78 protein-coding genes and 1 tRNA gene are annotated in these 87133 nt (G+C 68.8%); 30 read left to right on the top strand and 49 right to left on the bottom strand.

The genetic code is table 11. The features are described from left to right. Positions 1–240 precede the first annotated feature (240 nt). Together KBY81_RS02415 and KBY81_RS02410 are read left to right on the top strand one after the other, a co-directional pair. Positions 241–1248: a ribose-phosphate pyrophosphokinase gene (locus KBY81_RS02415; protein ID WP_254975480.1), complete on the top strand. Its 1008-nt coding sequence runs from the start codon at positions 241–243 to the stop codon at positions 1246–1248. 11 nt (positions 1249–1259) lie between these two features. Further along, on the top strand, positions 1260–2513 hold the full coding sequence (locus KBY81_RS02410; RefSeq protein WP_254970985.1) for a glycoside hydrolase family 10 protein: 1254 nt from the start codon (positions 1260–1262) through the stop codon (positions 2511–2513). Here the strand turns inward: KBY81_RS02410 and pepN are convergent. From pepN to KBY81_RS02395, 3 genes are all read right to left on the bottom strand, one after another. Continuing rightward, a complete protein-coding gene (gene pepN / locus KBY81_RS02405) occupies positions 2510–5239 on the bottom strand; it encodes an aminopeptidase N (protein ID WP_254975479.1) in 2730 nt (909 codons plus the stop codon). The genes KBY81_RS02410 and pepN overlap by 4 nt on opposite strands. 7 nt (positions 5240–5246) lie before the next feature. Then, a complete protein-coding gene (locus tag KBY81_RS02400) occupies positions 5247–5687 on the bottom strand; it encodes a cAMP phosphodiesterase (RefSeq protein ID WP_254975478.1) in 441 nt (146 codons plus the stop codon). Positions 5688–5800: 113 nt separating this feature from the next. After that, positions 5801–6358, bottom strand: a complete 558-nt coding sequence (locus KBY81_RS02395; RefSeq protein ID WP_254970992.1) for a hypothetical protein — start codon at positions 6356–6358, stop codon at positions 5801–5803. A 171-nt stretch (positions 6359–6529) separates the two neighbouring features. On the opposite strand from KBY81_RS02395, the gene KBY81_RS02390 reads away from it, so the two are divergent. Then, on the top strand, positions 6530–7699 hold the full coding sequence (locus tag KBY81_RS02390) for a histidine kinase (RefSeq protein WP_106219789.1): 1170 nt from the start codon (positions 6530–6532) through the stop codon (positions 7697–7699). Between the two features lie 64 nt (positions 7700–7763). Further along, positions 7764–7836: transfer RNA gene (locus KBY81_RS02385), tRNA-Glu, on the top strand. Between the two features lie 115 nt (positions 7837–7951). On the opposite strand, the gene KBY81_RS02380 is transcribed toward KBY81_RS02385, so the two are convergent. After that, a complete protein-coding gene (locus tag KBY81_RS02380) occupies positions 7952–8470 on the bottom strand; it encodes an SRPBCC family protein (RefSeq protein ID WP_106219790.1) in 519 nt (172 codons plus the stop codon). A gap of 230 nt (positions 8471–8700) precedes the next feature. Here KBY81_RS02380 and petH point away from each other — a divergent pair, with 230 nt between their 5' ends. The 6 genes from petH to KBY81_RS02350 all read left to right on the top strand — a co-directional run bounded on the left by petH (position 8701) and on the right by KBY81_RS02350 (position 15481). After that, positions 8701–9873 (top strand): ferredoxin--NADP reductase, encoded by a 1173-nt coding sequence (petH, locus tag KBY81_RS02375; protein WP_254975477.1) that lies wholly within the window; start codon positions 8701–8703, stop codon positions 9871–9873. Between the two features lie 158 nt (positions 9874–10031). Then, the gene (gene zwf, locus KBY81_RS02370) at positions 10032–11555 is read left to right on the top strand and encodes a glucose-6-phosphate dehydrogenase (RefSeq protein WP_106219791.1); all 1524 of its coding nucleotides are present in this window, start codon (positions 10032–10034) and stop codon (positions 11553–11555) included. Positions 11556–11625: 70 nt separating this feature from the next. After that, complete coding sequence (locus KBY81_RS02365) at positions 11626–12924, top strand: glucose-6-phosphate dehydrogenase assembly protein OpcA (RefSeq protein ID WP_106219792.1); 1299 nt, start codon at positions 11626–11628, stop codon at positions 12922–12924. A gap of 37 nt (positions 12925–12961) precedes the next feature. Further along, positions 12962–14449 carry a cobyrinate a,c-diamide synthase gene (locus KBY81_RS02360; protein WP_254975485.1) on the top strand — a complete coding sequence of 496 codons (1488 nt, stop codon included), beginning with the start codon at positions 12962–12964 and terminating at the stop codon, positions 14447–14449. Next, positions 14446–14730 (top strand): acylphosphatase, encoded by a 285-nt coding sequence (locus KBY81_RS02355; protein WP_106219794.1) that lies wholly within the window; start codon positions 14446–14448, stop codon positions 14728–14730. Before KBY81_RS02360 ends, KBY81_RS02355 begins: the two co-directional genes overlap by 4 nt. A 64-nt stretch (positions 14731–14794) precedes the next feature. After that, positions 14795–15481: a GAP family protein gene (locus KBY81_RS02350; RefSeq protein WP_106219795.1), complete on the top strand. Its 687-nt coding sequence runs from the start codon at positions 14795–14797 to the stop codon at positions 15479–15481. Between the two features lie 4 nt (positions 15482–15485). Here KBY81_RS02350 and KBY81_RS02345 read toward each other — a convergent pair whose 3' ends face one another. From KBY81_RS02345 to crtE, 4 genes are read right to left on the bottom strand one after another with little or no spacing between them, the layout of a single operon-like run. After that, positions 15486–15851: a hypothetical protein gene (locus tag KBY81_RS02345; protein WP_254975476.1), complete on the bottom strand. Its 366-nt coding sequence runs from the start codon at positions 15849–15851 to the stop codon at positions 15486–15488. A 12-nt stretch (positions 15852–15863) separates the two neighbouring features. Beyond that, positions 15864–17366: an AAA family ATPase gene (locus tag KBY81_RS02340; RefSeq protein ID WP_254975475.1), complete on the bottom strand. Its 1503-nt coding sequence runs from the start codon at positions 17364–17366 to the stop codon at positions 15864–15866. Beyond that, positions 17363–17908, bottom strand: a complete 546-nt coding sequence (locus KBY81_RS02335; protein WP_254971007.1) for a divergent PAP2 family protein — start codon at positions 17906–17908, stop codon at positions 17363–17365. The genes KBY81_RS02340 and KBY81_RS02335 overlap by 4 nt, the downstream gene beginning before the upstream one ends. Beyond that, positions 17905–18807 (bottom strand): geranylgeranyl diphosphate synthase CrtE, encoded by a 903-nt coding sequence (gene crtE / locus KBY81_RS02330; protein ID WP_181279988.1) that lies wholly within the window; start codon positions 18805–18807, stop codon positions 17905–17907. Before crtE ends, KBY81_RS02335 begins: the two co-directional genes overlap by 4 nt. A 268-nt stretch (positions 18808–19075) precedes the next feature. On the opposite strand from crtE, the gene KBY81_RS02325 reads away from it, so the two are divergent. Then, the gene (locus KBY81_RS02325; RefSeq protein WP_254975474.1) at positions 19076–21838 is read left to right on the top strand and encodes an EAL domain-containing protein; all 2763 of its coding nucleotides are present in this window, start codon (positions 19076–19078) and stop codon (positions 21836–21838) included. Here KBY81_RS02325 and folD read toward each other — a convergent pair. Continuing rightward, complete coding sequence (gene folD, locus KBY81_RS02320) at positions 21818–22696, bottom strand: bifunctional methylenetetrahydrofolate dehydrogenase/methenyltetrahydrofolate cyclohydrolase FolD (RefSeq protein WP_106219800.1); 879 nt, start codon at positions 22694–22696, stop codon at positions 21818–21820. The genes KBY81_RS02325 and folD overlap by 21 nt on opposite strands. An 80-nt stretch (positions 22697–22776) precedes the next feature. Here folD and KBY81_RS02315 point away from each other — a divergent pair, with 80 nt between their 5' ends. Further along, on the top strand, positions 22777–24867 hold the full coding sequence (locus KBY81_RS02315; RefSeq protein WP_106219801.1) for an HDIG domain-containing metalloprotein: 2091 nt from the start codon (positions 22777–22779) through the stop codon (positions 24865–24867). On the opposite strand, the gene KBY81_RS02310 is transcribed toward KBY81_RS02315, so the two are convergent. The 3 genes from KBY81_RS02310 to KBY81_RS02300 are packed head-to-tail and all read right to left on the bottom strand — an operon-like array spanning position 24857 to position 25961. Next, on the bottom strand, positions 24857–25291 hold the full coding sequence (locus tag KBY81_RS02310) for a CrcB family protein (RefSeq protein ID WP_254975473.1): 435 nt from the start codon (positions 25289–25291) through the stop codon (positions 24857–24859). The two genes, KBY81_RS02315 and KBY81_RS02310, sit on opposite strands and share 11 nt — an antisense overlap. Positions 25292–25300: 9 nt before the next feature. Next, positions 25301–25672: a CrcB family protein gene (locus KBY81_RS02305; RefSeq protein ID WP_181279990.1), complete on the bottom strand. Its 372-nt coding sequence runs from the start codon at positions 25670–25672 to the stop codon at positions 25301–25303. Positions 25673–25685: 13 nt separating this feature from the next. After that, a complete protein-coding gene (locus KBY81_RS02300; RefSeq protein WP_106219804.1) occupies positions 25686–25961 on the bottom strand; it encodes a SemiSWEET family sugar transporter in 276 nt (91 codons plus the stop codon). Positions 25962–26012: 51 nt separating this feature from the next. Here KBY81_RS02300 and KBY81_RS02295 point away from each other — a divergent pair, with 51 nt between their 5' ends. Together KBY81_RS02295 and KBY81_RS02290 are read left to right on the top strand one after the other, a co-directional pair. Further along, a complete protein-coding gene (locus KBY81_RS02295) occupies positions 26013–27542 on the top strand; it encodes a peptide ligase PGM1-related protein (protein WP_254975472.1) in 1530 nt (509 codons plus the stop codon). 44 nt (positions 27543–27586) lie between these two features. Then, positions 27587–28108 carry a hypothetical protein gene (locus KBY81_RS02290; protein ID WP_106219806.1) on the top strand — a complete coding sequence of 174 codons (522 nt, stop codon included), beginning with the start codon at positions 27587–27589 and terminating at the stop codon, positions 28106–28108. A 16-nt stretch (positions 28109–28124) separates the two neighbouring features. Here the strand turns inward: KBY81_RS02290 and KBY81_RS02285 are convergent, their stop codons facing one another. Both KBY81_RS02285 and KBY81_RS02280 read right to left on the bottom strand, forming a co-directional pair. Beyond that, positions 28125–28961, bottom strand: a complete 837-nt coding sequence (locus KBY81_RS02285) for a carbohydrate ABC transporter permease (protein WP_106219807.1) — start codon at positions 28959–28961, stop codon at positions 28125–28127. Further along, positions 28958–30583 carry a 2-isopropylmalate synthase gene (locus tag KBY81_RS02280; protein WP_106219808.1) on the bottom strand — a complete coding sequence of 542 codons (1626 nt, stop codon included), beginning with the start codon at positions 30581–30583 and terminating at the stop codon, positions 28958–28960. The genes KBY81_RS02285 and KBY81_RS02280 overlap by 4 nt, the downstream gene beginning before the upstream one ends. 114 nt (positions 30584–30697) lie before the next feature. Between KBY81_RS02280 and KBY81_RS02275 the strand changes: the two genes are divergently transcribed. After that, complete coding sequence (locus KBY81_RS02275) at positions 30698–32263, top strand: glycoside hydrolase family 57 protein (protein ID WP_254975471.1); 1566 nt, start codon at positions 30698–30700, stop codon at positions 32261–32263. A gap of 6 nt (positions 32264–32269) precedes the next feature. Here the strand turns inward: KBY81_RS02275 and KBY81_RS02270 are convergent, their stop codons facing one another. The 11 genes from KBY81_RS02270 to KBY81_RS02220 all read right to left on the bottom strand — a co-directional run bounded on the left by KBY81_RS02270 (position 32270) and on the right by KBY81_RS02220 (position 46849). Continuing rightward, complete coding sequence (locus tag KBY81_RS02270; protein ID WP_315858463.1) at positions 32270–33019, bottom strand: amino acid ABC transporter ATP-binding protein; 750 nt, start codon at positions 33017–33019, stop codon at positions 32270–32272. Positions 33020–33069: 50 nt separating this feature from the next. Further along, entirely contained in the window at positions 33070–34281 is a 1212-nt protein-coding gene (locus KBY81_RS02265) for an amino acid ABC transporter permease (protein WP_254975470.1), read from the bottom strand. A 1-nt stretch (position 34282) separates the two neighbouring features. Then, a complete protein-coding gene (locus KBY81_RS02260) occupies positions 34283–35305 on the bottom strand; it encodes an ABC transporter permease subunit (RefSeq protein ID WP_106219812.1) in 1023 nt (340 codons plus the stop codon). Then, positions 35305–36366, bottom strand: a complete 1062-nt coding sequence (locus KBY81_RS02255; RefSeq protein WP_254975469.1) for an amino acid ABC transporter substrate-binding protein — start codon at positions 36364–36366, stop codon at positions 35305–35307. The genes KBY81_RS02260 and KBY81_RS02255 overlap by 1 nt, the downstream gene beginning before the upstream one ends. Before the next feature lie 69 nt (positions 36367–36435). Beyond that, positions 36436–37530, bottom strand: coding sequence for an amino acid ABC transporter substrate-binding protein (locus tag KBY81_RS02250; RefSeq protein ID WP_254975468.1), 1095 nt, complete (start codon positions 37528–37530; stop codon positions 36436–36438). Next, a complete protein-coding gene (locus KBY81_RS02245; RefSeq protein ID WP_254975467.1) occupies positions 37527–37928 on the bottom strand; it encodes a fasciclin domain-containing protein in 402 nt (133 codons plus the stop codon). Before KBY81_RS02245 ends, KBY81_RS02250 begins: the two co-directional genes overlap by 4 nt. Before the next feature lie 7 nt (positions 37929–37935). Beyond that, positions 37936–39246: a CO2 hydration protein gene (locus KBY81_RS02240; RefSeq protein ID WP_254975466.1), complete on the bottom strand. Its 1311-nt coding sequence runs from the start codon at positions 39244–39246 to the stop codon at positions 37936–37938. After that, a complete protein-coding gene (locus tag KBY81_RS02235) occupies positions 39243–40799 on the bottom strand; it encodes an NADH-quinone oxidoreductase subunit M (RefSeq protein ID WP_254975465.1) in 1557 nt (518 codons plus the stop codon). The genes KBY81_RS02240 and KBY81_RS02235 overlap by 4 nt, the downstream gene beginning before the upstream one ends. Further along, the gene (locus tag KBY81_RS02230) at positions 40799–42715 is read right to left on the bottom strand and encodes an NAD(P)H-quinone oxidoreductase subunit F (protein ID WP_254975483.1); all 1917 of its coding nucleotides are present in this window, start codon (positions 42713–42715) and stop codon (positions 40799–40801) included. Before KBY81_RS02230 ends, KBY81_RS02235 begins: the two co-directional genes overlap by 1 nt. Positions 42716–42859: 144 nt before the next feature. Continuing rightward, entirely contained in the window at positions 42860–45625 is a 2766-nt protein-coding gene (locus tag KBY81_RS02225) for a cation-transporting P-type ATPase (RefSeq protein ID WP_254975464.1), read from the bottom strand. A 54-nt stretch (positions 45626–45679) separates the two neighbouring features. After that, positions 45680–46849, bottom strand: coding sequence for a cation:proton antiporter (locus KBY81_RS02220; RefSeq protein WP_254975463.1), 1170 nt, complete (start codon positions 46847–46849; stop codon positions 45680–45682). A gap of 105 nt (positions 46850–46954) precedes the next feature. Between KBY81_RS02220 and KBY81_RS02215 the strand changes: the two genes are divergently transcribed. Both KBY81_RS02215 and KBY81_RS02210 read left to right on the top strand, forming a co-directional pair. Beyond that, positions 46955–48835, top strand: coding sequence for an APC family permease (locus tag KBY81_RS02215; protein WP_254975462.1), 1881 nt, complete (start codon positions 46955–46957; stop codon positions 48833–48835). An 8-nt stretch (positions 48836–48843) separates the two neighbouring features. Further along, positions 48844–50664: an SLC13 family permease gene (locus tag KBY81_RS02210; RefSeq protein WP_106219820.1), complete on the top strand. Its 1821-nt coding sequence runs from the start codon at positions 48844–48846 to the stop codon at positions 50662–50664. Positions 50665–50686: 22 nt separating this feature from the next. Here the strand turns inward: KBY81_RS02210 and KBY81_RS02205 are convergent, their stop codons facing one another. The 3 genes from KBY81_RS02205 to KBY81_RS02195 are packed head-to-tail and all read right to left on the bottom strand — an operon-like array spanning position 50687 to position 53253. Beyond that, positions 50687–51352 carry a DedA family protein gene (locus KBY81_RS02205; protein ID WP_254975461.1) on the bottom strand — a complete coding sequence of 222 codons (666 nt, stop codon included), beginning with the start codon at positions 51350–51352 and terminating at the stop codon, positions 50687–50689. A 24-nt stretch (positions 51353–51376) separates the two neighbouring features. After that, complete coding sequence (locus KBY81_RS02200) at positions 51377–52384, bottom strand: polysaccharide deacetylase family protein (RefSeq protein WP_254975460.1); 1008 nt, start codon at positions 52382–52384, stop codon at positions 51377–51379. Continuing rightward, positions 52381–53253, bottom strand: a complete 873-nt coding sequence (locus KBY81_RS02195) for a formyl transferase (protein ID WP_254975459.1) — start codon at positions 53251–53253, stop codon at positions 52381–52383. The genes KBY81_RS02200 and KBY81_RS02195 overlap by 4 nt, the downstream gene beginning before the upstream one ends. 85 nt (positions 53254–53338) lie before the next feature. On the opposite strand from KBY81_RS02195, the gene def reads away from it, so the two are divergent. The 4 genes from def to pyrC are packed head-to-tail and all read left to right on the top strand — an operon-like array spanning position 53339 to position 57078. After that, on the top strand, positions 53339–53833 hold the full coding sequence (gene def, locus KBY81_RS02190; protein WP_106219824.1) for a peptide deformylase: 495 nt from the start codon (positions 53339–53341) through the stop codon (positions 53831–53833). Beyond that, positions 53784–55400, top strand: a complete 1617-nt coding sequence (locus tag KBY81_RS02185; RefSeq protein WP_254975458.1) for an NCS2 family permease — start codon at positions 53784–53786, stop codon at positions 55398–55400. Before def ends, KBY81_RS02185 begins: the two co-directional genes overlap by 50 nt. A 41-nt stretch (positions 55401–55441) precedes the next feature. Next, positions 55442–55990 carry a YqhA family protein gene (locus KBY81_RS02180; RefSeq protein WP_254975457.1) on the top strand — a complete coding sequence of 183 codons (549 nt, stop codon included), beginning with the start codon at positions 55442–55444 and terminating at the stop codon, positions 55988–55990. Further along, a complete protein-coding gene (gene pyrC / locus KBY81_RS02175; protein ID WP_254975456.1) occupies positions 55987–57078 on the top strand; it encodes a dihydroorotase in 1092 nt (363 codons plus the stop codon). The genes KBY81_RS02180 and pyrC overlap by 4 nt, the downstream gene beginning before the upstream one ends. A 27-nt stretch (positions 57079–57105) precedes the next feature. Here pyrC and KBY81_RS02170 read toward each other — a convergent pair whose 3' ends face one another. Beyond that, on the bottom strand, positions 57106–58089 hold the full coding sequence (locus KBY81_RS02170; protein ID WP_254975455.1) for an META domain-containing protein: 984 nt from the start codon (positions 58087–58089) through the stop codon (positions 57106–57108). A gap of 92 nt (positions 58090–58181) precedes the next feature. Between KBY81_RS02170 and KBY81_RS02165 the strand changes: the two genes are divergently transcribed. Next, a complete protein-coding gene (locus KBY81_RS02165; protein ID WP_254975454.1) occupies positions 58182–58592 on the top strand; it encodes a hypothetical protein in 411 nt (136 codons plus the stop codon). Here KBY81_RS02165 and KBY81_RS02160 read toward each other — a convergent pair. From KBY81_RS02160 to KBY81_RS02140, 5 genes are all read right to left on the bottom strand, one after another. Next, positions 58535–58900: a YbjQ family protein gene (locus tag KBY81_RS02160; protein ID WP_254975453.1), complete on the bottom strand. Its 366-nt coding sequence runs from the start codon at positions 58898–58900 to the stop codon at positions 58535–58537. The genes KBY81_RS02165 and KBY81_RS02160 overlap by 58 nt on opposite strands. 77 nt (positions 58901–58977) lie before the next feature. Further along, positions 58978–60399: a UDP-N-acetylmuramoyl-tripeptide--D-alanyl-D-alanine ligase gene (gene murF, locus KBY81_RS02155; RefSeq protein WP_254975452.1), complete on the bottom strand. Its 1422-nt coding sequence runs from the start codon at positions 60397–60399 to the stop codon at positions 58978–58980. Continuing rightward, complete coding sequence (locus tag KBY81_RS02150) at positions 60399–61175, bottom strand: hypothetical protein (protein ID WP_254975486.1); 777 nt, start codon at positions 61173–61175, stop codon at positions 60399–60401. The genes murF and KBY81_RS02150 overlap by 1 nt, the downstream gene beginning before the upstream one ends. Before the next feature lie 24 nt (positions 61176–61199). After that, positions 61200–62744 carry a glycogen synthase GlgA gene (gene glgA, locus KBY81_RS02145; RefSeq protein WP_106219831.1) on the bottom strand — a complete coding sequence of 515 codons (1545 nt, stop codon included), beginning with the start codon at positions 62742–62744 and terminating at the stop codon, positions 61200–61202. Between the two features lie 74 nt (positions 62745–62818). Next, on the bottom strand, positions 62819–63403 hold the full coding sequence (locus KBY81_RS02140) for a L,D-transpeptidase (RefSeq protein ID WP_219903878.1): 585 nt from the start codon (positions 63401–63403) through the stop codon (positions 62819–62821). A gap of 130 nt (positions 63404–63533) precedes the next feature. On the opposite strand from KBY81_RS02140, the gene KBY81_RS02135 reads away from it, so the two are divergent. Further along, complete coding sequence (locus KBY81_RS02135) at positions 63534–64058, top strand: hypothetical protein (protein WP_254975451.1); 525 nt, start codon at positions 63534–63536, stop codon at positions 64056–64058. Here the strand turns inward: KBY81_RS02135 and KBY81_RS02130 are convergent. From KBY81_RS02130 to KBY81_RS02080, 11 genes are all read right to left on the bottom strand, one after another. Further along, positions 64024–64524: an ATP-binding protein gene (locus KBY81_RS02130; RefSeq protein WP_254975450.1), complete on the bottom strand. Its 501-nt coding sequence runs from the start codon at positions 64522–64524 to the stop codon at positions 64024–64026. The two genes, KBY81_RS02135 and KBY81_RS02130, sit on opposite strands and share 35 nt — an antisense overlap. Beyond that, positions 64521–65519 (bottom strand): sugar transferase, encoded by a 999-nt coding sequence (locus KBY81_RS02125; RefSeq protein WP_254975449.1) that lies wholly within the window; start codon positions 65517–65519, stop codon positions 64521–64523. The genes KBY81_RS02130 and KBY81_RS02125 overlap by 4 nt, the downstream gene beginning before the upstream one ends. Next, entirely contained in the window at positions 65519–65998 is a 480-nt protein-coding gene (locus tag KBY81_RS02120; protein WP_254975448.1) for a glycosyltransferase, read from the bottom strand. The genes KBY81_RS02125 and KBY81_RS02120 overlap by 1 nt, the downstream gene beginning before the upstream one ends. Further along, entirely contained in the window at positions 65995–66450 is a 456-nt protein-coding gene (gene pssD / locus KBY81_RS02115; protein WP_254975447.1) for a PssD/Cps14F family polysaccharide biosynthesis glycosyltransferase, read from the bottom strand. The genes KBY81_RS02120 and pssD overlap by 4 nt, the downstream gene beginning before the upstream one ends. Continuing rightward, positions 66447–67478 (bottom strand): glycosyltransferase family 2 protein, encoded by a 1032-nt coding sequence (locus KBY81_RS02110; RefSeq protein WP_254975446.1) that lies wholly within the window; start codon positions 67476–67478, stop codon positions 66447–66449. The genes pssD and KBY81_RS02110 overlap by 4 nt, the downstream gene beginning before the upstream one ends. Before the next feature lie 40 nt (positions 67479–67518). Further along, positions 67519–68529: a glycosyltransferase gene (locus tag KBY81_RS02105; RefSeq protein ID WP_254975445.1), complete on the bottom strand. Its 1011-nt coding sequence runs from the start codon at positions 68527–68529 to the stop codon at positions 67519–67521. An 8-nt stretch (positions 68530–68537) separates the two neighbouring features. Then, the gene (locus KBY81_RS02100) at positions 68538–69383 is read right to left on the bottom strand and encodes a glycosyltransferase family 2 protein (RefSeq protein WP_181279994.1); all 846 of its coding nucleotides are present in this window, start codon (positions 69381–69383) and stop codon (positions 68538–68540) included. Positions 69384–69515: 132 nt separating this feature from the next. Continuing rightward, positions 69516–70796: a lipopolysaccharide biosynthesis protein gene (locus KBY81_RS02095; RefSeq protein ID WP_254975444.1), complete on the bottom strand. Its 1281-nt coding sequence runs from the start codon at positions 70794–70796 to the stop codon at positions 69516–69518. 79 nt (positions 70797–70875) lie between these two features. Beyond that, entirely contained in the window at positions 70876–72144 is a 1269-nt protein-coding gene (locus tag KBY81_RS02090) for an O-antigen ligase domain-containing protein (RefSeq protein WP_254975443.1), read from the bottom strand. A 76-nt stretch (positions 72145–72220) separates the two neighbouring features. Then, positions 72221–73732 carry a hypothetical protein gene (locus KBY81_RS02085; protein WP_254975442.1) on the bottom strand — a complete coding sequence of 504 codons (1512 nt, stop codon included), beginning with the start codon at positions 73730–73732 and terminating at the stop codon, positions 72221–72223. Positions 73733–73738: 6 nt separating this feature from the next. Then, positions 73739–74782, bottom strand: coding sequence for a polysaccharide biosynthesis/export family protein (locus tag KBY81_RS02080; RefSeq protein WP_254975441.1), 1044 nt, complete (start codon positions 74780–74782; stop codon positions 73739–73741). Positions 74783–75444: 662 nt separating this feature from the next. Here KBY81_RS02080 and KBY81_RS02075 point away from each other — a divergent pair. The 5 genes from KBY81_RS02075 to KBY81_RS02060 all read left to right on the top strand — a co-directional run bounded on the left by KBY81_RS02075 (position 75445) and on the right by KBY81_RS02060 (position 81865). Continuing rightward, the gene (locus KBY81_RS02075; RefSeq protein ID WP_254975440.1) at positions 75445–76335 is read left to right on the top strand and encodes a glycosyltransferase family 8 protein; all 891 of its coding nucleotides are present in this window, start codon (positions 75445–75447) and stop codon (positions 76333–76335) included. Positions 76336–76641: 306 nt separating this feature from the next. Then, a complete protein-coding gene (locus tag KBY81_RS02070) occupies positions 76642–77703 on the top strand; it encodes a polysaccharide pyruvyl transferase family protein (protein ID WP_219903880.1) in 1062 nt (353 codons plus the stop codon). Positions 77704–77755: 52 nt separating this feature from the next. Next, positions 77756–78136 carry a heme NO-binding domain-containing protein gene (locus KBY81_RS16680; RefSeq protein WP_396103648.1) on the top strand — a complete coding sequence of 127 codons (381 nt, stop codon included), beginning with the start codon at positions 77756–77758 and terminating at the stop codon, positions 78134–78136. Beyond that, positions 78069–80681, top strand: coding sequence for an ATP-binding protein (locus KBY81_RS02065; RefSeq protein ID WP_396103647.1), 2613 nt, complete (start codon positions 78069–78071; stop codon positions 80679–80681). The genes KBY81_RS16680 and KBY81_RS02065 overlap by 68 nt, the downstream gene beginning before the upstream one ends. Next, positions 80678–81865, top strand: coding sequence for a PP2C family protein-serine/threonine phosphatase (locus KBY81_RS02060; protein ID WP_219903881.1), 1188 nt, complete (start codon positions 80678–80680; stop codon positions 81863–81865). The genes KBY81_RS02065 and KBY81_RS02060 overlap by 4 nt, the downstream gene beginning before the upstream one ends. A 28-nt stretch (positions 81866–81893) precedes the next feature. On the opposite strand, the gene KBY81_RS02055 is transcribed toward KBY81_RS02060, so the two are convergent. Continuing rightward, the gene (locus KBY81_RS02055; RefSeq protein ID WP_254975439.1) at positions 81894–82454 is read right to left on the bottom strand and encodes an STAS domain-containing protein; all 561 of its coding nucleotides are present in this window, start codon (positions 82452–82454) and stop codon (positions 81894–81896) included. Here KBY81_RS02055 and KBY81_RS02050 point away from each other — a divergent pair. Then, complete coding sequence (locus tag KBY81_RS02050) at positions 82453–82800, top strand: PAS domain S-box protein (protein ID WP_106219846.1); 348 nt, start codon at positions 82453–82455, stop codon at positions 82798–82800. The genes KBY81_RS02055 and KBY81_RS02050 overlap by 2 nt on opposite strands. Before the next feature lie 7 nt (positions 82801–82807). Continuing rightward, a complete protein-coding gene (locus KBY81_RS02045) occupies positions 82808–84433 on the top strand; it encodes a response regulator (protein ID WP_254975438.1) in 1626 nt (541 codons plus the stop codon). Positions 84434–84471: 38 nt separating this feature from the next. Here the strand turns inward: KBY81_RS02045 and KBY81_RS02040 are convergent, their stop codons facing one another. The 3 genes from KBY81_RS02040 to KBY81_RS02030 form a co-directional block, all read right to left on the bottom strand. After that, entirely contained in the window at positions 84472–85440 is a 969-nt protein-coding gene (locus KBY81_RS02040; RefSeq protein ID WP_254975437.1) for a sensor domain-containing diguanylate cyclase, read from the bottom strand. Positions 85441–85481: 41 nt separating this feature from the next. Beyond that, positions 85482–86336, bottom strand: coding sequence for a 1,4-dihydroxy-2-naphthoyl-CoA synthase (gene menB / locus KBY81_RS02035; RefSeq protein ID WP_254975436.1), 855 nt, complete (start codon positions 86334–86336; stop codon positions 85482–85484). Further along, a partial coding sequence (locus KBY81_RS02030; protein WP_254975435.1) for a thiamine pyrophosphate-binding protein occupies positions 86333–87133 on the bottom strand: 801 nt, incomplete at its 5' end. The genes menB and KBY81_RS02030, both read right to left, overlap by 4 nt.

The following is an 87133-nucleotide window of genomic DNA, read 5'->3' as shown; positions in this document are numbered from 1 at the left end:
CCCGCCAGGCCGGCATCGGGATCGCCGGCGCCGGCCAGCTGCCGCAGGGCCACGCCTTCGGCGGCGGCCAGCCGCGCCGCCACCGCCGCCAGGCCCTCCAGCTCCCGCTGCCGCCCCAGGCCCACCAGCAGCAGGCCACCCTTCGGCTCGGCGCCGAACCCTGAAACCGACATGGTTGTTTGCACTGTCTGGGCCGGCTCGCTTCTACCATCGTGCTGCGAAGCCACGCCGCCTGCGCCCTTGGCCACTTTCTCGACCGCTGAACAGGTGGAGCAGAGCGGGCAGCCGCCCCTCACCAGCCATGACCCCCGGCGGCTGCGGCTGTTCTGCGGCAACGCCAACCCCGACCTGGCCCGGGAGATCGGCGCCTATCTCGGCGTTCCCGACGGCCCGCGGGTGATCAAGCGCTTTGCCGATGGCGAGGTCTACATCCAGATCCAGGAGTCGATCCGCGGCTGCGACGTCTTCCTTATCCAGCCCACCTGTGCTCCGGTGAACGATCACCTGATGGAGCTGATGATCATGGTGGACGCCTGCCGTCGGGCTTCGGCGCGCCAGATCACCGCCGTCATCCCCTACTACGGCTATGCCCGCGCCGACCGCAAGACCGCCGGCCGCGAATCGATCACCGCCAAGCTGGTGGCCAACCTGCTGGTCAAATCCGGCGTCGAGCGGGTGCTGGCCATGGACCTGCACTCCTCCCAGATCCAGGGCTACTTCGACATCCCCTGTGACCACATCTACGGCTCTCCCGTGCTGGTCGACTACCTCGCGACCCGCGATCTCGGTGAGGTGGTGGTGGTCTCCCCCGACGTGGGCGGCGTGGCCCGGGCCCGGGCCTTCGCCAAGCAGATGAAGGATGCGCCCCTGGCCATCATCGACAAGCGCCGCTCCGGCCACAACGTGGCCGAGAGCCTCACCGTGATCGGCGATGTGGCCGGCAAGACGGCGATCCTGATCGACGACATGATCGACACCGGCGGCACCATCTGCCAGGGGGCCCGGCTGCTGCGGGCCCGCGGCGCCGCCCGGGTGCTGGCCTGCGCCACCCACGCCGTGTTCTCCCCCCCGGCCATCGAGCGCCTTTCCGAGCCGGGCCTGTTCGAGGAGGTGGTGGTCACCAACAGCATCCCCCTGGGCCCGTATCTCCACTTCCCCCAGCTGCGGGTGCTGTCGGTGGCCAACATGCTCGGTGAAGCCATCTGGCGCATCCACCAGGAGAGCTCGGTCAGCTCGATGTTCCGCTGAGCGGCCCCGCCATGGTCGCTCCCGAACCACCCGTCCGTCGGGTGCCCCTGAAGCGCTTCGCCCACCTCAAGCGCCACCTGCCGGTGCCCCTCACCGTGCTGGTCACAACCGTGCTGGCCCTCACCGTGGGAGCGCCCGCTCTTGCCGTCCCCCAGGGCCGCCTGCCGAAGAGCTTCGAGCGCCGCGTCGGGGTGTGGCTCACCAACAGCCCCAGCCCCCTCTACTACGACGCGACCCGCATCGAGACCGCCGTGGCGCAGCTCGATGCCGCCGGCTTCAACACCCTCTACCCCAACGTCTGGAGCCGGGGTGCCACCTTCCACCGCAGCCGCTGGGCGCCGCTGGAGCCGGCCCTGGCCCGCTCCAATCCCGGCCTCGACCCCATCTGCCGCTTCACCAAGGCCGCCCATCGCCGCGGCATGCAGGTGATCCCCTGGTTCGAGTACGGCCTGATGGAGCCGGCCGATGCGGAGGTCGTTGAGCGGAACCCGGAATGGGTGCTGCGCCGCTCCGACGGCAGTGCCCTCTACGCCATGCATGGCGCCAACCTCAAGACCTCCCCGCTCAGGGACCTGCGGGTGTGGCTGAATCCGGCCCACCCCGGGGTGCGGGCCCGCTTCATTGGACTGATCAAGGAGATCGTCCAGCGCTGCGGCGTGGACGGCATCCAGCTCGACGACCACTTCGCCTGGCCGGTGGAGCTGGGCTACGACCCCTACACCCGCGCCCTCTACCTGGCGGACACCGGCCGGGAGCCGCCCACCAACTTCAACGACCGTTACTGGATGAAGTGGCGCCGCCAGCAGCTCACCGCCCTGCTGCGGGAACTGCGGGCCACCCTGCAGGAGGTGGGCGGTCCGCGGCGCACGGTGATCAGCCTCTCGCCCGGCCCCTTCCGCTTCGCCTACAACCACTGGCTGCAGGACTGGGAGCTCTGGGCCCTGGGCGAACTGGTCGACGACCTGATCGTCCAGAACTACGCCTACTCAGTGAAGGGGTTCGCCCGCGACCTCGATCAGCCGGCGCTGGTCAAGGCCCGCCGCTGGGGCATGCCCGTGGAGATCGGCATCCTCTCCGGCTTCGGCGGCCGCACCCCCGACATGGCCACCCTGGAGCAGAAGGTGCGTCTCTCCGCCGCCCGGGGCCACGGGGTGATCTTCTTCTACTGGGAGGGGCTCTGGGGCCAGCACGCCGGTCCGGAGGGGGCCGCCTTCCGCCAGGCCGCCTTCCGGCGCCTCAACCGCGAGGTGTTCGGCGGCCGCTAGCCGTCCCCGCCGGCCGCTCCAAGGCATTGGCCCACCACCTCACGGGTGTTGGTGGAGAGCTCGGCGGCCGCCAGCCCCTCCAGGGCCTGCCGCATCCGCTGCCGCCGGCCGGGGCCGTAGCTCTGCCAGCGGCTGAACACCTTGGCCATGCGCGAGGCCGTGATCGGGTTGCGCTGGTCGAGGGCGACGATCTGGCCGGCCATGAAGCGGTAGCCGCTGCCGTCGGCGGCATGGAACACCGGCGGATTGCCCGCCAGCCCCCCCAGCACCGCCCGCACCGCGTTGGGCGCCGCCGGATCGAAGCGGGGATGGTCGAGCAGTCGCTGCACCCGCTCCAGCCCATCGGCGAACGGGGCGGACGCCTCCAGGGCGAACCAGGAATCGAGGATGACCGGCTTTTCCTCCCAGCGGGCGTAGAAGGCGTCCACCGCCTCCTGGCGGGAAGGAATCGGATGGTCCTGAAGCGCCCGCAGGCCCGCCCGGGCCAGGGTCATCGAGGGGCCATCCACCGCCGCGCGGGCCGCCGCGATCGCCGCCGCATCACCCGCGGCCACCCGCCAGCTCCAGATCGAGCCCGTCAGCATCCGGTCGCCCACCCCCTCGGGCCAGGCCAGCGACCACTGGGCGCTGACCCGCTCCAAGGCCCGCTCCAGGGGGTCGGCCAGGGCCTCGCCGAAGCGGCGGCGCAGGGCCTGCAGGGCGGCGAACAGGGCCGGTGGATCGGGCTCCGGCGCCCCATCCTCCAGTTCGGCCAGCCCCGGCAGGGCGAGCAGCACGCTGCGGCTGGCCTCCGAGAGGGAGGGGTCGGCCAGGATCCGCCCGAAGGCGTCGATCAGGGCATCCTCCAGCCCCCCATCCACCCGGCCGGCGGCGCGGCGCAGCAGGGCGCGGCGCAGCAGCACCTGGCCCGCGTCCCAGCGGGCGAAGGGGTCGCTGTCGGCGGCCAGAAGATGCACCAGCTCGCTGGAGGGGCGCCCCAGCACCACCTTCACCGGTGCCGAGAACTGGCGCAGCAGGGAGAGGGCCGGCGGCGGCGCCTGGGCCGGCAGCCCCTCGAAGCGGAACACCTGCTCCTCCTGATCGATCAGCAGCAGCCGCGTGCCCGCCCCCCAGCGGCGACCCAGCAGGGGCGCCGCGCCATGGTCCGGGTCCTCGGCCACCAGCCGCATCGGCAGGGGCTGGCCCGCCTGGCCCACCAGGCCCACGGCCAGGGGGATCACCAGGGGCTGCTTGTGGGGCTGGCCCGGGGTGGCGGGGGTGGACTGGCGCACGAACAGCTCCAGTGTCCCGGCCGCCTTGTTCCAGCGGCGCCGGATCCGCAGCACCGGCGTGCCCGCCTGGTGGTACCAGCGGCGGAACTGCCCGAAATCGAAGGGCGGCAGGCGGCAGCTATCGTCGAGTTCACCGGCGGCATCCTGCATCGCCTGCACGAAGTCCTCGCAGGTGGCGGCGGTGCCGTCGTGGCGCTCCACGTACAGCGCCATACCTCGCTGGAAGGTCTCCTCCCCCAGCAGGGTGTGCAGCACCCGGATCACCTCCGATCCCTTTTCGTAGATCGTGGTGGTATAGAAATTATCGATCGCCTGGTACTGGTCCGGCTGCACCGGATGGGCCGTCGGCCCCGCATCCTCCCGGAACTGGGTGTTGCGCAGCATCGCCACGTTCTCGATCCGGTTGAGCGCATGGCCATGCAGATCGGCCGAGAAGCTCTGATCCCGGAAGACGGTGAGGCCCTCCTTCAGCGAGAGCTGGAACCAGTCGCGGCAGGTGATGCGGTTGCCCGTCCAGTTGTGGAAGTACTCATGGGCGATCACACTTTCGATCCGCTCCAGCTCGCCATCGGTGGCCGTGGCGGCATCAGCCAGCACCAGCTTGGAGTTGAAGATGTTGAGGCTCTTGTTCTCCATCGCGCCCATGTTGAAGTGGCGCACCGCAACGATGTTGTATTCGTCGAGGTCGTAGGCCAGGCCATAGACGCGCTCGTCCCACTCCATCGCCCGCTTCAGGGACGCCATGGCGTGGGCGGTGAAGGGGGCATCGCCCGGCTCCACGTGCAGGCGCAGCTGCACGGTGCGGCCGTCAGCGGTGAGGAACGTGTCGCGCACCTCCTCCAGCCGGCCCGCCACCAGGGCGAACAGATAGGAGGGCTTGGGGAAGGGGTCGTCCCAGACGGCGTAGTGACGGGCTTCTCCGCCTGTCCCGGGCGGCAGGTCGCCGGCCTCGATGCCGTTGCCGTTGGAGAGCAGCACCGGGCAGCTCTCCCGGTCGGCCTCGATCCGCACCCGGAAGCGGCTCAGCAGGTCGGGGCGATCCGGGTGGTAAGTGATGCGGCGGAAGCCCTCCGCCTCGCACTGGGTGGTGACCATCCCCCCGCTCACATACAGCCCCTCGAGGCTGGTGTTAGCCCGCGGATCGAGCCACACCGTGCTGGTGAGCACGAACGGCCGTTGGGGCGGCTGCAGCACCAGCAGCCGGTCGTCCTCCAGCCGATAGGCCTCGGGGGGCAGGGGCACGCCATCGAGCGCCAAGGCCCGCAGCTCCAGATCCACCCCCCGCAGCTCCAGCGGCTCAGCCGCCACCTCCGGCCCCTCCGGCGCGCCTGGCCTGGGCAGGAACGCCAGCCGCGCCTCCACCAGGGCATGGTCGGCGAACAGGCGCACCGTCAGGTCGGTGCGCTCCAGCAGGTAGGGCGCCGGACGGTAGTCGGCGAGGCGGACGAGGGTCATCCCAGGCTTACCTGGGGGCCGCCGGAGTGGCAGGAGCCGGGGCCCCAGGCCGGGCCGCGCCCTGCTGCTTGATGGCGTCCTGAACCTTCTTCATGACGTCGGCCGGCACCTCCTTGGGGCAGATCTCGGCGGCACCGAGCACGGCCGAGTTGATGGCGCCGCGGCGCAGCTCCTCGATGGTGAGGGCCTTGGTGCCCACCTGCTGGATCTCGCCCTTGTGCTGGCCGAGGATCAGCTGGGCGATGGTTTCGCCGGCGATGCCCACCGATTTCTCGAAGTCGACGCCGGCGGCGCGGGAGATGCAGACGTTCACGGCGCCGATGCGGGTGTAGAGCCCCATCTCGGCGGGGGTGGCCGGTGCCGCCTGGGCGGCCAGAGGTGCCAGCAGCAGCGGCATGGCGACCAGGGGCACCAGCAGCGGCCGGGAGCGGCGGAGCAGGAGAGACAAGGGGTAGGGGATCCGTGAACCACCATCGTGCTGCATCGCAGCAGCCGCCACACCCGCCGCTGAGACCGCTCCGCGAGGCGGCCCAGTCGCCGGGGCCCCGGCCCTGACAGCGATTAACCGATCGGCTCTCCCGCCGCCTCCAGCCGGATCTCGTGGTGGTGCTCCACCAGCTCGAGGCTGCCGTGGCGCCAGGTGTGGATCGAGCGGGAGCGGTAGCGGTCCTGGTCCACCAGGCGGATCTGTTCGAGAACTTCCCAGTCGTCGTAGTGGGACTGGAACGCCATGGTGTGCTCATCGATCTGGCGGATCTGGCTGACCGTGGGGGCCCCCGCCAGGTAGCCGCAGCTGCGGCGCAGCTGGTGACCGCACAGCCAGGCCTCCATCGTGCCCTCGGGCCGGTAGTCGGGCTTGGTGTCGAAGAACGGCTGGTGGCCCTCCGCCCACCAGGTGAACCGGTAGCCCTCATCCCCGTCCACCAGTTCGCGGTGGACCTCGATGCGCAGGTTCATGTCCACCCGCAGCACCGCGTCGTCCTCGGTGAAGAAATAGGTGCGGCGCGAGCGCCAGAGCCCCAGGTTGCGGGCGAACCAGCGCCGCAGGCTGGTGTCGAGGCGGATGCGGCTCTGCACGGCAGGAACCCTGGAGAGACCGGGCTGGGTCGGTGTGGTCATGGCGGGCCCACCCAGGCGCACGGACGCGATCCCTGAAGTGCTAGCGACGTTTCCGGGTTCTGCCCAAAACCCCATAAGGTTGGGGGCGTTGCCGCATCCCTGCCTTTGCCGGTCCTGGGGGAGCCCGATTTCCCGCCCTTGCCGTCGTCGCCGTCGCCGCCGCCCTCGGCGGTGGCCGAGGCCGGCCCCGTCACCGGTGAGGCCCAGAAACCGCTCAAGCTGCTGCTGGTGGCGGCCCGCCATCACATGGCCTCCGCCGACCTGCGGGCCCTACTGGCCTTCCTGCAATCGGAGGACTGCACCTGCAAGGTCTCCCTCCAGGTGGCCGATCCGGCCGACCATCCCGAGCTGCTGGAACTGCACCGGCTGGTGGCCACCCCGGCCCTGATCAAGCTCGATCCCCTGCCCAAGCAGGTCTTCGCCGGCAACACCCTGGCCCAGCAGCTGCGCATCTGGCTGCCCCGCTGGCAGCAGATGGAGGTGGTCACCACCCTGGGACTCAGCCTGCGGCCGGCGGAGATGGATGGCAGCCGCAGCCAGCGGGAGGTGCAGCTCGAGGACCAGCTGCTGGTGCTGCGTCAGGAGAACGAAACCCTGATCGAGCGGCTGGGCGTCCAGGAACGGCTGCTGCGCATGGTGGCCCACGAGCTGCGCACCCCCCTCACCGCCGCCAAGCTGGCCCTGCAGAGCCATGCCCTGGGCCAGATCGACGAGAGCCGCTTCCGCGACGTGCTCAACCGCCGGCTCGATGACATCGAGGCCCTCTCCCGGGACCTGCTGGAGGTGGGCACCACCCGCTGGGAGGCCCTGTTCAACCCCCAGCGCCTGGACCTGAGCCAGGTGGCCGCCGAGGCCATCCTGGAGCTGGAGAAGCTCTGGGTGGGCCGGGGGCTGCAGCTGGTCACCGACATCCCCGCCGACCTGCCCGACGTCCACGCCGACCAGCGGCGCATGCGCCAGGTGTTCCTCAACCTGCTGGAGAACGCCCTCAAGTTCACCCCCGACGGCGGCAAGGTGAGCCTCAGCCTCATGCACCGCACCAGCCAGTGGGTGCAGGTGAGCATCTGCGACAGCGGGCCGGGGATTCCCCGTGAGGAGCAGCACCGCATCTTCCAGGACCGGGTGCGGCTGCCCCAGACCTCCGGCACCACCTCCGGCTTCGGCGTGGGCCTGTCGGTGTGCCGCCGCATCGCGGAGGTGCATGGGGGCCGCATCTGGGTGGTGTCCGAGCCGGGTGAGGGCGCCTGCTTCAACTTCACCGTGCCGGTCTGGACCGGCCAGAGCTCCCCGGAACCGGACCGTTCCGCCCCCGGTCGGCCCGCCGCCGAGGACCTTCCTTGACGAAGGGTCCCTCCGGCCCGTAGCGTCCAGCACATCAGATCGGCGCTAAGCCGGCTGTGGCCTCGCCCCCATCGTCTAGAGGCCTAGGACACCTCCCTTTCACGGAGGCGACAGGGGTTCGAATCCCCTTGGGGGTATGCATCGGTTCCGGGCTCGGGGCAGTTTCGTCCTGACCCGCGCCACTTTTTCAGAGCTGCTGTTCAGCAGCTTGCACGCCATGCCGTTGGCAGCATGGCCGTATGGTGAAGAGCCTCAGAGCAGCTGGGCGCGGCGCTGGGCTTCCCGCTGCACACCCCGCAGGTTGCTGGCCAGATCCTCCTTGAGCCGCTGCTCGATCAGGCCGATCGGCATGCCCGGCTTGCCCTGGACGGTGAGGTCGTAGAGGAGCCAGGTGCTGGTGGCGTCGACGCCCACCTGCCAGACGCCCTGGAAGCAGCGGAAATCGCCCTCCAGCATCCGGAAGGCCAGGCGCCCCTGCTCGGGTTCCTCGCTGAGCTCCAGCTGGACACGGGCACTGAAGCGCAGACCGCAGAACTGCTGGGTGCCCACCTGCTCCAGGGCCACCAGGTTGCCGCGGCGCCAGAGCTGGCGGGAGCTGGCGAGATTGGGAATGAAACGGTCGAGGTGGTCGTAGTCGGTGAGCACCGCCCAGATCCACTCCGGGGCGAGATCGAGGCGCAGCTGCACCGCCAGGCGCCGGGTGCCCTGGGGGAGACGCTCCATCTCCTGCTGAATCGTGTCGAGGGCGCAACTGGCCTCTCTGGCGACCATGGCCTCGGTTGACGGGAGGTGCACGGGGCTGGGAAACGACGCCAGAAGCTGTGCCAAGACGGATCGGAGCTCGCTCGGGGCTTGCGTGAGGGTGGCAGCGATCGGCACCGAGAATGGTGCGACGGAACACAAACTAACCGGTGTGTCCGGATTCCGGTCAACGAATCCGCACCGAGGGGGTGTGGGGCGAGTTCTCTATGATCGGCCCGATTTTCGGCTCCGACGCCCGCATGCGTGTTTCCACCGGCAAGGCCACCCAGTCCGACGGCCGCATGTTCACGGTTGTGGTCGAAGGCTTCGGCGTCGGCGTGCAGCGGCGGGCCGAGCGCCGGATCACCGTGCCCTTCCCCCAGCTGCAGCGCCTGATGCAGACCATCGCCCAGCAGGGCGGTCGCATCAAGGCCGTGACCGCCGAGGAGGTGCCCGAGGGCTCCCCCACCCCAGTCGCCGGTGACGCTGCGGTCTCCGACGCCCCGGCCGCCCCCCCCACCCCCGCCAAGAAAGCCCCCGTGAGCCACGCCGACGTCCCGGTCAACCTCTACAAGCCGAAGGATCCGTTCATCGGCACCGTCCTCGACAACTACAGCCTCCTGGCCGAAGGGGCCATCGGCCGGGTGAACCACATCACCTTCGACCTCTCGGAAGGCAACCTCCACTACGTCGAGGGCCAGAGCATCGGCATCATTCCCGATGGCGAGGACGCCAACGGCAAGCCCCACAAGCTCCGTCTGTACTCGATCGCCAGCACCCGCCACGGCGACAACTGCGAGGGCGGCACCGTCTCCCTCTGCGTCCGCCAGCTCCAGTACGAGAAGGACGGCACCACCATCAACGGGGTCTGCTCCACCTTCCTTTGCGACATCGAGCCCGGCGCCAAGGTGAAGATCACCGGCCCGGTGGGCAAGGAGATGCTCCTTCCCCCCGATGAGGACGCCAACATCATCATGCTGGCCACCGGCACCGGCATCGCTCCGATGCGCGCTTACCTGCGCCGCATGTTCGAGCCGGGCGAGCGCGCCAAGAACCCCGAATACCAGTTCCGCGGCAAGGCCTGGCTGATCATGGGTGTTCCCAAGACCCCCAACCTCCTCTATGAGGACGATTTCCAGCGCTATCTGGCCGAGTACCCGGAGAACTTCCGCTACACCAAGGCCATCAGCCGCGAGCAGCAGAACCCCAGCGGCGGCCGGATGTACATCCAGGACCGCGTCACCGAGCACGCCGATGAGATCTTCTCCCTGATCGAGGATCCCAGGACCCACGTCTACATGTGCGGTCTGCGCGGCATGGAGCCCGGCATCGACGAGGCCATGACCGCCGCCGCCGCCGCCAAGGGCCTCGACTGGAGCGAACTCCGTCCCCAGCTCAAGAAGGCCGACCGCTGGCACGTGGAGACCTACTGAACCCGCCCCCCAGGGGCCGTCGACCCAGGGCCCGCCACCGGCGGGCCTTTTTCATGGGGGACGATCCGAGAATGCACACACCGGCAGGGTCCCTGTGGCGGCGATGCAGCGGGAGGCCTGCGCCGCCGTTAAACCAGGGGTGACCGGACGCCCTCCCCATGACCGCCATCCTCACCAACCCGCTGCGGGTGGGCCTGCGCCAGGAGCGGGTGATCTCGCCCCAGTGCATCGTCATCTTCGGGGCCAGCGGTGATCTCACCCACCGCAAGCTGATCCCGGCGCTGTTCGAGCTGTTCCGCCAGCGACGCCTTCCCAGCGAGTTCGCCGTGCTCGGCTGCGCCCGAAGGCCCTGGAGCGATGAGGAGTTCCGCGAAAAGATGGGGGCCGCCCTGGCCGATGAGATCGCCTCCCATCGCACCGCCTGGGAGCAGTTCGCCCAGGGTCTCTTCTACGAGCCGGTCGACCTGCAGCAGCCCGAGCACCTGGTGCGCCTCGGCCAGCGGCTGGAGAGCATCGACCGGCTGCGGGCCACCCGGGGCAACCGCACCTTCTACCTCTCGGTCTCGCCGGAGTTCTACGGCAGCGGCTGCCGCGCCCTGGCCGGTGCCGGCCTGCTGGCCGATGCCGAGCGCAGCCGGGTGGTGATCGAAAAGCCCTTCGGCCGCGATTACGCCAGCGCCCAGGCCCTCAACAAGGTGGTGCAGGCCTGTGCCAAGGAAAGCCAGGTGTTCCGCATCGACCATTACCTGGGCAAGGAAACGGTCCAGAACATCCTGGTGCTGCGCTTTGCCAACACGATCTTCGAGCCGATCTGGAACCGCAACTACATCTCCAGCGTCCAGATCACCGCGGCCGAAACCGTGGGCGTGGAGGAGCGGGCCGGCTACTACGAGTCGTCCGGCGCCCTGCGGGACATGGTGCAGAACCACCTCACCCAGATCCTGGCCCTCACCGCCATGGAGGCCCCGGGGCGCTTCGATCCGGAGGCCATCCGCAACGAGAAGGCCAAGGTGCTGCAGTCGGCCAGCCTGGCCAACGAGGAGGAGCCCTGGAAGTGCTGCGTGCGGGGCCAGTACGCCGCCGGCGGCAGCATGGCCCGGCCCCTGCCGGGCTACCGCCAGGAGCCGGGGGTGAACGCCAACAGCACCACGGAAACCTATGTGGCCATGAAGGTGGCCATCAACAACTGGCGCTGGCAGGGGGTGCCCTTCTACCTGCGCACCGGCAAGCGGTTGCCGAAGCGCCTCAGCGAGGTGGTGCTCACCTTCCGGGAGGCCCCGGTGCACCTGTTCGACGCCGCCGGTGGCGCCCCCACCCCCAACCAGCTGATCCTGCGCATCCAGCCCGACGAGGGGGCCGAGTTCAAGTTCGAGGTCAAGGCCCCCGGCTCCGGCATGCGCAGCCGCCCGGTCGACATGGCCTTCAGCTACGACGAATCCTTCGGCGAGCCCTCCGACGAGGGCTACGTGCGGCTGCTCGCCGACGCCATGCTCGGCGATCCCACCCTGTTCACCCGCAGTGATGAGGTGGAAGCGGCCTGGCGGCTGTACACGCCGCTGCTGGCCCTGATCGAGGAATCCCCCTGGCAGCTGCCGGTCCAGCCCTACGAGGCCCGCACCTGGGGTCCCGCCGCCGCCGATGGCCTCCTGGCCAGGGACGGTCTGATCTGGCGGCGTCCCTGACGCACGGCCCCAGGGCCCCGCGCCCCCTTCCCCTTCCGCAGCCCCGCGATCCCCGCCCCCTTCCGCGCCCATGGCTCCCCAGCTCACCCTCCAGGCCCCCCTTGATCTGCCGCCCGAGGAGGTCAACCCCTACCTGCACCGCCTCTGGACCCACGATCTGGAGGGCTCCACCGGGGCCGCCACCTTCACCCTGGTGGTGTGGGAGCCGTCCTGGCTGGAGCAGCAGATGGTGCGCATCGGCCGGGTCGATGGCCCGATCACCGGCCTGCTGAGAACGGAGTTGCTGGAGGCGGCCCGCCAGGCCGTGCCGGAAACCGGTCTGCCCTACAGCACCGCACCGATGGATCCCCGCCTGGCCTGGGCCATCGGCCAGAAGGAGGGGAACCATCGCACCGAAGACCTGCGTGGCCAGTTCGTCGAGAGCGCCATCAGCGCCCACATGCCCCGGCGCCTGATCACCCTGGCCCCCACCCTCGATCCGGGCCATCCGCTCGAGACCCTGGTGGCGGCCTACTGCCCGCTGCCGGAGGAGGGGGGCGCCGGTGCCGCCTGCGGCGACGTGGTGGTGCTGCGTGGCGGCATGGGCGCCCTGAAGCAGAGCCTCGATCTGATCGGCTCCCTGGTGGACGACACCCTGCCCTGTTGGGTGTGGTGGAACAGCAGCCTGGATGAGCCCTCCGAGATGCTCGAGGCCCTGGCGCCGGTCCCGCGGCGGCTGGTGATCGACAGCTCCCTCGGGGAGCCGCGCCGCTGCCTCGACCTGATGCTGGCCCGGATCAGCGCCGGCCAGGCCGTCAACGACCTCAACTGGCTGCGGCTGCGCACCTGGCGCGAATCCCTGGCCATGGTGTTCGATCCCCCGTCCCGCCGCGATGCCCTCGGCCACGTGGTGCAGCTCGACATCGACGTCGAGGGGGACCACCCGGTGAAGGGGCTGCTGCTGGCCGCCTGGATCGCCGACCGCCTCGGCTGGCACCTGATCACCAGCTACGCGGTGGAGGTGGACGGGCCGGGCCCGGGGATCACGGCGGAGTTCGAGCGCACCGACGGGGTGGCGGTCCAGTTCACCCTCATGCCGGTGCCCATGGGCGCACCCAAGACCCACCCCGGCGCCATCGTCGGCATGCGGCTGATCTGTGAACCCCAGCAGCGGCCGCCCCTGTGCGTGATTCTCTGCTCGGAGTCCGGCGGCTGCATGCGGCTGGAATCCGGTGGCATGGCCAGCATGGAGCTGGCGGAGGGGGTGGTGCCCTTGCCGGAAGAAAGCGAGGAGATGGAGATGGCCCGCCTGCTCTCGGGCGGCCATGACTCCACCTCGCCGCTGCTGGCGGCCGCCGCGCCGCTGGCGGCGAGCCTGCTGCCAGGCTGAGGCACCTCCCGCCGGAGCGGCCGATGCCGCCGATCGCATGAGCTGCCTGATCGCGGCCCCCTGCAGCGGCAGCGGCAAGACCCTGCTGAGCCTCAGCCTGGCCGCCGTGGCCCGGGCACGGGGGGAGACCATCCAGCCCTTCAAGGTGGGGCCCGACTACCTCGACCCCCAGCTGCTGGGGGCGGTGGCCGGCCGGCCCTGCCGCAACCTCGACCCCCTGCTCTGCGGCGAGGAGTGGGTGCGGCGCAGCTACCGCTGGCACGGCGGCCGGGCCGGACGGGTGCTGGTGGAGGGGGTGATGGGCCTGTTCGACGGCCGCGGATCCGGCAGCGAGGGCAGCTCCGCCGCCGTAGCCGCCCTGCTGGGGCTGCCGGTGGTGCTGGTGGTGGAGGCGTCGCGCCAGGCCGGCAGCCTGGCGGCCCTGGTGCGCGGTTTCCGTGACCACGGCCCGCCCCGGGTGAGCCTGGCGGGGGTGGTGCTGAACCGGGTCGGCAGCGAGCGGCACCGGCTGCTCCTGGCCGAGGCCCTGGCCGCCATCGAGGTGCCCCTGCTGGGGGTGCTGCCCAGCCACCCCAGCCTGGAGCTGCCCTCCCGCCACCTGGGCCTGCTCACCCCGGGGGAGCTGGGGGATCTGGGCGAACGCCAGCGGATCTGGGCCGCCCTGGCCGAGGAGCACCTCGACCTGGCGCGGCTGTGGCCGCTGCTGGCGCCGCCGGCGCCGGCGCCGGAACGGCGCGATCCGATCCGCTGGTGCCTCGACCAGGTCCCGCCGGAGCGGGCCGCCGCTGGGGCTGGGGCGGGATCCGCCCTGGGGCAAGGTGCCGGCGGCGCCGCCCCCCCCCTGCCCGTGGCGATCGCCGGCGATGCGGCCTTCCACTTCCGCTACCCCGAGGCCCAGGAGCTGCTCCAGGCCTGCGGCCTCAGCCCCATGTCCTGGAGCCCCCTGGCCGACGATCCCCTGCCGCCCGACTGCCGGGCGGTGCTCCTCCCCGGCGGCTACCCCGAACTCCATGCCGCCCGGCTGGCGGCCAGCCGCCGCAGCCTCGGATCCCTCCGGGCCGCCGCCCGGGCCGGCCTGCCGATCGTGGCCGAATGCGGCGGTCTGCTGCTGCTGGGCCGGGAGCTGGAGGACCCGGACGGCCTGCCCCACCCGATGGCGGGCCTGCTCCCCTTCCGTGCCCGCCGGGGGCCCCTCAGCCTTGGCTACCGGCAGGCGCTGCCGATGGAAGACGGGCTGCTGGTGCGCCGCGGTGAATCCCTCTGCGGCCATGAGTTCCACCGCTGGCAGCTGCTGGCCCAGCCCTCCGGCGGCGACGTGTTGGCAGAGGCCCAGAGCCTGTGGCAACTTGAAGGATGGGGATCACCCGGGAGGATCGAAGGATGGAGCGCGCCGACCGTTCACGCCACCTGGCTGCACCTCCACTGGGCTGGATGCCCGGCGATTCCCTCGAGACTGGCCAGATCCGCCGCCAGCGCCGTGCCGCTGCCGAGGAACGCCGTTTCCTGCAACCCAGTCTCCGGGTGACGGCCACGCCCCAGGAGCGCTGGCGCATGAGCGTCCGCGGTCTGGTGCAGGGGGTGGGGTACCGGATGGGCTGTCGCCAGAAGGCCATCGACCTGGGCCTCAGCGGCTGGGTGCGCAACCGTCCCGACGGTTCGGTGGAGGTGGAGGCCGAGGGGCTGCCCGACCGCCTGGTGGAACTGCGGCTCTGGTGCGAGAAGGGCCCCCAGGGGGCCCAGGTCAGTGGCGTCACCAGCGGCCAGGTGGCCGTGGCGGGCACCGACTGGTTCGAGATCCGCCCCTGAGCACCGGCCGCCGCCGGCCAGTCGCGTCACGGCACCGGACAATGGGGCGTCACGGACCGCAGCGATGCCGACCCCCAGCCTCTGGAGCGAACTGTTCGGATTCGGCCTGGCGATCAGCTTCAGTCCGCTGCACATCGGCCTGCTGCTGCTGATCCTGCTGGGCCCCAGCCCGCTCCGCCGGGGCAGCTGGTTCGTGCTCGGCTGGCTGCTCACCTCCGCGGCGGCCATCGCCCTGCTGCTGAGTGTCGGCCACGGCCTGCTGCTCACCATGGAGCGCGGCACCGACCAGCGAACCGGCCTCGACCTGCTGGGGGCGGGCGGACTGCTCGCCCTCGGCCTCAACGGTCTGCTGAGCAGCCGCCAGGGGGGCGGCCCCCCCGGCTGGACCCGCCGGCTGGATGGCTTCTGCGCCCTGCCCCTGCCGCTCCTGCTCGGCCTCAGCGCCGCCGTGCAGGTATCGAGCCCCGACGACCTGTTCCTCTACGCCCGCACCGCCGCCAGCCTGCTCGAGGCCGGGCTCAGTCGGCCCCGGGAGGTGCTGACCACGGTGGTCTTCAGCCTGTTCTCCGGCACCCTGCTGCTGCTCCCGCTGGCGGGGCTGGTGCTGGTGGGGCAGGAGCGGCTCCTGCCGGTGCTCCAGGCGGGCAAGCTCTGGCTCTTCGACAACGCCGAACTGATCGTGGCGGCCATCTGCTTCGGCCTGGCCGCCTACCTGGGCTGGCAGGGCATCGAAGGCCTGCGGGCGGGGTGAGTGCTCAGGGGCCCGTCGGGGGCTCCTCGGCCTCCAGGATCCGGCCCAGATACTTGGGGTCGTGCAGGGTGCCGTGGCGGGAGAGGGGCAGCACGCGCTCCTTGGGCAGGCCGGGCAGGGGCTGGCGGGAGCGCAGCATCAGCCAGCGCCGCACCAGGACCACCACGCCCACCAGGGCCGCAGTGATTCCCAGGGCGCCCACGTCCGTCAGCAGCTCACCGCCGCCCGATCCCGCGTGGCCGCCGGCGTCGGCCGGCTTGGCCTCCGGCGCCGGGGTGGTGCCGATCCACTGGAAGGCTCCGGCCTGGGGAGTGGCCATGCCGAACGGTGCGGACAGGGGACGGGATTCCAGCACGAATCGGACGTCCACCACGCATCGTCGTCAAGAGGGTAACGGGTCGGGGCCTTTTTGTGCATCCCCGTTTCCGGTGCTGCCGGCGGCGGCGCCGGTGTCGCGCAGCCAGCGGTCCCAGTGCTCCCGATCGCCGGCGTCCGCGGCGGCCGCCATCAGGGTCACCGCCTGGCTGGCCCGGCTCACCGCCACGTAGACCAACCGCTGGCGCAGGGCGAGGTCGCGGGGCCAGAAGACGTCCTCGTCGATGAACACCTCGCCGAAGGTGCTGCCCTGGCTGCGGTGGACGGTGAGCACGGCCGCCGGTCCGAGGGAGGCGAAGGCGTCGCGCACCAGGAAGAAGCGGCGCCAGAGGGCCTTGCCGTCCTTCTGGCCCGCCTCCCGGGCCTGCAGCCGCAGCCGCTCCAGCACCCCATCCAGGCAGGCCCGCGCCGTGCTGCCGATCGGCGGCAGCAGGCGCAGGTTGAGCTGGGATTCGCCCGCCTCCACGGTGGCGTTGAGGGTGTCGATCACCGCCGCGCCGAGGGAGGCCTCGACGCCGAATTCGGCCAGGTCGCAGCGGTCGGGCCGCACGTCCCGCACCAGCAGCTCCCGGTTGCTGCCCAGCAGCAGGTCGGGCTCTTCGGCGGCGGCGTCCCCCTCCCGGCAGGCCGGTGCCATCACGGCCGTTCGGGTGATCAGCACCTCGCCGGGCAGCACCGGCAGCTGGTCGGCCATGGCACCGTGCAGGGCACGGCGGGCAATCGGCACCAGCCGCTCCAGGGACCGGTTGGTGTAGCAGAGGATCCGCGCCAGGTCGGGATCGTCGGCTTCGGCGCTGCGGCGCAGGCCCGCCTGGGCGGCCTCCAGCCAGTCGGCCCGCCCCAGCAGCGACACCCGGCCCTCGCTGGTGCGCACCGGATCCAGCAGCGGCGGCCGCCGGCAGGGCAGGGCCCCCTCCCGCAGCCCGCCGGCCAGCCGCAGCACCGGGCCCCCGTGGCGGACCACATGGGTCAGGGCCACCCGCCGGGCCCGCCCCAGGGCGAACACCGGACTTCGCTCCTCCCCCACCGGCGGCAGCTGGGCCGGATCCCCCACGAACACCAGCCGAGTGCGGTAGGCCTGGGCGCAGCGCAGGGTGATCTCCAGCAGGCCGCCATCCACCATGGAGGCCTCGTCGACCAGCACCAACCCGAGGTTTTCCAGCGCCAGGGCGGTCTGCAGGGTCTCCTCGCAGCGCTCCCGGTCCCCCTGCCGCTTCAGCTTCAGCCGCAGCAGCCGGTGGATCGTGGAGGGGTACCAGGTGGGGTGCAGACCCGCCAGGGCGAGGTGGTGGCGCAGCACCCCCACCGCCTTGTGGGTGGGGGCGACGACGGTCCAGCAGAGGCCGGCCCGCTCCGCCTGGGCCAGGAACCGCATCGACAGGAAGGTCTTGCCGGTGCCCGCGTAGCCCTCCAGCACGAACGGCACCCCGTCGGCCGGGGCCTCCAGCCAGGCGGCGAAGGCGGCGGCCGCCTGCTGCTGGTCGTCGCTCAGGCCGGTGTGATCGCTCACCCCAGCGGCAGCCAGCCGGCGCCCCGGGCGATCTGCAAGGGCGATCCCAGCAGGGCCAGGCCCGGCAGCGCCACCAGGGGGCCGATCAGGCTGCCGACCAGCACCTCGGCGCGGGTGTGGCCAAGGTTCTCCTTCAGGGGGCGCAGCACCGGGTCCGCCTCCGGCGGGCCGTCCTGGGGATGGGTGTCCCAGAGGCCGTCGGGGAGCCCGTTCACCCGCTCGGCCGTCAGTCCGGCGGCCCGCCGCACGCCGCTGGCGTCGTAGAGAACGATGAAGCAGAGCACGGCCGCCAGGGCGAACAGGGGGTCGGCGAATCCCAGCTCCCAGCCCAGGCCCGCGGCGGTGCCCGTCATCAGGGAGGAGTGGCTCGATGGCATGCCGCCCGTCTCGACCAGCACCGCCGGTCGCCAGCGGCGGTGCACCACCAGCTCGATCAGCAGCTTGGAGAGCTGGGCCACGCCGCAGGCGGCCAGGCCCCAGGCGAGCACACCGTTGTCCAGCAGCCCGCCGAGGGCATCGAAGGCGCCGATGGCCTCGCTCATCGGTCGCGACTGGTGATGTAGTCGGCCAGGGCCAGCAGGGGCGCGGCCTTGGCGCTCCAGGGTTCCAGCACCGCCTTGGCTTCACCCACCAGGGCATCGGCGCGCCGGCGGGATTCCTCCAGGCCCAGCAACTTGGGGTAGGTGGTCTTGTCGGCGGCCAGGTCCTTGCCCGCCGTCTTGCCCAGCACGTCGCTGCTGGCGGTGACATCAAGGATGTCGTCGATGATCTGGAAGGCCAGGCCGATGCCGCGGGCGTAGGTGCGCAGGGCCGCCAGCAGCTCCTCGGAGGCTCCGGCGATCAGGGCACCGGAGATCACGCAGGCGCGCAGCAGGGCGCCGGTCTTGTGGAGGTGGATGTACTCGAGGGTGTCGAGATCCACCTGGCGGGCCTCGCACTCCAGATCCACCACCTGGCCGCCCACCAGGCCGGGGGCGCCGGAGGCCAGGGACAGCTCGCCCACCACCTGCAGCAGCCGCTCGGGGGGAACCCCCGGACTGCGCAGGGCCACCATCTCGAAGGCGCGGGTCAGCAGGGCATCGCCGGCCAGGATGGCCTTGGCTTCTCCGTAGACCTTGTGGTTGGTGGGCCGGCCGCGGCGCAGGTCGTCGTTATCCATGGCGGGCAGATCGTCATGGATGAGCGACATGGTGTGGATCATCTCCATCGCCACCGCCGTGGGCATGGCCAGATCGGCGTCGCCGCCCGCCAGCTCGCAGGCCGCCAGGGTGAGGATCGGCCGCAGGCGCTTACCGCCCGCCAGCAGGGAGTAGCGCATCGCCTCCCGCAGCGACTCGGGCCGCTCGGGACCGAGGGAACTCTCCAGGGCGGCCTCCACCCGCCAGCGGGCCGCCTCCAGGTAGGCGGTGAAGTCGAAGGCCGTGCTCACCGCCGAGGTCATGGGGTCCTGAGTCTTCGCGCGGATTCTCTCAGGCCGATGGTGGCAGGTGCCGGGTGTGCGCAACAGTTTGGGATCGGTTGCGCTGCACTGGGATGCATTGGAGAGGCTCTCGGGATCGGATCCCTGAAAGCTCCCTAGGCTGATCTATCCATCCTTAGTGACTTCTCAAGGTGAGACATTCCAGGGTGCGGCTGCCGATCACCCAGGCGCCCCTGCGCCGTTGGGCCGCTTCGCCGGCATGAGGGGTCTCGGCTGGGCCTGGCCGCAGGTGGCCCTCGTTGTTGGCCTGATCCTGGCCAGCGGGGGTGTGGTCACGCTCTGGACGGCCAGTCTGCGCAGACAGGTGGGGCGCCGGACCCAGGCGTTGCAGCGGGACCGTGAGGACCTCAGCGCCATCATCCACTCCATTCCCGACCCCCTGATCGAGATCTCCGCGTCCGGGGAGATCCTGGCGATTCACAGTGCCCAACGGGGGCTGTTCCATCTGCCGGAGAACCCGGACGTCCGCCCCCATCTGGAGGATGTTCTCTCCCCTGCGGCCGCCACCACAATGCTGCAAGCGCTGGCGTTGGCGGACGCGTCCGTGGACGGCCGCTCCCCCAGGCGGCAGATCGAGATGGCCAAGCCCGGGGGCGTCAACTGGTTCGAGCTCTCGATCGCGAGAAAGGAACAGGAGAACCGGAACGATCCCCGCTACCTGATGCTCTGCCGGGACATCACCGAGCGCAAAGGCTACGAGGCGGGAATTCTGCGCCTCAACCAGCTCTACGCCACCTTGAGCGCCTGCAACAAGGTGGTGGCCAGAGTACGGGACCCTTCGGAGATGCTGGCGCAGATCTGCCGCCTGGCAGTCACCTCGGGGGAGATGCGACTGGCCTGGGTGGGGATGATCGAACCCTCCAGCCGCCGGATCAGGCCGGCGGCCTGGTTCGGCGACGACAGCGCCTATCTGGATGGATTGGAGATCAGCCTTGATCCGGAAGACCCGAAGGGGCAGGGCCCCTTCGCGAGCGCCCTGCGGGACAACCACCCCTTCTGGATCAGTGATTTCATGACGGATTCCTCGTGCGTGCCCTGGCACGAGCGGGCCCGCCCCTATGGATGGGGGGCTGCCGCTTTCCTGCCCCTGCATCGCGACGGGGTCGTGATCGGTGGTCTGGGGATCTACGCCAATGAAACCGACCGATTCGATGTCAAGAGCCAGCAGTTGCTGCTCGACTTGGTTGGTGGCATCGATGTCGCCCTCGACCGGCTCAGCCTCGAGGCCACCCGTGAGGCGCTCGAGGACGCGGTCAAGGTCAGCGAGGAGAAGTTCAGGGAGATCACCGAGTCCACCCATGAAGTGATCTGGTCATTGGATCTTGAGACGCTTCGCTACCTGTATGTGAGTCCCTCCGTGCTGCGGCTGCAGGGATTCACGGTCGAGGAGGTCATGGCCAGGCCGTTCGGTGAGGCCTTCGGTGGGGAGGCCGCCGAGCGGCTGAAAGGGCAGATCAGCCAGGATCTGGCCCAGTTCAGCGCCGGATTGCGCAGCAGTGACGTCGTCTCGATCGACGAGGCCGAACTTCTGTGCAAGGACGGCTCAAGGGTCTGGACCGAATCGGTCTCCAAGATGGTGCGCAACAAACGCACTGATCGGGTGGAGCTCCACGGGGTGACCCGTGACATCACTGAGCGCAAGTTCGCCAAGGAGCAGATCGAGCGACTGGCCTATTTCGACCCCCTCACGGGCCTGGCCAACCGCACCCTGCTGCAGGATCGTATCCGCCACGGCCTTGATCTGGCCAGGCGATCCAATCTGCCTCTGGCCCTGCTGGTCCTCGATCTCGACAATTTCAAGCAGGTCAACGACAACCTGGGCCATGCCATCGGCGACAGGGTGCTGCTGGAGATGGCGAAGCGCCTGAAGGCCAACCTGGCGGACGGCGACACCCTGGCCCACACCAGTGGAGACGAATTCGTTGTGGTGCTCCCCGATTCGGACACCACGGCCACCCTGGCGATGACGGAACGGTTGCGGAACTCCGTCGCCAAGGCTTTCAGCCTCGGCGCCGAACCCCTGTTCCTCACCGCTTCGGTGGGCATTGCCAACTTCCCCGACGATGGCATCACACCAGAGCAGCTGATGGGCAACGCCAACATGGCACTCCACCAGGCCAAGCTTGCCGGCCGCAACGGCCTCCAGTTCTTCACTCCCAGCGTTCAGGAAACGAGCATCCGCGCCCTGCGGCTCACCAACGCCCTGCACCAGGCCATCCAACGTGGAGAACTCAGAGTGGACTACCAAGCCCAGCTCGATCTCAGCAGCAACCTCATCTTCGGGGCCGAGGCCCTGATCCGCTGGACCCATCCCGATCTGGGTCCGGTACTGCCGTCCGAATTCATTCCCCTGGCCGAAATGTGCGGTCTGATCTTCCCGGTCAGCCAGTGGGTGATGTGCTGCGCCCTTCGAGATGCGCACTGCTGGACGGACATGGGATCGACGCCGTTGACCGTCTCGGTCAACATTTCTGCGGCACAGTTCGACCATGGGGATCTCATCCAGATGGTGATCGAACAGCTTCAGGCTGAAGGGTTTCCGCCCGACCGGTTGGAGTTGGAGCTCACGGAATCGGTGACGCTCACCGATCCGGAGAAGGCCCTGGCCCAGATGGAGCAGATCTACGCCCATGGCATCCGCCTGGCCATTGATGACTTCGGCACCGGCTATTCCTCCCTGAGTTATCTGAAGCGGATCCGGGCCCATCGGCTCAAGATCGACCAATCCTTCATCCGCGATCTGGTGGCCAGCGAAGACGATCGCGCCATCGTGGTGACGATCATCAATCTGGCCCGCTCGATGGGCATGCGTACGCTCGCCGAAGGGGTGGAAACCCTTGAGCAGCTGGCCCTGCTCCGCGCCCTCGGCTGCGATGAAATTCAGGGCTACCTGCTGAGCCGGCCCCTGCCCCAGATGGCCTTCCTGGAGTTCCTCAAGACCCCCGTTCCCTTCACCCTCCTGGAAGCGAACTCAGTGGAGCAGATCGCCTAGGTCATGCTCCAGCCCGTGGCGCTCGCACCAGGCCAGCACGGTGTTGACCAGCAGCATCGCCACGGTCATCGGCCCCACCCCTCCGGGCACCGGCGTGATCGCCGCCGCCAGCGGCTCGACCGTTTCGTAGTTCACATCACCGCAGAGCCGGCCCTCCAGCCGGTGGATGCCCACATCCACCACCACCGCCCCCGGTCGGACGTGCTGGGCGCCGATCAGCCGGGGGCGGCCTGCCGCCACCACCAGGATCTCGGCCTCCTGGGTCACCTCGGCCAGGTGATGGGTGCGCGAATGGGCCATGGTGACGGTGGCATCGGCGGCCTGGAGCATCAGGGCCATCGGCTTGCCCACCAGGATGCTGCGGCCGACCACCACGGCCCGGGCGCCGGCGATCGGCACGGCGGCATTCCTGAGCAGGGCCATCACGCCGGCCGGCGTGCAGCTGCGCGGCCCCCGCTCCCCCTTGAGCAGGCGCCCCAGGTTGAGGGTATGCAGCCCATCGGCGTCCTTGTCCGGGTCGATCGCCGCCAGCAGCGGCCCCTCATCGAGGCCCGGCGGCAGGGGCAGCTGCAGCAGGATGCCGTCGACCGTCGGGTCGGCATTGAGGCGCCCGATCAGGGCCAGCACCTCCTCGGCCGGGGTGTCCGCCGCCAGATGGCCCCCATGGCTGCGGATGCCGACACGGCGACAGGCCTTCTCCTTGTTGGCCACGTAGACGCCGCTGGCGGGGTCATCCCCCACCCGCAGCACCGCCAGACCGGGGGGCCGTCCCGCCATCGCCAGCCCATCGGTGATCACGGCGTTCAGCCGTTCTTCGATCGCCGCCGCCAGTCGCCTGCCATCGAGAAGGGTGGCCATGGGGGGGAAGCGTTGCCGGACCCCAGCATGCACCGACACCCTGCGAAAAGGGTGCCGCATCCGTTGGCTAGCCTGGACCGATGAGATTCGGGCTGCGGCGGATCAGGGGACTGTGGCGCCACTTGCTGCGGCTCGAGCGTCCCCGCCAGGCCCTGGTGGCCTGGCGCCCCGGGGGCGGTCTGCTCGTGCTGCTGCTCTGCCTGCTGGTGGCCCTGCTCTCCAGCTGGCCCTGGCTGGTGGAGCCCAACCTGCGTCCCGGCATGCCGGCACCCTTCACGGCCCGCGCCCCCACCGACGCGACGGTGATCGACAGCACCGACCTCGAGCAGCGCCGCAGCCAGATGCTGCCCCGCAGCCAGATTCAGGTGGTCGACCCCCAGGCCAGTGAAGCCCTGGTGCAGCAGCTGGAGCTGCGGCTGCAGCGGGTGCGCCAGACGGTTGCCGACGACCAGCCCCGGCCCGATTCCCTCAATCTCACCGAAGAAGAACGCCGCTGGCTGACGGGGCTGACTCCCCCGGAGCTGATGCGCTGGAAGGTGTCCCTGCGACGGGCCCAGCAGCGGATGCTCAGCCAGGGCGTCGTCGCCAGCCTGTCCGAGGGCCAGCTGCTCACAGCCGCGGAGCTCCAGCTGCAGGACCTCTCGCCCCCCGCCCGCAGCCTGGGCAGCCGCCTGCTGGCCGCCAGCCTGCAGGGCCGCACCAACCTCCGCAGCGACAGCTTTCTCAGCCAGCGCCGCATCGAGGACCTGCTCACCCGCCAGGGGCTGCCCACGATCCGGGTGCGCAAGAACGACCTGATCACCCGGCAGGGGGAACCGATCAGCCCCCAGGCCTTTGATGTGCTGGAGCACTTCGATCTGGTCAACCATCGGCCCCGGCCCGTGGCCTGGCTGGGCCGTTTCAGTGAGGCCCTCGCCGCCTGCGGGGTGATGCTGCTGGTGATGCGCCGCTGGCGCGCCAGCCTCGAGCCGCGCCAGGCCCTGCTGACCCTGGCGATGCTGGTGCTGGTGCAGGGGTGCAAACTCTGGCTCGGCAGCCAGGTCAGCCCCCTGGCCCTGCTGGTTCCCCCCACCCTGCTGCTCTCCCAGGGGCTGGGCACGGCCGCCGGCCTGGCCTGGCTGGCCGTGGCCGCCATGCTCTGGCCGGTCCCCGTCGAGGGCCTGCTGGTGCCCCAGCTGGGGGTGGCAGCGGTGGTGGCCGCCGTTGCGGCGGTGCTGGCGGGGCGGCAGCGCAACCGGGCCCAGCTGCTGCAGCTGGCCCTGCTCCTCCCCGTTGGCGCCGTGCTGCTGCAGTGGCTGCTGATCCACCTGTTCCATCTGCACAGCCTCGAGACCTCCGCGGGGCCGTTCAGCGGCACGGACCTGCTCCAGGAGGCCCTGCTGGTGGCGGGACTGCTGATGGCGGGACTGCTCCTGGCACCGCTGGTGGAAAGCTTCTTCGGCCTGCTCACCCGGGCCCGGCTGATGGAGCTGGCCGACCTGGAGCGGCCGCTGCTGCGCCGCCTTTCGATGGAGGCCCCGGGCACCTTCGAGCACACCCTGATGATCTGTGGCCTCGCCGAGGAGGGGGCCCGCGCCATCCAGGCCGACGTGGACCTGATCCGCACCGGCGCCCTGTATCACGATGTCGGCAAGCTGCACGGCCCCCAGTGGTTCATCGAGAACCAGGAGCAGGGGGCCAATCCCCACGACGAACTGGACGATCCCTTCGCCAGTGCCGCCATCCTCCAGGCCCATGTCGACGAAGGGCTGAAGCTGGCCCGCCGCTACCGGCTGCCCCGCCCCCTGGCCGATTTCATCCCGGAGCACCAGGGTCGGCTGAAGATGGGCTACTTCCTCCACCAGGCCAAGGAACGGGACCCTTCCGTGCGGGAGGAGCAGTTCCGCTACCGCGGTCCGGCGCCCCGCAGCCGCGAGACGGCGATCCTGATGCTGGCCGACGGCTGCGAGGCCGCCCTGCGCTCCCTGCCCCCGGGCACCACCGAGGCCGAGGCCCGGGCCATGGTCCGGCGGCTGGTGGAGGCCCGCCAGAACGACGGCCAGCTCGACGGCAGCGGCATCTCCCGGGCGGAGCTGGAGCTGGTGATCCGCGCCTTCGTGCGGGTCTGGAAGCGCATGCGCCACCGGCGCATTCCCTATCCCATCCCCCCCCGCAAGGCCTTCAGCGCCTGAGCCGGAACCGCCCCAGCCAGCTGCCCACCACCAGCCCCAGTGTCACCGCCGCCAGGCCCCCCAGGAGGCTGACCAGCACCACGGCGAGCGCCTCATCGGGGCGACCCCGCCGCAGCGCCAGGCTGATCTCCAGCATCCAGCTGCTGAAGGTGGTGAGCGAGCCGCAGAAGCCGATGGCGCCAAGCAGCAGCAGCCGGGGCCGGGGGGGGCGCTGGGCGGCGATCACACCGATCAGGAAGGTGCCGACCAGGTTGGCCACCAGGTCCGCTTCGATCAGTCCGGTGGGCACCCCCTCCAGGCCCTTGCCGACGTCCTCCAGGCGCCAGCGCAGCAGGGCGCCGGGCACCGCACCTGCGGCCACCAGCAGCAGGTCCCGGGCTTCCCGGCGCAGGCTGGCGGGGCTGTCGGAAGGGGGTGGTGCCATGGTTCCTCCCTAGCTGCCGCCGATGGCCAGCCCGGCAGCCACGGCCAGCAGGCCCCCCAGCACCGAGCCGCCGCAGAGCAGGACAGCCTCGCGGCGCTGGCGTTGGTGCAGGGTCGCGTGCAGCTCGGCGATCCAGGTGGAGAAGGTGCTGAAGCTGCCCAGGAAGCCCGTGCCCAGCAGCAGCAGGGTGCGACCGGCGGCACCGCCGCAGCTGGCCTCCAGGCTCACCAGCAGGCCGATGGCGAAGCAGGCGATCAGATTCACCCCGAAGGTGCCCCAGTGCTTGCGGGGCAGCATCGGTTCGAAGTGGTTGACCACCCGGAAGCGCAGCCAGGCCCCCGGCACCGCGCCGATGGCGACGAACAGGGCGTCGTTGTCCATGGGGCCGGCCACCTCAGCGCCTCCCCTCCAGCAGGGCCCGCAGCTTGCGTTCCAGCACCACCGAGGCCGGGATCAGCGTGATCAGGTTGGCGGCGATCACCGGACCGTCGGCCCGCAGCAGGCCGTAGACGGCCCAGGCCAGCACCCCCAGCGTGAACAGGCCGTACATGCGCAGCGAGATGGCGCTGGTGTCGCCGCTGCGCACGGTCTTCAGCGCCTGGGGGAACAGGCTCAGGGTGGTGAGGGAGGCGGCGCCGTACCCGAGGGCACTCACCGTGAACGACTCCATTGGCGCTGGCCGCTGTGGTGGTCAGCATGACGACATTCCGCCCATCCGGCCATGGCCCTGAGCTTCCGCGAACTGCAGCAGGGGCTGCAGGCCCCGTGGGGCCGGGAGCATGGCGACGCCGGCGGCGGTGCGGGCGCGGATTTCGATCTGCTGATCCTGCCTTCGCTCACCATGGATCCCTCCCAGCTGGCCCTGGTGACGGGGGCCCACCACTACGAGGAGCGCCAGCTGTTCTCCCTGATGCGGCTGCGCAATCCGGGCGTGCAGGTGGTCTACGTGACCAGCAAGCTGCTGCCCGAGCTGGTGGTGGACGCGGTGCTGGAGCTGATGCCGGGGGTGCCCACCTCCCATGCCCGCCGCCGGCTGCACCTGTTCGACACCGACGACGGCTCTGCCCGACCCCTGACCCAGAAGCTCCTGGAGCGGCCGGCCCTGCTCGGCCGGATCCGGGAGCGGCTGCGGCCGGGCCGGAGCTTCATCATCTGCTATGTGGTGACCGAGCTGGAGAAGACCCTCTCTGAGCGCCTGCAGGTGCCCCTGCTGGGCACGGACCCGGCCCTGGGTTACTGGGGCACCAAGGCGGGCAGCCGGGAGCTGTTCGCCCGCTGCGGCGTGCCCCACCCCCCCGGCACCGGGCTGGCCCACGGCCTCGACGACCTGGCGGAGGCGGTGGCCGACCTGTGGGAAAGCGACCCCGGGCTGGGGGGCTGTGTGATCAAGCTGAACGAGGGCTTCAGCGGCGAGGGCAATGCCCGCCTGGACTTCACCCCCCTGGGGCTGGCCGGGCTGGCCAGGAGCGAGCGGGTCGGGCGGATCCGGCGGGCCCTCGAGGCCCTGCCGATGCCGGCGGCCGGCTGGACGGAGCTGCTGGCCAGCCAGGGGGCCCTGGCCGAGGCCTGGCTGGAGGGCGGTGACGCCCTTCGCTCCCCGAGCGTGCAGGGCACGATCCACCCGGGCGGGATGGTGGAGGTGCTCTCCACCCACGAGCAGATCCTCGGTGGTGGCGGCGGCCAGACCTACCTGGGCTGCTGCTTCCCCGCCGCCGAGCCCTACCGGGTGGCGCTGATGGAGCACGGCCTGGCCGTGGGCCGGGCCCTCGCCGCCGAAGGGGCTCTGGAGCGCTTCGGGGTCGACTTCATCGCCCGCCGCTTCGGCGAACGCTGGGATCTGCAGGCCATCGAGGTCAACCTGCGCCAGGGCGGCACCACCCATCCGTTCATGGCCCTGCGGGCGATCACCGCCGGCAGCCTCGATCCCGCCACCGGTTGCTTCCTCTCCCCCACCGGGCAGCCGCTGCACTACCGGGCCACCGACAACCTCAGCGATCTCCGCCTGCGGGGGCTGATGCCCCTCGACCTGATCGACATCGTCGCCGAGGCCGGCCTCCACTACGACCCCGCCCGGCTGCAGGGCAGCGTCTTTCACCTGCTGGGCTGCCTCTCGGAGTTCGGCAAGCTGGGCATGACCTGCATCGGCCGCGATCCGGAGCAGGCCTCCGCCGTCTACCGCTCCACCGTGGCGGAGCTGCTGGCGGGGGCCTGCGCCCGCCGCGGGGCGGGGCTGCCGGAGGCCGGCGGCTGACGCTCCGGGCCACTCAGGGCAGGATGGGTCAGCACAGGGGGCGCATGGTCTCGATCACCGACCGCGAAGACGACCGTTCCCGGCGTTCTCCCCCGCCCCCGGTCCCCGGTCCGCCGCCACCGGCCGCCGGCCTGCCGCCCTGGACCAGCTGGCTGCAGATCGGCCTGAGCTCCATGCTCGCCGTGCTGTTCCTGGTGATCCTGGCGAAAACGCGCGAACAGAGCCAGCTGCTGATGAAGCTGGAGCAGCGCCTCCAGGGACTGGAGAACAGCCGCGCCCTGGATCGCACCTCCGTGCTGGAGGAGCAGCAGCGGGCGATGGTGGGCCGCCTCCAGACCCTGGAGGCCGGGGCCCAGCGGCTGGAGGCCCTCGAACAGCAGCAGGACCAGTGGCGCTCCGCCCTGGCCGACCTGCAGGGTCGGGCGGTGCGGCGCCCCCAAAGGGATCCGGACCCCTTCCCCGCCACGCCGGTGCCTTCGGCGGGGCCCGGCGGCCGTCCCGCCCAGGCCCCGGCCGAACGCGGCGACGGCGGCGTGTTGCGTCCGCCGCCTGTGGGCAGCCCCTGAGCGCCCTTCGGGCCCCTCAGCCCTTGACGGCGTCGCCGCTGGCGCTGGGCAGGATGTAGCGCTGCAGCAGCACGAACAGCAGCAGCACCGGCAGGATCGAGACCACCGATCCGGCCGCCACCAGACGCCAGTCGAGGGAGAAGCTGCTGGCCAGCTGCTGCAGACCCAGGGGCAGGGTGTAGAGGGTGGGGTCGTCGAGAATGATCAGCGGCCAGAGGAAATCACTCCAGGTGCCGATGAACACGAACATCGCCAGGGTGATCAGGTCGGCCCGGGCCGCCGGCAGCATCACGTTCCACCACTCGCCGATGGGGGTGCAGCCATCGATCCGGGCCGCCTCCTCCAGCTCCACCGGCACCGCCAGGAAGCTCTGGCGCAGCAGGAAGATGCCGAAGGCCGTGGCCGCCTGGGGCACGATCAGGGCCCAGAGGGTGTTGCGCAGCCCGATCTGCACCATCAGCAGATAAAGGGGGATCATCACCACCTGGAAGGGGATCAGGATCGTGGCCACCACCAGGGCCAGCACCAGCCCGCGGCCGCGGAAACGCATCCGCGCCAGGGGGTAGGCCGCCAGGGAGCAGAACAGCAGGTTGGCCAGCACCGCCAGGGCGCTGACGATCGTGCTGTTGAGCAGGTAGGTGCCCATCGGGTTGGCGGCGAACAGGCGCCCGTAGGCCTCCAGGCTCGGCTGGCTGGGCAGCAGGGCCGGAGGGCTGGTGAAGATGTCCTCGGCCGGCCCCTTCAGGGAGGTGCTGACCAGCCAGAGCAGGGGCAGCAGCAGCAGCACGGCCACCAGCAGCAGCAGGGCGAGCTGCAGCCCGGTGGCCAGCGGGGAGCGGTTGGGGGCGTTCACAGACGCGGCAGTTCCGCCACCGGAAGGGGGGTCTTCTGGGGGTGGAGCGGGGCGCGCTGGCCGCCGGAGACCAGCCGGTTGAGGGCGTTCACGAAGGCCTGGGCCGCCGCCACGACGATGTCGGTGTCGGCCGCATGGCCCGAATAGAGCACCCCCTGGTGGCGCAGGCGGATGGTCACCTCGCCCATGGCGTCGATGCCTTCGGTGACGGACTTGATGCTGAACTCCACCAGCTCGTTCGGCACCTGGGCCAGGTGGTTGAGGGCCTGGCAGACCGCATCCACCGGGCCGGTGCCGATCGCCGCCTCGGTGAGGTCGATGCCGTCCCCGTCTCGCAGGGTGACGGTGGCGGTGGGCTGGAGGTTGGTGCCGCAGCTCACCTGCACCGACTGCAGGGCGTAGCGGGGCTGGTCCTGCTGCTGCACCTGCTCGCTGACGATCGCCTCCAGATCCCGGTCGGTGATCTCCCGCTTGCGGTCGGCCAGCTCCTTGAAGCGGGCGAAGGCGTCGTCGAGGTCGTTGCGCTCCAGGGTGTAGCCAAGCTCCTCGAGCCGGGCCCGGAAGGCGCTGCGGCCGGAGAGCTTGCCGAGGGAGAGCCGGTTGTCGGCCAGGCCGACGGTGCGGGCGTCGATGATCTCGTAGGTGAGGCGGTTCTTGAGCACCCCGTCCTGGTGGATGCCGGATTCATGGGCGAAGGCGTTGGCGCCCACGATCGCCTTGTTGGGCTGCACCGCCATGCCGGTGAGGTTGGAGACCAGCCGGGAGGTCTTGGTGATCTCCTCGGTGCGCACGTTGGTGAGGGGGTCGCGCTGCTCGGCCGGCCGGCCCAGGAAGGGGTTGAAGTAGCTGCGGCGCACGTGCAGGGCCATCACCAGCTCCTCGAGGGAAGCGTTGCCGGCCCGTTCACCGATGCCGTTGATGGTGCACTCCAGCTGGCGGGCGCCGTTCTTGACCGCTTCGAGGAAGTTGGCGACGGCCAGGCCGAGATCGTTGTGCCCATGCACCGAGATCACCGCCCGGTCGATGTTGGGCACCGAACGGTTGATGCCGGCGATGATCGCGCCGAATTCCGCCGGGGTGGTGTAGCCCACCGTGTCGGGAATGTTGATCGTGGTGGCGCCGGCGTTGATCGCCGCCTCGATCACCTGATGCATGAACTCCGGGTCGCTGCGGCCGGCGTCCTCGCAGGAGAACTCCACGTCATCGACGAGGGAGCGGGCATAGGCCACCATCTCGGCGGTGATGGCGAGCACCTCGGCGCGGGTCTTGCGGAGCTTGTGCTCGAGGTGGATGTCGCTGGTGGCGATGAAGGTGTGGATGCGCCGGCGGGCGGCGGGGGCCACGGCCTCGGCGCAGGCCTTGATGTCGCCGCTGGCGGCCCGGGCCAGACCGCAGATCACGGGCCCGTCCGGGGTGCCGACGCTGGCGGCGATGCGCTGGACGGCGTGGAAATCGCCGCTGCTGGCGAAGGGAAATCCGGCCTCGATGATGTCGACCCCCAGGCGGGCCAGCTGCTGGGCGATCGCGAGCTTCTCCTCCAGGTTGAGGCTGGCGCCGGGGGACTGCTCCCCGTCGCGGAGGGTGGTATCGAAGATCAATACCCGGCCGGGATCGCGGGCCATGGGGTTAGGCGGAACAGCTATGAGTTAGATCCACTCTAGGGGCCGGCCGTCCTGGCTCCGGGAGCGGAACCGTCAGGGAACGGAACGTAGAGTGGCGCCACAGAGGGTTACCCCATGGCCGCAGGCGATCTGGCCCTGGTGTTGCATGCCCACCTCCCCTACGTGCGCTCCGGTGAGCCCGGTTCGCTGGAGGAAGACTGGTACTTCCAGGCCCTCCAGGAATGCTATCTGCCCCTGCTGGAGGTGCTGGAGCAGGCGGCCGCCGATCCCCAGCAGCGGCCCCGGCTCACCCTCGGCCTCTCTCCCACCCTGCTGTCGCTGCTGAGCGACCGGGCCCTCAACGGCCGCTTCCCGGCCTGGCTGGCCCTGCGCCGCACCCTGCTTGACGGAGCCGTTCCCGAGCTGGAGGTCCCGGCCCGCGAGCTGCAGCACACCCTCACGGCCATCGAGGCCCAGTGGCGGGAGATGGGGGGGGATCTCCTGCCCCGCTTCCGGCGGCTGCAGGAGCTGGGGGTCCTCGATCTGATCACCTGCGGCGCCACCCACGGTTATCTGCCCCTGCTGCGGGATTCGCCGGAGGCGGTACGGGCCCAGCTGCTCACCGCCGTGCGGGAGCACCAGCGGCTGCTGGGTGTGCGGCCCCTGGGCATCTGGCTGCCGGAGTGCGCCTACTACGAGGACCTCGACCGGCTCCTGGCCGAGTGCGGCCTGCGCTATTCCCTGCTCGACGGCCACGGCCTGCTCCATGGCCTGCCCCGTCCGCGCTACGGGGTCTACGCCCCGATCTGCTCCCCGGCGGGGGTGGCCTTCTTCGCCCGTGACAGCGAATCCACCCTGCCGGTGTGGAGCGCCAGCCAGGGCTACCCGGGTGACGGGGCCTACCGGGAGTTCCACCGGGATCTGGGCTGGGACCTGCCGGAAGTGGATCTGGAGACCCAGGGGATCCACGACCGCCGCCCCCTCGGACTCAAGCTGCACCGCGTCACCGCCCAGGGCTGCCCCCTTGAGCTCAAGCAGCCCTACGACCCGGCGCGGGCGGCCGAGCGGGTGACGGAGCACGCCGAAGCCTTCCTGCGGGGCCGCGCCGCCCAGATGGAGCAGCTGGCGGCGACGATCGTGCCGCCGCCGTTGCTGGTGGCCCCCTTCGATGCGGAGCTGTTTGGCCACTGGTGGTTCGAGGGCCCCCGGTTCCTGGCCGAGCTGTTCCGCCAGGGTCCGGCCCTGGACGTGCGCTTCACCCACCTGCGCGATGTGCTCAGCGAGGGGCGGTCCCTGCAGGTCTGCCGGCCGGCCCCCTCCAGCTGGGGCCAGGGGGGCTACCACGACTACTGGCTGAACGACACCAACGCCTGGGTGGTGGCGGAGTGGCAGCGCGCCTCCCGCGCCATGGTGCAGCGGGTGAACCGGGGCGTGGGCAGCACCGCCCAGCGGGCCCTGCTCACCCAGGCGGGCCGCGAACTGCTGCTGGCCCAGAGCTCCGACTGGAGCTTCATCCTGCGGGCCGGCACCACCACCGGCCTGGCGCGGGAGCGGATCCGCCGCCACCTCGACCGCTTCTGGCGGCTGATCGATGCCCTCGAGCACGGCACCGACCTGCCCCGGGAGTGGCTGGTGGGGGTGGAGCGGGAGGACGGGCTGTTCCCGGAACTCAACGCCGCCGACTGGGCGAGCCGGGGCTAGGGGCCGTCAGAGGATCTGATCCAGGAAGCGGCGGGTGCGCTCGTGGCTGGGGTTGGTGAAGAACACCTCCGGTGCGGCCTCCTCCACCACCTCGCCATCGGCCATCAGCACCACCCGGTGGGCCACGTGGCGGGCGAACTTCACCTCGTGGGTCACCACCACCATGGTGATGTCGTCGGCGGCGAGATCCTGCATCACCTCCAGCACCTCCCGCACCATCTCCGGGTCGAGGGCGCTGGTGGGTTCATCGAACAGGAGGATGCGGGGTTCCATGCACAGGGCCCGGGCGATCGCCACCCGCTGCTGCTGGCCCCCCGAGAGCTGGCCGGGGTACTTGCCGGCCTGTTCGGCGATGCCCACCCGTTCCAGCAGGGCCCGGGCCTGCTTCTCCACCTCCGCCTTCGGGCGCTTGCGCACCAGCACCGGCGCCAACGTCAGGTTGTCGAGCACCGAAAGGTGCGGGAACAGGTTGAACTGCTGGAACACCATGCCCACCTCGCGGCGGATGGCGTCGATGTTGCGCAGGTCATTGGAGAGCACGATGCCGTCGACGGTGATGCTGCCCTTCTGGAAGTCCTCCAGGGCGTTGAAGGTGCGGATGAAGGTGCTCTTGCCCGAACCCGAGGGGCCCATGATCACCACCACCTCGCCGCGCCGCACCGTCAGGCTGGCGCCGCGCAGGGCCTGGAATCCGTTGGGGTACCACTTCTCGACGGCCCGCGCCTCGATCATCAGTTCGCTGCTGGGTTGGCTCATGGGGCGGGAGGCGGGTTCGGAGCGGAGAAGAAGGGAAAAGGGAACGCAGCTCAGGTGGCGCTGGGTACGGCGTGGGGATCGAGGCGGCGCTCCAGGGCCCGGCTGCCCAAACCGAGGGCGGCACAGCAGCCCCAGAACAGCACCGCCAGGGTGAGGTACACCTCACCGTTTCTCCCCAGGAAAGCGGGGTTGGCCATCACGGTGCGGGCCGTGCCGAGCAGTTCCAGCAATCCGATCAGCGACAGCAGGGTGGTGTCCTGCAGCAGCGAGATGAACTGGCCCACCATGGCCGGCAGGGCCACCCGCAGGGCCTGGGGCAGCACCACATGCTGCAGGGCCTTGGGATAGGAAAGGCCGAGGGAACGGGCGGCCTCCAGCTGGCCCCGCGGCACCGCCGCCAGGCCGGAGCGCACCGCCTCCGCCAGGTAGGCGGCGGCGAAGAAGGTGAGCACCCAGGCCGCCCGCCAGACCCGCTCTGGGGCCAGCCCGCCGGGCAGCAGGAAGCCGAGGATGTTCTGGCCGAGGAACAGCAGGGTGATCAGCGGCGCGCCGCGGATGAACTCGATGTAGACCACCGAACCCCAGCGCAGCAGGGGCAGCTCGCTGCGGCGCCCCAGGGCCAGCAGCACCCCGATCGGGAAGCACAGCAGGATGGCGAAGCTCGAGGCCAGCAGGGTGAGCAGCAGGCCCCCCCATTCCGACGGGGACACGGTGACCAGCCCCAGCCCGCCGCTGATCAGCACCATGCCCCCCAGGTAGAGCAGGGGCCACACCAGGGCGGCCAGCCGCCGGCCGGTGGGCGACAGGCGGGTCCCGAAGCGACCGGCGAGCCAGCGGCAGAGGCCCAGCAGCAGGAGGAGCCCCCACCAGCGGGCCTGGATGGCCAGGGTCAGGCCGAGGGCCGAGGGCACGGCTATGGCGATCAGGGCGAGCAGCCCCAGGGCCAGCCGGTCGTTGCTCGGCCACAGCACCCCGGTGCGGTCCGGGCGGGGGTGGGCGCGCAGCAGGCCCCAGGTGGCGCCGCTGGCCGCCACCAGCAGGGCGGTGAGCAGCCAGAGGCGCCACTGCTGCTCGATCGGGTAGCGGCCCACGGCGAACAGGGTGCTGTTCACCCTCACCACCGCCCACTGGGCCTGGGTGAGGGCCCAGCGCAGGAAGCCGAAGGCCCCCAGGCTGAGCAGGGTGATCAGGGCCACGCTCACCGCCGCGTCGGCGGGGGTGGCGAACAGTTCGGAGCGCAGGCGGCGCAGCAGGGCGTTCATCTCAGCGCTCCCGGATCTGGACCAGGTGGTTGAGACCGTTCATCAGGGCCGAGATCAGCAGATCGAGGGTGAGGTAGGCCGCCAGCAGCACCAGGATCACCTCCACCGCCCGTCCGGTCTGGTTGAGGGTGGTTTCGGCGACGGAATAGAGGTCGGTGTAGCCCACGGCCACGGCCAGGGAGGAGTTCTTGGCCAGGGAGATGTACTGGGTGTTGAGGCCCGGCACGATCACCCGCAGGGACTGGGGCAGGACGATGCGGCGCAGGGTGGCGAACCAGCTCAGCCCCAGGGAGGAGGCCGCCTCCCACTGACCCTTCGGTACGGCGGCGATGCCGCCCCGCACCACCTCGGCGATGAAGGCGCCGGAGTACACGATCAGGCCGGTGATCAGGGCGCCGAACTCGACGCTGAGCCGCACCGGGGCCTGCCAGACCCCGTTGACCAGCATCGGTCCCATCCAGCGCAGCCCGTCGCCGAACCCGGCGATGTAGAGGCCCGATTTGGCCAGCACCACCCCGGGCAGCTGGATCGCCGCCACCCCGTTGGGCAGGGTGAGGAACACCACGAAGTACCAGAACACCAGCTGCAGCAGCAGGGGGATGTTGCGCACCACCTCCACGTAGACCCGCGCCAGCCGCCGCAGCAGGCCGTTGTGGCTGAAGGAGGCCATCCCCACCAGGGTGCCCAGCAGGGTGGCCCCCACCAGACCCACCACCACCGCACGGATCGTGTTGACCAGACCGGCGGCCAGGGCGCGCCAGTAGGGCAGCTGGGCGTTGAACGGAAGCACCGATTCCGAGATGTCGAAGCCGGCGGGCTGCTGCAGCCAGCGCCAGCTCAGCAGCAGGCCGGCGGCGGTGAGGTTGCGCACCAGATTGCCCAGCAGGAAGGCGATCAGCAGCAGCACCAGCAGACCCACCACGGCCTGCACCACCCAGGGCACGATGCGGCGGTCGCGCCACCAGGGTGGCGAAGGCGGTGCGGGTGGGGCAGGGGCCGGGTCGGCGGGGGGCACCGGCGCCATCAACGGAAGGGCGGCGAGTAGATCAGGCCGCCGTCCTTCCACTGGCGGTTGAGGCCCCGGTCGAGCTTGAGGGCGGAGGCGGGCCCGACATTGCGATCGAAGATCTCGCCGTAGTTGCCGACGGCCTTCACGGCTTTGACCACGAAGTCGGGCGGCAGGCCCAGCTGCTTGCCGAAGTCACCCTCCACCCCCAGGAAGCGGCGCAGGTCGGCCTGGTTGGTGTTGGCCTTGGCCTCGGCCAGCTTGGCGTCGATGTTCGCCTGGGTGATGCCGCTCTCCTCGGCCTGCATCAGCCCGTAGACGATCCAGCGCACCGCATCGGCCCAGGCGGGATCGCCGTTGGTGGTGGCGGGGGTGAGGGGCTCCTTGCTCATCACCACCGGCAGCAGAGTGTGGGCGTCCGGTTTGGGGAAGCTGGTGCGCTTGCCCGCCAGCTGGGAGCGGTCGCTGGTGACGGCCACGCAGCGGTCGCCGAGGTAGGCGGCGAAGGTCTGGTCGCTGGTCTGGAACTTCAGTGGCGTGTAGGGGATGTTCTGCTCCCGCATCCGGTCGGCCAGGTTCAGCTCGGTGGTGGTGCCGCTCTCGACGCAGATCGGCTTGCCGGCCAGGCCCTTGAGGTCCTTGATGCCGCTGGCCACGGGCACCAGCACCCCCTGGCCGTCATAGAAGGTGGTGGGGGCGAAGCTGAGGCCGTTGCCGCCGGCCGCATCGCGGCTCAGGGTCATGGTGGTGTTGCGGGAGAGCAGGTCGACCTCGCCGCTGGCCAGGGCAGCGAATCGCTCGCTGGAGTTCAGGTCGCGGTATTCCACCTTGCCTGGATCCCCCAGCACCGCGGCGGCCACCGCCTTGCAGATATCCACATCAAGGCCCAGGTACTTGCCGTCGGGACCCACGAAGCTGAAGCCGGGCAGCTTGCCCTCCACCCCGCAGATCAGCTTGCCCCGCCCCGTGATCGTGGAGAGCTTCTGGCTCTGCACGCCGCCACCATCGCCGGCGCAACCGGCCAGCAGGCCGGCGGCACAGAGGGAAACCACCAGGGAGCGGGTCCGGGTCCGGAACATGCCTGCGTCTTAAAGGTGGCCGCATTGTTGCAGGTGCGGGCCGGTGCAGGTAGGCCCTGTGGAACCTCCTCAGCGGAAGGGGGGCGCGATGTGCAGACCGCCGGCGCTCCAGAGCCGGTTGAGGCCCCGCTCCAGGCCCAGGGGGGTGGCGCGGCCCAGGTGGCGCTCGAACAGCTCGCCGTAGTTCCCTACCGCCTTCACCACCCGCACCGTGAAGTCGGCGGGCAGGCCCAGCTGGCGGCCGAAATCCCCCTCCACCCCCAGAAAGCGGCGCGCCTCGGCCTGGCTGGGGTCGCGCCGGGCCGCGGCGAGGCGGGCCTCGACGTTGGCCTGGGTGAGGCCGCTCTCCTCCGCCTGGACCAGGGTGTGGGTGATCCAGCGCACGGCATCGGCCCAGGCCGGATCGGCCTGGATCGTCACCTTGGCGCTGGGCTCCTTGCTGAGCCGCTCGGGGAGCAGCACGTGGGCCGCTGGCTCCTTGAAGCCGCTGCGCTTGGCCGCCAGCAGGGAGCTGTCGCTGGTGATGGCGGCGCAGCGACCCTGCTCGTAGGCCGGGTAGGCCTGCTCACCCGACTGGAAGCGCAGCGGCTGGTAGGCGACCCCCAGCTCCCGCATGCGATCGGCCAGGTTGAGCTCGGTGTTGGTGCCGCTCTCGACGCAGATCGGCTTGCCGGCCAGCTGTCGCAGGCTGCGGACGCCGCTGGCCGCCGGCACCATCACCCCCTGGCCGTCGTAGAAGAACACCGGGCCGAAGCTGAGGGCATTGCCCCCCGGGGCGTCCCGGCTGAGGGTGTGGGTGGAGCTGATCGAGAGCAGGTCGACTTCGCCGCTGTTCAGGGCCACGAAGCGCTCCCCCGCCGTCACCGGCCGGAACTCCACCTTGGTGGGATCCCCGAGCACGGCGGCGGCCACGGCCCGGCAGAAATCGGCGTCGATGCCCACGAAGGCGCCGCCGGAGCCCACCGTGCTGAACCCGGGCACCGCTCCATCAACGGCGCAGACCAGCCGTCCCCGCTCGCGGATCCTGGCCATGGTGGGGCTGCCGGGGGCGTCGTTGCCGGCGGCGCAGCCCACCAGGCCGGCGACCAGGCCGCCAAGGGCCCCGAGCCGCAGGGCCAGCGGGCCGATGGACCGCCTTCGGGCTCCGGGCGCTACGCCGTTCATCCGGGCAGGATCACCCGGTCGATGACGTGCACGATGCCGTTGTCGCAGATGATGTCGGCGGACACCACGGTGGCGTTCTTGACCTCGAAGGGGTCCGCCCGGCGGATCGCCACCGGCGCCCCCTCCAGGCTCTCCCATTCCGGCTGCGTCACCAGCTGCTCCCGCCGGTAGGCCCCGGAGAGCACATGGAATTTGAGGATTCGGGCCAGCTGGGGGACGTTGTCCACCAGGGTCTGGACCGTGCCGGGGGGCAGGGCGGCGAAGGCGTCGTCGACGGGGGCGAAGACCGTGAAGGGGCCGGGGCTCTCCAGGGCGCCGGTGAGCCCGGCCACCTCGACGGCGGTGAGCAGGGTGGCGAAGCAGCCGGCCCCCTTGGCGGTTTCGATGATGTTGGCCATGGGTCTCCTAGCGGTAGTCCTGGGTCTGGATCTGGGGCAGGCGCGCCTCGGGCCGCAGGAAGCGGTCCATCTGGGCCTCGAAGAACTTCCGGTTGGCCATCAGATGCACGGGGTCGGTGTCATCGAGGGGATAGAGCAGGGCACAGCGCAGGGCCTGGATCACCGCCGAGGTGACGTTGTACATGGAGCGCTGGAAGGTGATCCCCAGCTGGATGAGCTTGTCCTCATCCCCACGCTTGTGCTGTTTGTAGAGCTCCTCCAGATAGGGGGGCAGGAAGTGGAGCATGTCCTGCATCAGCAGGGTGGGCGGAATGCCGGCCGAGCCCACGGGAAACACGTCGGCATAGAGGATGCCGTAGTGGAAATCGGCCTGATCGGCAGGCACCTGATAGGCCTGGGCGTTGTAGCTCTTGGTGCCGCGAAATGGCGCCGTGCGATAGAAGACCGCCTCCACGTAGGGGAGAGCCGCTTCATAGAGCCAGGTGAAGCCTTCGCTCTTGGGGATGATCTCGAAACACTCGCCCTTGATGAACACGTGGTGATAGATGGGCCGGCCCGCTACGGCGAAGATGCCGTTGACCAGGAAGTTCATGGCGTCGGGAACACCCTTGAAACCACCCTCGTCGTAGATGTCGCTCATCTCGAAGAACACCGGCGCCATCACCTCCCAGAACAGGCCGAGGTTGGCGTAGTAGCTCATCTTCTTCACCTGCTCCATGAACATCTCAGGGAACAGGCGATAGAGGCCGAGCATCAGCGGATTACCGCGGAAGTAGGCCTTGATGGCGCGATCGGCGTTGACCCGGTAAGCGTCACTGGCGAGATAGTCGTAGAAGCGGCCGCCCATGCCCTGGTGCCAGAGCATGGCCTCCATGCACGCCTCGGCGAACTCCATGTTGATCCGGTCGTGCCAGAGATGATGGAGCAGCTTCGACATCTTGCCGGTTTCGCCCTTCTCCATGAACGCCAGCAGTTCAGGATGGGCCTTTTCACCACCACGCCAGATCCGCAGCTTCGACTGGTCGCCGGCGTAGGAATTGGGGAGATCGAGGTACTCCTGGCTGGGAAAGTACTTGAAGGCCGGCAGGGGATCGAGGAACACCTGCTCGGCGATGTAGAGCAGGTCGCGCCAGTAGAAGTCCATCGGCACGGCATAGGCCTTGTAGATGCCGATGATCTGCATCAGGTTCTCCGGCGTGTCCGGCAGCATCGAGCCGCCGGCCTCCAGCCGGTGGATCACATCGGCATAGCGATGGGTGGAGGGCGGGATCAGGGGGGCGGTGTTGGTCTCGGTGGCCGTGGCGGTGGGGGGTGTCATGAGGTGCGCAGCTCCGAGGCGGAAGGGAGGGTGACGGCGACCAGGGGGGAGGCGGCGGCGGCGAGGGTGAAGGGCTGGGCGGCATCCCGGCTGAGGAACGGCTGGGTGCGCAGGGCCAGGCCCGTGGATTCGGTCTCACTCCAGCCCGTGAGGGCCGTCGGCCAGAGGCCCGCCGCGATCACCAGAACGGCGAGGGCCATGGCCGGCGCCCGCTCGCTCCAGCAGGTGGAGGTCCAGTCGGCTCGCTCGTTGTCGAGGCGGCCGAAGCCCACCCTGTTGAAGAGGCGGATGGCGTAGACGGCGGTGAAGCCCGAGGCGATCAGGCTGACCAGGGTGGCGCGGGGGAAGGTGGTCCAGCTGCCCTCGAACACCAGCAGTTCCGCTGGGAAGCCCGCCAGGCCGGGGATGCCGGCGGCCGCCATCATGGCCAGCAGCAGCATGCCCATGGTGAAGGGCAGCCCGCGCAGGGGATTCATCAGGCCGGAGAGCTCGGGGATGGCGGTGGTGCCGGTCTTGCGTTCAATCAGCCCCACGCAGGCGAACAGCAGGGCCACGATGATGCCGTGGGCGAGCATCTGGGCCACCGCCCCCTGCAGGCTGAGGGGGGTGGCGGCCGAGAGCCCAAGCACCAGCAGGCCCATGTGGCCGAGGGAGCTGTAGGCCATCAGGCGGCGGATGTCGCTCTGGGCGATGGCGTTGAGCGCCCCGTACACCGCGCTGATGGCGCCGGCGGCGGCGATCCAGGGTGACCAGGCGGCCCAGGTGTCCGGGAGGAAGCCCACCCCGAAGCGCAGCAGGCCGTAGGCGCCCAGCTTGGAGACGGAGCCCGCCAGCAGCATCACCACCGGGGTGGGCGCCTGGCCGTAGGTGAAGGGCTGCCAGCCGTGCAGGGGAAAGACCGGAAGCTTCAGGCCGAAGGAGAGCAGCAGCAGGGCCAGGATCCAGCGTTGGGCCGTGGGGGAGAACTGGGCCTCGCGAAGATCCTCGAAAGCGAAGAGCGGACCGGCGGGATTGAACCAGGCGAAGGCCAGCACGGCCGCCAGCAGGGCCAGGCCGGAGACGGCGCTGTAGAGCAGGAAACGCACGGCGGCACCGGCCCGTTTCTCGCCCCCCCAGACCGCCACCAGCAGGGTGATCGGGATCAGCACCAGCTCGAAGGCCAGCAGGAACAGCAGGGCGTTGCGGGCCAGCAGACCCGTGACGACACCCAGGTTGGTGGCCAGCATCAGGGAGAAGAACAGCCGCGGCCGGGACTGGTCCGCCGCTGCCGAAAGGATCGATAGGGAGGTGATCAGCGCGGTGAGCAGCACCAGCGGCAGCGACAGGCCATCCAGACCGAGATCGAGCCGGAGCCCGAGTTTCGGCAGCCAGGAGAGCTGCAGGTCGGCGGGGGGGTGCTGCCAGCAGAGCAGGCCCACCAGGAACTGAAGGGCGCCGAACAGGGCGGCGATGCCGCGGACCCGAACGGAAGGAACGGTTGCCGGCAGCAGGGGCAGCAGCAGGGTGCCGGCCAGGGGTGCGGCCAGGAGAAGCAGGAGCGAGGACGATCCCATCAGCGGAACGGGCGAACGAGTTCGGACGGAACGGAAGGGGCGGAGGCCAGCAGCCAGGCGGCCATCAGCAGCACCCCGAGAACGAGGGTGAGGGCATAGGCCTGGGTGCGGCCGGAGGTGGTGAAGCTGAGGCGACGGGCTCCCTCGAGGGCGGCACTGCCGGAGGCTCCACTGAAGCCATCGATCAGCCGGTCATCCGACCAGGCGCTGAGCCGGGCCAGGGCCACCACCAGCCACACCACGGTGCGGTGGTAGAAGCGCTCGGTCTGCATGTCGTGGGCCAGCCAGTCCTGCAGGCCGCCGAGGGCGGCGGGCAGATGGGCCAGGGGGTGGGGCCGCAGGTAAAACGCCGCCGAGAGGCCGCCGCCCACGAGGGTGGAGATCAGCAGGGGCACCGCCAGCGGACCCCAGCCCGGAAGGGGGGACAGGGCGAAGACGCCATTGATCACCATCAGCTGTGGCAGGTGCAGCACCAGACCCATGAGCACGAAGGTGGGCAGGGCCATCAGCCACAGCACCTCAGCGGAGCGGGTGGTGAACACCGACGGACGCCCGCCCCAGATCAGACCGAACACCCGGATCAGGCCGGCGCTGATCAGGGCATTGGTGAACAGCACCAGACAACCGAGCAGCACCGGATGGGAGCTCTCGGCCGTCAGCTCCATGAGCTCGCGCAGGGCGGCGAAGCCACCGAACGGCGGCAAGGCCATCAGGCCGGCGGCGCCTGTGAGGAAGGCCAGGCCCATCAGCGGGCGCTTGCTCCACAGGCCCCCGAGCTGGGTGAGGTCCTGGGTGACGTTGGTGATCACGATGGCGCCGATCACCATCAACAGCAGCGCCATCGGCAGGGGATACACCAGCATCAGGTGATCGGCCACGCTGATGCCCCCCAGACCCACCGCCACGAACAGCAGGCCGAGCCAGCTGCTCACCAGGAAGGAGAGGGCCCGCTTCACATCGATCTGGGCGAGGGCGATCAGGGAGGCCACCAGGGCCGTGGTTCCGCCCACGATCACGAGCACGGTCTGCACCAGGGGGCTCAGTTCGATCAGGGGCTCGAGCCGCAGCAGCACCCAGGCGCCGCCCACCACCACCACCGAGTTACGGAGCACGGTGGAGGGCAAGGGGCTCTCCATGGCCTCATCGAGCCAGAGGTGCAGGGGGATCTGGGCGCATTTGCCCATCGGCCCGGCGATCAGGGCCAGCAGGATCAACGGCAGAAGCTGGGGAAGGGGGTTGCCGTTGTTGATCTGATCGGCGGCCCAGGCCTGCAGCCCGTGGAAGTTCCAGGTGCCGGTGATCGGCAGCAGGGCGATCAGGCCCGCCAGCAGGATGAGGTCGCCGATCCGCTTGGTGAGGAACGCATCGCGTGCGCCCTTGACCACCAGGGGCTGGTTGTACCAGGTGCCCACGATCAGGTAGGTACCCAGGGTGAGCAGCTCGAGGATCACGTAGCTGAAGAACAGCGAGTCCGTGAGCACCAAGGCGCACAGACCGGCCTCGAAGAAACTCAGGGACCCGAAGAAGCGGGGCCAGCCCCAGTCCATCTCCAGATAGCCGATGGCGTAGATCTGCACCAGCACATGCAGGCCGGTGATCACCGTCATCGCGATCAGGGCCGGCTCGGTGATCAGGCCGTCGAAGCTCACCTTGAGCCCGGCGGTCTCCAGCCAGGTCCAGCCGAAGGCGAGGGGCTTGTAGAGAGCGGCCGCACCGGCGGCGGAATTGGAGTGCAGCGCCATCAGGGCGGCGGCGCTGTGGACGAAGGCCACGCTCACCAGGGTGAGGTTGAGATAGCCGCAGGGGCGTGGGCCCGTGCGGGAGATCAGCCCCGGGGACCAGAGCAGCGACAGCAGGGACGCCACCAGGGGGTAGAGCGGCACCAGCCAGGCCGTCTGGGCGAAGAACAGGGTCATGGCGGGAGAACGGTCGGGACCGGAGATGGCCCGCGTGGTGGCGAACACTAAGATCCCAGGCCGCTGGCGGTGGGCTTTCCAGGAAGGAAAGCCCTATGGGTTCATCAAGAGGTTGTTATCAGTCGGCCGGGGGCGGCTCTGGGCTCAGGCGTCGGCGCTGCGACGCCGGCGCCACAGGCGCCACACCTTCTCCAGTTCGAGGTAGAGGAAGAACACCAGACTGAACCCCACGCAGATGCCCAGGTCGCGGGCCGAGAGGGGAACGGTGCCGAAGAATGTGGCCAGCACCGGCACGTAGAGCAGGGACAACTGCAGCAGGGTGGTGAACACCACCGCCCCCAGCAGCCAGGGGTTGGTGAATGGGGCCACCTGCACCAAGGGACGCTCACTGCGGGCCGCCAGAGCGTGGCCCATCTGGGCCAGGCACAGCATCGTGAAGACCATCGTCTTCCAGGGGGCACCGGCCCGGGAGGCCAGCACCATCATCGTGATCGTGATGGCGGCGAACACGACGCCGATGCGCAGGATGTAGCTGCCGACGCCGCGGGCGAAAATCGATTCGCCGGGCTCGGCGGGGGGCCGCTGCATCAGGCCGGCTTCGCCGGGCTCCAGGGCCAGGGCGAGGGCAGGCACCCCGTCGGTGACCAGGTTCATCCAGAGGATCTGGATCGGCGTCATCGGCACCCCCACCAGGCCCAGCAGCGGAGCCGAGGCGATGGTGATCAGCTCGCCGACGTTGCTGCCGAGGATGTACTTGATGAAGCGGCGGATGTTGGCGTACACCAGCCGGCCCTGCTCCACCGCATTGACGATCGTGGCGAAGTTGTCGTCAAGCAGGACCATGTCGGAGGCCTCCTTGCTCACCTCGGTGCCGGTGATGCCCATGGCCACGCCGATGTGGGCCTGCTTCAGGGCCGGGGCGTCGTTGACGCCGTCGCCCGTCATGGCGACAATCTGCCCCAGGCCCTGGAGGGCCTTGACGATGCGCAGCTTCTGCTCCGGCGCCACCCGGGCGTAGATGTTGCAGCGGCCCACGATCGCGGCCAGCTCGCCGGCATCGGCCTCCTCCAGCTGGCGGCCGAGCACCACCTCGGCCGTGTTGTCCACCAGGCCGATGTTGACGCCGATCGCCCGGGCCGTGAGGGGATGGTCGCCGGTGATCATCACCGGCCGGATCCCGGCCTCCCGGCAGCGGGAGACCGCCAGGGCCACCTCGGGGCGGGCGGGATCCAGCTGGGCCATCAGCCCCAGCAGCACCTGGTGCTCCAGTTCCTGCTCGGGGCTTCGGTGGTGGGGCGCGCAGGCGAAAGCCAGCACCCGCAGGCCGGCGGCGGCCAGGTCCCGGGCCTGCTCCAGCCACCACTGGCGCTGCTCCTCGCTGAGGGCCGCCACGCCGGAGCCATCCAGCCAGCGGTCGCAGGTGCCGAGGATCACCTCCGGGGCCCCCTTGCTGATCATCAGGGTGGCCGACCCGGCGGCACTGGCCCCCAGGGGCGCCTGCAGGGTGCCCTCGCTGTCCTGCACCCAGACGGCCATCAGCTGGCGCTCGGAGCTGAAGGGGATCTCCGCCTCCCGCTTGTAGTGGCTGCGCAGGGCGAAGCCATCGAGATCGGCCTTGGCAGCCGCCACCACCAGGGCCCCTTCGGTGGGATCACCGAGGATCTCCCAGCGGCCGTCGGGTTCCTGCTTGAGCTCGGCGTCACTGCACAGGACACCGGCCTGCAGCAACAGGTTCCGGCCCCCCGGCGCCAGACCGCCGGCGGCTCCGGCGGGTGGGGTGAGCTGGGCGGCGCTGAAGTCGCCGTGGGGGTCGTAGCCGTTGCCGCTGACCGCCAGGGCCGTGGTGCCGCTGCGCAGCTCCTGCACCACCTGGCGGTTGAGGGTGAGGGTGCCGGTCTTGTCGGTGCAGATCACCGTCACCGAGCCCAGGGCCTCCACCGCCGGCAGGCGGCGGATCAAGGCGGCCCGCTGCACCATCCGCTGGGTGCCGATCGCCAGGGTCACGGTGATCACCGCCGGCAGGCCCTCCGGCACGATCGCCACCGCCATCGAAAGGGCCACCTCCAGCAGGTCGAGCAGGCGCTGGCCCAGCAGCCAGCCGAGCAGCACCACGACAGCCACAAGGGCCAGGGCGGAGCCCACCAGCACGTTGGCCAGGCCGTCTAGCCGTTCCTGCAGCGGCGTGGTTTCCCCCCCCGCCGAGTTGATCATTTCGGCGATCTTGCCGAGTTCGGTCTGCATGCCCGTGGCGGTGACCACCGCCAGACCGCGGCCGCGCACCACCTCGGTGCCCTGGAACAGGCAGTTCTGGCGCTCCAGGACCGGCGTGCTCGGTTCGAGCACCAACGCGGCCAGCTTGTTCACCGCTTCGGCCTCACCCGTGAGGGCCGCCTCCCGCAGGCCCAGTTCGGCCACCTCCAGCAGGCGGGCGTCGGCGGGCACCCGATCGCCAGCCTCGACCCGGATCAGGTCCCCGGGGACCAGCTGCTCGCTCGGCAGCCGCTCCCAGATGCCGTCACGGCGCACGGTCACCAGGGGCTGGGCCATGTCGCGCAGGGCCTGCAGCGCCTGCTGGGCCCGGCTTTCCTGCAGGTAGCCCAGCAGGGCGTTGAGGCCCACGATCAGCACGATGGCGATCGCATCCTTGGGGAACCGCTGGGCGGCGTAGGCCACCCCTGCGGACACCGCCGCCACCGCCAGCAGCATGATCAGCATCACGTTGCTGAACTGGTCCCAGAGGATGCGCAGGTTGCTGCGCCCGGCCTTGAGTTCCAGCCGGTTGGGCCCCAGCCGGGCCAGCCGTTCGGCGCACTGGGCCGTGTTCAGACCATCGCTGCTGGCCTCGAGCGCCTGCAGGCAGGCCTCAGGAGCCAGGGCGTGCCAGGGGCTCGCGGCAGGGGAGGTGGTCAACAGCAGGCGTTCACGAATTCTTCAAAGAGTAGTCACGGCAAGGGATGGCTTCGATCAGCCGTTCTCGGCCTCGGTAGCGGTAGCCACATGACCCAGCCGCCGCTCCAGCAGCAGCAGGCCCACCACGGTGGTGACGGTCACCATCAGCACCAGGGACGAGAACTGCACGGCATCGATCAGGCCCTGGTTCAGGGCCGTGGTGGCGAACACCAGCCCTGGCAGTCCCCGCGGGATCAGGCCGAACACCACCAGCCAGCGGTCGACCCCGGCCCGCCGGTCGTGGCGATCGATGCCCAGGCCGCAGGCCAGCTTGCTCAGCACCGCCATCACGATCAGGACCGCCGCCAGGCTCCAGGCCGCGGGCTGCAGCAGGGTGCCGGCGCTGATCCGCATCCCCACACTGATGAAATAGAGGGGCAGGAACACTTCCGAAAGCACGGTCAGCACCCGCTGCACCTCCCCCTCCACCGACCCCAGCCGCGCCATCAGCACCCCGCCCCAGAGGGCGCCGAGCAGGCTGGTCAGGCCGCAGGCCTCCCCCAGCCAGGCCGAACCGATCAGCAGCATCAGGATCGCCAGGGCGCTGGTGGGCCGCCGGCTGTGGCGGCGGGCCCAGTGGGTCACCGCCAGCCAGCTCAGCCCCGCCAGCAGCAGCCCCAGCAGTGGCCCCCCCCAGCCGATGCCCTGGCTTCCCAGCTGCAGTCCCGCGCTGGCGGTGGCGATCGCCAGCAGGCCGATGGCCGGCAGGTCATCCAGCACCGACACCCCCACCAGCAGCCGGCCGGAGGGGGTCTGGATGGCACCCCGCTGGGCGAGGACCCGCAGGGTCACGCCCGTGCCGGTGGCACTCAGCACCGCCAGGCAGAGGAGGGTGGTGGGGATGGGGAGGTCGAACAGGGTCCTGAGGGGCCAGAAGGCCAGCAGCGGCGTGCAGAAGCTCAACGCCACCGTGCGCAGAATCGCGGCCCGCCGCGAGCGGAGCAGGTCGCCGCGCACCTCCAGGCCCACCTGGAAGAACAGGGTGAGGACCCCCAGCTCCGTGAGGCCGCTCAGGGGCGCCATCGCCTCGAACGGCACCACCGTGTTGCCGAGGACGAACCCCAGCACCAGCTCGATGACGATCGCGGGCACGGCCAGCCGGGCCATCCAGCCCTCCGAGAGGCGGGCCAGCAGCACGCCCAGCAGCAGGATCAGGAGGGTGCTGAGCAGGGTGGGTTGTGCCATCGCACGGATCGACCCAGGGGGACGGCGGACGGTTCGGCGCGCCCAGGACGGCTTGGACCACGGCCTCTAGCGTCCTAAGGCATCCCACGGCCGAGTCGACGTCGCATGCCCCGCCTCGACAACCTGCGGCGCCGGCTCATCGGCACTCCCCTGCCCACCAGCGCCCACCACGAGGAGCGGTACAGCAACGCCGAGGCCCTGGCGATCCTCAGCTCCGATGCCCTCTCCTCGGTGGCCTATGCGACCCAGGAAATCGTGCTCGTGCTGGGGATGGGCGGGGCGGCGGCCCTGGGCTTCACCCTGCCGATCACGGCCCTGATCGTGGCGCTGATGCTGGTGGTGGCCAGCAGCTACCGGCAGACGATCAAGGCCTACCCCCACGGGGGCGGCTCCTACCGGGTCTCCCAGCAGAACCTCGGGCAGACGCCGGGTCTGGTGGCCGGGGCCTCGCTATCGATCGACTACGTGCTCACGGTGGCGGTGAGCGTGGCCGCCGGCATCGCCGCCCTCACCTCCTACGTTCCGGCGCTGGACCCCGAGCGGGTGCCCCTCTGCCTGCTGGCGGTCCTGCTGGTGATGCTCGCCAACCTGCGCGGCGTGAGCTCCAGCGCCCGGTTCCTGAGCGTGCCCACCTACCTGTTCATGGCCGCCGTCGTCACCCTGCTGGTGGCCGGGGCGGTCAAGTCCGGCCTGGGCCAGCTGCCACCCCTGCCGGTGGCGGAGCAGCAGCGGCTGCTGGAGGCCGCCCACCAGGGCCGCCAGGGGCTGCAGGCCATCGGCCCCCTGCTGCTGATGCGGGCCTTCAGCTCCGGCTGCGCTGCGCTCACCGGCATCGAGGCGATCAGCGACAGCGTCGCCGCGTTCCGACCCGTGGAGTGGCGCAACGCCCGCCGGGTGCTGGTGGTGATGGTGCTGATGCTGGCCGTGATGTTCAGCGGCATCAGCGTCCTGGCCAGCCAGAGCGGTCTGGTGGTGGAGGACAACGGCCCGACGCTTCTGTACCAGCTGGGGGAGCGGATCTTCGGGGACGGCCCGTTGCTGTTCGTGCTGCAGCTGGCAACGCTGCTGATCCTGCTGCTGGCCGCCAACACAGCCTTCGCGGACTTCCCGCGGCTGGCGGCCTTTCTGGCCCAGGACGGCTTCCTGCCCCGCCAGCTCACCTCCCTCGGCGACCGGCTGGTGTTCAGCAACGGCATCCTGGCCCTCAGCGCCCTGGCGGGCCTGCTGCTGGTGCTGGTGGAAGGCAGCGTCAGCCGCCTGATCCCCCTCTATGCCGTGGGGGTGTTCATCAGCTTCACCCTCTCCCAGGCCGGGATGGTGATGCACTGGTGGAGGCTGCGGGATCGGGGCTGGCGCACCCGGGCCCTGGTCAACGGGGTGGGGGCGCTGATCACCGCCGTGGTGGGGGCGGTGCTGCTGATCAGCAAGTTCACCCAGGGGGCCTGGGTGGTGGTGCTGGCCATCCCCCTGCTGGTGATGCTGTACCGGCACATCCGCAGCCACTACGACCACGTCGCCCGGCGCCTGCAGATGGCCTCCGACGGGCGCCTGACCCTGCCGCCTCCCCCCCCGCCCGGTGGCGGCACCCCCACGGTGGTGCTGGTGGGCCAGCTGCACCGGGGCAGTTACGAGGCCCTCTGCTTCGCCCGGAGCATCGCCAGTGACCTGGTGGCGGTGCACGTGGATCTCGCCGGCGACCAGGGGGAGGCCTTCCGTGAACAGTGGAGCCGCCAGCTGCCGGAGGTGCCCCTGGAGGTGCTGCCCTCCCCCTACCGCTCCCTGGTGGACCCGGTGACCCGCTTCGTGGTGGGCTTCGAGCAGCAGCACCACAAGGACCACCGGTCCTTCTGCGTGGTCGTGCTGCCGGTGTTCGTCACCCGCCGCCGCTGGGAGAACCTGCTGCACAACCAGTCGACGATCCGCCTGCGCCGCGCCCTGCGCGAGCGCGGCACCCGGGTCGTCACTACGGTCGGCTTCTACCTCTGAACGTGCCGATGCAAGCGTTCCTCACGGTCGCCGCCACACCGGCCGGACTGATCACGCTGGCGGTGTTCGTCGGGGCGATGGTGCTGTTCGTCACCGGCTGGCTCGCCCCGGAGGTCACCGGCCTGCTGGCGGCCGCCCTGTTGGTCAGCTTCCGGGTGCTCAAGCCCGATGAGGCGGTGCAGGGCTTCGGCAGCCCTGCCCTGATCACCCTGATGGGCCTGTTCGCCGTTTCCGCCGGGCTGTTCCGCAGCGGTGGCCTGGATCGGCTCCGGGCCCTGATCGGATCCGAGGCGGTCCGCAGCCCCCGGCGGATGATCGCCCTGATGGTGGGGGTGGTGGCCCCCATCTCCGGCTTCATCCCCAACACCCCGATCGTGGCCACCCTGCTGCCGGTGATCGAGGGCTGGTGCCACCGCCGCGGCGTCTCCCCCTCCAAGGTGCTGCTGCCCCTGTCGTTCGCCACCGTGCTGGGCGGCACCATCTCCCTGCTCGGCACCTCCACCAACCTGCTGGCCAGCGATGTGAGCCGCCAGCTGGGCTTCGGCTCCCTGGAGCTGTTCAGCTTCACGGCCATCGGCATCCCCGTGTGGTTGCTGGGGGGGCTGTACATGCTCACCGTCTCCGACCGGCTGCTGCCGGACCGTGGCCAGGGGGACGAGGACCTGCTGGGGGGCCTCGCCCGGGACGGCTACCTCACCGACGTGCTGATCCCGGAGCAGTCCGAGCTGATCGGCCAGTCCCTGCACAACAGCCGCCTGCAGCGCCGCTTCGACGTGGACGTCCTGGAGCTGCACCGGGGCCAGGACAGCTTCAGCGCCCCCCTGGCCGACCTGCCCCTGCAGGCGGGCGACCGGCTGCTGCTGCGCTGCAACCGGGACAACCTGCTGCGCCTCCAGCAGGAGCACACCGTCACCCTGGCGCCGATCGGCGAGCAGGAGGAGGATCTGCGGGAGCTCTCCGGCGAGACCACCTCCCCCCAGCGGGTGGTGGAGGTGCTGCTGCCCAACGGCTCCACCCTGGCGGGCGCCAGTGTGCGGGACATGCGCTTCCGCCAGCGCTACAACGCCACCCTGCTGGCGGTGCGGCGGGGCAACCAGGTGCTGCGGGAGCTGCTGGGCCGGGTGGTGCTCCAGGCCGGCGACGTGCTGCTGCTGCAGGCCCCGGTGGATGCCATCCGCGGCCTGCAGGCCAACAACGATCTGGTGCTGCTCGACGAGCTCGAGAAGGACCTGCCCACCACCGATCGCAAGCTCGTCGGCATGGTGATCGCGGCCCTGATGATCCTGCTGCCGATGCTCAAACTGCTGCCGCTGATGGCCGCGGTGCTGCTGGCGATGGTGGCGATGGTGGCCACGGGCTGCCTGCGTTCCGGCGAGCTGCTGCGCTCGATCCGCTGGGACGTGATCCTGCTGCTGGGCTCCCTCTCCTGCTTCAGCGTGGCGATGCAGAAGACCGGCCTGGCCGAGGCCCTGGCCACAGACCTGCTGCAGTCCCTCAGGGGCTGGCCCGCCTATGGGGTGCTGCTGGTGGTGTTCGTCCTGGGCCAGGCCTTCACCGAGGCCCTCAGCAACGGCACCACGGTGGTGCTGCTGATCCCGATCGCCACCGAACTGGCCAAGGGGCTGGCGATGCCGCCGATGGCCTTCATCTTCGCGATCACCTTCGCCGCCAGCCAGAGCTTCCTCACCCCGATCGGCTACCAGACCAACCTGATGGTGTTCGGTCCGGGTCGGTACCGCTTCCTCGACATGCCCCGCTACGGGGCCCCGCTCTCGATCCTCCTGGCCCTGGTGGTGCCCTGGCTGATCTGCCGCCACTTCGGGCTCTAGGCAGCGTCGGCCCCGCGGGCGCTCAGGCGGGAGGCTCCTCGCCCTTGCCCTCCAGGGCCCTCTCCTCGAACCGGGCCACCAGTTTCGGCACCACCAGCACGATCACCAGCAGCACCAGGGCCCCGAGGCCGAACTCGACGACCCCCTTCACCATCTGATCGAAGGGAATCCAGCGGCCGCCGAGCCAGGCCAGGCCCACCATCGTCGAGGCCCAGAGCACGGCCCCCAGCATGTTGAACAGCAGGAAGCGGCGGTACGGCATGCGCACCGCCCCGGCGATGGGGCCGGCCAGCACCCGCAGCACCGCCACGAACCGGCCCAGCAGGACCGACTTGCCGGCATGGCGCAGGAACCGCTCCCGCAGGGCCTCCATCTGCTCCGGGGTCCGGCCCAGCAGCCGTCCGGCCCGCAGCAGCAGTCCCCAGCCCGCCCGGCGGCCCACCCAGTAGCCGATGTTGTCCCCCAGGATCGCTCCGCCGGCCGCCGCCCCCATCACCCCGAGCACCTGCAGCTGGCCGCTGCCGGCCGCATAGCCCGCCAGCAGGGTCACCGTTTCCCCGGGCAGGGGCACGCCGGCGTTCTCCAGCAGCATGGCGACGAACACCACCCAGTACCCCCAGTCGTGGAGGAGGGATTCCAGGGTGGTGAGGCTGATGGTCCCGTCGAACACGGCCAGGGGCCAGGCCATCGCAACGTGGAAGGAATCCAGACCCTATCTCCCCGGCCAGGCCAGTGTTCCGGTGCAGAGCCAGCGGCGGCGGCGCAGCGGGTTGGCGTGGGGCCCCGGCCAGGTGAAGCGGGGCAGGGCCAGGGCCGGGGTGGCGGGTGTGATCAGGGCGGCGTCGACGGTGGCCACCTGGAGGTAGTGGCGGCCGCAGATCTCCCCGTCGCCGGGCAGATGGCTGTTGAAGGGGTAGGAGAAGGCCCGGGGGGGCTCCCCCAGCACCTGCTCGAGCGCGGCGGCCGAGCGGATCAGCTCCTCTTCGAACGCCTCCGGGCTGATGTTGCAGCGGGGCACGTGGTGGTGGCCGTGGCTGCCCAGCTCATGGCCGGCCTCCCGGGCCCGGCGCAGGTGGTCGGCGCCGGGGTAGAGGCGAGCGGCCGCTGCCGCCAGTGCGCCGGCCGTGTCAAAACGCTCCGCCAGCTCCGCCAGCAGCTCCCGCACCCGCACCACGGGGGTGCCATCCCGCAGCCGGGCGATCAGGGCCGCGCCCTCCAGATCGGCCGGCAGATCCAGCCGCTGCCGGGCCAGTTCCGCCAGCCGGGGCGCCAGGCGGGGATGGGCGCCATACCAGTAGAGGGCGTGCTCCCAGACCAGCTCCCCGGCGGCGTGCATCGCCGTGGACTGGAAGAACACCGCCGGGATCCCCAGGCTCCGCAGCACGTCCATTCCCTGCTCGTAGTTGCAGCGCAGACCGTCATCGAAGCTGACGATCACCCCGAACTCGGAGTCCGTGGGGAAGCGGCCGGCCCGCAGGTCGGCGTAGGTGAGGAAGCGGGCGCCGCGGCGCCGCAGGACGCCCAGCTCGGCGGCCAGCTCCTTGGGGGGAATCGGCGGCACCCCGAAGCGGTCGAGGAAGGGCTCCCGGCCCGGCTCGTCCACCCGGTGGTACAGCAGACACAGCACCTTTCCCCGCAGGCGCCGCAGCCAGAGGCGATCCAGCGGCGGCAGGAACAGCAGGTCCGCCGCCCGGTTGGCCGCCCGCCCCAGGCGGCTCATGGCTGCTCCCCCCGCACCACTCGCACGGCCCCGTCGCGGCGCGCCTGGTCGGCCAGGTAGTCGCGCACCAGGCCCCGGGCGATGCGGCGGTTGGCCATCAGCCGCTGCCAGGGCTCGTAGACGTAGCCGGTGCGCCGCAGGAACAGCTTGCCCTTCTCCCACTGGGGCACCCGCGGCGCGGTGCCGGCCTCGAGCCGGTGGGCTGCCTCGATCAGCAGCTCGATGCCCACCTGGAAGCTGCGTACCTCGATGGTCTCGACGTTGTCGTTGGGCTGCATCGGCACGTGGGCCGACAGGATGATGTCGCCGCTGTCGATGCCGGGGTCGATGTGGTGGACCGTCACCCCCACCAGCTCCGGATGTCCCTCCATGAGCATGTAGAGGTTGCAGTTGGCGCCGCGGGAGTAGGGCGACAGCCCGGTGTGCAGGTTGATGAGGCCGTGGCGGATGGCGGGGATCAGCTCCAGCAACGGCTGGCGCAGCAGCTGGGTGCCGTTCACCAGGACGATGTCGGGGGCCACCTGGCGCAGGAAGTCGGCGGTGCGCTCCTCGTTGATGGCGGCGGTCACCAGCACCGGCACCTCGGACGGCAGCTCGGGCGGGGCGCCGCCGTGATGGAACAGCTGGCGCTGCAGGGCCGCGCCGCGGCGGTCGTGGGGCCGCAGCAGCACCCGGGCGATCAGCTGGCGCAGCAGCCGCAGGGGCCGGCGGTATTTGGCCAGCCGGGAGAGCAGGCTGCGGCTGGCCGGTGGCGACACCTGCAGCACCACGCCCACCAAGGTGAAGTCCTCGGCGGCCCGCCGCACCAGGTGGCGCTGGTAGAGGCCGTCGCAGCAGAGCACCGCCACCCGCAGGGAGCTCACGGCCATGGAACCGCCGATCGCAGCGTCATGAGCGGATGGTACGGACGGGGCGGCCGGAAGGCGGCACAGTGGGACCGATCCTGAGGCGCCCATGGCCGTCCGTGACGTGCTGACCATCGGCGATCCGCGCCTGCGCCAGGTGAGTGCGCCGGTGGAATGCTTCGACGACCCCGGCCTGCCGGCCCTGCTCGACGACCTGCGCGACACCATGGCCGCCAACGCGGGGGCCGGTCTGGCCGCCCCCCAGATCGGTGTGCCCCTGCGGGTGGTGATCTTCGGCGTCACCCGCAACCCCCGCTACCCGGAGGCGCCCCCGATCCCGGAGACGGTGCTGATCAATCCGGTGCTCACGCCCCTCGGCGACGACCGGGACGACGACGCCTGGGAGGGCTGCCTGAGTGTGCCCGGCTGGCGGGCCCGGGTGCCCCGCTGGCGCCGCCTGCGTTACCGCGGCTTCGACGGCCGGGGGCAACCCTTCGAGCGGGAGGTGGAGGGCTTCCACGCCCGGGTGGTGCAGCACGAGTGCGACCACCTCGATGGGGTGCTGTTTCCGGATCGGGTGCCGGCGGGGCTGCCCCGTGGCTGAGAGCACCGGAGCCTCCCCCCGCTGGTGGGTGCGCGGCGACCTGGACGGCTTCCTGGGCCTGGGCCTCGACAACCTGATCCAGATCCTGCTGATCGTGGCCCTCTGCCGCGGCGTGCTGGGGTATCCCGATGGCCTGATCTTCGGCACGATCCTGCCGGCCACGGGCTTCAGCCTGGTGGTGGGCAACGTGGCCTACGCCGTTCAGGCCCACCGGCTGGGGCGGCGCGAGGGGCGCGACGACCGCACCGCCCTGCCCTACGGCATCAACACGGTCAGCCTGTTCGCCTACGTGTTCCTGGTGATGCTGCCGGTGAAGCTGGCGGCCACCGGCCAGGGCCTGGACCCCCAGGCCGCCTCCCTGCTCTCCTGGCGCGCCGGCCTGCTGGCCTGCCTGGGGTCGGGACTGATCGAGGCGGGGGGCGCCTTCCTGGTGGCCCCCCTGCGCCGCTGGCTGCCCCGGGCGGCCCTGCTCTCCACCCTGGCCGGCATCGCCCTGGGCTACATCGGCCTGGGGTTCCTGCTGCGCACCTACGCCGTCCCCGTTGTGGGACTGGCGGTGCTGGCGGTGATCCTGCTGGCCTACTTCGGCCAGGCGCGGCTGCCCCTGCCGGGTGGCCTGCTGGCGGTGCTGGTGGGCATCGTCCTGGCCGCGGCCACGGGTCTGCTGCGGCTGGACGGCCCCACCTGGCAGGCCAACCTCGCCCAGGTGGGCCTGCACCTGCCCGTGCCCCGCCTCGGTGCCCTCTGGGAGGGTCGCGATGACCTGCTGCCCTGGCTGGGGGTGACGGTGCCGATGGGTCTGTTCAACCTGCTGGCGTCACTGCAGAACCTGGAGAGCGCCGAGGCGGCCGGCGACGCTTACCCGGTGAAGAGCTCCCTGGTGATCAACGGCATCGGCACGGTCGCCGCCGCCGTTCTGGGCTCCTGCTTCCCCACCACCATCTACATCGGCCACCCGGGCTGGAAGGGCATGGGCGCCCGCATCGGCTACTCCTGGCTCAACGGGCTGGTGATGGGCCTGGGCTGTCTGCTGGGACTGTTCGGGGTGGTGGGCCAGCTGGTGCCGATCGAGGCCGGTATGGCGATCGTGCTCTACATCGCCCTGGTGATGGCGGCCCAGGCCTTCCAGGCCACACCCCCCGCCCATGCCCCCGCCGTGGCCCTGGGGCTGTTGCCCGGCCTGGCGGGCTGGGGGGCCCTGATGCTGAAGGCGGGGCTGCGGGCCGGGGGCAGCGGCACCCCGGCCAACCCCTTCGGTCCCCAGCTGCTGCTGCCCCTGCAGCAGGCGGATGTGTGGGCCGCCGGCGCCTTCGCCCTCGAGCAGGGCCAGATCCTGGCGGCCATGCTGCTGGCGGCGATGCTGGTGTACGTGATCGAGCAGCGCTTCCGCGCCGCCGCCCTCTGCGCCCTGGTGGCCGCCGCCGCCTCCTGGCTGGGCCTGATCCATGCCTGGAGCTTCACCCTGGCCGACACGGTTCTCGACCCCGGCTGGGGCAGCGGCACCCCCTGGGCCCTGGGCTATCTGGCGATGGCGGTGGTGTTTCTGCTGGGGCGTCCGCAGCGCTGAACCGGGCGCTGCCTAGGGTTAGGCGATTGCAGCGCCGCCCCATGGCCTCCGCACTCAAGGGACGCCTCAAGCGGATGGAGCAACGCTTCGAGCGGGTGCTGTGGCGCCTGCGGCTGATCGCCATCCTGCCGGTGGTGATGAGCCTGGTGAGCACGGTGGTGTCCTTCGTGCTGGGCACCCTGGAGATCGCCAAGGCGCTGTTCTCCCTCGGGCACGTCGATCACCTCGACAAGACCTTCGTGGCCGAACTGCTGGGGGCGATCGTCTCGGGAATCGACCTCTACCTGATCGGCATCGCCCTGCTGATCTTCGGCTACGGGGTCTACGAACTGCTGATCTCCCCGATCGAGGCGGCCCGCGAGCTCGACCAGGGGGGCGGCGGCCTGCTGGACATCCGCAACCTCGACCAGCTGAAGGAGAAACTGGTCAAGGTGCTGGTGGTGGCGCTGATCGTGTCCGCGTTCAAGGCGATGCTCACCCTGCCGATCAAGGACGGCCCCTCCCTGGCCTTCTTCAGCCTGAGCGTGCTGCTGCTGGCCCTGAGCGGCTACCTGGTCACGGGCAACGCCGACAAGGTGCTCCACCGATGACGGCCGCGGCCCCGCCGGAGCTCGCCGCCCCGCCCCAGCGGCTGCGGCTGCGCCGTCCCGACGACTGGCACGTGCACCTGCGCGATGGGGCCCTGCTGCAGATGGTGGCCCCGGCCACGGCCCGCAGCTTCGGGCGGGCGATCGTGATGCCCAACCTCCGCCCGCCGATCACCACGGTGGCGGCCGCCATGGCCTACGGCGCCCGGATCCGGGCGGCCCTGCCGGACGGCAGCCATTTCACCCCCCTGCTCACCGCCTACCTCACCGACACGATCGATCCTGCGGAGATCGAGCACGGCCACCGGGAGGGGGTCTTCACGGCCTGCAAGCTCTACCCGGCCCATGCCACCACCAACGCCGCCGCCGGTGTCACCGACCTGGCCCGGATCGCGCCGGTGCTGGCGACGATGGAGCGGATCGGCATGCCCCTGCTCATCCACGGCGAGGTGACCGACGCCGAGATCGACATCTTCGACCGCGAAGCCGTGTTCATCGAGCGCCACCTGGCGCCGCTGCTGGCGCGGCATCCGGGCCTGAAGGTGGTGCTGGAGCACATCACCACCGCCGACTCCGTCGCCTTCGTGCGCCAGGCGGGGCCCAACCTGGCCGCCACCATCACCCCCCACCACCTGCACATCAACCGCAACGCCATGTTCCAGGGCGGGCTGCGGCCGGACTTCTACTGCCTGCCGGTGGCCAAGCGCGAACGCCATCGGCTGGCCCTGCGTGAGGCGGCCACCTCAGGGGAGCCCAGCTTCTTCCTGGGCACCGATTCGGCCCCCCATCCCCGCTCGGCCAAGGAGAGCGCCTGTGGCTGCGCCGGCATCTACAACGCCCCCTTCGCCCTGGAGAGCTACGCGGCGGTGTTCGAGCAGGAGGGGGCCCTGGATCGGCTGGAGGCCTTCGCCAGCCTGCACGGACCCGCCTTCTACGGGCTGCCCCTGAACGACGGCCACATCACCCTGGTGCGGGAGCCCCACACGGTGCCGCCCCGCCTGCACGGCAACGCCGCCGACGGCGCCGCCACCACCCTGGTGCCCTTCCATGCCGGCCAGGTGCTGCACTGGCGGCTGGCGGACGACGGCTGAGGGCCAGCCCGGGGCCACCGGGATCGATCAGGGCCGCGGCATCAGCGGCGCCCCGTCCGCCAGGGAGGGATCGCCGCTCAGCACGGCGGTGCCCGCCGGTGGTGCGCCGGCCGCCGGGAGGCGCTCCTTGCTGCGGTAGCTCCGGCCGTCGAACACCTCGCGCACCCAGGTGGGCGGGGCGCCACCCCCGGATTGCAGGCGCCAGAGATCACGCCAGCGGTTGCGGCCCGCCGCCGGGACGATCACCGGCAGGCGGCTGGTGGGGAAGCTGGCGATGCGGCGGTAGCCGGTGGCTTCCTGGCGGAACACCTCGAGCGTGCAGCCACCGGTGCCGCAGACGTAGGGGCCCATCAGGTAGACGAGCACGTCCTGACGGCCATCCCCATCGAGGTCGACGCGGCCGTGCACATAGCTGATCCGCCCCATGCCGCCGGCGGCGCTGCCCAGGGTGCGGGCCAGGTCGGGGGAGGCCGCCAGGATCGCCGTCTCCAGCGCCGGATCTGGCCGGTTGCTGTAGCCGGGCCCGGCGCCGGCGCGGGGTTCCCAGATGAGGATGCCGCCATCGGCCAGCAGACTCAGGTTCAGGCGGCCGTCCCGCAACAGGTAGCCCCGCACGAAGGGAAGCTGGCGGGCCAGGGGTTCCCCCAGGCTGGACGCCGGGCACAGGGCCCTGGTGCCGGCGAGGGGTCCGAAGCGAAAGCCGCCGTTGCCGGGGTCGGCGCTGGGCTCCACCTGCCAGGTGCCCGTGGCGCGGTTGCAGTCGAGCTGCAGGACTGCCCGGCCATCGGCCTGGAGCGAGAGGGTGTAGCGGGACGGGTCCTGCGGACGCCTCAGGCCCTGGGCGTCATCCATCGACTGGATCCCCACCAGCTGCCAGGTGGTGCCCTGCAGCGGCGGGTTGTGGGGGGCCGCCACCAGGGGCAAGGTCGCCCCCGTCAGGAGTGAGGCGGCGGCGATGGCGCCCCCCGTCCAGGCCCCCAGGAGCCGGGCTGTGCTGTATAGACCAGGCATCGGGCGACTCCTGCGGGCTCTCTCCAGAATCGGACAGAGACGCCCGTGGGGGGGCAGGAGGCCGAGCATGGTGGTGCCGCCCTGCCGCTGCCATGGGAATCCTGCGCGCCGCCACCACCTATTTCGCCCTGGTCTTCGGCACCGGTTTCGTTCTGGGGGCGGTGCGGGTGCCGCTGCTGGTGCCGCGGCTGGGGGAGCCCCTGGCCGAACTGCTGGAGATGCCGTGGATGGCCCTGGCCATGGTGCTGGCCGCCCGGCTGGTGGTGCGGCGGCAGCTGGCCGGCCGCGGCCCCCTCAGCCGGGCAGCCGCCGGAGCCCTCGCCCTGGCGTTCATGCTGGCGGCGGAGCTGGTGGTGGGGCTGCTACTGCAGCAGCGCCCGTTGCAGGACATCCTCACCGGCCGCGACCCGATCGCCGGCGGCGTCTATCTGGCCCTGCTGCTCCTCTATGCGCTGCTGCCGCTGCTGCTGGGCCGCGGCTCCACCACCACGGCGGTGCCGTAGCAGAGCACCTCGGTGGCGGCGGCGGTGCCGCCCTGCACCTCGGAGCCGTCGTAGCGGGTGCCGACGATCGCATTGGCCCCCAGCGCCCGGGCGTGCTGGATCATCTGCTCGTAGGCCTGTTCCCGGGCCTGCTCGCACATCTCGGTGTAGGCCCCGATCCGGCCGCCCACGATCTGCTTGAGCCCGCCCAGGAAGCCCTGCACCAGCGTGGGAGAGCGCACCACGATGCCGCGCACCAGGCCCCGGTAGGAGGTGATCGCATAGCCCTCGATCGTGAAGGTGGTGGTCACGAACACGGGTTTCACCATCGGGAGGCGGTCGGCGGTCGCCCCATCCTGCTGGGAGCGGCAACGCGCATCAACCAGTGCGCATCAAGCGGCATGCTTCAGGCGGCCGGGCCGAGGCCCGCCTCCAGGACGGCAATCGCCCGCTCCAGGGCCACCCCGCGGCTGGCCTTGAGCAGCACCCGATCCCCCGGCTCGAGCCAGTCGAGCAGCACGGTGGCCGCCTCCTCGGGCGTGGCCGCCCGCGCCAGCCGTGGCAATCCGGCGGCGGCGGCGAGCATCGCCTGGGCTTCGGCCTCGGCCGCCACGATCACCAGCCCGTCGAGCCCCAGGGCCCGGGCCCGGCCCGCCACCTGGCGGTGCAGCTCCAGGCTGCGCTCCCCCAGCTCGAGCATCGTGCCCAGCACCGCATAACGGCGGCCTTCGCAGGCGCCTCCCGGCGCCGCCAGCAGCTCCAGGGCCGCCAGCACCGCCTCCGGAGAGGCGTTGTAGGTCTCATCGAGCAGCTCCACCCCGCCTAGGGTCAGGCGTCGGGCCCGCCCGCCCGGCAGATCCACCGCCAGGTCGGCGAGGGCCGTCGCCGACACGCCCAGCTCCCGGGCGACGGCCACCGCCAGCAGCAGGTTGCGGGCGTTGTGGCGGCCCTCCAGCGGCAGCGGCAGGTTCGGGCCGTCCAGCAGGATCAGGGAACGTCCATCCAGGCGGCCCACCAGCTCCGCCGCCGGCACCCCCGCCGGGAAGTCGGCCGCCTCGTCCTCCAGGGCGACACGCACCACCCGGCCCCGCCACACCCGCGCCAGGGACTGCTCCAGCAGCGGATCCCCGGCGGGAATCACCAGCACCCCCTCCGGTCCCAGTCCAGCGGTGATCTCGCACTTGGCCTGGCCGATCGCCTCCCGGCTGCCCAGCCGGCCGATATGGGCGGTGCCGATGTTGGTGATCACGGCCACATCCGGCTCGGCGCAGCGGCTGAGGCGGTCGATCTCCCCCAGGCCCCGCATTCCCATCTCCACCACCAGGGCCGCGGTGCCGGTGTCGGCCTTCAGGACCGTGAGCGGCGCCCCCACGTCGTTGTTCTCGTTGCCGCTGCTGGCCACCACCGGCCCGAGGGGGGCCAGGGCCGCCCGGATCAGTTCCCGCGTCGTCGTCTTGCCGGCCGAACCGGTCACCGCCACCACCGGAAGCCCCAGCTGGCGTCGCCAGAGGCGGGCCAGCTGCTGGTAGGCCGCCAGGGTGTCGTCCACGGGCCAGATCGGCCCGCCGCCGCCGGTCACCAGCTCCGCCAGGGCCGACCCGTCCAGCCGGTCCCGCTGCACCACGGCCGCCGCCGCCCCGGCGGCGAAGGCGTCAGCCACGAAGCGGTGACCATCGAAGCGCTCCCCCACCAGCGGCACGAACAGGGCGCCGGCCAGATCGCCGCGGCTGTCGGTGCTGACGCGACGGATGGGGGCGCGCGGGGCGGTTCCGGGGGCCATCAGGGGCTCGCCCCAGAGCTGGCGCAACGGCTCGAACGGCAGCAGCATCAACCTGAAGTTCCGGGATCGAGCAGGATCATGCCGGACCCCACCAGCGCCCCGCGGGCCAGCAGGCGCCCCTGGCCGTCCACCAGCTCCAGGCGCTCATAGCCCAGCCCCCGGGCGCGCTCCTGCCAGCGTTCGGCCCAGCGGCCGCGGCCCGCCGGGGCAAGGGCGGCGTAGGTCGGCGCCATCGTCAGCACCAGCAGCCCCTGGGCGGGCTCGGGGTGGGCCGAGGCGATCAGGTGCTGCGGGTCATCCTCCGCCAGCAGGGCCAGAAGGGGGTCGAGTTCCAGGGCGGGCGGCGGCTCGGCGTCGGCCGGCGGCGGGGCGCTGGGCATGGGGGCCGCCTTGGATAGGGGCGGCGGGGTGATCGCCGTGGGCGGGGAGCTGGCCGGCGTGAGGGCGACCGGCGAGCTGCCGCCCGGCGAGCTGGCGGCTGGAGCGGAGATGCCTGGTGGCGCCGGGGTGGCCGGAGCCACCAGGGGGGCTGCAGGACCTGCCGCCGGCCTGGCGGCACGGTGGCTCAGCCCGCGCCAGGCCTGGCCCGCCAGGGCCAGCAGCAGGGCCAGCAGGGCCGCCAGCAGCAGGGGCCAGAACAGGGGTGCCAACCCTTGCGGCCAGAAGCCCGGCACCGACAGATCCCCTTCACCGTTGCGGCGCCAGAGTTCCCGCAGCTTCAGGCGCAGGGAGGCCAGCACGGCCCGCAGGGCCTGGCCAAGCCGGCCCCAGGGGCTCGCGTAGGGCGCCGGCAGCTCGGAAGGTGGCGGAACCGGATCAGCCATGGACGCCGGACACGGGGAGCTGGCTCAGGAGTCGTTGCGGCGGCGCAGCAGGGCCAGGGGGTTGCGGGGCCGCTGGGGCGGCGGCGCCTCCTTGGGGGACCCCTCCGGCCGGGAGTCGTCATGGAGCAGGCTCGGATCCGCCCCCTGACCCTGGGAGAAGCGCTCCACCTGGGCCGCATCGGGGGTGGGCTCCTTGACCCCGCAGACCTCCCGGTACATGGCGTCGTACTCCAGGGCGGAGCGGTTCCAGCTGAAGTCGGTGGTCATGGCCCGCCGCTGCAGTTCCTGCCAGCTGGGCTCGTTGCGGTAGGCCTCCCAGGAGCGCACGATCGTGGTGTAGAAGTCGATCGCCTCATAGCGATCGAAGCCGTAGCCGGTGCCGGTGCCGGCGGTGGGGTCGTTGGGGGGCACGGTGTCCACCAGGCCGCCGACGCGGCGCACCACCGGGATTGAGCCGTAGCGCATCGCCAGCATCTGGCTGATGCCGCAGGGCTCGAAGCGGCTCGGCATCAGGAACGCGTCGCTGCCGGCGTAGATCAGCCGCGACAGGGCGTCGTCGTAGGTGAGGAACACCGAGAAGCGGCCCGGGTGGCGCGCCGCCATCTGCCACAGGCCCGACTCGTAGCCCCGGTCGCCGGTGCCCAGCACCACGAACTGGCTGTCGCTGTAGGCCAGCACCCGGTCGGCGACCTGCAGCAGCAGGTCCACCCCCTTCTGGTCCACCAGTCGGCTCACCATCCCCATCAGGTAGGAGCGGGGGCTGACGTTCAGTCCCATCCGTTCCTGCAGCAGCCGCTTGCAGGCGCTGCGGCCGCTGAGGTCGCCGGAGGAGAAGGGGGCCGGCAGGGTGGCGTCGCTGGCGGGATTCCAGTCCTCGGTGTCGATGCCGTTGAGGATGCCGCGCAGCTTGCCACTGATGAAATTGAGCAGGCCGTCGATGCGCTCGCCGTACTCGGGCGTGCGGATCTCCATCGCGTAGGTGGGCGAGACCGCATTCACCCGGTCGGCGTAGAGCAGGGCCGCCGCCATGGTGTGGTCGCCCTGCATGTACCAGGGGCACCAGGTCATGCGGTCCAGCTTCCAGCGCCAGGGCCCCTGGTAGCGGAGGTTGTGGATGGTGAACACGGTGCTGATCTCCGGGTCCTGGTGCATCCACACCGGGATCATCCCGGTATGCCAGTCGTGGCAGTGCAGAACCTGGGGTTTCCAGCCCCCGTTCCAGGCGAATTCGGCACTGGCGTTGGCAAAGAAGGTGAAGCGCCAGTCCTCATCTTCGCCGCCATAGATGCGCTCGGGATCGAACACCGGATGGCCCACCAGATAGATCGTCAGACCACTGGTGGGGTGACGGGTTTCGTAGATGGCGAAATCCGTGCCCATGGCATGGCCCCGCCACATCGGTTCGGCCGGAATCTCCAGCCGACTCCATAGTTTTCCGTAGCCCGGCATGATGATCCGCACGTCATGGCCCAGCGCCGCCAGGGCCGGTGGCAGGGAGCCCACGACGTCGCCCATGCCCCCCACCTTGATCATGGGTGCGCACTCCGCAGCGGCAAACAGAACCCTCATCCGCGCTCGATCGCTGGTGCGCCTGGAACTCTACGGGCTGCCCAGGAGCGCTCCGGTTGCCGACGTCGGCGGGCTCAGGGCAGCACGGTCACCGGTGTGCCGACCTGCACCATCTCGAACAGCTCCCTGACGTCCTCGTCGAACAGACGCACGCAGCCATGGGACACGGCACCGCCGACGCTGTTGCGATTCGGCGTGCCGTGGAAGCCGGAGGTCACGCATCCCTTGACCTCCAGGTGCTCCTGGCCGTTGAAGCCGCGCCGGCCCTTGCAGTCGCGGTGGAAGCCGATCCAGCGGGAGCCGAGGGGATTGGTGGGGCCGGGGGGGATGCGCACACCCTTGGCGGGATGCTCCCAGATCGGATAGGCGGTCTTCTCGATCACGCGGAACGAACCCACCGGCGTCTCCCAGCCGGGCATGCCCACCCCCACCTTGAAGCGGCGCCGTTCCCGATCGCCCTCCATCACCTTCAGCAGCCGCCGCCGGCGGTCGAGGACCAGCTGCAGCGGCGGCGCGGCGGGCTCCACCGTCGTCGCTGCCGGCACCGGACTCGCTGCCGGCTCGCTGCCCGGGGCGGCGGCCAGCGCGGGCTGCAGCGACCACCCGGAACAGCAGCTGAACAGGGCCAGAGCCAGGGGCAGGGTGGCTTGGCGCTTCACGGTGGCCTCGGCCGGAATCAATCTGCACGTTGGACGTTAGCGAGTGGAGCGCAGCCACGGGCCGGGGCCGTGACCGGAGCCGACCAGGCGCCGGTCTAAAGTGGTAGTTGGAGATTGACGGTGCATCCGATTGCAGCAGCCATTGCACCAGCAATGGCGGCCTTTGTTTCCACTGTCACGGTTGCAAGGGTTGCACCGTTTCGCCGTCAGCACCTCAGCCGTTCTGCTCATGGGTCTGGAGATCGTCGCCCCATCACCCGGGGCTCCGGACCATCAGCACGGTCTTCTCTACAGCTACAAGAACGACACCGTCCCGCCACGCTGTTCGCGCAGTTTTTGGCTGCTCCAGAAGAGCAAGAAGGTGTGGTTCCTGGTCGATGCGCACCAACGAGACAAGAACACCGAAGCGGCCTTCTTCTACCGGGGCCGCAGAATTCTCTACCGGGGAGACCTGCGCGCACTCCCTGCGGAACGGAGGAAGACCCTGGAAGCCAACAGCATCGTGTGGGGGCAGTCCCTCGCCCATGGCTGGGGACGGGGCCCCGACGGCACGAACCACTACCTGCACCTCTGGACCCGCTGGTCCATCTTTCAGCCAGCCCGTTGCCATCCTGAGTACTTCACGATGACGTTCCTGCCGCCCCATCAGCGCTGATCGGGTGGCACAGGGACAGGCCGTTGGTCCCATCATCGATCCGGCGGTAGCGGATGGTCCATCCGTAGGCGCTGCGCAGCTTCAGGAGCATCACCAGGCCCCAGTGGGCCTCCCTGGCGAGGGGATCGTGGCCGCTGGTCTCGATCGCCTGCGCCACGGCCGCCAGGGCAGCTTCGAAGTCGAAGGGGGCGCCGCGGTCGAGGATCTGCACGCAGAACTGTTCGCTGGTCACCTGCACCGACAGCTGGACCGGCGGCGGAGGGTCGAGCCCGGCGTGGGCATGGCGCACGGCATTGGTGAAGCCTTCGACAAGCGCCAGCTGGGCCTGCATCCAGAGTTCCGGGGGCACGGCCGGATCACTCAGTTGCTCAAACCAGCCGAGCACCGTCTCGATGGCATCGAGATCACTGTTGACCGTGAGCTGGCTGGGGGGCCGATCGGAGTCCGAAGGCGGGGGCCCGATCATGCCGCCCCGGAGTCCTTGCTGAACAGCACCAGAAAGGTGCGGACGATCAGCTTCAGGTCGTAGCCCAGACTCCACTTCTGCTGATAGCGAAGATCCAGCCGGATCACATCCTCGAAATCCCGGATCGATGATCGGCCGCTCACCTGCCATTCCCCACTCAGGCCTGGCCGCACATCGAACCGCTGCCAGCTGGGAATGGCGTAGCGACGCACTTCATCCGGGGTGGCGGGCCGGGTGCCGATCAGGCTCATGTCGCCGATCAGCACGTTCCAGAACTGGGGCAGTTCATCCAGGCTGGTCTTGCGCAGGATCCGGCCCACGCGGGTGATCCTGGGGTCGTTGTCATTCTTGAAGAAGGCTCCCTGGGCCTGGTTCACCACCCGGTCCTTCAGCTGTTCGGCATCACTCACCATGGAGCGGAACTTCCAGATCCGGAAGTGACGGCCCATCCAGCCGCAGCGCACCTGGCTGAACAGGATCGGCCCCGGGCTGTCCAGGCGGATCGCCAGGGCGATGGGCAGGAACAGCACCGCCGTGACCCCCAGCCCCACCAGGGCGCCGCCGACATCCAGGCAGCGCTTGACGGTGGAGCGCACCGAGGGGTGGGTGAGCGGTGGCCGCTGGTCCTCCTCCCGGGAGAGCTGGGGCAGCAGCCCCTCGGAATGGGCCGTGATCGGCAGAACCTTTTCCAGTCCCGTCATCTGCAGGGCCAGGAACACCTGACGGTGCAGGCTCCAGGCGGCCAGCGGGACCCCGCGCTCCTGGGCCGTCTTGATGGCCCCCACCAGGGCACCGATGCCGCTGCTGTCGATGTTGGCCGTGCCGCCGAAATCCAGGACCACCTGCCGCAGGCCCTCCACCTCCGCCAGCCAGCCGGCGAATCCGGAGCGGAAGGCCACGGCTTCGATGACGGTGAGCCGGGGCGGCAGCTGCAGGATCAGCACACCGTTGCGCACGGTCCTGGCGAACGGATCCGGGGAGGAGGGGCCGCCCATCATGGCTCCGGGAAGTGGGACCGGAGACTCCGGCAGAGGGTCTGGGCTGAGCTGTCGGTCACGTCGCTGATGGACGTTTTGAACGGAGCCTCGAGAAAGCGCACCAGATCTCCCGGAGCCCAGGCGATCGGCACACCCATCTGCTTCAGGGCCAGGGCGAGTTCCACCTGGTGATCGTCGACATGTTCCTGATAGCGGACACTGCGGGGCACCAGAATGAAGGGCTGCTCCAGTTCATCGAGCAACAGGACCGTTCCTTCACCACAATGGGCAATCACGACCCGCGCCTTTTCCACCAGGGCCCGAAAGGAGTCCTCCTTCACTAACCGGTACACGGTGGCACCACTGGGCAGAAACGTGCAGGTGCCGTACTGAACAACGATCTCCTCATCGATGAGCTCCTGCTGGATCAGCAGCTCCATCCACTGCATCAGCCGATTGAACGGGAACTGTTCCGTCCCCACGCTCACCAGGATCATGATCCCACCTTGCCCTGGACAAGTTCGGCGCGGGGATAGCGACGCTGCAACTGGGGCCAGTGCACGTAAAGGATGTCAAGAAACGGCCGAACGAGCCGCGCCGAGAGGCTCAGGGTCTCGATGCGGGTCACGGACTCGATGAACACGGTCTTGCATCCGAACAGTTTACCGAGCAGCAGAAAGGGGACGCCCACACCGGCGCCGGTCGAGACGATCACATCCGGCCGCCGGCGGCGGATCACCTGCAGCGCCAGCCCCAGGTTGCGCAGCAGATTCGGCAGGTTGCGGTTGGTGGGGCTGTGGGCCCAGAGCACCTCCTCTCCCGCCAGCGCCGTTTCCGTGGTCGGCGTGCGGAAGGTGATCCAGAGATGGGGATGGCGCCCCCAGAAGTCGGCCAGTTGCTGCAGGGCCTTGAAATGCCCCCCCGACGAACAGACCAGCAGGATCTTCATGGCCCCAGCTCCCCCTGAATGCGCCGCCTCTGGCTGTCGCCGGTGGAGCGCAGCATCCGGCCCTCCAGCCAGCGATAGGGACCCTCCGGCAACACCAGCAGCAGGTAGGCCGCCACCAGGGTGATCAGGGTGCGACGCGGTTCCTCCAGCAGCACCCTCCAGTCGGTGGCCAGGGATTGGTGCAGCAGGCGCACGGCCATGGCCCCATCCCGCTGACGGGTGGCCCGCCGTGCCAGGTAGCGCAGCTGGTAGGCCCGGGCCCGGGAGCCCCATCGGGCGATGAAGTCGGGGTGGGTGGCCTCCGTCTTCACCAGGATCCGCTCCCAGGAGGCGTACTGCTGCATCAGGTTGGCGGAGAGTCCGCCGCTGCTGATCCGGTAGAGAGTGAGCGGTTCGGGAATGCCCTCGATCTGCCACCGGGTCTGGAGGGCGATCCGCAGCCAGCACTCGATGTCTTCGGACTGTCGGAAGCTGTCGTCGAAGAAGAAATCCTCCTCGGTGCCATAGAGATTGGCGGTGAAGCGAATGGCCTCAAAGACCTCCCGGCGGATGACGACCGCGGAGCCATTGCCGATCGGATTGCGGCAGAACACCACCTGCGGGGTGATATTGCGCAGGGTCGGCATCTGGTGGAGGCCGATGGGCCTGGAGGCCTCATCAATAAAACTGGAACGGGAAAAACTCACCCCCACCTCGGGCCGCGCCTGCAGATGGGCCAGATGGCGCTCCACCTTGGTGGGCAGCCAGAGATCGTCACTGTCGAGAAATCCCAGAATCTCCCCCTGGGCCTGGCGGATCCCCGTGTTGCGGGCGCCCGCCAGACCACGATTGCGCTGGTGCACAATCCGCAGGCGAGAATCCTCGTAGCCCTGGCAGATCTCCACCCCATCATCGGTGGAGCCGTCGTTCACCACCAGGATCTCGAGGTTGGTGTAGGTCTGGGCCAGCACCGATTCCAGACTTTCGCGCACCGTCGCGGCGGAGTTGTAGAGCGGCATCACCACCGTGACCAGGGGAGAGCGGCTCATGGACGGGGGTTCAAGGGCACGGGGGGCGTCGCAAAAGCCATCATGACCGTGTCTTGCCCTGGCGGCCACCCAGGCGGCGCCAGGGTGCCAGCAGCTGACGGGCGAAGACAGCCACGGTCGTGAGCAGCGTCCGTCGTGGCTGCCGCAGCAGAAGTCGCCAGTCGGAGCGCAGGGCGCGGACCATGAAGTCGGTGCCGATGGCGGGCGTGCCCCCCAGGCGCAGGGAGCGCCGGGCCAGGTAGCGCAGATGAATCGCCTGGGCGGTGGCGAAATGCTGCGCCACCAGGTCGGGTGCATAGCGGCGGGCTTCCTGGATCAGCCGCAGCCAGCCCTGCTCCATGCGCTGCAGGCTGGAGGAGAGTCCCCCCACCGATGTCCGGTAGTAGGTGAGCACCTGGGGCAGCCCGGTGATGCGCCAGCGGCCGTCGCAGGCCACCCGCAGCAACCATTCCAGATCTTCCGAGTAGCTCATGTCGGAGACGAATCCACCCACCGTGGTGAACACCTCACGGCGCAGCACCCAGTTGGAGGTGGTGTTGGTGGGGTTCTCACAGAGGAAATCCACGGGTCGATAGGTGGTCCGGGGCTGGGCCGCCAGATGACCCGTTGGCGTCCCCTCGGGAGAGAGGAACGCGACGCGGGCGAAACTCACGCCCACGTCGGCATGGTGGTCGTGGTACGCCACATGCAGGCGCAGTTTGTCGGGATGCCAGAGGTCATCGGCATCCAGGAAGGCGATCAGGGGCGCCCTGCTCAGCGCGACGCCGCGGTTGCGAGCCCTTGAGACCCCCGCATTGGGCTGGGGCACCAGCTGGATGCGGGGATCGTCCCCGAACAGGCGGCCCATGATGGCCAGGCTGTCGTCCGTGGATCCGTCATCCACCGCGATCAATTCCCAGTCGCTCAGGCTCTGCGTCAGCACCGAGCGCAACGTCTGGGCGATGTGCGGCGCCGCGTTGTAGACGGGGACCACCACCGAAATCTTCGGTGTGTTCAGCCCTGCTGGATCGGGAACCACCGCGGCGGTCTCGTGCGGATCGGTGGGCGTCATCGCGGCGGCTACGACGTATGGCTGGAACGTCGGGCTCCTCCGATCCGACGCAGGAGCGCCTTGAAACGCCCGATCAGGGTGATCCAGGCCATCCGCAGGCGCTTGCTGTAGTAATCGAACTGGTTGATCGTCGGCGGCTGACCCGCCTGGAAATGGTTCAAACGACGGGCAGGCAGGAGCTTGGAGGTCCAGTCGACGGAGTCGATATGGCGAAACTGGGCATGGCCGTAGCGGGCCTGGAGCTTCTCCTTGATCTGATCAGGCGTGCGGTAGGGATAGTGGCGGTTGTAGAGCCGCTGGGAGCAGGCCTTCTTGAGCCCGTCGGGCCACTGGGGGGCCACCGCTTCGTTCCAGGGTTGATCGGGCTGGTTGCGGAAGAAACGGTATTCGCGCCAGTTGGCGGAGTAGTAGCGGCGCCGTTCGGTGATGGGCCGGCTGGTATCCAGTCTCTCGGCCTCCCAGTTCTTGTAGTCGGTATCCGTGTAATAGAACTGAAGATTCCAGGCCGTCACGAAATCGGCCTTTTCCTGATTCGCCTTGGCGAGCACATCTCTGGGGTCGCCATCGAGGAACTCGTCCCCGTCCAGCCTCAGCCACCAATCCTGATCGGTCAGCTCATGATGGTATCGGTTGTAGACGATGGAACGCATGCCATCACGGAAGGGTACAAGGAGTTGCTCCTCAACCACGATGGCCGGATACTGCTGGGCAAGGCCATTCACAGTTTCCCAGGTACCATCGGTACTGCCGTTATCCAGAACAAAGATACGATCGCAGAACTTCAGTGCGTGATGTAGACAATCTGCAATGACATCGCCCTCATTCTTGATCAGACAAATGGCGTAGATCTTCACGAGTGGATCAAGCGGGCGGACATCTTGATTGGCTCTGATGGCAGCCACAGCGCCACTGACGTGCTCCAGACCTGTGGCAGGAGCCGCGAGGCTGGAAGGCTTCCATCACCATAACCGCGCTCTGGAGCCGTTTCACAGGGCTGCGGGCTGAGAGGTCTGAATCCTTCGCAATAGCCGCTGTCCCATGATCAGGTAGATCGGTTGAAGGGTGAGATGGGCCGCTGCGACGGCGACGGCGACACCCAGGGATCCCCATGTCGTGCCGATCAGAATGGCCACGGTGAGGGCCGCCGTGAAGACCACGTTCCAGAGCAGATCCACCTGGGGTAGGCCCACGGCGCGGAACAACATGGCGGAGGCGTTGGCAAAGGGTCGAGAAAGGGCCGACAGGCAGATCAGCATGAGAATGGGCACTGCGCCATCGGCCACCCACTTCTGACCAAAGACGACCGGCACATACAGAGGCGCAAGGCTGCACTGCAGGGCAACCACGGGCACGATCACCTTGGTGATGGTGAGCAGATTCTTTCTGAAGCGCTCCTTGAGGACGGCGGGTTGGCCGCGAACGTCACAGAAGTCGGAGTAGAGGGAGACCGACAGGGCATTGATCACACTCAGGCTCAGACCCAGTCCGGCGTTGAAGGCGAAGTAGTACACGCCAAGCGCCTTGACACCGATGAAGCGACCGATCACCAGATAATCCACATTCTCCCGGAAGGTGTTGAGCAGCTCAACCCCGAGGATGCGACTGCCGAACTGGAGCACGGACTTCCAGCGCTTGAGCGTGAACGCCAGGGCAGGCCTCCAGGGCTCGAAGCGCAGCATCATGGCAACCCAGACCGGGGCTACCAGCAACTTGGGAAGCACAATCGCCCACATGCCCATCCCCATCAGCGCAAAGATCCCCGTCATCAGGTTTTCGCTGGCGACGGCTGTGAGGTTGGTCATGCTGTAAAACTTCAGCCGATTCTTTCGGCGCACCAAAGCCGACTGGACCATGGAAAGTGGGTAGATCAGATAGCTGAAACTCACCACGATGATCGGCACGATCAGTGCGTTGTCGTTGTAGATCCTGGCAAAGACAAACGAACCAATGATCTGAATAAGACATAGGCTGAAGCCGATCAGCCAGTTCAGACTCCATGCCGTCTGACAGATCTCCTGGACCTCATCCGCATCGGCCTGCACGATCTTGTCGCCGATGCCGTTGCGTGTGAAGACCTTGACCAGCTCGCCGGAGGTCAACACGATGGCCGCCAGGCCATAGTCCCTGGGGCTCAGCAGCCTGGCCAGCAGAACGGTGGCCACGAGCCGCGAGACCCGAATCCCCACCTCCCCTACACCCATCCAGCCGATGTTGCGGATGAATCGGTCCTTGGGGATGAATTGCTTGAGGTTGCTCAGCAGGCGCATCAAGGCTCACCCCCCTGCGAAGCTTTCGATGGCTCATCATGGCATCTGGGCATCTCAATGCAGCCGGATAGGGTGTGAATCACGACACAGCCTGCAGCTCCGGCTGAGGTGAGCTCTTCTTCTCCTGAAGAGCCATGCCCATGATCACCATCCCAGGCCAGAAGAGATAGACGAGGATCTCAAGATTCTCTCCAAACGTATACATGAACAAGAGAATGATGATGCCAAGCCCTGCGGAGCCAAGTTGATAATTCGGACTGGCTGCGCGACGCAGAAGGTCAAGGCCCGTTGCCAGCATGGGAATGGCCAGGGCAAAAAAACCGACAATCCCCTTGACGAAAAGAACTCCGGCCCAGGTGTGGTGGGAACCAATGGCCATGTACTCCACCAGGTGGGGGCCTCCCTCCACAACTCCATGCCCCCAGATCGGAGCCTCGGTTTCCCAGCGATGGAAGGCGATACGCTTGAGCGCAAAGCGCACACGCGTGGAGCCAGCCCGAGCTCCTTTGAATCCTTCCCAGTAGTCGTTGATGGCTGTCAGAATCGACGTGGCGAAGATGCCGCCAAGGTAGGACAGAATTCCAAGGGAAATCAGCATGAACGGTTTGCGGAGTCTGGACACCACGGCCGTTACGGCCGGGATCAGGATGATGCAGAGCTGGGCAAGCCTGGACTTGCAGACAAAGCACATCACGATGGAGCCAGCGATTCCAAGAAGTTTCCACTTGCGGTCTTTTTCTAACAGGCAAATCATAAAGTTGATGTTCCCGACGAAACCCAGCGCTGGTCCCCAGGGCGAAAAGAGACGCCAACGAAGATCACCGGTGCTGCCGTCGATTTCATAGAGAGGCACATCAAAGAACTCATTGCCTGGACCACCCACCGCTCGCAAGGGGGAGACGTACAGGACTTCTGGAAGTCCCAGATGGGGGGTCAGCATCAGAAACGGGATGATCAGCAGCGTATGAAATCCAACGATGCATATGGCACGGGTCGGGATGCTGCTACGAATCGGCAGGGCCCCGGCTAACGGGTAAAGGGCCAGGGCAGCCCAGCCTTTAGCCCAGCCAATCGTTGACTTGATGATGGCTCCAGTGCCGAGGTTGAAATTCACGTGCCCTGCAATCAAGGCCACTTGCATGATGAGCATGCCGATAATCCATAGCCAGATCACGGGAGAAATGGAGATCTCCTCATTCTCTTCCGGGTGATCCATCCTGGCCAGAATCTTGATCAACAGGCAACCCAGGAGTAGCCAGCACAGAACCGACCCCACAACATAGAGTCCGCCGACAAGCCAGATGGGATAGGTGCAGATGATCGACCACCACACCAGACGCTCCGGCAAGTTTCCAGGCCGAAGATCATCCTCCGAATGGAAGGCCTTGGAAAGAAGTGTTTTGAGTCCCAATGAAGTCTCCTGGCTAGGTCGAGACCCAACGGGCGAGCCGCTTGATCCAGGGCTTGCGGATCCATAAAATCCAGAGCCCCGTTGTCGTGAGGATGGAGCCAAAGGCTGAGCCAGCCAGAACCAAGGACCGTTTTGGAGAAGTCGCTTTCTCTGGCAGTGTCGGTTCAACAGCAATCTGGATCAGCGGGAAAGCTGCAAAGATGTTGGACTGACCGAGATCAAGTTTGGCTAATGTCGATGCAAAGACTGCTTCGGCTATCTGCTCATTTCGCTTCAGGTTCTCCAATGACGACTGCCTCTGGGACATCATCCGGAGACGGTCCTCTAAGGAACTGATCTGTTGATCCAGTTTGCCAACCTGTGATGCCGCGCCACTGGCATCCGATTGGTAGTTCACCAGGTTCTGGAAGAGAGATTCGCGCCCCGAACTTGCGCCCGTCAATGCAAGTCGCGAGAGGAGCTGGGCGGACGCAGGGCGACCAAGCAAGGCGTTGGCTCGCTGGTTCATCGCCTGCCTTGCTGCTTCCTGACGCTTGATTTCCTTGAGAATCCGAGGATTATTCCGCCCGAACTTTGATAGTTGAACTCTCAGGATCGAAGTGGCTTCGCTGTAATCTTTGAGATTCTGCTGGAAGATCTGATCCACTTGCAGCTTGAACGCATCTGTGGCCTCCGCTGGAGAAAGGCCCAGGCTGCGGCTCAACTTCTGCAGTCGACTTTCCGCCTGGGACTGCTGTGCCGCAAGTTCGGCTCTCTGCTTGCGCAGCTGTTCGATATTGGCCGAGAGGATTTCAACCTGTTCTATCGAGGTCAGCCCAGAGCGGCGCTTGTACTCGGACACATCCTTCTGCGCAGCCTCAAGCTTCTGCTGTGTCTCCAGCAGAATCTTCTGGGTGGGACCTTGCCGCTGGTTGATTTCACTGACGCGCAGCTCACTCAGCCGTTCGACCATGGCTTCATACAAGGCATAGGAACGCTTGCGTGCATCCTCGGGAGACGGGCCGGTGGAATCAATCTGCATCAAGGTCGTATTGTCAATATTCTTGATTCGAGGCTTGGCAAAATCCCCCTTTGGAACATTGGCAATCTTGGCGGCCCTTGCGAGCACCTGTTCACTGACGAAGATGTACTCATAGTTGGCACGGGGATCAAAGGTTGCTAAACCCAGGGATTCACTTGAAGCTGTGGCCTGGCCAATATCTGGTAGGCTCAGATTCACAGCATTGGCGCTTCCTGGCAGAATCAATGCCCAGGAACTCGTATACACAGGCTTCGCAAGTAACAGATACAGAATGCTGGATCCCCAGATCAGCCCATTGGTACATGTGGAAACGAAAAGGTAACGACTCCAGCGCAGCTTGTCCGTTCGACTCAGTCTTTTCCACCATCCCTTCGGATCCGGAACCTTCGGGCCGGGTATGTTTCGGAACTGCTCGGAAAACAGCCGACTCGCCTTGCCCAGGGGCTCTTGCACAGCCTGCACCTTGGGCCTGAATCGTCGCAGGAACGGCGGGAAATATTTCATTCTCTGCTAGGGAATACTGCGATCATAAATCAGGACAGCTGGATTGAGAAACTGGGTTAAGATGCTGAGTACGGCCTGGAAGTTAGTCATCTTGGAGTCATAACAGGCAACACCGTCGTCTGCCATGAGATAGGGATTGTTTCCGTTGTCTGTCGAGGCGCGAAGCAGCTCTTCCACACCCCTCTCATAGACTGTCGTCTTGCCCGATGCCCGTTCTGTTCTCACCAGGATGGCCCGGCGTCGTGCATTGGTGACCGAGGTCCCCCCAGCACAGTTGGCCGAAACCACCGCATGGGACAAGCGTGATCCATAGGGAAAATTCCTGGCCTGGGAGCCGATGCCGGCCACGGAATTCCCAGCTGCAGGGACAGTGAGATTGGAAATGTTGATCTCAACTTCGGCGGGCGTGATCTGAGAAGGCCGAACGATCAGTGGATTGACGATTCCGGTGTCAGGAACAATGACTTGATCACCGGCAATCAGAGGAATGTCCTTAAAGGGTTGCCCAGTGAACGCACCGGAGAGGTCGACCACTTGTCTTCGTGATCCCCGCTTGAACTCCACAGCGGTGACATCAGCAGTGGGAGTGATGCCGCCTGCACGACGCAGGGCCATGGTGAGCATACGGTTGAGCGGAGCCTGGCCAGACAGCTGAACAGGTGTCTGCGTCTGTTCCACATCACTCAGTTCGTTGATCAGAACGCGACCGGGCTGAAACGCGGATCCAATGACAAAGACCTGGACCGGCGCCCACTGGACGACGCTCAGGCTGACCCTGAGGAAGGAGGGTTGAAAAAAGCCCTGCTGCACAAGGGCTTGAGACACACGCTTCTGAAGCTGTTCCGGTTCCAGTCCGCCGGCCGAAATGGCCTTGATGAAGGGAAGTTCAAGGTCTCCATTCAGATTGACTTCAAAGATTCCGCTGAATTCTTCCCCTTCCGGAATGGTCACTTTCACCCGGTCTCCTGGCGAGATCGGTAAAGCCAGAGCTGTGCCGGCTGTGCTGACACTGCACACCAGAGCAAGAAGCCAGAACAGGAACTTCGACATCGGTGTCGATTTGGATTTGCTTTCCCGATTGGCTTGCACAATCAACCCTAGCGCACCCCTAGTCCGCGAGCCAGGGGGGTATCTGGGCGGGGGACTGACGCGCACCCACCCGTGCCCATGATGATTCCCACGACGGATTCAGAACCACCCCACGGTGTGTGTCGATCCGGATCCCCGGCGGGGCTCCTAGGGATCCGGTAACTGGGCCGGCGTGACTGTTGCCGTCGTGGTTGCCCAGCTCTGTTTCATTCCACCCCCTGCTTGACGGCAGCCCCGACACGGTTGGCCCCACCCACGCGCAGGATCCACCCATCAATGCATCCACCGATCGAGGCATCCATCCATCGATGCATCCATCCAAGGATGCATCCATGACCCGAGCGTGGCGTGCCATGGGGGAGCCAGTGCTTCAGCCCGTACCGGAGTCGCCTTGGGCGCGTCCACGCTGCCGGCCCTGGAGGGGCCCTGGCTTCGACCGTGCTTGTCAATGTTTCCCTTGTTGAAGCCATCGCCCCTGCCGATCAACCCCGGGATCGGCAAGCCCCAAGCGGCACGGTTTGGCACTCCCAAGTCCCATGTCAGGTTTTGCGGCCAATTGGTCATGGCGGCGGCGCGGTACTTCATGCTGAGCTACATTCCATTCCAGGGTTGCTCGCGCCACAATGGTCAATATTGTGATTGTCGCCACTGCCAATTATCTCTGGGGTGCGGCCGTCACTGTCCGATCCGCCTTGGAGGCCTGCAGCACAACCCTCAATGCCTATGTCATCAGCGTTGACCTGTCCCCGGAGGATCGGCGGCGCCTCTTCGATTCCTGGCAAACTCCCAATGTCGGTACCATCAAGTTTGTTGACTTTGACCTTGGACAGGTCGACAAGCTTCGCAGCACGCTGCTCGTGAAGAGCAAATCCCCATATGCACGTTTCTTTATTCCCGAGTATCTGTCGGATGTTTCCCGATGCATTTACCTGGATACGGACCTCATCGTGTGTTCGGACCTGAAGGAATTGCAGACGCTCGATCTGCAAGGCAAGTCGAGTGCCTGTGTGATCGATGGTGGCATCGACACCCCGCAGCAACAACAACGCCTTCGTGACAAATTGAAGTTAACGAACCCCCGTCAATACTTCAACTCCGGTGTGATTGTCATGGATCTGGACGCTTGGAGGCGGGGCCATATCCAATCGAAGGCCCTGACGGTGGCGCAGGATAACTATGACCTGCTTGACCAGATGGATCAAGACGCACTGAATATCGTCCTGGCTGACGACTGGTTAGTCCTTGACCCTAAGTGGAACACTTCCAAGGGCAGGGCAGATGTCGGCTTTTCTGACGGCATCATCCACTTTCTGGGTAAAGTGAAGCCCTGGCATGCTGATTATGCGGCCAATTTCCAGGACCGTTGGTTCGCCATCCTGGATCGGACGGCGTTCTCCGGTCAGCGGCCGGTCAGGCTCTTTGGCGTCGGAGCCGCCTATCGTCGCTTCGCTCGCTCCATTCCAACCCTGGAGATGGTGAAAGGAAAGCTGCGTCGAATCCTGCGGTCGGCATGAGCGAACTCCCTCCCCAGGGCTCGTGCAACCGCTCCCAGGCCCCCGGCGTCGCCAACCGCTCCCGATCCGGAGCTCCCGCTTCTCCATGATGTTCATCCAGGCCCAGGCTTGGGCTGTCTGAACCCATCGGACGCCTGGCTCCATGGGCGCAACCAGTGAACAGGTCAGGACACTCAGGTTCTGTGCTTCACTGATAAAGTGCCTGAGAGTTGCAACTTTCTGCTCCATTCCGGAAGCATTGAAGTGCAAGTCCATCGCTCCTGGCTTTCTCTCCCCTTCCCTGATTCATTTCCCTCTGTAACCCCCGTGCGTATCGGCCTGATCAATGCCTACAGCACCCTGAATCTGGGGGATGCAGCCATCTACAGCGCGTTTCGCAAACTCCTGCCAGGTGCGAAGCTGGTTGGCCATGTTCAGGATGAGCGGCCTGACCCCACCCTGGGGGTCACTTTCCTGCCGAACCGGCCCACAGACTGTGGGGCCTACATCAGCGTGGGTGGCGATATCTTCAACAATTCACGGGAATGGTTCGTCACCAAGGCGTTCCTGATGAATCTGGCTGAACTGAGACGTCACTCCCGTCACACCATATTGTTCGGTCAGTCGATTCCCCGCTCCTGCCATGGCCTCAGCTTTCTTCTTCTGCAACGCTATCTGAAGCGCCTGGCGGCTGTCTGTGTTCGCGATGCAGAGAGTCACCAGCGACTCTGTGCGGCTGGAGTTCCCGCCAGATTGTCCTACGACATTGCCTTCGTCCTGGAGAGTTCCCCCCTGGCGGAGGCCATGGCCCGTCGGTGCCTGGAGCACCTGGCCATTGACCCGACCCAGGCGGCCGTTCTGTCCGTCCGTGGGTTTGACAGCATGTATGGCCATGACAATGATGCCTTCGTCTCCAGGATGTCCCAGCTCTGCCTTGAGCTTTCCGCCGCCGGACTCAGGCCCGTGGTGTTGATCCAATCAGGGGCCTACGGCTCGGATAATGATCTGGAGGTGGCCGCTGCCATCCAGGCCCGTGCCCCTGCCACCGCCATCCTGAATCCGTTTGCCGACAGTTCGGCCGTGCCGAGCTGGCAGCTGGCCATGGCCCTGTTCGCCCTGGTGGACCTTGTCATCGCGGTCCGTTTTCACACCGCTGTTCTGTCATTGGCTGCTGGGCGGGTTCCGTTCCATCTCCACTATTCCAACAAGGGCAGGGACCTCTGCCGGCGGCTTGACCTGCCCGGGTGTGATCTGGCCAGCCTCGAACCCACGGCTGTGCTGCCGGCCATTCTGGCCACCCGGGGGCGTGCGTTTGCCCATGGAGCCGTCCGTGAGCAGGTGCAACGGGACTTCCAGTGGTGTGTGGATCAGTTACCTCACAAGCCCTGAAAGGAATTCTCTGCCTCACTGGACTAAATTGATTTGAATTGGCTGTCCATCAATGCACGGACTGGTCAACCGAGCCTGTACTGACGACGTGACCCATCGTCTGGTGGGGTTGGCCATGGAGGAACCTGGCCGTTCTGCCGACCGGATCGTGGAGACCTCTGGCGCTGACTGGATCACCCCAATGGCCACGGAGGGGTCCGTGCAGCTCCTCGAGAGCACGGGAGACATCCTGCCGGAAGGCTTCGATCAGCTGGACCATCGCCATGCCCGTGCCGCCCTGGCTTTTCCTGGGCCGCCACCGCCTATCTGCCTTTGCGATCACAGCTCCCACGCCTCCAGGCAGCAGGAGTTCCGAGCCGGACGGCATGGTCGCCTGTCTTCGCAGGCTCACGCCGACCCGGTTTCGCCGGTTCACGGCGAACGGCACCCATGACGATCCGTCGTTCCTGATGGCCATGGCCGTGCTGTTACCTGACCACCTCCTCGATCCCCTGTTTCCCTTTCATCTCGTCGTGGACCGGGAGCTGACGATCTGCTCCGCCGGTTCTGTTCTGCGTCGCATTCTTCCTGAGCCGGAGTTGCTGGGTCAGCACCTCGACGACCATTTCCAGCTTCTGCGCCCGGATGTGCCGATGAACTTCGCCAGTCTGAGTGACTGCACGGATCGGCACGTGATCTTCAAGTCCGACTTGATTGCACTGCAACTGAAGGGTCAGATCTGTTGTCTTGATGAGACGGACCAACTGCTGTTTGTCGGCACGCCATGTTTGCTGCAAATGGAGGACCTGAAGACCATCGGGCTGAAGATCAATGACTTTCCCCTGCATGATTCGCTGGTTGACTTTCTGTTCCTGCTGCAGGCCAGAAATGAGGCTCTCTCGGAAAGCCAGAAGCTCAATGAGATTCTGACAACACAGCGGGGCGAGTTGCGGGAGTCGACCCAGCGCCTCTCAGCACTGAATGCGGAGCTGGAAGCGGCCCGGCAGGCCGCTGAGGCGGCCAACGCTGCCAAGGACACATTTCTGGCGACGATGAGCCATGAGATCCGAACTCCGATGAACGCCATCATCGGCATGGCTGGTCTGCTTCAGGACTCCCAGCTTGATCCTGTGGAGCGGGAATATGTCGAGATCATCAACAGCAGTACCGACTCCCTGCTCACGATCATCAATGACATTCTTGATTTCTCCAAGATTGAATCCGGCGCCATGCAGCTGGATGAGCAGCGTTTCGACCTGCGTGTCTGCATCGAAGAGGCCCTGGACCTGAGCGTCCCCCGTCTGCTCGACAAGGAGGTGGAACTGGTTCTCGACATCGACCCCCGCTTGCCCACGGCCGTCATCGGTGACCGTACCCGCCTCCGCCAGATCCTCTGGAATCTCCTCAGCAATGCCGTCAAGTTCACCGCTCAGGGAGAGATCGTGGTCACGCTGAGCGCTGAGCCCCAGCTCCGTGGAGTTGGCCAGCCCACCCCATGCCTTTTCACCTGTCAGATCCGGGACACCGGCATCGGTGTGCCCGCCGACCTGATTCCCCTGCTGTTTGAGCCCTTTCGGCAGGCTGATCCCTCCACGGCCCGGCGCTATGGGGGCACGGGTCTTGGTCTGGCCATCACCCGTCGCCTCTGCGAGTTGATGGGGGGAAGCATCAGCCTGGCCAGCGAGGAAGGCGTCGGCAGTGTGTTCACCTTCACCGTGCGGTTGACGCTCGATCCGGCCTCCGCGACGGGCAGCACCCCGGAGCCCCTGGCGATTCCCGCGTCAGCGGCGGCGGTACTGCTGCTGATCGCCAATCGCACCCTCCGTGCCCTGCTCCAGAGGCAGCTGGAATGGATGGGCTTCACGGTCATCGCCCCCGATCTCTGCCAGGTCCCGATGCGGGTCGCGCCGACGGAGATCGCCGATGCCGGCCATGGCGCCGTGGTCATCGATGGGCGTCTCCTGGGTTGCCTTGGGGACGCCACACCTCCGGCCTTTCTTCGGGATCCCCTGTTGCGGATGCGCCCCTGGATCGTCCTGGCCGACCGCTGCAAAGTGGCCGCGCTCACGTCGCTCGCCGAGGCACCGCCCGTGATGCTCACCAAGCCCGTGCGACTCGGCCAGCTTCGGCTCGCGCTGCTTCAGCAACTGCAGAGCGCGACGGAGCCGGGGGCGGCCGGGCCGCCGCCGCAGACGCGCCCACCGGCCCCGGCGGCCGGGGCCCATCGGCTGGCGGATCGGCTGCCGCTGCGGCTGCTCGTCGTCGATGACGTTCCCGTGAACCGACAGCTGGCGTTGCTGCTGCTGCAGCGCCTGGGCTACCAGGCCGAGGCCGTGGCGTCGGGTCCCGAGGCCCTGGCGTCTCTGCAGGCGAACCCCTGTGACGTCGTGTTCATGGACGTGCAGATGCCGGAGCTGGACGGCTATGCCACCACCAGGGCCATCCGGCGGCTGCCGGCACCGTTCGTGCAACCCTGGATCATCGCCATGACCGCCCACGGCCGTCCGGAGGATCGCCAGGCCTGCCTCGAGGCCGGCATGGATGACTTCCTGGCCAAGCCGATCGTGCCAGCCCAGCTCACCTACGCCTTGGAGCACTACCCCCCCCGCGACCAACCCGGGCCCACGCCAGCGGCGGCCGGGCCCGACCCGATCGATGCCGCCGCCTGGGAGGAGCTGGAGCAGTCGCTGGGCGAAGGGGCCGAGCCGCTGATCCAGGAGCTCATCGATCTGTATCTCGACGACGCGATGCGCCTGGTCTCGGCCGTCGTGCTGGCCCACCAGTACCACAACCCACCGGCGATGATCACCGCCGCCCATTCCCTGCGCTCCCCCAGTGCCAGCCTGGGTGCGCTGGCGCTGGCGGCCCTCTGCCGAGAAGTCGAGGAGTCCCTGCGCTCCGATCCGGAGGCATGGCCCCAGATCAGGATCGACCAGCTGCTCGCCGAGGCCGGCCGGGTCACCGAGGCGTTGCGGCGGCGGCGCCCCCCCTCCCCGTGACCCCGCCCCCGATGCCCAGCGCCGGCCCCGCGGCCACGATCCTCCTGGTCGATGACGACCGCATCCATTCCCGCCTGCTCCAGGCGCGGCTGACCGCCCAGGGGTACCGGGTTGTGGTGGTGGACTCCGGGGACGCCGCCCTGGAGCAGGCGCGCCTCTCACCGCCCACCCTGATCCTCTGCGACTGGCTGATGGAGGGCATGGACGGGCTGGAGGTCTGCCGGGCCTGCAAGGCCGACCCCTCCCTGGAGTCGGCCCATTTCATCCTCCTGACCTCCCGCTCCCGGGTGGAGGACCGCGTCCGGGGCCTGGACTGCGGTGCCGATGACTTCCTCAGCAAGCCGGTGGACCCCGAGGAGCTGCTGGCCCGGGTCCGCTCCGGGATCCGCCTGCACCAGGCCAATGAACGCCTGAAGGATCTGGCCGAGGAGCTGCGGCAGCAGAAGGCCCGACTGGATCAGGAGCTGGAGGAGGCGGCCAGCTATGTGCGCTCCCTGTTCCCCGAGGCCATGGCCGGAGCCGTCAGGGTGGAGTCACGCTTCGAGCCCTCCCATGAGCTGGGCGGGGATTCCTTCGATTTCTTCTGGCTCGATCCGGATCACCTCATCCTGTATCTCGCCGATGCCTCCGGCCACGGGCTGGCGGCGGCGTTCCCCTCGATCTCCGTCCACAACCAGCTGCGTTCACGCTCGCTGCCCGTCGATCTGCGGGATCCGGCTGCCGTGCTGCAGTCCCTCAACGGCGGTTTCCAGATGGAGCGCCACCAGGGGCGCTATCTCACCATCTGGTACGGGGTGTACCAGAGCTCCAGCCGGACCCTCCGCTACGCCAGTGCCGGCCATCCGCCGGCCCTGCTCTGGAGCCGAGCCGGCGCCTTCCCCAGCCGTTGGCTCAGGACCCAGGGAATGGCGGTGGGCCTGTTCGAGGCGTCGTCCTACGCCAACGAGAGTCTTGAGGTCGGGGAAGGGGGCTGCCTGCTCGTCTACAGCGATGGGCTCTATGAAGTCCCCCGGCCTGACGGCGTGATGGGGACTCTGCCGGAATTCATGCAGCTGGCGGAACAGTGCCGCGGTCTGCTGTCGGACGACGATGGCCTCGACCGGCTGCTCTCCCAGATCCACGACATCACGGCGAATGCCCCGTTCACGGATGATTATTCGGTGATCCGCGCCATGTTTTCCTGAGGGTTCTCGGCGCTTCACGCCCGAGCGATCACGCGGTGCGATCCACCGAAAGTGAGCGAAGGCAGGCCTCCTGATCCGGAAAGATGGTGAAGACCTTTTCGGTGCCGGTGAGCTCCAGCACGATCCGCACCTGGCTGTTGAGACTGCAGAGATACAGCTGTTTTCCGTGCTCCCTGACGCGCTTCAGCACCGCGACCAGGGCACCGAAGCCACTGCTGTCCATGAAGTCGATGCCTTGGCAATCAATGAGGATGTCCCCTGACGTTTCCTGCAGCAGTGTGGCGATGGATGCGCGCAGGTCGGCGCCACTCTGGGCATCAAGCAGACCCGAAGGCTTCAGGATGGATGGATCATCCACGCAAGGAATCTCAAACCCCATTGAGCTTACCATTCCTGCAGGATTGGGGCTTTCGCCTTCGGCGGTCCCGCTGCGCCGCAAAGTCAGAAGAATCCCCCGGGACGGAAAGCCCGACGCTTCCCGACCGGCTCGGGGAACGGCCGGCGTGAAGGCCGGGGCGGCGATGGGCCTCCACCGGGATACGGCGCTAAGGTTTGTGAACAACTCGGGGAAGTGTGTGGCGCAGGCCATGGTCACGATTGAAGAGCTCCGCCGGCAGCCTCTGCCCTTCATCGCGGCCGATCGGGACGGTTGCATCGTGGAGATCAACGATCTTTTCCAATCCACCTATGGCTGGACCCTGGAGGATCTGGAGGGTCAATCCCTCTCCATGATTCTCCCGGACTCCTTCCGGGATGCCCACCACCTCGGATTCTCGCGCTTTCAGATCGTTGGAGAATCCCAGATCCTCAACCATCCCCTGGAGTTGATGACGATCTGCAAGGATCAGCAAGCCATCAATTCAGAGCATTTCATTGTGGCCGAACGCCGAGGGGATGGCTGGGTCTTTGCGGCGACCCTGCGTCCGCTGAGCTGAGCCCGGGATGGCCGAACCGGAGCTCGTCGCCCAATTACGCACAACCCTCGGTCGGCTGGAGGCGGCCCTCGGGGCGGTTGAAGAAGCTCTTGCCTTCACCGATCTCGATGGAATCGTCGAGTGGACCAACGCCTCCTTCGATCGCTTCGTGGGCCTTTCACGCCTGCAGTGCCTCGGCCGCTCCCTGAGCGGGATCCTGCCCCACCATCAGCCGAAGGACCCGGCCGCCCACCGGGCCGGTCAGCCATTCTGGAGGGAGGCGCCCCAGGGCACCGCCACCTGGGAGCTCACCAGCACCCCACCCCGGCGGGTCATCGAGGTGTCTTGGGCCACCGTCAATGTGCCCAGTAAGCCGTCCCTCGTCTTCACCTTCCGGGACCAGAGTGCGATCATCCAGGCCCAGGACCGGCTGATCGATGCCCGCGATCAGCTAGAGCAGCAGGTGGCCCAGCGCACCCGGGAACTCCGGCAGGCCCGGGATGAAGCCCTGGCGGCCAGCCAGTCGAAGACGCGCTTTCTGGCCACGATGAGCCATGAGATCCGCACCCCGCTCAACGCCGTGATCGGGATGAGCGATCTGCTGCTGGCCAGCCCCATGGAGGGGCGCCAGAGGGAGATGATCCAGACCATCCATGAGAGCGGCGACTATCTGTTGAACCTGGTCAACGACATTCTCGACATCTCCCAGATCGAGACCGGCCGGCTGGCGTTGAACCCCCGGACGTTTGATCTCCATTCCCTGCTGGATGATGTGCTGAATCTGTTCCGGCACCAGGCCTCCATCCGCCAGCTGGACCTGCAGCTTTCCCTGGCGCCGGAGACGCCGAGATGGTTGATCGGTGACGATCTCAAGCTGCGTCAGATCCTGTTCAACCTGCTGGGGAATGCCTGCAAGTACACCAACCAGGGGGAGATCCGTCTGGTGGTCGAGGCGACCCGCTCATCGCCGGAGGCGGTGGGCTTGCTGTTCCGCGTCTCCGACACCGGGATCGGCATCGCCGCCGGCTCTCTTCCGTTCATCTTCGAGGAGTTCGTCGGCCACGACAACCCGGAGCAGACCAGCCAGAGCGCCGGACTGGGCCTGGCGATCTGCGCCCGCCTCTGCCAGCTGATGGCCGGGGAGATCTCCGTGGAATCCAGCCTCGGGACGGGCAGCTGCTTCTCGGTCCGCCTGCCCTTCGCGGTGGCCTCGAAGAGCCAGAAGCGGCTCACCGAGCCACCCCCTTCCGACGGATTCGATCCCGGATGGAACATCCTGGTGGCCGATGACAACCGCGTCAACCAGCGCGTGCTGGAGCTGATGCTGGCCCGGCTGCATCTGTCGGTCCACCTGGTCGGCGACGGCAACGCCGCACTCCAGAGCGTCCGAAGCGACCCCTTCGATCTGGTGGTCATGGATGTGGAAATGCCCGGTCTGGATGGCATCTCGGCAGCCCGGCAGCTGCGTCGCGAGGGTTTTACGGAGGTGTACATCATTGCCCTGACGGCCTATTCCTTCAGCTCCCATCGCCAGGAGTGCGAAGCCGCCGGCATGAACGACTTTCTCTCCAAGCCCCTGCGCTTCGTGGATCTCTGTGCCGCCCTCGATCGCTTCCGCCAGTGGCGACGCGCCAGGCCTTCTGCCCCCGCCTGATTCCCGTTGCCGAGTCCGCTGATCGGCGATGGTCTGCACTAGGTCGCCGTGGCACCCGACAGCCTGGCCTGGGTCAGGGCCGCTTCGGTCCGTCGGAACAGGTCCTTGAAGCCCCCGTCGTCCCCGCCCAGCACGCCCACACCGCAGCTGACCGCCAGCGGATGGCGGACACCCTCCACCAGCCAGCCACCCTGGGTCAGGGCGCCCCGGATCCGCTCGGCCAGGGCCGTGGCCGCGGGCCCCTCCAGACCCGGGCGCAGCACGGCGAACTCGTCGGCGGTCACCCGTCCCAGCAGGGCGCTCTCCCCCACCTGGGCCTGGAGCGTTGCCGCCATCTCCTGGAGCAGCCGGTCCCCCTGCGCCGTCCCGAACCGGGCACAGAAGGCCGCGAAACCGTCCAGGCCGAAGAGCAGCAGGGAGAGCGACTCCCTGCTCTGCCGGGCCCGTAGGAACTCCCTCTGACCCGCCTCATGGAAGGGGCGTCGGTTCTGGAGCCCCGTGAGCGGGCAGCGATAGCTGTTGCGTCGCGACTCCAGGTACTGGGTCACCATGCCGCCCAGATCCTTGAGCAGCTGGTGTTCGGTGCCCGCCAGCTGCCGTGGCTCGCGGCTGATCACGCACAGCGTGCCGAGGTTGAAGCCGGACCGGGTCTGCAGCGGGACGCCGGCATAGAAGCGGATGTGGGGGTCCCCCGTGACCAGGGGATTGTCCCTGAAGCGCGCATCGGCGGTGGCATCGCTGACGACCATGACGTCATCGGAGCAGATGGTGTGGGCACAGAAGGCCAGCTCCCGGGGCGTTTCCCTCGGCTCCAGACCCACCCGGGAGAGAAACCACTGACGCTGCCGGTCCACCAGGGAGATCAGCGCGATCGGAACTCCGAGCATCTGGCTGGCCAGCCGGGTGATGCGGTCGAAGTCCTCATCGGGCTCCGTATCGAGGATGCACTGGTCGTCCAGCGCCGCCTGCCGCTCGGCTTCGTTGTCCGGGATCGGATAGGCGGACACCGGTCGTTGCAGCCAGGAACGGCAGTATGGACCGCGGCACCTCAGGGCAGCCAGGGCGCCTCGGAAAAGTCCGGGTCCCGCTTCTCCAGAAAGGCGTTGCGCCCCTCCTGGCCCTCGCTGGTCCGGTAGAAGAGGTGGGTGGCATGGCCCGCCAGCTCCTGGATCCCCGCCAGCCCGTCGGTCTCGGCGTTGAAGGCGGCCTTGAGGCAGCGGATGGCGGTGGGGCTGTGCTGGAGCACCTCCCGCGCCCAGGCCACCCCCTGGGGCTCCAGCTCCTCCAGGGGCACCACGGCGTTCACCAGCCCCATGGCCAGGGCCTGGCCGGCGTCGTAGCGGCGGCAGAGGAACCAGATCTCCCGGGCCTTGCGCTGGCCCACCACCCGGGCCAGGTAGCCGGCACCGAAGCCGCCGTCGAAGCTGCCCACCCGCGGCCCGGTCTGGCCGAAGACGGCGTTCTCGGCCGCCAGGCTCAGATCGCAGAGCAGGTGCAGCACCTGGCCGCCGCCGATGGCGTAGCCGGCCACCAGGGCGATCACCACCTTGGGCAGGCTGCGGATGATCCGCTGCAGGTCGAGCACGTTGAGCCGCGGCAGCCCCGAGGCATCGAGATAGCCGCCGTCGCCGCGCACGCTCTGGTCCCCGCCGGCGCAGAAGGCCCAGACGCCATCGGCGGCCGGCCCCTCGCCGGTGAACAGCACCACACCGATGGTGGGGTCGTCCCGTACCCGGTTGAAGGCATCGCAGAGCTCCTGGACCGTGAGCGGCCGGAAGGCATTGCGCTTCTCGGGCCGGTTGATGCTGATCCGGGCGATCCCATCGCCGCTGGTCTCGAAGCGGATGTCGCTGTAGGTGCCGGCGCTGGTCCAGCGCGGCAAGGCTGGGGGAACGGGGGTCATGGGGAGGGGATCGGCCCGGTGGCCAGAGGGTCGGCCAGATCTGCGGCCATTGTGCGCAGCCGCTGCCGCAGGGCCGCGTCCCTTCGCCGGTCGGTGGGCACCACCAGCAGGGCCAGCGGCTGGGCCAGGGCCCAGGCCAGGGCGCCCTCCAGATCCTTCAGGTTCTGCAGCCGCCGGCCGGGGACGCCGTGCAACGCCGCCAGCGCCAGCGGGTCCACCGGCTGGGGCATGGCGAACAGGCGCTCGAAATCCATCGCCGCCGCCGGCTGGGTGCGGATCGGCAGCTGCTCGAAGATGCCGCCGCCGCCGTTGTCGATCAGCACGACGGTGAGGCGGCCGCCCAGCTGCGGGCGCCACAGCCAGCCGTTGGCATCGTGCAGCAGGGCCAGATCGCCGCTCACCAGCACCAGGGCGCCGAGGGCCTCGGCCAGGCCGCAGGCGCTGGAGAGGGTGCCATCGATGCCGGAGGCCCCCCGGAAGCCGTGCATCGGTCGGGGCGGGGCGGTCGGGTCGGCGAAGCTCTCCCAGTCCCGCACCGGGCTGCTGTTGGCCAGCAGCACGGGCAGCCCCGCCGGCAGCAGGCGGCTGAGGCGGCGGGCCAGGGCCGGCTCTCCGTTCTCTCCGGCCAGCTCCTTATCCAGCAGCGCCTGCACCCCCGCCTCCGCCCGCCGCCAGCGGCCCGCCAGCGACAGCGAGGCGCCGGAGGCCTCGCCCGCCCCGGAGGCCGGCGGTTGCTCCGCCAGCCAGACCGCCAGGCCGGCACTCGCCTGGCCCCGCACCAAGCCGAGGGGGTCGAG

The sequence above is a fragment of the Cyanobium sp. Lug-B genome (assembly GCF_024345635.1).
Taxonomy (GTDB): domain Bacteria; phylum Cyanobacteriota; class Cyanobacteriia; order PCC-6307; family Cyanobiaceae; genus Cyanobium; species Cyanobium minutissimum.
Note: the sequence above shows the minus strand (reverse complement) of the source record. Positions and strands in the feature narration are given on the sequence as shown.

Excerpts from the sequence above, each read along its gene's own strand:
- KBY81_RS02395 (WP_254970992.1), bottom strand. The coding sequence starts at position 6,358 with ATGACCACACCGACCCAGCCCGGTCTCTCCAGGGTTCCTGCCGTGCAG.
- KBY81_RS02245 (WP_254975467.1), bottom strand. The coding sequence starts at position 37,928 with ATGGCCAACATCATCGAAACCGCCAAGGGGGCCGGCTGCTTCGCCACC.
- KBY81_RS02150 (WP_254975486.1), bottom strand. The coding sequence starts at position 61,175 with ATGGCTGATCCGGTTCCGCCACCTTCCGAGCTGCCGGCGCCCTACGCG.
- KBY81_RS02270 (WP_315858463.1), bottom strand. The coding sequence starts at position 33,019 with ATGAGCCAACCCAGCAGCGAACTGATGATCGAGGCGCGGGCCGTCGAG.
- KBY81_RS02210 (WP_106219820.1), top strand. The coding sequence starts at position 48,844 with ATGCAAGCGTTCCTCACGGTCGCCGCCACACCGGCCGGACTGATCACG.
- KBY81_RS02230 (WP_254975483.1), bottom strand. The coding sequence starts at position 42,715 with ATGACCCTGTTCTTCGCCCAGACGGCCTGGCTGGTGCCGCTCTACCCC.
- KBY81_RS02095 (WP_254975444.1), bottom strand. The coding sequence starts at position 70,796 with ATGCGCCTGCTGAGCAACCTCAAGCAATTCATCCCCAAGGACCGATTC.
- KBY81_RS02300 (WP_106219804.1), bottom strand. The coding sequence starts at position 25,961 with ATGGAGTCGTTCACGGTGAGTGCCCTCGGGTACGGCGCCGCCTCCCTC.
- KBY81_RS02265 (WP_254975470.1), bottom strand. The coding sequence starts at position 34,281 with ATGAACGCCCTGCTGCGCCGCCTGCGCTCCGAACTGTTCGCCACCCCC.
- KBY81_RS02125 (WP_254975449.1), bottom strand. The coding sequence starts at position 65,519 with ATGGGCGGCCCCTCCTCCCCGGATCCGTTCGCCAGGACCGTGCGCAAC.
- KBY81_RS02255 (WP_254975469.1), bottom strand. The coding sequence starts at position 36,366 with ATGTTCCGGACCCGGACCCGCTCCCTGGTGGTTTCCCTCTGTGCCGCC.
- pyrC (WP_254975456.1), top strand. The coding sequence starts at position 55,987 with ATGACGGCCGCGGCCCCGCCGGAGCTCGCCGCCCCGCCCCAGCGGCTG.
- KBY81_RS02120 (WP_254975448.1), bottom strand. The coding sequence starts at position 65,998 with ATGATCCTGGTGAGCGTGGGGACGGAACAGTTCCCGTTCAATCGGCTG.
- KBY81_RS02085 (WP_254975442.1), bottom strand. The coding sequence starts at position 73,732 with ATGAAATATTTCCCGCCGTTCCTGCGACGATTCAGGCCCAAGGTGCAG.
- KBY81_RS02235 (WP_254975465.1), bottom strand. The coding sequence starts at position 40,799 with ATGGGATCGTCCTCGCTCCTGCTTCTCCTGGCCGCACCCCTGGCCGGC.
- KBY81_RS02080 (WP_254975441.1), bottom strand. The coding sequence starts at position 74,782 with ATGTCGAAGTTCCTGTTCTGGCTTCTTGCTCTGGTGTGCAGTGTCAGC.
- menB (WP_254975436.1), bottom strand. The coding sequence starts at position 86,336 with ATGACCCCCGTTCCCCCAGCCTTGCCGCGCTGGACCAGCGCCGGCACC.
- KBY81_RS02305 (WP_181279990.1), bottom strand. The coding sequence starts at position 25,672 with ATGGACAACGACGCCCTGTTCGTCGCCATCGGCGCGGTGCCGGGGGCC.
- petH (WP_254975477.1), top strand. The coding sequence starts at position 8,701 with ATGCGTGTTTCCACCGGCAAGGCCACCCAGTCCGACGGCCGCATGTTC.
- KBY81_RS02280 (WP_106219808.1), bottom strand. The coding sequence starts at position 30,583 with ATGGCCCGCGATCCCGGCCGGGTATTGATCTTCGATACCACCCTCCGC.
- KBY81_RS02205 (WP_254975461.1), bottom strand. The coding sequence starts at position 51,352 with ATGGCCTGGCCCCTGGCCGTGTTCGACGGGACCATCAGCCTCACCACC.
- KBY81_RS02275 (WP_254975471.1), top strand. The coding sequence starts at position 30,698 with ATGGCCGCAGGCGATCTGGCCCTGGTGTTGCATGCCCACCTCCCCTAC.
- KBY81_RS02240 (WP_254975466.1), bottom strand. The coding sequence starts at position 39,246 with ATGACACCCCCCACCGCCACGGCCACCGAGACCAACACCGCCCCCCTG.
- KBY81_RS02180 (WP_254975457.1), top strand. The coding sequence starts at position 55,442 with ATGGCCTCCGCACTCAAGGGACGCCTCAAGCGGATGGAGCAACGCTTC.
- KBY81_RS02065 (WP_396103647.1), top strand. The coding sequence starts at position 78,069 with ATGGTCGCCTGTCTTCGCAGGCTCACGCCGACCCGGTTTCGCCGGTTC.
- def (WP_106219824.1), top strand. The coding sequence starts at position 53,339 with ATGGCCGTCCGTGACGTGCTGACCATCGGCGATCCGCGCCTGCGCCAG.
- KBY81_RS02130 (WP_254975450.1), bottom strand. The coding sequence starts at position 64,524 with ATGATCGGGCCCCCGCCTTCGGACTCCGATCGGCCCCCCAGCCAGCTC.
- folD (WP_106219800.1), bottom strand. The coding sequence starts at position 22,696 with ATGGCCACCCTTCTCGATGGCAGGCGACTGGCGGCGGCGATCGAAGAA.
- KBY81_RS02380 (WP_106219790.1), bottom strand. The coding sequence starts at position 8,470 with ATGGTCGCCAGAGAGGCCAGTTGCGCCCTCGACACGATTCAGCAGGAG.
- KBY81_RS02075 (WP_254975440.1), top strand. The coding sequence starts at position 75,445 with ATGGTCAATATTGTGATTGTCGCCACTGCCAATTATCTCTGGGGTGCG.
- pepN (WP_254975479.1), bottom strand. The coding sequence starts at position 5,239 with ATGACCCTCGTCCGCCTCGCCGACTACCGTCCGGCGCCCTACCTGCTG.
- KBY81_RS02105 (WP_254975445.1), bottom strand. The coding sequence starts at position 68,529 with ATGACGCCCACCGATCCGCACGAGACCGCCGCGGTGGTTCCCGATCCA.
- KBY81_RS02365 (WP_106219792.1), top strand. The coding sequence starts at position 11,626 with ATGGCTCCCCAGCTCACCCTCCAGGCCCCCCTTGATCTGCCGCCCGAG.
- KBY81_RS02250 (WP_254975468.1), bottom strand. The coding sequence starts at position 37,530 with ATGAACGGCGTAGCGCCCGGAGCCCGAAGGCGGTCCATCGGCCCGCTG.
- pssD (WP_254975447.1), bottom strand. The coding sequence starts at position 66,450 with ATGAAGATCCTGCTGGTCTGTTCGTCGGGGGGGCATTTCAAGGCCCTG.
- glgA (WP_106219831.1), bottom strand. The coding sequence starts at position 62,744 with ATGAGGGTTCTGTTTGCCGCTGCGGAGTGCGCACCCATGATCAAGGTG.
- KBY81_RS02315 (WP_106219801.1), top strand. The coding sequence starts at position 22,777 with ATGAGATTCGGGCTGCGGCGGATCAGGGGACTGTGGCGCCACTTGCTG.
- KBY81_RS02160 (WP_254975453.1), bottom strand. The coding sequence starts at position 58,900 with ATGGTGAAACCCGTGTTCGTGACCACCACCTTCACGATCGAGGGCTAT.
- KBY81_RS02195 (WP_254975459.1), bottom strand. The coding sequence starts at position 53,253 with ATGGCCGTGAGCTCCCTGCGGGTGGCGGTGCTCTGCTGCGACGGCCTC.
- KBY81_RS02335 (WP_254971007.1), bottom strand. The coding sequence starts at position 17,908 with ATGAGCGAGGCCATCGGCGCCTTCGATGCCCTCGGCGGGCTGCTGGAC.
- KBY81_RS02170 (WP_254975455.1), bottom strand. The coding sequence starts at position 58,089 with ATGCCTGGTCTATACAGCACAGCCCGGCTCCTGGGGGCCTGGACGGGG.
- KBY81_RS02220 (WP_254975463.1), bottom strand. The coding sequence starts at position 46,849 with ATGGCACAACCCACCCTGCTCAGCACCCTCCTGATCCTGCTGCTGGGC.
- KBY81_RS02200 (WP_254975460.1), bottom strand. The coding sequence starts at position 52,384 with ATGAGCCGCCTGGGGCGGGCGGCCAACCGGGCGGCGGACCTGCTGTTC.
- KBY81_RS02310 (WP_254975473.1), bottom strand. The coding sequence starts at position 25,291 with ATGGCACCACCCCCTTCCGACAGCCCCGCCAGCCTGCGCCGGGAAGCC.
- KBY81_RS02215 (WP_254975462.1), top strand. The coding sequence starts at position 46,955 with ATGCCCCGCCTCGACAACCTGCGGCGCCGGCTCATCGGCACTCCCCTG.
- crtE (WP_181279988.1), bottom strand. The coding sequence starts at position 18,807 with ATGACCTCGGCGGTGAGCACGGCCTTCGACTTCACCGCCTACCTGGAG.
- KBY81_RS02045 (WP_254975438.1), top strand. The coding sequence starts at position 82,808 with ATGGCCGAACCGGAGCTCGTCGCCCAATTACGCACAACCCTCGGTCGG.
- KBY81_RS02110 (WP_254975446.1), bottom strand. The coding sequence starts at position 67,478 with ATGAGCCGCTCTCCCCTGGTCACGGTGGTGATGCCGCTCTACAACTCC.
- KBY81_RS02350 (WP_106219795.1), top strand. The coding sequence starts at position 14,795 with ATGCCGACCCCCAGCCTCTGGAGCGAACTGTTCGGATTCGGCCTGGCG.
- KBY81_RS02410 (WP_254970985.1), top strand. The coding sequence starts at position 1,260 with ATGGTCGCTCCCGAACCACCCGTCCGTCGGGTGCCCCTGAAGCGCTTC.
- KBY81_RS02260 (WP_106219812.1), bottom strand. The coding sequence starts at position 35,305 with ATGGCGCCGGTGCCCCCCGCCGACCCGGCCCCTGCCCCACCCGCACCG.
- KBY81_RS16680 (WP_396103648.1), top strand. The coding sequence starts at position 77,756 with ATGCACGGACTGGTCAACCGAGCCTGTACTGACGACGTGACCCATCGT.
- KBY81_RS02055 (WP_254975439.1), bottom strand. The coding sequence starts at position 82,454 with ATGGCCTGCGCCACACACTTCCCCGAGTTGTTCACAAACCTTAGCGCC.
- KBY81_RS02290 (WP_106219806.1), top strand. The coding sequence starts at position 27,587 with ATGGTCTCGATCACCGACCGCGAAGACGACCGTTCCCGGCGTTCTCCC.
- KBY81_RS02050 (WP_106219846.1), top strand. The coding sequence starts at position 82,453 with ATGGTCACGATTGAAGAGCTCCGCCGGCAGCCTCTGCCCTTCATCGCG.
- zwf (WP_106219791.1), top strand. The coding sequence starts at position 10,032 with ATGACCGCCATCCTCACCAACCCGCTGCGGGTGGGCCTGCGCCAGGAG.
- KBY81_RS02165 (WP_254975454.1), top strand. The coding sequence starts at position 58,182 with ATGGGAATCCTGCGCGCCGCCACCACCTATTTCGCCCTGGTCTTCGGC.
- murF (WP_254975452.1), bottom strand. The coding sequence starts at position 60,399 with ATGCTGCTGCCGTTCGAGCCGTTGCGCCAGCTCTGGGGCGAGCCCCTG.
- KBY81_RS02185 (WP_254975458.1), top strand. The coding sequence starts at position 53,784 with ATGGGGTGCTGTTTCCGGATCGGGTGCCGGCGGGGCTGCCCCGTGGCT.
- KBY81_RS02295 (WP_254975472.1), top strand. The coding sequence starts at position 26,013 with ATGGCCCTGAGCTTCCGCGAACTGCAGCAGGGGCTGCAGGCCCCGTGG.
- KBY81_RS02360 (WP_254975485.1), top strand. The coding sequence starts at position 12,962 with ATGAGCTGCCTGATCGCGGCCCCCTGCAGCGGCAGCGGCAAGACCCTG.